Below are 114,064 nucleotides of genomic sequence, written 5' to 3'. Positions count from 1 at the left end.
AAGTTTGATGCTGAATTCAGTCGTGAGCAGGTAGGAGATTTATCAACCGAAATGGTGGTTCACTTCTTCCGCTCATTAACGGATACCCTTGCATGTACCTTGCACCTTTCTTCATCGGGTCATAACGATCACCACATTATTGAAAGTCTATTTAAAGCGTTTGGTCGTACGTTACGCCAAGCGATTAAAGTGGAAGGTAATGAACTGCCAAGCTCAAAAGGCGTATTGTAGGAGTGGCTATGACAAATCAGAACGTCGTTATTATTGATACAGGTTGTTCTAACGTTTCATCAGTGAGATTTGCGATTGAGCGTCTGGGTTATGAGGTTACGATAAGCCGAGATCCTCAAGTGGTTCTGGCTGCTGATAAGCTGTTTTTACCGGGTGTTGGCACGGCAAGTGAAGCGATGAAGAACTTGGCTGAACGTGATCTCATTGAGTTGGTTAAACAAGTAGAAAAGCCATTATTGGGTATCTGTTTAGGTATGCAGTTGCTGGGTAAACTTTCTGAAGAGAAAGGTCAAAAAGCCGATCAAATTGTGGATTGTTTAGGTTTGTGTGAAGGTGAAGTTCGTAAGCTTCAAACCGGTGATTTACCACTGCCTCACATGGGGTGGAATACCATTAAACCTGTTGAAGGTAACCCGTTGTTTAAAGATATTCCAGAGAACAGTTATTTCTACTTTGTACACAGTTTTGGGATGCAAGTAGGCGATTATACAATTGCTTCTTGTGATTACGGACAACCGTTCACCGCAGCACTGCAAGCAGGTAATTACTACGGTGTTCAGTTTCACCCAGAGCGCTCAAGTAAAGTCGGTTCAAAGCTGATTCAGAACTTTTTGGAGCTATAAGAGCAGGGACTAAGTGCGAGGTCACTTCGCTTCGAGGTTTTAGGATTTTTATTCGTCCCTTAGATCTCGCAATGAGCGAAGCGAATGTTCTCGGTTCTGCTAATAAGGATATTTATGATCATTCCAGCATTAGATTTAATTGAAGGCCAAGTGGTTCGTCTGTTTCAAGGCGACTACGGGCAAGTAACAGAATACAAAGTTGATCCTGCCGAGCAGTTTAATTTGTATCACCAAGCGGGTGCAAATTGGCTGCACCTTGTGGATTTAACTGGCGCAAAAGACACAACGGCACGTCAGCTAGATTTGATTGCACGTTTATTAGCAAGTACGCCTGCCAATATTCAAATTGGTGGTGGTGTACGTAATGAAGCAGATGTTCAAGACTTACTGAACGCAGGTGCGCAACGTGTAGTTGTAGGCTCGACAGCAGTAAAACAGCCAGAATTAGTCAAAGGCTGGATGGAAAAGTACGGTGCTGAAAAAATCGTATTAGCATTAGATATCAATATTGATGAAAACGGCACTCGTAATGTGGCGATTTCAGGTTGGCAAGAAGACTCTGGCGTGACTATTGAAGCGCTGCTTGAAGATTACCTAACCGTTGGTTTGAAGCATGTTCTGTGTACTGACATTTCACGCGATGGTACGCTGCAAGGATCGAATGTAGAACTCTACGTAGACTTATGTAAACAGTACCCTCAAGTACAATTCCAATCATCAGGTGGCATTGGTTCATTAGATGATATCGCTGCATTGAAAGGCTCTGGTGTTGCTGGTGTGATTGTGGGTCGAGCTCTGCTTGATGGAAAATTTACCGCAGAGGAGGCATTCCAATGTTGGCAAAGCGAATAATTCCGTGCCTTGATGTAAAAGATGGTCAAGTAGTAAAAGGCGTTCAGTTTCGTAACCATGAAATCATCGGTGATATTGTTCCCCTAGCACAGCGTTATGCGGAAGAAGGTGCCGATGAGCTCGTTTTCTACGATATTACCGCATCAAGTGATGGTCGTGTGGTAGATAAAAGTTGGGTTGCTCGAGTAGCTGAGGTGATAGATATTCCATTCTGTGTTGCAGGAGGTATTAAAACCGCAGAAGATGCAGCAAAGATTTTAGAGTTTGGTGCAGACAAAGTATCAATTAATTCTCCTGCATTAGCGAACCCAGAACTGATAACAGAGCTTGCAGATAAGTTTGGTGTTCAATGTATTGTTGTTGGTATTGACTCTTATTTTGATAAAGAGACGGGTAAATACCAAGTTTACCAGTTTACCGGTGATGAAGAGCGAACTAAGGCAACCAAGTGGGAAACCAAAGATTGGGTGCAAGAAGTACAGAAACGTGGTGCGGGCGAAATCGTACTAAATATGATGAATCAAGATGGTGTTCGTAATGGTTACGATCTTGAGCAATTGAATATGGTGCGAGAAGTGTGTCATGTGCCACTCATTGCATCAGGCGGTGCTGGTGAAATGGTTCACTTTGCAGACGCCTATAAAAAAACAAACGTAGACGGTGCATTAGCGGCATCGGTATTTCACAAACAAATCATCAATATTGGTGAATTAAAAGACTATTTAGCCGAACAGGATGTAGAGGTACGCCGATGAGCCAACAAGAATTAGTAACACGTATTGATTGGGAAAAAGTGGATGGTTTAGTACCTGCAATTATTCAAGATTTTGGTTCAAGCCAAGTGTTGATGATGGGATACATGAACCAAGATGCTTTGGCTAAAACGCTAGAGACAGACAAAGTCACGTTTTTTTCTCGTACTAAAAATCGTTTATGGACTAAAGGCGAAGAGTCTGGCAACAGCTTGAACTTAGTTAATATTTCACTGGATTGCGATAACGACACGTTGCTTATTAAAGTAAACCCAGTTGGTCCAACGTGTCACACAGGAACAACAACGTGTTGGGATGGCGATAAAACCGAAGAAACTCAATTGGTGTGGCTTCATCAGTTGGAACAGCTACTCGCCGAGCGTAAGAATGCTGATCCTGACTCATCTTACACAGCAAGTCTCTACGCCCGTGGCACCAAACGTATTTCGCAAAAAGTTGGCGAAGAAGGCGTTGAAGTCGCGCTTGCAGCGACGTCGGGTGACAAGGCGGAGCTAGTGTGTGAATCAGCGGATTTGATCTATCACTTATTTGTGTTATTGCAAGATCAAGGCTTATCGTTTGATGATGTGATTAATAAATTGAAAGAGCGTCATAAGTAGTTCCTTAAATTGAACAGTAGCAAAATAACGCCGATCATTTGACCGGCGTTTTTATTGGAATTGAAATACCATCCTCGTTATACTCTGCGCTTACTTTCAGGAGCGCCAATGTTCGATATCCTTTATCAAAATTCAAATTTTCTTGTCATAAATAAACACCCTAATGTTAGTGTTCATAAAGACGATGGTGAAACCTCATTGTTGATTGAATTAGCAAAAGAGACGGGTGATAAACAACTCTATTTAATTCATCGTTTAGATAAGATGACATCAGGTTTATTATTGATTGGTAGAAATCAAGCTGCCGCTAGTGAATTATCACAACTGTTCGCAAACAGATTGGTTGAGAAATATTATTTAGCGATTGGTGATAAAAAACCGAAGAAGAAGCAAGGTTTGGTTATTGGGGATATGGAGCGTTCGCGTAGAGCATCGTGGAAGTTGATTAATAGCAAAGAAAATCCTGCAGTAACTCAGTTTTTTTCGACGGCTGCACAGGGTGGTAATCGCCTGTTTTTATGTAAACCACATACGGGAAAAACCCATCAAATACGTGTAGCACTAAAAAGCGTCGGTTCGGGTATTTTAGGTGATCCAATTTACAGCTCATCTAACGCAGATCGCGGTTATCTCCACGCTTATGCTTTACGTTTTACGTATCAAACTCAAGACTTTGAATTTGTAGAATTACCAAAGCAAGGTGAAGAGTGGGAAAATGAAACCGTTCAAGCAGGATTACAACAATGGCAAATGCCATGGACACTAACTTGGCCAGAGATTAAGAAAAAATAATGAAAATAGAAGCATTAGACACGTTATTTACACATCTTGAAGAGCAATTGAATAATCCGCCAAGTGAACTACGTCGTTTGTTTCACGGGCGCGGTCAATGTTTTGAGGGATTAGAGCAAATTACGGTTGATTGGTTACAGGCAAAAGATTCAACTGTCCAGCTTGTGGTTGCTTTATTTAAAGAGCAAACTCCTGAATTTGTTGAGCAATTAGTTGTTAAATTAAATAAGCTTGCAGAAACTTCATTATGGAAAGTTGCAAATGGTACTTCGATTTTATTGCAACATCGTTATCAAGAATTCGCCCCAACGCAAGTAGTTTGGGGAGAGGAAAATACATTTCCTGTCGTAGAAGAGAGTAACCTAAAGTATCAATTAGAGCTTAAAAAGAACCAAAACATGGGGATCTTTTTAGATATGCGATACGGTCGTAAATGGGTGCAGACGCACAGCGAAGGTAAATCAGTATTAAACTTGTTTGCGTATACATGTGGCTTTTCTGTTGCAGCGATTGCTGGTGGTGCAACTCAAGTTGTTAATTTAGATATGGCCAAAGCATCATTAGGAAGAGGTCGTGACAATCACCGTCTAAATCAACATGACTTGTCTAAAGTTAAATTCTTAGGTCATGATATTTTTAAATCATGGTGTAAGATTAAGAAGTTAGGTCTATATGATCTTATCATTATTGATCCGCCAAGTTTTCAGAAAGGTAGCTTTGCTTTAACTAAAGATTATCAGAAGATCTTACGCCGTTTACCTAGTTTATTAACAGAAACGGGTGAAGTATTAGCGTGCGTGAATTCGCCAGCGGTATCTACTGATTTCTTAATTGATGGAATGGCTGAAGAAGCGCCTGAGCTTAAGTTTGTTGAGCGTTTAGATAACCCACCAGAGTTTAGCGACATTAGCCCTGAGAGTGGCTTAAAAGTGATGCGTTTTACTCGTTAATCTAATTAGTTTGGTATAAAAAGCCCTTCTCATCATGTTGATGAAAAGGGCTTTTTTGTTTGATAAGTCTGTATTATTCTTCGTTTTCTTGTTCGCGATCCAAACACGATTGCTCATTTACAATGATATCATTTTGTTTTTGACCACGTGAATTACGAATAATGTAGCGATAAGTCACCCCTTTATCTAACACCGGGCGAACTTCTTTATCTTTACAAAAAGTAGTTATGCTATTTTCAATGATTTGATTGGTACTGATTTCACCATTACCACCGTCTAAGAACATCATTTCAACGACGCCTTGTTTTGCTTTTGCTTGTAATAAAGTCAGTTGTCCCATCTCTAGGGGAAGCACACTAGCAAGAACACTTGCACGATAGTCTGCAAGCATTTCAATCTCTTGTTGCTGTTCATTAGATGCACAGCCAGATAGGATGATTGCACTAATAGCTGTGAGTAGAATTTTTTTCATCAGATAATCTTATTGTTTATATTTATTAAGCTGGAAGCACTTTTTTAAATGGCTTAACAATTACTTTTGCGTAAACACCAGCATCAATATAAGGGTCATTATCAGCCCAAGTTTGAGCCGCTTCTAATGAAGCAAAATCAGCAATAATTGTTGAACCAGTGAAGCCTGCTTCTCCTGGATTTTCAGAATCAATTGCAGGCATAGGTCCTGCTACTAACAAACGGCCTTCATTCTGTAGTTGAGCAAGGCGCTCTAGATGTTTTTCACGAACACTTAAACGACGTTCTAAGCTGTTTTCAACATCTTGAGAAAAAATCACATACCACATAATAGAGTCCTTTAATTAAATATCATCATTGATCTCTTCATCATAAAAAAAGCCCCAGTCATAAACCAGAGCTTTTTGAAAAATAATGAAAATTATTCCAAATACTACGCATTTTTCGGAATTGGACGAGGTTTTCCGCTAGCATCAATAGCAACATAGTTAAAAGTGGCTTCACAAACTTGAAAGCGGTCACCAATCCCATCTTCTTTTACAGGTTTAACCCATACTTCAAGGTTGATACTCATTGAGGTTCGGCCAATCTTAACGCATTCACCATAACAGCAAACAACATCACCTACTTTAACTGGCTTTTTAAAGGTAATACTTGATACTGAAACCGTAACAATTCGGCCACCAGAAATCTCTTTTGCTAAAATACCACCAGCTAAATCAAGCTGTGACATAATCCAACCACCAAAAATATCACCATTAGCGTTAGTGTCAGCAGGCATAGAGAGAGTTCGAAGAAGTAGTTGGCCTTTAGGGGCTTGTCCAAGGTTATTTGGGCTTGTCAAAGTTGGGTTCCAATACAACAAAAAATAGAATTGAGCTGAGTTTACCACATAAAAAAGCCGTGTTGTATACACGGCTTAATCATTATCTTTTTGGCTATTCTTGTTCTTCTTTTTTCTCTTTTGGCATATGTTTATAAACGTACATACCAGTGAATAGAGTATATAAGAAAGTTAATCCTAATAAACCAAAGACTTTGAAGTTGACCCATACATCCAATGGCATTTCAAAAGCAACATAAAGGTTAGCAATAGCACAAACAGTAAAGAATAATACCCATGCGTGGTTGATTTTAGCCCATTTATCATCAGGCAATGTGACTTCTTTACCAAGCATGCCTTTAATTACAGGTTTACCCAGAATATGCGCAATAATTAAACCAGCAGCAAAAACGCAGTAAACAATGGTTACTTTCCATTTAATGAAGTTATCGTCATGTAGAAATATGGTCATGCCACCAAATACGGTTACCATAATAAAGGTGATTAGCTGCATTTTTTCTACTTTCTTGTATAGCGCGTAGGTCACAACAAGTTGAATGGCTGTTGCAATAATTAATGCTCCTGTAGCGGTATAGATGTCGTACATCTTATATAGAGCAAAAAAGATAATCAGTGGGATAAAGTCTAGAATTTGTTTCATTTTTTATGTTGAGCCAATAATAAATTATGTTGTGAGTGTAACGAAAATTGAAGGCGTAGGGAATCGCTAAAAATTGCTTGTTACATTTTATGTACGATGACCAAAAAAAGGCCAATTTGAAATAATTGGCCTTACTTATTTAAATTGGCTTATTAGATTAACTTTTTCTAAGCACTTTTATTTTCTGTTCTTACTGTTTCTTTGTTTTCTTCTTCAACCATTGCATCAACGATTACTGCACACGCTGCGTCACCTGTGATGTTTAAGGCTGTACGGATCATATCGAAGATGCGATCTAGTGCGAATAACAGTGGTAAACCTTCGATAGGGATGCCTGCCGCTAATAAAACTGCGACCACTAAGAAAGAAGGTCCAGGAACGCCAGCTTGGCCAACAGCACCTAGAGTTGAAGTCACAATGATAGCGATGTAGGCGCCAATGGATAAGTCGATATTGAACAGTTGAGCAAAGAAGATAGCAACTAGGCCGTAGTAAATTGCGTTACCTGACATGTTAATGGTTGCGCCAAGTGGCAAGACAAAAGAGGCAGTAGAGTTGCGAACGCCTAAATCTTTCTCAACTGTTTCCATCGTAACTGGCAGTGTTGCCATTGATGATGCAGTTGAAAGAGCCACAGCTTGTGGTTTTTTCATTGCAACAAGGAATTGCTTTGCAGAGGTTTTAGTAAATAACCCAACCATTAGTGGGTAGGCTACAAAGCCAAAGATAACAATAGCAGCAACGTAGACAATGAATAGCTTAAATACCACCATTAGTGCACCAAAGCCAAACGTACCAACGGCTTCTGCCATTAAACCAAATACGCCGATAGGAGCAATGATCATTACTTTGTTGATCATCCAAACCATAACATCAACAATTGCGTTAACCGCATTAAGCATTGGCTCACGACGTGTTTTTTCTAATTTAGATAAGCCGATACCAAAGAATAGACAGAAAACAAGTATTTGTAGAATATTGGCTTCATTTAAGGATTGGAAAACGTTGGTTGGGATCATGCCTGTAATGGTTGCCCAAAAAGTAGGTAGTTCTCCTTTAGATGCATAGGCAGAAGAGAACATTCCTTCTACACCTGAAACATCAATTCCTTTTCCTGGTTCAAAGATTTCACCCATAAATAGCGCTAAGGCAACGGCTAGTGCCGATGTTATACCAAAATAACCTAGTGTACTTAAACCAACTTTTCCTGCATTACTGCTGTTGCCTAAGCCTGCAGCTCCCGAAATAAGAGCAACAGCAACTAATGGTATAACTAACATTTTAATTAGATTAATAAAAATGGTTCCAAGAGGCGCAAACATGGACGCTGATTCGCCCATTGTTGCCCCAACCATGGTACCTATAATCATGGCTATAACGACTTGAACCCCAATGTTGTTCATAAATCCTTTTTTGTTTAACACTTTGTCTACCTCTATGTTGTGTTCTTACGAAAATTTAGTGAATAGTTCTTATTTATTATGTTTATTGTTATTAAAAATTCGGGTGTCGTTTTACACGTAAAATTAACATATAGCAATGCATTTATTAACTTTTGTATGTTTAATTGTGTATTTATTGTTTTGTGTCGTTGTGTGGTGATTTGTTTTATTAACAATTTAAAGGGGGGGAGAATTTAGGTTGGTATATATCGAGGAAAAAAAAGAGGCTTAATTTAGCCTCTTTGATCATGATTAATTAGATGTGTTATTTTTGTGTTGCTGCTTTCATTGACGATGTGAAATCAGTAAGTGCTTTTAATAATGCTTCTGGGTTAGCTTGATGTTGTTCAATCAATTTGACCGTTGCAGAACCTGAAATCGCACCAGCAGCTCCAGCTTTTACGGCTTCTTCCACTTGAGTCGGCTCTGAGATACCAAAACCAAGAATAGCAGGTGGTGCATCGTATTGATTAAGACGCTCTAGTAATTGAGCAACAGGCATACCCGCTTTGGTTTCAGCTCCGGTTACACCTGCACGAGAAAGAAGGTAAGTGTAGCCACCGCCTAATTTAGCAACCGTTTCTAGCGTTTCAGGCGATGCTGATGGTGGTGCAATGAAAATAGGGTGAATACCATGTTCTATTGCACTTTCTCTGAATTCTTGGGATTCATTCGTCGGTACATCGGCGATCAATACCGAGTCTACCCCTGCTTGTTGGCATTTTGCGTAGAAGTCATCAATACCGTTAGCGAAAACAAGGTTCGCATAAACCAAAAGACCGATTGGTGTATCAGGGTATTTAGAGCGAATTTTTGCAATGAGTTCAAAACAAATAGCTGGCGTTGTTTTGCTATCTAATGCTCGAATGTTTGCGCCTTGAATAGTAGGACCATCAGCAAGAGGGTCTGAAAAAGGGATACCTAATTCTAATGCATCCGCACCAGCTTCAATCAGAGTTTCCATGATGTTATAAGACAGCTCTGGGTTTGGATCGCCGATAGTTACGAATGGAACAAAGGCACCTTGATTTTTTTTCTCTAACTGAGCAAATAGGGCTTGATAACGATCCATTAGATTTCTCCCTTTTCTTTTAAAATGTCATGTACTGTGAAGATGTCTTTATCACCACGGCCAGATAGGTTTACAACTAATAGCTGTTCTTTCTCTGGCTCTGCTTGTGCAAGTTGTAATGCATAAGCTAAAGCATGAGAAGATTCTAGCGCTGGAATAATACCTTCCCCTTTTGCTAAAGTTTGAAATGCTTCTAAGGCTTCATCGTCTGTTACTGCACCATATTCAGCACGACCAATAGCATTTAGGTGGGCGTGTTGTGGGCCAACGGATGGGAAGTCTAAACCTGCAGAAACCGAGTACGACTCTTCAATCTGCCCGTGTTCATCTTGCATTAATGGGGCTTTCATTCCAAAGAAAATACCTGTTTTACCGTGCTTAAGTGGTGCGCCGTGTTGGTCGGTATCAATACCTTTACCTGCGGGCTCAACACCAATTAACTTCACGCTTTCTTCTTCAATGAAGTCTGCAAACATACCGATGGCATTTGAACCCCCCCCCACACAAGCAATAACCGCATCAGGTAAACGACCTTCACGCGCTAAGATTTGCATTTTCGTTTCTTCACCAATCATACGTTGGAATTCACGAACGATGGTTGGGAATGGGTGAGGGCCCGCTGCTGTTCCTAATAAATAGTGTGCAGTTTCATAGGTTGCAGACCAGTCACGTAGTGCTTCATTACACGCATCTTTTAGCGTCGCAGATCCTGAATGTACAGGAATGACTTCTGCACCCATTAGTTTCATACGGAATACGTTTGGACTTTGACGCTCTACGTCTTTAGCACCCATATAAACTCGGCATTTTAATCCTAGTAATGCACAAGCTAGCGCTGTGGCAACACCGTGTTGGCCTGCGCCTGTTTCAGCAATGATCTCATCTTTACCCATACGCTTTGCAAGTAGTGCTTGGCCAAGTACTTGGTTGGTTTTGTGTGCTCCACCATGAAGTAGATCTTCACGTTTAAGGTATAGCTTTGTTTTTGTGCCTTTGGTTAAATTGCGGCATAACGTCAAGGCGGTTGGACGACCCGCATATTCTTGTAAAAGCGTCATGAACTCAGAACGAAAGTCTGGGTCTTCTTGTGCATCAATAAAGGCTTGTTCTAGTTGCTCTAAAGCTGGAACTAAAATCTGTGGAACGTATTGACCACCGTATTCGCCGAAGTAGGCATCTAATTTTGCCATGATATTTTCCTTAATAGTCTCGTAATGCGCTAAATACGGCGCTTAATTTTTTATGATCTTTTTTACCCGGAGTACTTTCTACTCCTGAGTTGAAATCTAATCCGTAGCAGCCGAGTTGTGCTGCTTGTTTGGTATTATTTAATTCAAGTCCACCGGCAAGCATGATGTTGTGGTGAGGCAGTTTATTCCAATCAAAACTAACGCCAGTACCTCCCACCTGCGAACCGACTTTACAGTCAACTAACACCTTATCAGCTTGAGTTTGTGGAAGTGAAATGCGTTGAGCATCATCTGACACAGAAATGACATTCCAAATTTGAGTATGAGTCGGTAATAAAGAGGCTAACTCAGTAATATACGCTTCGGTTTCATTTCCATGCAGTTGAACCACAGATAGAGAAAGGTCAGTGGCGTACTGAGCAACACGCTGAGCATCCTCATTTTGAAAAACGCCCACATAATGTAATGCCGTTGCTTGGGTTATTTTCTTTGCGGTTTCAAGAGGAACAAAACGTGGCGATTTTTCTACGAAAATAAGTCCACCGTAGACAGCTCCAGAGTCATAAACGGCTTTCGCATCTTGCTCTGAAGTTAATCCACAGACTTTGTTTTCACCTAAAATAACTTTTCTTGCTGCAAGCTCTAGGTTTTTTTCTGCCATTAGTGAGCTACCAATCAGAAATCCTGAAGCGTGCTGAGCCAGTTCTTTCACTTGTTGATGAGTATAAATACCCGACTCAGAAATAATGGTGGTTCCTTTAGGTAGTAGAGGAGCAAGTTCTTTTGTTCTATTTAAATCCGTTGATAAGTCACGTAGGTTACGGTTGTTAATTCCAATGACTTTTGCGTTTAATGCCACAGCACGATGCAATTCTTCTTCATTGCTGACTTCCGTTAAAATACCCATGTTTAATGAATGTGCTATGTCTGCAAGTGCTTTGTATTGCGCATCATCTAAAACAGAAAGCATTAATAAAATGGCATCAGCAGAGTAATGACGAGCAAGATACACTTGATAAGCATCTATCATGAAATCTTTACATAAAATAGGCTGTGACACTTGATTTCGAATGATAGGTAAGAAATCAAAGCTACCTTGGAAATACTTTTCATCGGTTAGTACAGAAATGGCACTCGCGTGATTATTGTAGATAGAAGCAATGTAATCGAGATCGAAATCATCTCGAATTAACCCTTTTGATGGTGATGCTTTTTTACATTCAAGGATAAATTCGGTTTTGCCTGTTTTTAATGCGTCGTAAAAGCTACGGTCAGATAGACTTAATGACGATTGAAAATCATCTAGAGGTTGTTGTTTCTTACGCTCTTCGACCCAAATGGCTTTGTCTTTTACTATTTTTACAAGTACTTCAGCCATTTCTGTATTTTCTACTGAGATGTGTTCAGACAATTGCTGTGTCATTCATTTATCCTCTTGCAGCCAGTTGTTGTACCAATTCGAAGGCTTTACCTGAATTCATGGCATTGATGGCTTTTTGTGCATTAGCTTTTAGATCTTCATGGCCAAACAAGCGCATTAATAGGGCAACGTTAACAGCGATAGCACCTAATTGAGCGTCTGTCCCTTTACCCGTTAAAATATCCGTAATAATGGCTTTATTCTCTTCTGGCTCTCCGCCTTTAATCGAATCAAGTGGATGAGTATTCAGTCCAAAATCTTCTGGCGTTAATGTGTATTCTTTAATTTCACCATCAATAATTTCTGCCACCGTTGTTGGACCATGAATGGCAACTTCATCTAAACCAGAGCCAAAAACAACCGCAGCACGTTTCATTCCCATGTTTACCATGGTTTCCGCAATAGGACGAACCAGTGATTCATCGTAAACGCCCATAAGCTCAATATTGGGACGTGCAGGGTTAATTAGAGGTCCAAGTATATTAAAGATGGTGCGTGTTTTCATGGTTTGACGAATTGGCATCGCATGGCGAACACCACCGTGATATTGTGGCGCAAATAAGAAAGCAACGCCTAAGTCATCGACGGCTTTTCTTGTGTCTTCTGCAGACATGGCTAAATCAATGCCAAAGGAATCAAGAAGATCAGAAGAGCCAGATTTACTTGAAACGCCACGGTTACCATGTTTCGCAATTTTTAATCCACATGCTGCGGCAACAAATGCGGCCGTGGTGGAAATATTGATGGTATTTGAACCGTCACCACCGGTGCCAACAATGTCCGCAAAATCATAATCAGGTTGAGGGAATGGATTTGCGTTTTCTAATAATGCTTTGGCAGCCCCTGCAATCTCATCCGGTGTTTCACCTTTCAATTTTAAACAGGTGAGTGCTGATGTCAGTAGTATAGGATCTAATTCGCCTTTAATAATGGCATCAAAAAGAACTTGGCTTTCTGATTCTGAAAGAGAAACTTGATCGTATAGCTTGTTAAAAATGGTTTCTATTTGAGTCATGAGAATATCCTTATTCTTTATTGTCTTTTGCTGTTAGATCTAATGCCCAATTCAAGGTATTAATGAGTAGTTGTGCCCCTTGAGTCGTCAAAATGGATTCAGGGTGAAATTGGAAGCCACACACCTTATCTTCTTCTTGAATTACGGCCATTACAAGGTCATCTACTGTGGCTGTAATGGTTAATTCATCCGTTACTTTTGTTGCCACTAATGAGTGGTAACGAGCAATAGATAGTGGATTTGGTAAGTCATTAAAAATAGGGTGTTGGTTATGGCTCATCATTGCTGATTTACCATGAACAATTTCACCTGCTCCGGCAACCGTTCCGTTATAGGCCTCAACAATTGCTTGGTGGCCAAGACAAATACCTATCATGGGGATTTTGCCTTTTAGGCGCTGAATGACTTCCGGCATACAACCCGCTTCTGATGGTGCTCCAGGACCAGGAGATAAAACGACAACTGGATTGTCTAGCTTATTTACGGCTTCTTCAAAAGCGGCTGCGCTTAAGCTATTACGGTAAATCGTCACTGGGTAACCAAGTGAGCGAAATTGATCAACCAAGTTATAAGTGAAGGAATCAAAGTTATCGAGTAATACAATGTGAGCCATTATTTTGTCTCCTTAACTTGTTGAGTGGCTGCCGATAAGTGTGCTTTTTGAATGGCTGAGATCACCGCTTGCGCTTTGCCTCGTGTTTCATCAGCTTCGGCCTGAGGATCTGAGTCATATACTACGCCGGCACCAGCTTGAACTTGAGCGACACCATTTTCGACATAAGCTGAACGGATCACAATACAGGTATCCATGCTGCCATCGCCAGTTAAATAACCCACAGCGCCACCATAAGCACCACGGCGAGTTTTTTCTACATCACGGATAAGTTGCATTGCTCGAATTTTAGGAGCACCAGTGAGGGTTCCCATGTTCATGCATGCTTGATAAGCGTGAAGAGCATCGAGTTCGGTTCTGAGTTGCCCAACCACTCGTGACACTAAATGCATAACATGACTATAGCGATCCACTTTAAGCAAATCAGCAACGTGACGAGTGCCAGCTTGCGAAATTCGAGCTACATCGTTTCGTGCTAAATCAACCAGCATCATGTGTTCTGCATTTTCTTTTGTGTCACAGCGTAATTCCAATTCGATACGACTATCTAAATCGTGGTTGATGGAACCATCTGCATTTTTACCACGTTTACGAGTACCTGCTATTGGATAAATTTCAACTTGATTGCTGACTTTGCAATATTTAAGAGCTGATTCAGGAGAGGCTCCAAACAGTGTGAAATCACGATCTTGCAGATAGAACATATAAGGACTTGGGTTACCGATCTTCAGTTCGCGGTAAGCGGAAAGTGGAGCAGGGCAAGGCAGAGTAAAACGACGAGAAGGAACAACTTGGAACACATCACCTTTGATGACAAATTCTTTTAAATTTAAAACCGTTTGGCAAAAATCATCATCAGAGACACTTGGAACTGCATCACATTCAGTTAAGACTGGCGCTAATGGAACATCATGAGATTCAGAGCAGAATGTTTTTATGGAAGACAAACGTTTTGATACTTGTTGCTTTATTTCTTCATTTTGGGAAAAAAGCGTACCTTGTAACGTGGACTTTTGAGTTTGATGGTCAATAACCAGCAGTGTCTCTGCAATATAAAAAAGGTAATCCGGGCACTTATTTGTTGAATCGGCATTACCTAGATTTTCAAAATTGGCAACTAAGTCATAAGCAAATAAACCGCCAAGGAATAATGCATTTGAAGGTAAGCCTGATAAATCGAATTGATGTTGAATAAAGCGTAATGCATCAAATGATGACAGTTCTCGAAGACGGCTGTCTTCATCTAGATCTTGATTAGCATCAGGGAAATGAAGTATTAACAGATTATTTGAAACTGATTGAATCAATGTCGATGGTAAGCATTGAGCAAGTTGAGCTAATAATAGTTCACCATTTGTTGTCATTGCTTCTAAAGTTACGTCTTTGCCAAAGCAATGAATTCTAACAGCAGCGTCAATTAGCATTAGACTTTTTAGGTCTTCTTTTGAATCTACTTCTGCAGATTCAAGTAATAAACTCATTGCGCCGTCAGCACACAATGTGGAATACAGCTCCGTTGGATCTGAAACGTATGGGACATCAAGGCAAAGTAGTTCAAGTTTACTATCTTGTGAATGTGATGAACGCATTATAGCCTCCCTGCTAATTCGTTGATCTTGTGTTAAATTATATTGTATTGGCATAGTCGCATATTTCACAGTTGTTGCCACTCTTTTGTTAAAACTTATGAGGGCTAAAAGGCGGTTTGTATATTATTTCATCGTTATTTCTCAATTGTGCTTTTGTACTATCTATCACATCATCGATGTGTATTTCAGACATAAAAAAACCCGCTTAGTTGCGGGTAGTGGATTTATGTCAAAAATAAATTAGCACAAAACACTACCCAAGGTAGTGCCACCATCGTGAGCTTACCACTGATGTTTTTAAGATTGCTTGTTGTCTGTTAAGCTGTGACATAAAGTACCTATTGTTGACCAATTTCAATTTGGTGAGAAAGTGTTTAACTGTGTACTAGTAAACTAGTGCGCAAGAAGAAAGTCAAGAATAATTATGAAAATAGACCTACATAGTCACACAACTGCGTCAGATGGACGCTTATCACCCACAGAATTAGTTGAAAGAGCGGTTAGTTTTGATGTGAAGGTGCTTGCTATTACTGATCATGACTCTGTTGCGGGTCTTGATGAAGCTCATGCGGCGATTAAAGAGCAAAACTTACCTTTGCAATTGATTGATGGAATTGAAATATCGACGTTATGGAGCAATAAAGACATTCATGTTGTTGGTTTAAATTTAGATATTCACCATCCTGATTTAGTTGAGCTAATTAAAAATCAAGAAGCTCGAAGAGATGCTCGTGCAATTAAAATGGCAGAACGTTTGGAGAAAGCTGGGTACGAAGGAGCATTAGAGGGAGCAAGAGCCTTAGCTGGAGACGGTACGTTAACTCGTGCTCACTTTGGTAAGTGGTTAGTTGATGAAGGTCACGCTAAAACAATGCAAGCGGTATTTAAAAAATTCTTAACTCGCAATAACATAGGTTATGTACCGCCAGACTGGTGTTCAATTGAAGAAGCCGTTAATGTAATCCATAAAGCAGGGGGCGTAGCGGTACTTGCTCATCCTGGTCGTTATAAGTTAACAGCAAAATGGATAAAACGTTTATTAGCTGCGTTTGTTGAGGCAAAAGGCGATGCGATGGAAGTTGCATTACCGCAGCAAGGGGTGCAAGAGCGTCGGGTTCTTGCTGATTATGCAATTCAATTTGAATTAGAAGCTTCCCAAGGCTCTGATTTTCATTACTCATCGCCTTGGACGGAGTTAGGGCGAAATTTATGGTTGCCAGAAGGAGTCGTTCCTGTTTGGCAAAAATGGGATATACCAAGCTGAAAGAGAAAATGGATTTAGTATAAAACTAAAATAAAAACCAAATATCACTATGACCTGCTAAGCAGGAGGGACCATGAGTCAATTTTTTTACGTACACCCAGAAAACCCACAAGCACGCTTAATTAGTCAAGCTGTGGCGATTATTCGCGATGGTGGGGTAGTGATTTACCCAACAGATTCAGGTTATGCACTAGGATGCCAACTTGAGAATAAACAAGCACTAGAGCGAATCTGTCAGATCCGTCGTTTAGATGACAAACATAATTTTACGTTACTGTGTCGTGATTTATCTGAGTTATCTATTTATGCTCGTGTTGATAACAGTATTTTCCGTTTACTTAAAAATAATACACCAGGTGCATATACCTTTATTTTTAAAGGTACGAAAGAAGTACCGCGTCGTTTAATGAACCCAAAACGTAAGACTATTGGTATGCGTGTACCTGATAATAAGATCGCTTTGGATTTGTTGGAAGCGTTAGGCGAACCACTGATGTCAACGACCTTGATTTTGCCAGGAAATGAAATGGCAGAATCTGATCCTGAAGCGATTCGTGATCAGTTAGAACATGCTGTTGATTTAATTATGAATGGTGGTTATTTAGGTGAACAACCAACAACGGTTATCGACTTCAGTGATGATGATATTAAGATTGCTCGAGTAGGGGCTGGTGATCCAACTCCATTTGAATAACTGAATAATAAATGTTTGAAATAGCCAGACAGTCGTTCTGGCTATTTTTTTATTTCAACTATAGCCATTTATCTACAACTTGCTGCAATTGTGCTTTAGACACTGGCTTTGTTAGATAGCCATCCATAACTTGTGTTATAGCGCTGATTTCTTCATGACTGGATTCGCCAGTTAACGCGATAATCGGTAAATTAGGATAGATTATCTTAATTTTTTTAGCCGCATCAATTCCATTCATTACTGGCATACGAGAATCCATAAAGATAAGATCAAGCTTGTTATTTGTGGCTATTTCTACGGCTTCTTCACCATTTTCTGCTTGTAAAAGTGTTAAATTATCTTTGTTAATAAAAGTATGAATTAACATACGTTGTACTTTTTTATCATCAACAATTAATACTGTTTTAAGCGAATTATCTTTCTTATTAATTAACGGTGGAGTATTTGGTTTGTGGGAGTTTAATGCGTTAATGTCTCCTTCTATATGAGGGAAACTAAGTACAAATTCAGTGAATTCTCCTTTGGTGGAATAACATGCGATGTTTCCTTCAAAAGCATGCATAACACGCAAACAATAAGATAAACCTAATCCACTGCCGCCTTCTTTATTATGAGTAAAAAAGTCATCAAAAATATTAGGGAGGATATGTGAATCAATTCCAGGTCCTGTATCTCTAAATATTAATTTATTGGTAGCAAACCCTTTAACTAAACGAATTGATATGGAGCTGTTGTATTCATCAAAGTAATAAGTTGCATTTCTCAATAAATTAAACAGTATGAATCCATACAGAGTATCATTGATATTTACGATGAAATCATCTTCAAGATCTAGAGTGATTTTTTGCTTCATTTCTTCTGAATCAAATACATATTCATCAATAATTTGTTGAGTTAATAATGAAATAGAATGGTGATGAAATAGGTCATCACTGATCGCGGTATTTTTAGCTTCACTCAAAATAATATCAATTAATTGCGCACCTTTTTGAATCGCTAAACACCCTTGGTTTAATTCATTTTTTATTAGATCTTCTTGTTTTTCATGTTCAGTATTTTTTTGATAGTGATGTTTGATTTTTTCAAAATGATACTGAAGTTGTGATAGAGGGTTGCGCATTTCGTGTGCGATAGAGTTAGCAAGGGCCTGTGATTGACGAACTTTTCGTTCACTCTCAATGTAGCCTTGAACTTTAGTTAGTACCCATTGAATAGCTGAAATCTCTTCATTTGAAAATGTCGTATTATCGTGTTTATTTGCCGAAATTAAAAAATGCGATATTAGCTTGTTTTCACCAAAAATAGGTAAGATCAATGCCGTCTTACTTTCACTCATTTTCTCTTGTACTTGATGAAGTTCAGCGTTAGCAGTTTTAGGGGAGTAATGAATTTGGTAATCAAGTTCATCTTTCACCAAAGCAGAGTGGCTTTGGTTTAAATGTGGAATAAAAATATTATAATTAGTGTTTTTACCAATCAATAATAATTCTTCTTTTGGCGTGTTTAAAATTGATGCTAATTTAATAATTGCATTACTACTTGAATATTTAAATTCCTCTGCAATTTTATATATTTTCTCAACTGGTGTCTGCTTGTCTTTATATATAATAATAGAAGCGATTTTTTTTGTCTTTTTAAGGGTTTTATCCCAAAATAATCCAGTAAAGACTATTGCAATGATACAAATATATAATAAATCAGAGGTGGCTGTTAAATCGTAAATTATAATAATAGGGATTAGATATAAAATGAGATTTATAGAATATGATAATGACCAAAAAAGCAAATATTTGAAGCTATATAATCTATGGTAAAGTAATGTATATCCAATTAATAAAGCTTCAGTAACAGATAATGCAGGCGGTACCCATGTGTATGAGAAATCAGCCCATATGACTGGTATAATTATTTGAGATGCAATGGTTGAGATCATGTAAATAAATATCCCAATCATTAAATAAATGGATTTTTCTTTATTGAGTTTTATATTACTTTTTCTAAGCTTAAAGAAATTAATGCTCGTCAGAATTACGAATAGAAATGCGTTTAAGAAAAACAAAGGAGCAAAGGGACCAAATTCAATGGTGAATACGCTAGGAGCTTGGATTGTTACTCCTATAACCGTTAAGTTAGGGATAACATTAATAATTAATGCGACAAGCGTTGTAATGCTCGTTAAACGAAACTGCCATTTAGATAGTCGTTTATCTGGGTGTTTTGAAGCAAGGCGACACGAAAATAGAAAAGCAAAAGCAAAAGCTAAGTATGAGGTCATATTAGCAAATAGCGCCATAAAAATAGCGGTTGATTCATCAAAGTATGTGAGTAATGGAGACTGAAAGTAAGCATTACTCAGTATCCATAAGATAATAAATAATGCATAGAGAATGTATGATGAATAAATGTAAGGGTTTACCTTTGTCCGCTCTTTATATAGAGAGCGGACAAAATACCCTACCCAAAGCAAGATGATTGCTGAGGTTGTCAGTAGTAAATAAACTTTAGGTAAAGTAGTTAACATTTATATAAAACTCACTGATTTCGAAGTTTTTTTCTTAGGCTTATAATATTAGCATTGTATGCCTTAAAACTATATTGATTGAAAGCAGATGATGCATTTTTTAAAAGCCAGATCCCTTTATAAGTAATTATTCCCGTTTTATTTACATCTTGCTCACTTGTGAAAACATAGGGAGATTGCGTAGGCGCTAGTAAATTCATTGCTTTATAAAATAGAACCATTGCTGGTTTCTCTATTATTGTAAAAACAGCATCTCTTCCACTTTCTTTTAAAGCCATCGCTAATCCTTTTTGAGCCAAATATAGGTGGTAGTTTGCTTTAGACTTTGAACCGCTAATAGTTAAACGAATTGCTTCGCATACCTTTGTTTTATCTAAGATAGAATAAAAAAGGTCATTTTCTATTTCATCGCTAGTTTTATCGATAAATTGTGATCTTGTTAACGGAGTCATAGATGTTGCTTTGGTGAGAGATAACAGGCCATCGCTTTCAAGATTCGGCTTCCATTTCGTATTTTGAAAAAAACCGTCAAAGAAGAGCCATTCGTGTTTATTTGATGTAGTTTGAATTAATGCTGATGAGATGATCGTTGGATAAAGATTGTTTTCAGTATATTGGTATAGGATGAAGTGTTCACCTTTAGAGGAGATATCTAAATGGTTAAGCATTTCATACCATTTATGTTCTTTGACGAAAGTGGCGATATTAATAAGTACAATAGCATCAGAAAGAGGGAGAGGTTGATCACTAAACTCAGTATGAAAGAATCGTTCGTCTTCTGAAATATCCGGCACTAGCTCGTAGTGATATTTTTCATCAATAATGGTTGATGTGGTATTTTTTGAGACTGTTTCTGAATCGTGGTTAAGTAACACATTTGGTTTATGGATGAGTTTGAAAATTTCAAATTCAGTACTGCATTTTAGAAGACAACCAAAAAATTTGATGGCCAATTGTTCAATATGAAAATATATCTTAGGTAAAGAAGAGCAAGGTTGTTTTCCTAAAATGTTTGCTGCTTCTGATGTTGAAAATAAGTATTCCAAATTTCCAATAGTTCCGCCTTCAAATTGACTCAAAATAATTCTTTCCCTTGTACTAATTAGTTGCTGGAGTAAATTTAAGTTTTGAGTTTGTATGCAATAATCATATAACTCTTTTATAAATTCATACTGCAGGTTTTTTTTCGACAATCTCATTATGAGAGATAGATGGAAGTGGGCTTAAAAGAAGTGTGAAGTTTTTCATAATACTACCTTATTGATTGATAACTCATTAAAATTACTAAGAAAATTACCGTCTCAGCATACTCAGTATAGTAAAAATAGGTAGTGGTGGTATGAGCACTTTGCGTGTCTTACGACAAAAATTAAAATTAAATTTTGATTAAATTCTTACCGCTTATTAGTCACAATATTGTATAATCAGTTTTCATCGAATTTGATTGTGATTAAGAGTGAGTGGTAATGCATTCATCCTCTTGATTAATAATAAGTTAATTGACGCCTGTGAAGGCGACATAAAAAGGTAAAGAATGAGCGAAAAATTACAGAAAGTATTAGCACGAGCAGGTCTTGGTTCTCGTCGTGAGCTAGAAACCATGATTCAAGCTGGTCGTGTTAGTGTTGATGGTCAGAGAGCAAAATTAGGCGATCGCCTAGAAAACGTTGATGCAAAAATTCGTATTGATGGCCATGTCGTATCAGTTAAAGAATCTACTGATGTGATCTGTCGAGTACTTGCCTACCATAAACCTGAAGGTGAGTTATGTACACGTCATGACCCAGAAGGTCGCCGTACTGTATTTGATCGCCTACCAAAAATTCGTGATTCTCGTTGGGTTTCAGTTGGTCGTTTGGATGCCAACACTGCAGGTTTACTACTGTTCACAACAGATGGTGAATTAGCAAACCGTTTGATGCACCCAAGTCGTAAAGTTGAACGTGAATACATGTGTCGTGTATTTGGTGAAATTAACGAAAAAATGATCCGTAATTTAGTTTCTGGTGTGAAACTAGAAGATGGTGAAGCGCGTTTTGAAGATGTAATGTACGCTGGCGGCGAAGGTATGAACCATACTTTCTACGTTGTAATCAATGAAGGCCGTAATCGTGAAGTACGTCGTTTATGGGATTCACAGGGTGTAACTGTGAGTCGTCTAAAACGTGTTCGTTACGGTGATATCTTCCTTGAAAAAGCATTACCACGTGGTGGTTGGATGGAACTTGAACTTAAGGAAGTTAACTACCTACGTGAGATGGTTGAATTACCAGCTGAGAAAGAAAGTCTTCTTGATGTAGATAAAGAATCTCGTAAGCGTGCTAAATCAAAAACTCAAAAGATCCGTCGTGCAGTTAAGCGTTACGATGAGCGTTCAACAGAAGAGCGTAATACTCCTGCTGGTCGTCGTGGTCGTAGTAATAAGAAACCTGTTGGTAGCTCACTACCTTCAGCAAAACGTGGTTCTAACAATGGTGAAAGCCAATCTTCTGGTAAGCCTCAATCTAAAGGGAAAAAACCAGCTGCTGGTCAAAAGCCAGTAAGAAGTAAGTTCTCACCAAATGGTAAAGCGCCAAAGTCTAAACCTAGACAACGCTAATTACGTCGCTTAAAAGACGTAATAAAGATTAATTAAAAAGGGTTGCACCGTAAGGTAGCAACCCTTTTTGTTAGATTTTTTAAGAATTTATTTTGGCTGAGCGTCAATGCACTGGCTGTGTTCGTTAATGCCTTCTGGAGCCATTAAATATACATAAAGAGGCATAATGTCTTTTGGCGTTTTAAGTAAACTAATGTCTTCAGCAGGGAAGGCTTGAGCACGCATACGAGTATGAGTACCTCCAGGGTTAATAGCATTCACTTTTACCTTGGTGCCTTCCATTTCATGCGCTAATGTCTGCATCATACCTTCTGTTGCAAATTTTGAGATGGCGTAGGCACCCCAAAATGCTCGCCCTTGGTGCCCAACGGTTGAAGTGGTAAAGACAATTCGAGCATCATCAGATTGTTGTAGAACAGGAAGTAGGGCTTGTGTCATCAAAAATTGAGCTTTGACATTGATCTGCATTACTTCATCAAAAATGGTCTCTTCGAATTGTTCGAAGGGACTAAGCATACCTAATAAACCAGCGTTATGAAGAAGACCGTCTAGTTTTCCAAATTGACTTTGGATGGTTTCAGCCATGTCAATGTAGTGCTGTTTGGTGGCGCCTTTCAAATCTAAAGGAACAATGGCAGGTGTTGGGTATCCTGCGGCTTCAATCTCATCGTAAACTGCCTCTAATTTAGCAACTGTACGACCTAATAAAATAACGGTAGCACCATGTTGTGCATAATGTAGTGCGGCTTGTTTACCAATACCATCACCAGCACCAGTAACTAAAATAACTTTATTTTTTAATGCGTCAGAAGAAACCTGATAATCCACTCTGTAATCCTTGTATTTCAACGTTCACCTTAAGAAAACTTACAAATTAGTCTTGTAAGTTGATGTAAAAATGCGCGTTTAGTGCGATTTATTATCATAATGTGAACTAACTTCGAGTTAAGTCGAGTACAATACACGAAACATACTTAAGAGGGTATTACATTGGAATTTTTGTTTGATTACGGTCTCTTTTTAGCAAAGATCGCAACCGTTGTTGTTTCTATTATTGCCATTCTAATTGCAGCTAAAGCGGTAGGTGGAAAATCTGCTGGTGCAAAAGGTGAATTAGAAGTAACTAATTTAACTGAACAGTATAAGGATACTGTCGTTGAATTAGAGCATCACTTATTTGATGACGCAGAATTAAAAGCTCGCACAAAGGCTGAAAAGAAAGCAGACAAAGAAGCGGAAAAAGCAAAACAGAAAGAAATCAAGCAAGCTGCAAAATCGGGTGAACTTGAGTTAAAGCGTGATGCTCGTTTATTCGTTTTAGACTTTAATGGCAGTATTGATGCAAAAGAAGTTGCTGCTCTACGTGAAGAAGTATCAGCTATCTTAGCGGTTGCTATTGAAGGTGATGAAGTACTTTTACGCCTTGAAAGCGGTGGCGGTATGGTTCATGGTTATGGTCTGGCTTCATCTCAGCTTGACCGTCTACGTGATGCAAACATTAAATTAACGATCTCTGTAGATAAAGTTGCAGCTTCTGGTGGCTATATGATGGCATGTATTGGTGAGAAGATCATTGCTGCACCATTTGCAATTGTTGGTTCGATTGGTGTTGTTGCTCAGTTACCAAATTTCAATAAATTATTAAAGAAAAATGATATTGAATTTGAGCAATTAACCGCTGGTGAATACAAACGTACCCTAACAATGTTTGGCGAAAATAGCGATAAAGCACGTGAAAAATTCCAATTAGAGTTGGAAGAAACTCATGTTTTATTTAAAGATTTTATTCGTGAGCATCGTTCAGAACTTGATCTTGAAAAAGTAGCAACAGGCGAGCATTGGTTCGGAAAACAAGCGTTAGAATTAGGTCTAATTGATGAGATTCAAACATCGGATGATTATTTAACAAAAGCGTGTAAAAATCGTGAAGTTTTAGCGATTCATTACGTACAAAAGAAAAAGTTAAGCGATAAAATTGCAGGGATTGCAGGCCAGTCTGCTGAGAACGTATTTATGCGTTTAATTAGCAAAGGTCAGCGACCGATTGTTTAATTTTTAATGTAAGAAAGTGCATTAATTTAGACCATATCTGTTCAGTTATTTACAGGGTAGATATGACAAAAAAGGCTGAGATTTCAGCTTTTATCATTAAGTTAAGATGATGATTTATAAGTTAATTATAAATTTTATCGCCACAAATTGACCACATACCGTTAGATATTAATACGAAAGCCACACATCATTTTAGATGTGTGGCTTTTATTTTTTGTAATTACGATATTTATAAGTATCATGTTTTCACATGTATCTGGACTCGCTAATAGGATCAAAAATGTTTACGGATGAAGAATTAGCTATTGAGGAGCGAGCGATTCAGTTCGCTAAAAAAAATAGAACAAAGATATGTCGTGAAATTACAAATAAAGAGGTATATCGACCAGAGCAATTTCCTGTATCGGTTTTTATGTCGGGTTCTCCTGGAGCGGGTAAAACTGAAATATCAAAAGCAATGATTGCTCAGTTGGAGAAAAATAAGACAAAGATATTAAGACTAGATCCTGATGATTTACGTGAACGCTTTCCTGAATATAGCGGTGGAAATTCATATTTATTTCAACGAGCTGTTTCCTTACTGGTTGAACGTGCCTTAGATTATATTCATAAAAATAACCAAAGTGTTTTATTAGATGGTACGTTGGCTAGCTATCCTGTAGCTCGAAAGAATATCAAAAGAAGCTTAGACAAAGATAGGTTAGTTTTGATACTATTTGTTCATCAACGTGCGGATTTGGCTTGGAAATTTGTTGAAGCTAGAGAAAGAGTTGAAGGTAGGCGTATACAACCGGAGCATTTTGTTACTCAATACTTTGGAGCGCAAGAGGTTATTGAGAAACTTAAGCTTGAATTTGGGAAAAACATTAAGATTGATGTTTTACTTAAAGATAATGATGGTAAAACGAAAAATCATTATTCAAATGTTGATTCTGTAATCCCTTACCTTAAACCTAGAATGCACAGAGATGATGTTGAAAATATGATTGGATTAAGGTGAATACATGCTTGATGATAAAAAACATACAAAATCATCTGGATTATCTGATTTTGTTAGAAATAGCTCGTCTCGTGATAAGAAAAAGATTTATGGGACAGCTATAAAAGATGCAATTGCTTCTCAGCAGAAAGTTATAGAGAAATCTAGAAGCGCAGCATAATTTTTTAAAAGGAAGCTTATTAATGGCTTCTTTTTTTATGTAAGGAAGAAAAAATTCTAAAGTGTGAATGCTTAGTTTTTAAGGCGTCAAAATGAAGAATTTTAATCAAGTTACATCAACAGCATTAGAGTTATTTTCAATGGCGAGCTTTGCTGGTCATATATCGACAGATGAAGAATACACTCAAGCATTAGCATTAATGGAAGAGCTTATTGAAGAATATGATGCTTACAAACCTTTAATTAAGGTTCTTGAAATATCAATTGAACGCTGGGAAGATAATGCCGATGAGTTTGTTGAGTTTAATGCTCGTATTGATAATCTAAATAGTGGTGTAGCCACACTTAAAACTTAGGACGCTTATTGAACAATACGAGTTTAAAGCTGATGATCTTAAGTGTATAAAAGCTTAGTTTTAATACTTCTTAATAGCCCTCACAGGTTAACAAAAGAACATATTCAAGCTATCTCATCTACATTTAATGTTAGTCCTGCTTTGTTTTTTTGATTGTTAATCTTAAGGTTTATATACCTAGTACTAATAAAAAATATTTGAGTCGCCTGATTCTGTTAAAAATACCTCGTATCAAGGTAAGAAAAAGATTAATGACGCAACTATAAAAAATGTAACTGTCTCTCAATAAAAAGTTTAGAAGAGAAGTGCAGCATAATTTCCAAAAAGAGACCTACAAAAGACCGAAATTAAATAGTATTAATTTCGGTCTTTTTATATTTATAGAAATAATTAATGTATTAAATTATTTAACTAAAGATAGATTTGCTTTATAAGGTTGTCCATTAACTAATTGAGTATGGCTTACTATAGATAAGCTAAATAATGGATTATTAAATGTTAAGCTTGATAACTCATCCAATGGAAGAGTAATTTCATTGCATATATCAATTCGACTATACCCTCGTCCTTTAAGTGACATAAAAACTTTTTCAAGTAAAAGAGATTTTTCGCGCTGCTCTAAACCTTCAGGTTCACGTGAACGATAACCTTCTTTTGTTGCACTTATTGTAAGTTGTCGATATTGCCATTCCGTTAAGCAATCTAAATCATAAAGACGTCTAATCATCGCCATAGCCGATACATTCCAACTCTTTTTAAGAGTAAGAATATCTTTAAGCGTAGCATTAGCATTAGGTCGCACTTTAGCTAGTACACTGCCTTTGGGCATTAAAAATGCGGAAGCAAATCGATCTGCCTCTAGTTCAGCCTCTCTTCCTTTGTTTTGGCAACCGTGCTTATGCAGTATAAGGTGTGCAAGTTCATGGGCCGCATCAAAACGACTTCTTTCAGGGGTTTTGAATTGATTTAGAACAACAAATGGTTTGTTTCCTTTCCAAAATGAAAAAGCATCAACATCTTTGCAATCTTCAGATAATGAAAAAACTCGAACCCCTTTTGATTCTAATAAATGAATCATATTTTTAACAGAAAGTTCACCTAACGCCCACACATCACGAAGCTCTGTTGCCGCAATTTCTGGATCGTTACGATTATCATGAGAATAATCAGGTAATTGAACTTTAGGTAAATTTTTAAATTTACTATCTATCCATTCGGACAACTCCAATGCATTTATACTAGCAGCTTCAGTCGCTAGCTTTAACCGACTAGATAATTTTGTAATAGCTCTAAAGCTAATTGATTCCGAGTCAACGGTTTCCGTAACAGCTTTATAGAAGAAGTCTACAGGATAGCCTAAAGCTATAGCAAACTTGTGTATCATTTCGTCTTGAAGCTCAAATTGAGGTTGATCGCTTTCATAAGTAGAGACTGTTTTAGAGCTGATGCCAATTAAGTCTGCAAGCGCTTTTTTTGTAAGTTTACGACGCTCACGAGCTTGCTTTAATCTAGTTGAGATAAACATTTTTAGTTCATTAATATATCTAAATCGATATCATCAGAGAATCCATCATTGGTATCTTCATCTGTATCGATAATGATTCCCGAATTGAAGTCGAACATATCTACCATGAATCGTTTACTATATCCATTAACAAAGCCTTTTTGTGAACAAAAGACTGGCTTGGATAACTCTGCTTTAATTTCGATTCCTCCTTCTTTTTTCTGAGCATTAAGCAATAAAAACCACACATCGAAAGGACAATTGGCGGATGAATAGTTAGGAAGAGTTCCGGGGAACATATCAATTTGGTTAATATCAGATGTTATTAACCCGAAGTACGCTTGAGACCTTGGTCCTTTTTCTCTTAACGTTGAGGGATAACCTGTAGGTACACCTGCTTGTTCATCCCCTCTACAAATATGAATCGCGAACTTATTGTCAGAGTTTGCTGTTAATTCTATATTGTGTTGAGATTCTTTTTTGAATCCTAAAGGTTTTAAGCTTTGGCGTAACGCAAGTGTAGCCTTAGCAGTAATAGTGTGCCCCCTGTAGCCAGCTGGTTCGTCTGAGGTTGTATTATTAAACGCAATGATTGCTTGGCTTATCGCGTACTTAATATGTTGTACTGATACCCCTTTTTCTTGAAGGAAATCATCAAGATTATTCGGATCATTACTAATTATTTGATTGTTATTTATCTTATTCATTTTAGTCCCAATACATAGTCACTTCCTTTATTTTAACCTCATTTGAGGTTGAAATAAAGGAAGTGACTTGTTTTTTTATAAATAATTTAACAACCAAGTGTTAAGTAATGATTCAAATTTGTGTGTAGGAAGTTCATCCCTTATATGTTGCGTATTCATATGAAAGACAAAAGCCCGCACTAAAAGAACGGGCTTTTGTCGCTTGGACCGCAGAATTAATTTTTAAAATATGTGAGACTGAATGGCATATTTAAGCATTAAGTGGTGAATTGGAGGTTCGTGTGATTGTGTTTGAAGAAGAGTACAGACTTTTATCACAAGAGGGGCACTTAACTAAATCAAGCTTACTTTCGGGTTTGGATGCAATTCGAAGAGCAAATATCGACGATCAAGGAAGAGGGTTATTTTATTCTGGTTTATTTGAGTTATCTATTGGCTTTGAGCGACTTATGAAGATAGTGGTTGTTCTGCAGCATAAACTTGAAAATAATAATCATAACCCTACAAATAAAGAACTTAGAAATTATGGTCATAATATAATAGATCTTTATAATGTTTCTTGCTCGATTGCAGGTAAATACAATATTGCAATGAAATGTAATGATGAGCAACAACAGATTTTAAAAGTATTGTCTTCATTTGGAACAGGTTCTAGATACTATAATTTAGATGAGATTACTGAGTCAGCAAAAAATGAGGATCCATTAAAAATGTGGTCACATGTTATCAATAGTCACATTTGGGGGTTGAAATATCATATTAGAGAAAAACTAGAGCAAAATGCACTTAACTATGTAGAAGAGATGGGAATGGCGTCATGTTGGTATCAAGGACGAGGTATTGATGGTGAACTAATGATGATATCTGAATATCATTACTTATTTCACGCAACGGAGAAAGCTAATTTTCATATAGTATGGTCACTTATTTCCATTATGCGTCCCTTTCACTCACTATTAAGACTGTTATCACATAAGCTTCATAATTTAGCTGAGTCATTAGGTATAAAACAAGCTGTACCTTATATGTATGAATTTTTTTCTTTCTTTTTAACACCAAAGAACAGCGCATTAAGAAAGAAGAGATGGGTGTGATATTCATTATATAAATGTATTAATGTGATTTGCAAAATTCATGCTGTAAGTACTTTTTGGCTTAAAATCTCAATTCCAAATACACTTACACAACAATGATATGTTGTGTAAGCGTTGTGGTTAATAGATATAATTAAATAATTCTAAGGAGTGAATAATGAACATTATTTCGGTAATAAATTATAAAGGTGGGGTCGGTAAAACAACGGTAACAGCTAATCTAGCAGGTGAGTTAGCATATAGAGGTTACAAAGTTTTATTGCTAGATATGGATGCACAAGCAAGTTTGACATTTTCTTTAATGTCGCCTGATTTTTGGGATAAAACCATTAAGGAAAGTCATACAATTAAAAGTTGGTTTGATTGCATTAGTCAAAGTGAAAAAGTGATGCCATTGTCTGAATTGGTTTATAGGCCAGAGAAAGTTAATGAGTATTTAACTAAAGATTTGAAGTCTGATGGTTGTATTGATTTGATTTCATCTCATTTAGGCCTTATTAATGTTGATCTTGAATTGGCGACTCTGCTAGGTGGTGCTAATCTAAAACAATCAAAAATTAACTATTTAAAGGTGCATGGTAAGTTAAAAGGTGAATTAAAAAAAATTGCTAAATCTAATGACTATGACATTGTATTAATTGATTGCCCTCCTAATTTTAATATAGTGACAAAAAATGCAATTATCGCTTCTGACCAAATATTGATACCAGCGAAGCCTGACTATCTCTCTACATTAGGTATTGATTACTTGCAACGTAGCGTTAAAGAATTAATTAATGAATACAATGATTATGCGAAGTTAGATTCTGATTGTGACATTATCGATCCTAATTTTTTAGGGGTAGTGTTTACTATGATTCAAATCAGAAATCAAGAACCAATAAGAGCCCAAAAACAATTCATTTCACAAACTAAAAGAAATAAATTTGGTATTTCTGTTTTTCATGAATATTTCAGAGAAAATAAAACAATATTTGCAGATGCACCCCAAGAGGGAATTCCTGTTGTATTAAATGGTTATTCAAATGGAACTCATAGTGATATTGTAACCGAAATAAGTGATTTTGTTGATGAGTTTATTGACTATGCAGGAGTCTAATATGGATATGTCAAAAGTATTATCTAATATTTTTAGCGAGCTTGTTATCAAAACAGATAAGTTATCTTATGAAGATTTCGAAAGCATTAAGAAAGGTGATTTTAAAATAGATATTAAAATAATTAAACCTAAAAGAATACGCAAATCAGCTCCTATACTATCTAATGAAGAAGTTAAGCTTATGGTTGATGAAATCTCAACTCTTAATAGTCGAGAAGAAGTGTATCAACTACTTGATAGTAAAACAAAGCGTGAACTGGAATATATTGCTGATAGTTTAGATATTGCTTGTTTAAAAAGTGATAAAGTTGAAACTATACGTAATAAAATAGTAGAGTCCACCATTGGAGCAATACTTAGTTCACAGGCGATTCAGGGATCGTAAATATACGAAGGCATCAATATAATTTGCTACACTCGGCACTCAATTTTGCCGAGTGTTTTTTACTTCAAAGATTAATCGTTGAATTTATCCACAACAGCCTTGTAAGTATTTTTCTCCATCTCAATCCCCACAAACTTTCTATTTAGTTTTAAACACGCTTTTCCTGTTGAACCAGATCCCATAAACGCATCAAGTACCACTGCACCTTCTCGACTACTACTTGTAATAATATGCTCGAGTAAATCTGCAGGTTTTTCACAAGGGTGTTTGCCTGGATAATATTGAACTGGTGCAAATGTCCATACGTCGGTATAAGGCACTTCGGCTGTGACATAAAAAGGTCTTCTTAGATTTTCATATTCCGCTTTTAATTCATCGTATTCCTTGATCAGGTTTCCGTATTCACTGTGCAGTGCCTGGTATTCAGTTGTAAGGTCAAAATGAGATTTGGGTAGTTGGCCACTTTTTGATGCAAACAAGGCTTGCAGTTGTTGGTATTGTTTTTCTGTTGGCAGTTTCCACTGACTCGATGAAAACCAGTGCGAGCACATTTGCGTGCCGGTGGCCTCATTGATTTCTTTTGCTGAGATATTAAGGGCGTCCTTCGCGTTCTTGAAATAATCCATCAGTGGTTTAAAGGTGGTTTTCTTTAATTCGTTGCATTTAGTTGCGTACTGGCTACATCCTTTCGCATATCCTTCAGAGTCATAATGCCCCGCAAAGATAATGCGTTCAGTCGCAGGAAAGAACGCGCGCAGGTGCGGTTTGTGCGCGCGTTTCCACACCCCAGAGGGTTTTGCCCAAACAATGTGATTAAACACGTTAAATCGCGCACGAATAAGTAATTCAGTATCCGCCGCTAACTTTGAGCCGCAAAATAGATATAAGTTACCAGAGGGCTTTAGCACTCGCCAAAATTCAACAAGCACTTCATCAAGCCATGCCAGGAAGGTTTCTACATCGGACCATTGATTATCCCAGGCGTTCTTCTTTACTTGAAAATAAGGTGGGTCGGTCAGTATTAAGTCGATAGAGTTGTTTGGTAGGGTTTTTAAGTAATCGAGACAATCTGCGTTGATAAGTTGCAGCTGTCCGTTATGTAAGGTGGTTGTTTGCATTTGATACTCCATTAAATAGAGCCTTGAATACAACAAAGAGGGCTCAGCCACATAATGTGGCTGAGTGGGTTGTTATGCTTCCTCTCCAAATGGGTATTTGGGTCTCAGGTACTCAAGGCATAAAAACAGAGGTATTTTATCAAAATAAACCATAGCTGTATATATATACAGTCATGGTAGTGGCGAGTGTGTAAATGTACCAATTGAATGAGGAGGGTTTACCAGTAGAGCATGAAATACGGTTGTTGCGCATCTAACGTTACCAGCTAGATGCGCTACTTTTACCAGTTAGGCTCGAATATATTCACCATTTTCTAATTGGCGAAGGTGACCAAAAAAAGCGAGTTGCTCAAAGATAAGGGCGATGTGGTTGTGACTTTGATTGGGAAGGCGTATGTTTTCAGGCGTTATTGGGTAGCGAGAGGCGGCTAGCATTATGTGTTCAACAATTGCTTCTTGACCTTGTTTAATGGGTAACATATTAAGCCTCTTTATTATAAATATTATCAAGACCAACAAGGCGGCCATATAGTTCGGTTGCTGCGTGAATATTTGGGGTAACCATTTCACTAAGTAGTGCTTCTTCGGTTGTTGATAGTCTTTCTTTTTCTTTGTTGCTCATTTCTTTACAAGCGGCGTGGTTTATTGCTGCGATGGCTTGGCGCAGTTGATTGGCAAGCTCGGTTGCGCGGGCGATGTTTTCTTTTATGGTTTGGGTTGTCATGGCTTTTTGTCTTTGTTAATTGGTATGCAAGAACAGTAACTCTGTACCCAAGAGGCAGCGAGTGGTGTGTTACCAAGACGCGCTCTTGAGCGCACTCTTGGTAATTTGGCAAAATAAGACTCGCTTTGAGGCATGAGTAGAGTTAATAGCTCATGCTCATATTGCCCATGTTAAGACTTAAATCCGTCCCTTTTTCGCTGCTGGCTTTATCAACGATAACTGGCTTATCCGATTTAATGGTGAGCGCCACTTCTGCTTGACTCTTTAGAGTTTGATTGGTGAGTGGGGCGGTTTGCTGGATGGGTGTAATACCACCAGGTGCACTCCATTGATGAGGCGTGGTTGTGTTTTGATTTGTCTTGTTCGTGGTTTCTGTTGTGATACCTAACTTGGTGTTTTTATCTTTCAGCTTATTGAGTTTACTACTGAGATTATCGACCTCTTTTCCCGCTTCTTCTGCAGAGGTTTTCCAGCCATCAGGAATAAGTGCATCGGGTAGCATGTTAATCATGGCTTTTATACCATCCCACACCCAACCAATGGCTTCACCAACCGCTTTGAGTATCACATCAAACCCAATGAATTTATCAATGAGATAACCAATCGCAATGACGGCTGCTGAAATGGCGGCAACCATCAATCCAATGGGGTTGGCCATAATGACGGCATTAATGGCAATCATGCTAACCTTGAAAAGAAGCAGAGTCGCTATAGCGCCTTTAAAGTTTTTTGCGACAAATAGAACGATTTGCCCCAAGAATTTAAACCCTTCATAAAGCCCTTTTATTGTGTCAGTTACTTTTTTAATGGTTTCTTCGCGCCACTTGGCGTTCTTAAACTTATTCGAAAATTCAGTAAATACAGCCGTCAGCTTTTCCATGATGGGAGTCAGGGCCGCGAACTTGATGGAGCGAATACTTTCTTGCACTTTTTGCAGGGCATCATTATAGGCTTCGGCTTTTGCGGCATCGTCTGATTTAACTCCGCCACCGGTTTCATTGAACTCTTTTCGCGCAGCTGTGAGCCCTTCGGTTCCTTGGCGTAACATGATGAGCATTTTGCGGCCATCTTGTCCAAAGGCGGCATCCGCGAACGCCATTTGCTCTTGGTTGGTTTTTAGCTTTGAGAAAGAGTTCAGCAATTGGCCATAGGCTTGCTCGGTATCTTTGGCTGTTTTCAGGCTGCGATAGAGTGGGTTCTTTCCTTTTTTCAAAAAGGAGCCCATTGCCCCTTTGCCTGTGGTTTGCAGTACACCAAGGCGTTTGGTAAAGCGCCCCATGGCGGCACTCATGGTGTCCGAACTAACTCCAGCATGCTCAGCTTGTGATTGCATGGCTTGCAGCTCTTCAACTGGCATGTTCAGGTTTTGCGCCGCCTTTGAGAGTTTATCCATTTCAGAGGCGCTGCCGTTGATTTGTTGAATGAGCCCGCCAAGACTTAACCCACCTAATATCGCAGCCCCCTTATTCATTACTGCCCCACGGATATTAGGCATTTTAATGGCGCGGCTCAGTTTGTTGATGGGCGCCATGGCTTTTTGCAGTCGTTTGTATTTTTGGCTGGCTCTCTCAACTTGTTTGGTGTTTTCTGCTTGGCTTTTTGACAATCGGTCGAACTCGCTATCAAGACGTGTTGTGTTAACACCGACTTTTTTCATTTGTGTGCCGGTGTTTTTTAAGCTGCGCTTAAGCGTGTCGTTTTTATTGGCAAGTTTTGCAACCTTCTCCTCTTGCTTTGCCAGTTTATTAATAAGCGCCGCGCTGGGCTCTGTTGTTGCTTCCATTTGCTTTTTTAGCTTGAGCAACTTCTCTGTGGCCTCATTGGTTTCAAGTGCATTCTTATCCATCTCTTTTTGGATTTTCTGATAAGAGGCAATCATGGTGAGGGCGCAGGCGTCATTGGCTTGCGCGGCCTGTATCTGTTTAATTTTTTTTGCGTAGTGGTCTGATTCACTGGTCATACTTTTTAATGGGGCGCTGACTTTATCTTTAATCCCCATAACCACAGAGAGATTCATTTTCATGCAATGTGCCTTCTTGTTTTTTTTGATATAAAAAAAGAGCGCTAAGCACTCTCTGATTGGTGACGCAATCGCGCCTCTTCTCGAAACAGCAGTAAGTCATCCAAGCTGAAGGTATCTATTTCACTGGGGGGCCAATGAAACACTAACGCAATGTCAGCGTAGTAGGATTCCACTCTATCAATTACTGTTTCATATCGACGAAAAAAGAGGCGATTTCCGTCATGAGCGGCGCTAAGTTTTCCACTTCCATATTAAGTAAATCGCGCTCATTTAAGATGGAAATTCGAGGAAGCAGAGTGCAGGCTGCATCAAATTGCATCTCACACACGCCAATCAAACTTAACCCACGTAAGTTGCCTGCGTTGGGTTTTCGAAGTTCAATCTCTGTGATGGTTTTATCACCCTTCTCAAATGGTGTTGGCAAGGTTACTGTTACGGTTTGATTATTCATGGCCAAGCGCCTCTTTTAGTTCTTTAATTTTGGTAATGCGACCGCCTTTTTTTGGATCAATTGCCATGACCATTTCAAATAAAGCCAGGGCGTCTTCACTCTTTCCTGCATCAAGTTGCACGTCGCCTGCAAGGCGAAACAGCTTCACCTTTAGTGGCGCATTGGTAGCCAGTTTGCCATTAATGATATCTTGCACCGCTTCCATGAGATATTGGGTATTAAATGGCGTGTCTGCCTTATAGGCGGCGTCTGAGTATTTTCGGATGATATCCAGATACGCCGTATGACCATTGGAGCTCCATCCCTTTGGTGAGTCCAACCCATTAAGCACGCAGTGCTTAAAGGTGTCATGAATATCGGTGAGCGCGCCGCAATCTATTTGCCATTGGAAATACCACCAAACCACATCTAAGCCTTCGAAGTGCTCTCGAGTATCAAGAAGGTGTTTTACGGTGGATGTGTATTTTTTAATGAGCTCTTGCTTAAATGGCACTTTCTCTTCTGAGCCTGCCAGAGTGCGTGCGTATTCCAAGTCCATTTTTAGTGCGTGTTGCACCTCATCCCAAGGTTTACCATCAAGCATCGAGCGAGGCGGTGGTGTATCATTTTCTTTGTCATCACTTAGAGAGCCGCTTTCTAACTCTGGAATACTCACAAGAGCCGCGCGCTCCTCAATCGCCGCTTTTGCCGCCGCTCGCGCTTTTCGTTTTTTTAATAAGGTCAACATAATGACGTCCTAATTTATTGGCTTATTGAGGGATTAACTCGGTACCTAAAAACAGCACCTCAAGTTGACCATCTTTAATGGCAAGCTCTAAAGGATCGCTTGTCCAGGCATTCATTAAGGTGTAGGTTTTTCCGCTGTTGGTATTGAGCGTGATGTTCTCACCTGTAAAATTTTTAATGGCAGTTTCATCGGTTGTGGCTGCATGAACGATGGTTGCTTTAATGCTTGGCGCACCATCGTATACTTCGGTGTAACCCAGAACGCCATCATCTCCCACAACCGCTTCACGCTTAAGGCCGCCCATGTTAACCGTCGCGCCTTCTTTGGTTGGCAGGCGTCCTAGTGAGCCTGCATCCAAAAAGCCGCGACTGGTGATTGTTGTACTCATACTGACTCCCAAATACTTAAGATATTGAGTTATTTTCTAAATTGAATTTTGCCTGCGGTGATGATTAATCCATTCACGAACTGCGGACTGTCACGGTAGTTGATGCGGGTTTTATTACTCTCATCCAACTCAACCATTAAGGATTGTTTGTATCCATCAAAATCCTGAACAATGCCGTTGTACTCCAACGTTTTATAGAGAGTGAGCAATTCACCTTTAATGATGCTTGGTGTGACAATCGCCTGTCCTGGTGCAAAGCGAGTTCCATCTTTCGCAAGCTTGTGACGACCAAATTTACTTTGGATGAGTGAGCGTTGTTTTTCTCGAAAGTACATCGCGGTTGCCGGTGTCATGACATCCAAATAGCTGTCATCTTCAACACCAGCCGCGTTTTCGGTGTAGGCGGTAACAGGGCGCTCAACTTGCACCTCTCCTGTTGCGGTGACGGTGTAGGTTCCCATCCCCTCATGCAGCAATAAGTTGCGCTCAGTCCAATCAAAATCATCCGATGCAATGGAGTAGACCCCTGCCAATTTTAGTGTTTGCAGCGGTCGGCATGGATCATTCGCTAGTGAAGGGGCTATTTGCCCAGCCCAAGCGGCCACAGCTTCGGCTTCTGTTAAGGGTTCATTTTTTGAATCCACTAAGGCATTAATTGACATAAAACTAATTAATGGACAGTTGGTTGTTGCACCAAAGGTCACCAGCTCAGCATGCGTGCCTTGTTTTGGCAGGTAGGCAATACCAGGTATCATCTCAAGCGCCTTATAGCGTGCATCCAAAAATTCACCTAAATCACGAATGGTGGTGTCATCATTGAGTGAGCAGATGATGTGGTTGTATTGCGTATCCCCAAGAGCGGCAAGTGCGCTCATGGTATCGGCACTTTCTACGCTGATAGCGTAAACGGGCATGCTCTCATTTTGCTTGGTAAAGTACTTCACCATCGCCGCGATATCTGACTCTCCAAATTGCTCACGTGCTGACTCTTCATCCAGACAAAGCACCACAGTATTAGGCGTCACTTTTGCACCTGTAACCGCGTTACCAATAACAAGGGCAATTTGCTGCGCCTCTGCGCTGTTAGCTAAGCTGTTGTCGATTTCAATATAGACACCAGGGACGCGAGCGTTACTTGGTACTTCTGAGAAACTGATACTCATGCGGTTTTCTCCTTAGTATTATTTTCTTGTTTACTCACCGACTTAGTTAATTCAACGACCGACTCATCCTTAATTCGACGAAGCCAGTAGGCATTTCGAGGTTTTATTTCTCCCTTTTCACTTAAGGGAGTGCGAGTGATTGGATCGCGAACCAGCAATCCTTTTTGAGGCTTTATCTTCATTTCACGCATTTATGTCGTTTCCTCTTTTAAGAAATAAGTGGCCACCATGGCAAGCAGTTCACGCTCAAGGGTCGGTGTCCAACCAATAAAGGTTCGTTTGGGCATTTGATAGTTGCCTTTGACTTTTGTACCGCCTTCCCATTGATTGGTTTTGCTGTTGTAAAAGCCTCTCATGCGAGTGGTAAAGGAGAGGGTTTGCCCCTCGTTATGTTGGCGACCAATTCGACCAAGAACGCCTGTCACTCCCACCTCAAAGTCCTCTTTACTGACGGACGTTTTCAGTGCTCGAGACAACCCCATGAGCATGTTTTTGTTGTTTTGGGTGACCTTTATTTCTTCCTTATCACCGGCTTTGTATCGAGTACTGATTTTTCGACGCGTCCTGGATTGATAAGGATTGCCATCAATGTCACGTTGCTTGCGAATTTGCCCTCGAAAGTACTGACGAGTTTTATTGGCTAAGAGACGATTAAGCTCAATTTTCTTATCATCATTCATCACCAAACTATTGATGGCAGCTGTGAGTTGCTCTGGGTTAGTCATTTGCATGTGGCATATCCATCTCTTGGCCACCAATGAACTCTAAAGGTGGGAGCTCACTTTCAATGGCCGCTTTTTCAAACCCGCTGACACAGTCGTATCGCACTTCATCTTGCAGCCAACTTCCTTTTTCATTTTCACTGAGGTGGTAATGCTCTTGGATGTCGATTTTCAGTTTGATATCACACAAGCCTTTATCCAGCATTTGCGTAGCAAATGAGGGAGGAGGCAATCCTTTTTCTGAGCGGTCGACATCGTATTGATTCAACCAAGAGACGATATGCATCATCAATGTGTGCGGCTTTACATCGACTGCGCTCAGGTTGATGTTGACGGTATAAGCAATATCAAACCCATCAACCAGTGCGCCTTGTGTGCATACCAGCTCTCCGTCTTCAGCCCAGACCTCAAGGTTGGCGGTATCTGTCACATGGTAGGCAAAAAGCTCGGTAAGGCTTTGAAGTGCTTTCATCTAAATAACCTCAATGCGATAAGTTTCATGAGCGTTAATCAATAAATCGATAGCACGTCGATACTGCACTGAGCAATGCTCTGCCTTTTGTGTCAGAGCCTCTTGGCGCTCAGCCGCATCTTTGGTGGTATCTGTGCTCAACTGGTTGCTAATAATGAAGTCGGCCGCTAAAGAAAATACCGCTTGTTTGTAGAGCGTCGTGCCAGTGTCAATGTCCCCAAACTGTGCCTGGGATAATTCATCCAATGACTCAAAAGAGGACATCGTGGCCAATAGCTCTCGATGAGTCATAATTCGAGCTACTCTAACTTGTTGCAAAAGACTCTCTTCGGTTTCATTACTTAAAAAATGAAATAAAGATTGAAACTCAGACAGTGCCAGCTCTGGGTAATATTCGGTTGCAGGAAGGATTGAGTCATAGACCTTATCCTTATCCCCCATAAATTCCATTCCCATACGGACTCCTTAGAGAATGCAGGCAGCACGACAGACACGATAAAAAGAAATGAGTTTTCTTTTACTGTGGCTATCTTGAGCCTGCATGGGGTGTGTTTGTTTAGTGCCACTCACCATTAAGCCATAACTTCACATTATCAAACTCAATGGCCGCGGCTTTTTCTAAATGCTCGATGACATAGGCCATGTTCATGGATTCAAAGTTGTCAATTTGGTCCATCTCATCGTTTTTCTTCGCAACCGAGCGACGAATAGAGCCTTCTTGAATGTACAGTGACAAGTTCTTAAAGCTGGTGACCAAGATGCCTGTTGCAGGGAATCCTGGTACGGCGAAGGCAGATAAACCACCATAAGTACCAATAACTTGCTTATCTTCAATGTGCGCTTTCTCGCTCGGCGTGTTGCCATGCTCAGCATAGAATTTGGCTTTATCATAAGACAATAAGTCAGTACCAATAATCGCGACTAAATCCGCATCGTTAGCACAAACATCAGCAATCATGCCTTTTACATTCATCACGGCTAAGTCTAAGTTGATAAAATCACCCAAACCGTTGGTTTCATCGCCTTCACCAATGCGAATTTCATCCGCAGTCGCGCCTTCACTGAGCATGGCATCCGGGTTGTTATCACGAATACCTTGGAACCAACCTTTATTGACATCTTCGCCATTTGGATTGGCAGCAGCGTCAGTATCGAGCTCACATGAGGTACCATAAAATCCAATGGTGATTTTGTTGGCATCAATCTGCTCACGGGTTTGATTGGAGATGATGGCGTTAAAGCCTTTTAAGTGCGCGAACGCATCCAATTGGTCGTAGCGAATATGTGAGTCGAAGTTGGTTTGCTCACACATGTAGGGCATCGCATTCATGTTGAATACGGATTTTGTTTTACGTTTTTTGCCCGCTTTCGTGTTGGTTCGAGAGGCAATCATGCCCGTCACACCAAGTCCTAACGCTTCGCCTTTTTGGTTGGTTACCGTGACGATATTGATTTTCTTTAAGAACCAATTGCTTTCTCGCATTTGTGCGATGATTTTTTGTGTGGCAGCTGGGGTAACCGAGAACTTCTCGGTCGCATCCTCAACGCCATTTTGTTTTGCTACCGTTGCCGCGTAGGCCGCAACGACTTTTTTCGTAACTTCTTTCATACGGTTTGCCTAATAAAATAAAACAATCAAATGAGGGGGGAGTGAAGGGTTATAGATATTGCTCTTCACCACTCAAACCTGCCAACTCGCGCGCTTCTTCATCGGTGACGTTGCTGAGCTTTTCAACCAGGCCATCTAATTTGGTGGACAGCTCATCCACTTTTTCAGATAACGCGGTATTCTCTTCAGTATCGGGCTCTTCAACTTCAGGCGCTTCATCAGTTGCACTTAATGCTTCAACCACTGAGGTTAATTTAGTTAACCCAGTACTTAAGGCCGTAATTTGTGTTGCTTGCGCCGTCAATAGTGTTTTGATTTCTTCATCCATTTGAGGGTTCTCTTTTGATTTGGAAAAGGAAGCGGCTTCAGTGTTTGTACTGAGCAGCTGTTTAATTTTTTTCAACAGTCCAATGTCATCCGATTTATCTGGTACTTGATGTTCAATGAGCTCTTTGCCTACCGTAGCCCCAGAGCTAAAGAAGGCGATCCCCTTTTCTTGAGAGTCGACAGATAAATGGATCTCAGTGGTGCCTAGCGAAGCAGGATCATCCGTTAACGCCAGTCCTGATAAATAGCTCTTACCGGTATCAGCAAAGTTTGGGGTGATTTCGACTGAGCTATGTAACAGTTGACCTTTCTCAACAGAAGCAAGCAGTGCAGAGTTGGGCTTTAGGATTGCCCATAGTGTGTTGTCTCGCTTTTCAACAGAAAGTACCGAGCCGTATTTCGGCCCCCATGACCAATGCTCTTCATTGATGCGTGCGTTATATACTTTTGGATCGTAAGTTTCGGCCATGTCATCGATGACTTGTTGCTCGATAAAGCGCCCATCAATGGTGGGACCTGCGGTTAATATACAAATTGGCTCTGATTGAAACATTCGGCTCATCTCCTGTAATTGCTGAGCCTAATTTAGCGAACCCATTTGTCTTTTTGTATTGATGTCATTTCTAAAATGGCGATATAGAAAAGGGGGAAGCTGAGAGCTGCATCCAGTTGCGGCACACTGCACTGATGAAGATGACAACCCCAAGCCAACCTGAAAAACCGATATACACCCAAGAGCAAACATGTGCCCTTGGGTATTATCTGCGTCAGTACAAAACCGAAGAGATTGCCAAAGCGCTGGATATTAACCCTCGCACCGTTCAGCAATGGATATCCAAGTTTGGTTGGAAAAAGATGCGTGATGATTCCCCTGTTGAGCTCATGCTTCGTCAGCGTATTGCCTACTTGTTGTGGATTGATAATAAGCACTCAGCTCAACTCAAAGAGCTGGAGATGCTGCTTGAGCAAAAGCATAAACGCGATGCGAAAGCGCAGCGTCAAAAACACACGCCACAAGACGGCGGCTCTGGTAGAAAACGCGGTCGACCAAGCAATAAAGTCAAAAACGACATCTCAGGTATTACCAAAGAGATGCTGCGTGAGTTTTATGAGAAGAAATACTTTCAGTATCAAAAAGAGATCCACGCTCATAAAGAAAACGATGAGATTAATGAAACGCGTTTTTATCTTAAATCGCGCCAAATTGGGTTAAGTGATTACTTCTCTTTTGAAGCGTTTGAAGATGCGGTAATTAATGGTGAAAACCAGATCTTCATTTCAGCCTCGCGCAAACAAGCCGAGATATTCAAAAACTACATTCGAAAGTTTGCACTGCAAATTGGCGATGTGGATTTAAAAGGCAAAGACAGCATCATGTTAAGTAATGGTGCCGAGCTTCACTTCATGTCAACCAACGTATTTACTAGCCAAGGCTTTAATGGCCACATGTATTACGATGAAGTGTTTTGGATCCCAGGCTTTCAAAAATTGGATGATTATGCCGGTGGCATGTCTATCCAATCGCAGTATCGCACCACGTATCTCTCTACTGCCTCAAGTACGGCGCATGAAGCGTATCCAAAATGGTCTGGTGCCAAAGAGCTCAACATTGATATCAGTCATAAGGGACTTAAGAATGGGGCGTTAGGTGCTGATGGTATTTTCCGTCAAATGATCACCGTGGACGATGCGATAGAGCGTGGGGCAACGTTCTTTAATATGGACAAGTTGCACCGTAAATACCCAGATAAAGCGGTGTTTGATAACTTGCTTCGTTGTGTCTTTTTGGATGATAAGTTTTCGTTCTTTAATATTAAGGCGTTGCTTGCCTGTAAGACGGATACCTCTGCATGGAAGGATGTGAATAGCGATGCACTGCATCCAGTAGGACAGCAAGAAGTGCTGGTTGGATACGATCCTCGAGGCGGTGGTCAAGGTGAGAACGCGGATGATGCTGGATTGATTGTGTCATTAAAACCCAAGCGAAAAGGGGGCGTATTTCGATTTATTGAGCGAGTGCGATTAAAAGGCTCCAGTTATGAAGCCCAGGCGAAAGTCATTGAGGACATCACTAAAAAATACAACGTGGTGCATTTGGAGATGGACATCAGTGGTGTGGGCACCGCTACCGCTGAATTAGTACGAAAGTTTTACCCAAGCCTGACTGAAGTTAATTACTCTCCTGAGATGAAGCGGGTAATGGCGTATAAAGCGCGAGAAATCATCAATGCGGGTCGTCTTCAGTTTGATGATGAGTGGGATGATTTGGTGCACTCTTTCTTGATGATACGCCAACAAACCACCGCGAAAAGTAACCAAATCACCTTTATTTCTGCACGCAGTAAAGTCGGCTCTCATGCCGACTTAGCGTGGGCAGCCATGCATGTATTGCATTGGGAGCCCATTGATATTTTGCGTGACGATACAACGACAGTTTCATTCTCATAAGAGAGGTCATTTTGATAGAGTTTTCTACCCCTGAAAGTGTCATGAGCTGCGATATTCTCAGCTATATGGAAGTTGCCCTAGTGGATGGGTTGTATGAGCCACCCATCCCTTTGGATACACTGGCCAAAGCGGTGCGCGCCAATCCCGTGCATGGCTCTGCGTTGTATGTAAAAAGTAATATGGCATCGAGCTCAAGCATCTTATCTGCCCTTATTAAACGACGTGACTATAAGCGTTTTTTGAGTGACTTTTTAACCTTTGGTAATGGGTACTTACGCATTATTCGCAATCGCCTTGGAGAGGTAACGGCGATTAAGCACTTACCTGCTCTGTATATGCGAAGACAAGAAAACATACACGCCTATACCTACAAACCAAGAGCGTTTAGTGATGAGGGACGAATTGATTATAAGCCAGGGCAAGTCTTTCATCTTGGTGAATACGATGTGTGCCAGGAAGTGTATGGCATGCCGCAATACATTGGGGCATTGAGCTCTATCTGGCTGAATGAAGACGCGACCTTATTTCGTCGTCGCTACTATATCAATGGCTCTCATGCTGGCTACTTGCTGTATATGAACGACTCAAATCTAACCATTGAGCAAGAGGATGAAATTAAGGCAACCTTAAAAAAAGCAGGAGGGCTTGGCGCATTTAAAAATCTATTTATCAATGGAAAGGGCAAAGATGCCAAAGCGCCAGAATTAACCCCTATTGGACAGGTGGAAGCCAAGGATGGGTTTAAGAACGTAAAAAGCATGACGACCAATGATGTATTGGCCAGTCATCGAATTCCATTGGAGTTGATGAGTATTGTTCGAGAAGGATTTACTTCAAGTGCGGATTTAAACAAAGTGGACAGAGTGTTTTATAAAACAGAACTGGTGCCACTTTTAGAATCCGTGTGTGAGCTTAATGAGTTTGTTGGGATGGACATTGTTACCATTGAGGAGTACACAAGCCTAGAGCCTGCTGAATAGAAATCAATGACATTTTTACTTAATTTCATACATAGTCTCCTGAGACTATGTATGAATTTAGGTAAAAATGAGATCACCGAAATTTGCTGGGTATTAATCCACCCGTTAAATATAACCCCACAGCGCCAAGTACAGGATATTGAAAGGCATCGTTAATGATTGGTGTGATATTTTTGAAATCATACCCATAAAGCTCGCCGATAATGACAATGGAATAAAAGAGTACATAAGGCACGCAAAACAGAAGCACCAAAAAACGCTGAATAAGCTTAAATGGCTCATACGCTTTAAGCAGCTCTATTTTTTGTTTTGACTTCTCTTCATCGGTAAACACGAGTGCATCTCCAGTATTGGCAATTAAATCCATTCCCGATTTTATGGCAGAGTCACTGCCAAAAATTTTACTAAATAACCCCATGAGAGACTCCTTACTCATCCGCTAATTCAAAATGCATTAAGTCATCAAAACCGTTGTCTTTGAGCTCATTATCTCTATCCCAGTCTCCGCCCCAACGAATGGCGATACCCATTGATGCACCGATACCAATGACGAGTCCTGCAAAGTAGCTAAAGCGCTCTCTGTCGTCTTCATCATATGGATAAGGGGTCGCATCAACCGCTTTACTGGGTATTGAGTTATGTTTGCTATTAGGAAAGCGAACTTGGGTATTCGTACTTGGTAGGGCATTTTGCTCTTGCTCAGTTCTATGGCCACAAAGAATAGAGCAATCACATACCTCCAATACTTTAGTGAATACCGCCTGCAGTTGTGGGTGGCAACTTGCTAAACGAGTTGCGCTGATTGGGCTGAATTTATTCATATTACATTACCTTAATTGCAGCAAACGCTATCGCGATGATTGAGCCAAAAATAAGTCGAATCAACCAGGTCTTATCTGACTCAAGTTTATCGATGCGTTTTGAGTCCGCCAGTTGAATGGTTTGGGTTTTGGTGAGGGTCACCAGAATTTTATTTAACGCACTGTTTTGCTCTCGCATTAATTTGGTTAAATCATTAATAGAGACATCAATACGTGCGATTTCTTTTTCAGACATACGAAACTTAAATGATGGATTTGATTGCAGTGTATCGCGCGTAAAAAAGAGAGGGCAACGGTGTGTTTTCTACATTGGATATATAGAAAACCTAATTATATTCTCAATAAGGAAAATATATAATTTATTTGTAATTACCGTTCATATAAAATACATGTATCACCCATATTAAAAGTAAATAAATGAGCGCAAATAAATTCAGGAAAGATATTAATGCATTGCGAATGTTTGCTGTAATATCTGTCGTAATATATCATTTTAAACCAGGCTTATTAAATGGTGGTTTTATTGGGGTAGATATCTTTTTTGTTATATCTGGCTTTCTAATGACTTCAATTATTCTTGGAGGTATGAGTAATAATACCTTTTCAATTGGTAACTTTTACTCATCAAGATTAACTAGAATAGTCCCTCCTTTAGCTATCTTATGTCTTGTTCTTATTATCTTTGGATGGTTTTACTTAGTTCCTTTTGATTATGAGCAATTAGGAAAGCATATTAGGGATAGTATAACATTTATCTCTAATATAACTTATAATAGAGAGTCTGGATATTTTGATTCAGAATCAAAATCAAAATGGCTGTTACATACATGGTCGTTATCAGTAGAGTTCCAGTTTTATCTTCTATACCCTGCTTTGTTGTTATCAATAATAAAATTGAAACTTGAAAAGCAAATTAAAGAAATAATATTGGCACTGATCGTTTTAGGTTTTTCATTATCTGTTTATATGGCGTTAAAGATACCCAACTCTGCATATTACACTTTACCGAGCAGAACTTGGGAGTTGTTAATAGGGTCATTAGCATATTTTTATAAAGATAAGAGGTTTAATTTCTTAAACTCCATTGGTTGGGGGTTGTTGATTTTATCAGTCTTATATGTGAATGACACTATGTATTGGCCAAGCTATTTTGCGATATTACCAACAGTTGGCACGTTATTTATTCTTTTATCTAACAAACAAAGCATTGTATATGATAATATTTTCATTAAGAATATAGGTCTTTGGTCGTACTCTATTTACTTATGGCATTGGCCAATTGTTGTTTATCTCTATAATGAAGGTTTAAATGGTTATCTTAATATAATCTTAGGGATATTTGCATCAATAATTATGGGGGCTATATCATATTTTGCTATTGAAAAAGTAAAAATTAATAGAAGATTAATTGTAACGATAACTTTAATTATTATCGTGTATTTTTTATCTGTATATATAAAAAGCAGTAATGGCCTCATTAATGTTCGGTACCCTGAAAAAGTCTCATTAATTGAAAGAATGAAAGAAGCAGTTGATGGAAATCATGTATTCCCTCACGACAATTATTCAATTGATACTGAAACTAATTTAGTCATGGTTAATCACAACTCTAGTGAGACAGTTTTATTTATTGGCGATAGTTTTATTCAGCAATATTATCCAACAGCAATTGTTCATAATGAAGTTAATTCATTATTTTACACTGAAGGGGGATGCATGCCTATCCTTGGCGTTAGTGATACTAAGAACAAATGCAAAAAAATGAATGATATTGAAACCGTTTTAAATGATAGGCAATTTTCTAAAATAATAATCGGAGGTAATTGGCCTTCATATCTTAATAAATATAATGTAAACGTTGATGGTAATGTATACCCCTTGGAAAGTGATATTGGTAGAAAAATTATCACAGATAAAATAAATGTTTTATTAACGCAATTAAAGAACAATACAGATGATGTCTATTTTATTCTACCACATCCTACGAATTATAAGTTTTCTCCAAACTATATTGAAACTATAATCATTAATGGAGAGGGCAATGAACAATATGTTAGCAAGGATACGATAGAGAATAGTAATGAATGGTATTATAACTTAATTAATCCAATCCTAGCATCGAATGAAATTAATAAAATAAACCCGTTAAATTATTTATGTTCAGATGGGAAGTGTAAGACTATAAGTAATGATTATTTACCTTATTATTCTGATTGTTGTCATATGAATAGTTGGTACTCAAAAAAGATTAAATATATATTTTAAAAAAAGCGTGGTTATTGTCTAAATAACCACGCTTTTTTAATTGAATTGAGGGTAGGGATTATCGAGTTGAATTTGCTCTCTTGCTGCCAGAGCTTGCCCTTCTATGTCTATTGCTTCTTGCTCGCATCCCAGCATCCGCTTTACACGAGCCTCAGCAAAAAGAGGATCACAAACTCGGCTGTATAAATCACGTCTTGTTTCATCCACTTGATTAAAATCACCAATGTATTTATTGCTTTGGTTAGTCACCCATTGATTATCAATCCATTCATCAAAAAGTGTTGATGGCTCACTAAGAGTAAAACCTTCTTTTATCTCGCCAACTTTTTCGACTTCTTCATATTGAGTACAATCATTGCAATCAAAGATTAACTGACCTCGATGATCTTCTATTTGGCACCACTTTTCATCAACTAATTGAACCACAAATCCTTTATTCGCCTCTGGTGGCTCAATTAAAGAATAGCTTTCAGGTAACTCTTGAGGATAAGAGTGAATACAATGTAATTGCGCTTTTTTATCCCAATAAAATCGGCCAATAAACAATGAAGTGACAACCCAAGCACCATCAATAAAATAGCAACGCTCAAGCGCTTTATTGTGTTTTGGTAAGGCGATTTCTGTACTTTGAGCAGGCAGCCCCATATGGGCTCGAATTGTCATTGAACCATCATGAGTAAACTCACCACTCTCATCAAAGTGGTATAAATGAGCGATTCTGTCTTTGTTTGAAAAATTCATTATGCTGCCCTCGTTATGTACAACCATCGAACCGAATTAGGGTTAGTTTCATCACCAGTGCCAGTAATAATACCGTCTGGTGTCCCAGCTGATACAGGTGATGTTTTCTGAGTTTGTGACCACTGTTGTTGATATGACATATAGAAACCACTACTTCCCCCACTAGCAACATTACCCCCTTTAAATGTTGCTGAATGTTGGTGAGTATCCATTTCTTTACCTTCGAAACCCAACGCTTGAACGGATTGCTCTTTAATGGATAAAGGCGTTTCTCCTTCCCCTAAACCTCGAATGTAATTTTTTCGCATATCAGGCATTACGCCACTTGGGAAACGCTCCGCCAATTTAGTGAATACGGTTTTATCAAAAGACTGGCCGATATAGGCGATAAATTTAGGCGGCGCTTCTGCTGCTGGGTATGGGATAGGACAGCCAACCGGATAAATAAGCTCTGCTAATGGGAGCCATAATTTGTCTAAAACAAACTTTTGTATTCCACGCCAGAGTTGCGGTAATTGAATGAACTTAGACTCATGTGATTCAGTATCAATATCGTCATCTGTTGCGGTGTTATTTTTCAGCTTTTTAGGGGTGACAATGGTTTCATCATCATCACTGTTCATTTTATCTATTGTCGTGATTTTTGCGATACCGGCTAATTCTTCAGTGGCATAGGGAGCACCCATTAGCTCAACCGTAATATTTTTAATGCTTGAGCCTGCAAGGTTAAGCTCAAACGCTTCAGTAATAATGGTATTACTTCGCTTTAAAGACATGATTTCACCATCACGGCTATCAACCGCAAAGAGAGTTCCATCTTCTAAGAAGTAACCAATTTCTTTACCATCAAAAGAAGTGTTTCCTGAAAACACCGCTTCAAAATGCAACTGACCAAGCGCAGGAACTGAGCCGCGGCTCAGTGCTTCTCGCGCCACTTCATTTTTTAATTGCGTTTGCTCTGGCGTTGGTACATACCCATCAAGACCAATCCCTATATGCGTAATTTTATAATTGACACCAAGTGCTTCGGCTTCAATTGAGGCAGCAATGCCTGCATCTGTAATTAATAAACTCATTGAGTGACCTCATGTTGATAAAGAGTTCGAGTGTGTCTTGCGTTAGCGACTTGAGTGTAAACATTAATAGTGCAGTTATATATCCACTGAATTTCAGTATGAGGAAGACGCACTTTTTCAAATTCAAACCACGCTTTTTCACACCGATCATTCGAGGCAAGTGATACATAAATCAAGTTGGGTTTAGTTCGTGTATCACTCACTACACCTTGCCCACCTGAGCTAATCAGCAATGCTTGATAATCGCTGAGCTTCCAACCAAATAAGCTTTCATTAAAATCCGTTAACAGTGCCAATTGAATTTCATCACTGGTCACTTTAAAGTCAGCGGCCATCCCTAAAATGGTGTTAGTGAGTTCGGCATTATCCGCTTCTTGCCAGTAATCCCCTTGGGGCAATAGGCTGCGGATAGCATCAGCAAAATCGGCTTCACTGTGATCCACAATTAAGTCAGAGGTGTCCATGTCACCTCCCCTAAAACATGAATTTCACTATCACTAATAAATTGCTCTTCGGTTGGCTGCTTAACGATGTAATTACTGGTAATCGGTGCAATGGCCAGCACAATTTCAGTAGGGGTAATCGATACTTGTTTTGGTGGATTTACCGACTCATCACGTTGCCCCATTTTGTCTTTAAATAAATCCTGGAGTGCAACGATAATGTCCGCTCGAATTTGTTCGTCTTGAACATTTTGAATTTCAACATCGATGGCTTTATGAGTGGGTAAGCCAACAATGGGATGACAACCCGCTAATCGCTCTTTATCTATGAATGTTTGTACGATGTTGACGATGTCAAAAGAAAGGGTCGGATCATTTTCTCTTGCACCAATATAGACTTGAACCATGCCACGCTCAGGTGTGTTATCAAGTGCCCATGCAAAATCCACATCAGAGTGAGCGGAGAGGGCCCAGTTTTCATAATCTTCTCGTCGACCCACTTCTTGGCTTTGATTAAAGGCGGTGCAGATGCGCTGACGCCAGTGTTCAATATCCTCGATGTTGCTCCCACCAGTAAAACCCAGACACAACACATTATCTGGGTTAATACCGCTTATCCCTTTAGATAGGGTTAAGATTGCACCATTGGGTAAATTCCCAGATACGCCAGAGACTAATGCGATGACTTCCACCGCTTCATTGCTGTATTGAGTTTCAATGGTTTGGTATTGATTACCTGTGGCATCCACCAATAAGGTGCCTTTGATTATCTCAACGACACCGTCTAATTGTTCAAATTGCACAGGACCGCGAGCAAATGCAGGCAGCAGACGGGGTACATCATGGCGCTCAGCATGCAGATACAACCAAGGCTCAGAGGCGGTTTCAGGGTTTAATTCTCGAAAGAGTTGATCTTGATAGCCGTACTGACCATAACTGACCCCAGCAATGGCGCATGCGATAGCATCAATGGCAGGGTTATGTTGGCCTGTTTTTGCGATTAACGTGGCCGTTGCTCTATCAATCAGAGATTGCAAACTTCGTTGAGTACTCATGTCATCACCCTTAGTGTTGTTCCATCATTAAGCGTAAGAATGACGCGACGCCCTAACTTTTTAGGAGACACGATAAAGACATCAACGTTGATAGCCTTAACGTGTGACTCATCAACAAGCCAGGCGAGAGCGTCTTCATAAAATTGCTTCGCGCGAAGGCGAGTTTGCTCCGTTACCTTCTCACGTTTAAGTGTCCAATCACGAGAGCCGACGCCATGAACAAATTCATCACTCCAACAACCACCAAGCTCCTCACTTTGCATGCGTGCACGATCATTTTGAGTGGACTTCGCATGATTTAGTACACTTTGAAGCACGGCATGAATTAATCCTTCAATATCCGTCATTGGGGCGGTTAGGGCATTCAAATTAAAATAACTCATGACACGCTATAACTCCCTGCAGAGCTTCCTTTATCAATTACGACCTGGGCATTGGAGGTGATTTCATCAACCACCGCATTGGCGATGGCTTCCGCTAAATCGGCCGCTTTGGCAAATTCCCCCTCGGTAACCATGCCTTTTCCGTTCATTTCTTTAATGAGTTTTGTTTTCAGTGAGCTGTTACTTATTGGCATTATTCTTTACCTGCAAAGACGGTTTTTGAACCATCAACATGAGGCCCTCCTGTAAATGAACAGATACTTTCACACGTCACCACACCGGCACCGTTATTGAGTTTGATTTGAGCGCCTTCAGCGAGCACATTACCCCCAGCGGTTACCTTGACATCGTTGGCCGCATTAATTTCAACCGCACCAGGCGAGGTGATAGATATACCATTTTTAGTGAAGTGAACTAGATTACCTTTATCGTCCATCATGGCCACTTCGCCCTCTGCGAGTTCCATCTCAAAGCGCTCATCTTCAACACAGACAGCAACGCCGCGACTAAGAACGCCACCTAGAAACAGCACATAACTGCGCGCGCCTACGATAGGCCGACTCATAAAACCATAGTTGTGCAATCGCTTAATGCGATCATTCGTTTTGCCTGTTGAGGTTTTTATCTGCAGCATTTTCGTGTCACTGCCCGTCACTCCACCAATAACGATCATGTTTTTAATTCGACTCATCAGCCGGTTAAACCCGAGCATCATGTCTTCTCCTTAAATGGACGAAATAAATCTATTTTCGTATCCGCCTTACTTTCACTGACTGATAAACTAAGAGACTTAACGAGCATCATCTCATTGAATCCCTGCGTTTCATCAATCACACGAAGCGTGCGATTAATGGCGTTTCCTGTAAGCTCTAAAAATACATCAGAGAGGGAGGTGGAAACGGATAATCCTTTTGCTATGGCCAAGTTGCGCTCATATTCAGCGCGAGTCTGACAAGACTCTGCGGTTTGTAATTGGTCAGAGATAATGACTTTACGGCGCTGCGTGTTAGCGGGAGCGTACGTCACCACCGCGTGCGCATCATCTAACTGACCTTGCACTTCAATGTGATAAAAGAGCTCGGCAAAATTCTTATCAATGGTTAACTCTTCAATGTTTTTTCCGATTTCAAGAACAACACCATTCATCGCGGCATGCGCAGGATTTTCAATGACCAGGACACCATCTCGCTCAACCAATATAAACCCTTGCTCTTTGATAAGTTGAGCAAGATTATCAACAGGGGATTCCGCATTAATTTGAAACTCAGGCACCACTTTAATTGAAGAAGCCGCAACATCACTTTTTACACTGAGTCCAAATTCTTTCGCCACAGCGCGAAGTAATACATCGAGTGGTTGGTCATATTCGGCATCCATCGTGATGGATGAATCAATCATGTTGGCTGAGAGGGAGCGACCTGAAATTGCCATTGAGTATTGAGTGCTTGTAGTTGATGTTCCCACCGTATCGATGCTGCCAATAAAAATACGCTTACCATCAAGTTTAAATTCAACCGGCAATGGCTCTTCTATCGTCATTGGTTTAATACTGCAGTTAAATTGGTGTGCTAGCTGCTCAATAGAGAAAGTGATATCAGCACTAAAAAAGACCACAGGTTTATTGTCAATAAATAGCGTCAGCTTTTTCATTTAGGTATTCACTTATAAGGCAATTAAAATAAATGCAAATAGATAAGTAATATGATGAGGGCAATTATCATCATGATGAGTAGCCACTCTGATGTGATAAACATAGTCAATGCACCTTATTGATAACGGGATTAAGCTCTATGTGAGCCGTTGTTCTTTGGCACACTAAGAGTGCATGTTCATTTCCAGCATAGCGCTCAATCCCTCGAGCAGACGTCGACATCAGCAACTCAAGCACATTAGAGAGCTCTTTAGCTGAAGTGCAACCTGCGTATTGAACAAGCTCTACAATAAGTTTTTCTGCTTTAGGAAAGAGCTCTGTGGGTGTCTTCATCTTATTTCTCTCATGGCAATTGTTCCTGATAAAAAAAGTGGATGCTGTAGAGGATTTAACGCTTCAATGAGGGCGGCAGAATTTCCTTTTTGTTGGGCAAGCGTGAGTGCTGGAATAGAGCGAGGATGTTCGATATAACGCTGTGGTCTGGCGCCTTTCTCAACTTTACTGTATTGAGTACCCACGCTTTTTCTAAGCTCAATCAAAACATCAAACAAGGCAACACTCTCGAGCGTAGAGATACTGGTTACCTCATTAGTGCGTGCATCTATCTCAGTCGTCAAACTCTCCAAGTCATGTAAGGTTACAGAAGATGGCTTTGACCAAGTCAGTACATCAAACGATGAGGTTTGCTCTAGGCGCTCTATGTCCTTATTCATCTTTAATGCTGCTGTGACAAGCTGGATGTTGTAATGTGCACTTGGACTGTTTACGTCGATAAGCGCCAGCATTGAGGATTGCGCCGCTCTTGAGTTATCTACCGCAGGGTTCACTGAGTCAGACTCTGAGCGCACAGCACTCGCTACACTATCGACAGTGATACTTAATTGCTCCGCAAATTGTGAGGGGGCGTTAGCGATGCTTGATATCGCCATTAAGGCGCGATTAATTTCTTGATTAATCGCGGTGAGCATTTGACTTGGAATACTTAATCTACTGGCAATGCCGGTGAGCTCACCAATGAGATGAGTAAAATCAGACTGCAGCGTGTTGGTTTCTGCAATACTCATATTCTCAACATCTGAAGCAAACTCCACAGAAGACACCGCCTCAACCACATCAGCTTGCTCAAGTGAGCTTGTTGATGCGTTATCTGTAATGGAAAGCGTTGGCTTTTTTGCATCACGAACGAACTTAAGCGAAAGGGTAACTAGCCCTCGTTTTGTGCTGATTTTTTGCGAGTATGCATCAAAGGCCAGAGAAAGCTCACCAAGCCAGGGATGCTCTAACTCCCCTCTAGGAGAGGTGTTCAGGTTATCGAGTAGAGCGTTAGCCTCAACAAGGGAGGTGCTCCCAACCAGAACAATTTCTATTTCAACGTTGTTTGCCTTACTTCCCATGACTTTAATATCAGGAAGGTCAGCGTAGGGGATATCGCTTACTTGTAAGCGCTTTCCGCCATCAAGCGAGGTCGAGAGTATGTTCAGCGCAAGACCGTTCCAACGTCCTTGCTCGTATTGTTTTTCCCACACGATATTACTTCCTCACCATAAGAGATGATAACTCTCTGCTATTTCGCAAATACTCACTCCAAGAGGCACGCTTTGCGCTTGCGTCGGCTCACCCCCCCCTCCACACGAAAATTGCACCCAGTAAAAAAACGAAAATGAGAGGACACAAGCTAAGAGAAAACACAAGCCTATAAAGCGTTGATAATAAAGACGAAAAGCGTCCGTTTGAGCTATATCCCAAGCAAAGGCCATTTTCGCAAAATATGTATTTTTCATTATTTTAATTTTCATCAAAAATATCCATTTGCTCAGCGTCCTTGCACAACTCAGGTTGCAGCTCTGGATCGGGTTTCTTTCCAGTGGGTTCTATTGCGTGTGAATAGGAGATGTGCGACACAAAGACTTTTCCGCAGTTCAAATTCAGGCACTGACAATAGAGCTCTCGTGTTTTTGAGGTGATTGCTTTGGATGTTGCAATGCGAGTTTTACTTAAACAATCTGGGCATATGATCAGCACGCTTTGCCACCTTCATAACTTTCATTCACACCCTGTATTTTTGCTATAAAAATACAGGGGTAATGTAATGGTTAACACTATGAATTCTAAGCTTTTATTATACCATTTTGAGAGCGGGAATGCTGCATTTTTCAACAAAAAACAGCAATAAGAAGAGCTTTTTTAAGAGAGGGATTGTATGTATTTCAGTGCCTTATCTAACTCGGATGTTCCATACATGGCCAGCGCTATCAGCTCACATTTTTTAGGTTCGTATCTTCCGTTTCGTCTGTCCTGGACAGACGCTTCACTGATGCCAAGGTACTCTGCGCAGGCGAAGTTGGAGAGTGAGGTGGATTTCTGTAATTCAACAAATACATGCTTCATTTTATAACCTTTATATTTCTAGGGGATCCCTAGGAATAATATCAAGATTATTTATTGAGCGCAGTATCTCCAGAGCCTTAAATTTCGACTTTTTCTTTCTGCCAGAATCATCGCGTAGCGATAAAGCTACCTCGCGACCATCAGAGTGTGACTTTCTTTCCTGTCGAATGACAAAAAGCACTATCAGCGCAGCCAGCAAGTACCCACAAAAAGACTGTGTTATCCACGATACTTAATGCTGGCTGGGGGCCCGTTAATTTTTCCCACGAAAACCTCTTGTGTATTCCTAACTTAATTAAAAATTAAGGGGAAGAACTTATATCAACAATTCATTGTTGGAAGTAAATAAATTTTGAAGCAAATAGAAAAAGAATATTAGCAGGACTGAGAAAGGGGCTAGGCCTTACTCACTTTGGGGCTATTCCGACCTCTGTGTATAAGTACCTAAACACGATCGAAAAAGGATCTCCATTTCAGATAAAAGGATCGCTTTTAGTGGATGGGTTGCGCATTATTTAACCAGTAAAATACAAGGGTTGCAGTGGTCCCTACTCAGTGCTGAGTATGGTAAGTTGACTAAGTTTAAGAGGTTGTGGGTGAGAGGGTACTTTGTTTAACGGAGAGGCCCATGCGGCTTAATAGGTTGTTGGCCATCTTGGTGATGTTGGCAACATCTGTGCTGACTTCCCAGTCTTTGGCCTTGATGCGTTGTACTAATTTACGGGAGATGTAACTTAGACGTGCGACGGGCTCCATGTCTGCGATCTTGATTGTGTAGCTTGAGTTGGTTTGAGCGTGCCTGTGCTCCCACACGCGCAGGATGTTGCTTTGACAGTATGTCTTTAAGGCAATCTCTGCATCGTATTGCTCGTAGCGTTTGGCGGCCTCTGCTTGGCGACGTTGGGTTTCAAATGCGCGTAGGCGTTCGAGTTCATCTTCGCCGATACCTAATAATTCATAATACAGCGGTGTGGCACATAGCGTTCTTGGCAGACGGCCATCATGAAGTATGTCCTGAATAGCATGACTGCTGTGTTTTGGTTCATATAAGATCCCCATAACCACAAGCTCTTTCATGATCACCGAAATGGTTGAACTGGATACATTGATCTCTTTGCCGATTTCGATGCATAAACGAGTCACGTTAATACACCCAGTTACGGCGTCTGAGTGATAAGCAATCCAGCGCAGGGTGTTCTCGATGTTCTGTTTATGATCACTTCGAAATGCCAGGTTCTGTTTACGCATACCCGCTTCAATGAGTTTGTGTACCAGGCATGGCCACTTTGCATTGACCCATGCACCGTGCTTCTCAATGGTATTAAAGAGTTTACGGTTGAGTGTGGGAATGGCTTTGAGTTTACGCTCTTGGTAAGGGATAACTTCTTGGTTTTTATTGTACGACTCAGCAGGGTGCCAAGTTGGAGCAATGGCCCATCGACGTGAATGATTGGCTTTTAGCTCTGGTGTTGGGGCTATGGCGTGATTTTTTGAGCACGCACGACTAAGCGCAGTAAGCGGTGGCTCACTGCGTTTGTTGTTGTCGTTAACATGCGTCACATTACTCACGTTGTGTTATCTACTTATTGAGCAAATAAGATCAAGATCATCATCAGTGCAAATAGCTACTTGTTTTGCTTTTTGTCGCTTTTCGTATTTGTAAGCAGTCAGTCGTATATTCAAGTTACCGTAAGGATATATTTCTCTATTTCGTCGGCAATGTACTCTTTCTGCTTTAAAGGAAAGATCGAGAGCGTAGGTTAGGCCGCACTCATCAATAGCACTTTGAAATGCTTTGTGTACCCCATACATCCCACCCGAACGAATTGCCGAGTAGAGAGCTTTGTATAGCTGTTGGGTTGTTTTCATTTAACCACCTTGAATACCATTTAACGTTGAAAATGAAGCCCTTAACGGGGGCCAGGCGTTCTGTTATAGTCAAGCTTCGAAACACAACTACCAACAAAAAAGGAAACTCTTATGAGTGAAATAACAATCAATAATTTTGATAACTGTTCAATGGATAAACTTATGGAAACAGCAATGAAAGATAAAGCCAGCACAACGAACGCAATGATCATTGCACTTAAACTTATTAATGCCGATTTAAGCTCTGCGTCACATGACACCAACAGATTGGAAAAGCACTTAAAGAAACTGCCTTCCTACATCGAACAAATAAAAAAAGCACATGAATAAACCTTAATATTTAAAGCCCTACTTAGGGCTTTGCTCTTCAAGTAGTCGGATTAATATATTCAATCGCTCTAACTCAAACTTATTTGTAGGCGCAATGTCATCATCACAAAGGCTTATTGCTTTATCGCGCGCTAGGTTATCCGCCATTGTTTTCGCCTGCGCTTCAATCGCTCGCCAAATGTGATGTGAAAAATCTCGTTTTTTCATCATTATTTCCTTTTGCTTATCCAGTACTTATGAATTAAACACCGTCCAAGGCGTATCCGGCTTATGACCGCGTCTAAATCCAGCTTTGTATAACTTCAATCGAGTCTCCAGTGGCCAATGCATTTTTAAAGTGCGCTTCAGTTTATGCACCTCTTCAACACGCCCAGCAATTGCATACGCTTCTCGAAAACCACGATCGTCAATAGCAAAGCGCATTGCTTGGTAAATTTGAATCACATCACCATGACGCTTTGCAGAGAGAATCGTGTTGTAGTGCCACTTCACGCTGCATAATTTAAGAGGAGATCTATTCATTAGTATTACCTCGCAGGTCTCGATAAATAATGGTGATACAGCTCAGTCCAACCTTGTAGTTGTGACTCAGCAGGTGCGCAATGATGATTTTGTGTATAAGCGATCACCATTTTTATTAAGAAAGCTTCTAAACTCATCATTGACTTATCCTTAGCGAGCTGCGCCCGCTTCACCTGTTATCGCTCCCCATAGTGCAGACCAATCACCTAAATGCCCACTTGATGGTAAGCATCCATGGTGTTCCATATAAGCAATGGCCATCTTTGCGATAAATTCTTGTCGTTGCATCATTATGTTGTCCTCAATCGATAGCCATTGTTATTCCATGGCTCTAAAATTTGCTGCTCATGCAGCGCGCTTAATACCTGTTTGCTCTTTTCTTGAGATAACCCAAAAGCGGCTTTTAATCCTCGATAGCTGGGCTTAACTGTGCCAGTTAAAATGGCGTCTTTGATTTCATCGAGCACACTTGCTACAAAGTGCGCCTCAAGTGTTTTATCTTTACTGACACTTGGTAATACACGTTGAGTTGACTGGTTTACACTTGGTGGTTCAACCCTTGTACTTATTGGGCTTGGTACACTTCTTACACTTATCTCAAGTGTATTAAGTGCATGCAAAGTGAAAGCCATTACGACAGAAACCACCTCAATGGCGATAGCAATCAGTAAGGTAATTTTTGAGTCGTATTGGCTTAATAAGGAGGTGTCTTTTGTGGTTGATTGCACCTGATAGAGCGTATTTAATTCATCAGTTACGCGTGATACATCGTGCGCCGTTTTATCCGCTTTAGTGATCTGGTTTGCGCTCAATTGTGTTTTTGAAAGTAACTGTAAGTTAGTTAACTCCAGTTTTTTGAATTTGATTTGCTCGGTTAGTGCGACGTTCTGCTTGGTTGTTATCGTCATTTGGTTCGCGCCTTTCTCAATAGCAGAAATAGAGGCGATGGTGCTTATTGCCATTAATGCAACGGTCAAACTAATAAGTAGTAAGGCAATGAATGAATTCTGTCTTGCAACCGTAGGGATAAAAGTAGGAGAGACAGTTTTTACTAAATCGAGAGTGATCCCAATTAGTGCAAAAATGAATGCGATCCCCATAGAGGATCCCAAATCATACATAAAAGAGTATGTGAGGTAGGCCGACGTAATGGCGCATGAAAGTAATATTAGTGTGCAGAACACTTTGGATAAGGTGATATTCATAAGTCCAGCCATCAACTTAAAGAGGCTCAGGTGTGACCGCGTCACTACCGAACTCAGTAGCCACAGATAGAAACGTAGATGCCAACTCATGATCACCAAGATCGTAAGCCATTTGAGATAGAGAGCCGATCTGATTGGTTAGGTTTTCACGCATTTTTTCAGAGCGGAAATGAAAGGAACTGTCAGGCATGCCATTCTCTTTCATTGCTTCGATTTGAAATTGGTAACCTTGAAGTAATCCGTTATAGAGAACGGTCAGTGCTGTTATGCTCGTCATGATCCTACTTCCTCTAATCTTTAAGCTACGTATACATCTTTCGGTATTTTTACATCCCAACCAGCGGCTTCTAACGAGCTCATGATCATTTGAGCTTGATTGATATAAATAGTTGATCCCTTACCTATCTGAAGACTTGGTATTGAACCGCGATGAACCTGAGCTCGAACCGCTTCAAGCGTCATTCCGTGTCGTTGTGCGTATTCTCTTAATGTGATTGGTGCCATATCTGGCTGAATGATCACTACAGGACGCTCACTATTTTTTTCCATTTGCTGTATCCTCTGAAAGTTTTACTCGCGTTATCTGGTGCAACAGATAGCAATACCACGAAATCACGTGGATTAAACCACGAAATGCAGAGGATCTCAAATGGTTTTTAAAAAAAGGTTGAAGGCCGTTATAAAAGAGGAACGATTTACCCAGAAAGAATTTGCTACGGAAATGGATATTCCTTTACGAACAATTGAGGAATATGTAGCTGGCAGAAGTAAGCCTTCTGGAGATTTATTTATGAAGTTAGGCGCTCATCAAAGATTTAGGAAATACACTATGTGGTTATTAACTGGTAGTGTCGAACCTAATTCCGGACAAATTTGCCCGGCTTTCTCAACTCAAGAGAAGTGCGGCTTAACTGCTGGCGAAGAAGATACACTCAAGAAGGGCTAATAGTTTTAGCTATTGCTTTTTATCGTTGGGGAGGATATTTAAATGTCTATTAAATCCATTCCTAACGGTTATGAGGTCGATTGTCGCCCACAAGGGCGAAGTGGTACACGGTATAGAAAGAGATTCAAAACTAGAGCTGAAGCTGTTCAATATGAGCGTTGGTTAATTTCCACCAAGAATCAAAAAGATTGGTTAGATAAGCCTAAAGATAAAAGACCATTGAGTGTTTTAATTGATTTATGGTACCAACAACATGGGCAGCAACTTAAAACAGGTGAGAAGGAACTTAGGCACCTTATTAAATTAGATAAAGAACTCGGACAACCAAAAGCTTATCAGGTTACAAAGAGTTTATTTTCAGATTATCGAGCAACGATGCTAAGCAAAGGAAGAAAGGCAACAACTATTAATAGAAATCACTGGAGATTAAGTGGTGTATTTAAAGTATTAATAAGATCAGGAGAAGTAATCGGAGAAAATCCATTAAAAGGTTTAGCGCAACTGAAAGAACCTTGTAGAGAAATGGGCTTTCTTACTCTTGATGAAGTTAGACTTTTACTTAATTCTTTGAGTGGTGATTCATTAAAGGTTGCCAAATTAAGTTTAGCAACAGGTGCGAGGTGGAGCGAAGCTGCAAATGTTAAAAGCTCTAATTTAATCTCTGGTAAAGTTATATTCCTTAATACTAAGAATGGGAAAAATAGAACGGTTCCAATAAGTCCTGCTCTTTTTAGTGAGATATTCACTGGCAAGAGTGGGAAGCTATTTAAGCCGTGCTATAAAGAATTCTATCAAGTATTAAAGAGTCTTAATTTTGAACTCCCAAAAGGGCAGGCTGCGCATGTATTAAGGCATACGTTCGCAAGTCACTTTATTATGAATGGAGGGAATATTCTGACTCTAAAGAAAATCTTGGGGCACACGTCAGTATTGCAAACAATGACATATGCTCATTTAGCTCCAGATTATTTGGCAGAAGCTGTGGAATATAACCCATTGTCCACATTATGACCCAATAGGTGTTGTAATATGTAATAGCATGTTACGTTTTTAATTGATAACTGATTGATTTGAAACGTAACTGCTTGATTGCTAAAGCAATAAAAAGGCTGAGATTTCAGCCTTTTTTATTGTCTACATTGTACCAAAAAAAGTCGCAGTTATTTAACCGTAAACTCTTTTGATAAATGGTGCGCAAGGTATTTAAACATATTGAAAACAGCGGTTGTTTTTTCAGTAGGAAGACCTTGGTCTGATAAGAAGTATTCTCCTTTAAACACAAGAACTTCATCTTTCTCTTCTACGCTAGTCGCACGCATACCTTCAAGGTAGTTTTCGTGATCTTGAATGATTTGATTGGCAATTAACAGTAAATCAGCCTCAGAAATGGATTTTTTATCGCTCATAAGTCACTCATTTTTTGCTATATAAAAGAGGGATTCTAAGCTCAAAAAATGAAAATCACAACGAATGTGGCATATCAATTCAAAATAATAGTTTACTTGTATTCACTTTTTCTTACCAAAGTCATTGAAAGATAAGTAGAGTCACAAAAAGGCATTTTATTGTGAGCAGGTGCAAGATATTAAACTAAGCTTTTGAGCTTAAACTCAGTAAATGCTAATAGATGCGCACTGTTATGGATTTGCTAGTTGAATAATCACATTTGATTAACAACTGTCCAAAGCGCGACCATTCAGCACTGTTTGTAAAAAAAGTGGTTGACGTGATGCCATACACCCTCAATAGTAATATATAGATAAACATTAGATTTTAGCTGTGGATTAAACGAAAGTCGGCAGTTAAGTAAATTTCAACACGAGGACGTTAGTGAGACATTATGGGTAAATCTCTAGTTATCGTGGAGTCACCAGCCAAAGCGAAAACCATCAATAAATACCTTGGCAAAGACTTCATCGTAAAATCCAGTGTAGGTCACGTACGTGATTTGCCTATGGGTTCGACAAGCACTGGCAAAAAGGCAGCAGCGTCGACCAAAGGGTTAAGTGTTGAAGAAAAAGCACGAATTAAAAAAGAAAGAGATAAAAAGAACCTAATTAATAAAATGGGTATTGACCCATACAATGATTGGGCAGCTAACTACCAAATCCTTCCGGGTAAAGAAAAAGTAGTAGCAGAACTACAAAAATTAGCAGAAAGCGCAGATACCGTTTATCTCGCAACCGATTTGGACCGTGAAGGGGAAGCTATTGCGTGGCACCTTCGCGAGATCATCGGTGGTGATGATTCACGCTTCAAACGTGTGGTTTTTAACGAAATCACGAAAAATGCGATTCAACAGGCATTCGAAACTCCAGGTGAACTAAGTATGCCTGGCGTAAATGCACAACAAGCTCGTCGTTTCTTAGACCGTGTTGTTGGCTTTATGGCATCTCCGTTATTGTGGAAGAAAGTGGCTCGTGGTTTATCTGCTGGCCGTGTGCAATCGGTAGCAGTGAAAGTATTGGTAGAGCGTGAGCGTGAAATCAATGCCTTTATTCCTGAAGAATTTTGGGATATTCACGCAGACACATTAACAGCAGATAAAGAAAACTTCCGTCTGCAAGTCGCACAACGTAACGGTTCAGCATTCAAACCGCTTAATCAAGCAGATACAGAAGCGGCTGTTAGCATTCTTCAAAATGCAGAATACGAAGTGTGTAAACGTGAAGATCGCCCAACGAAAAGTAAGCCATCTGCACCATTTATTACATCAACACTGCAACAGGCGGCAAGTACACGTCTAGGTTACGGTGTTAAAAAGACGATGATGTTAGCTCAGCGCCTCTATGAGGGCGGTTACATCACTTATATGCGTACTGACTCAACTAACTTAAGTAAAGAAGCTGTAGAGGCGTTACGTGAGTTTATTGGTTCTGAGTATGGCGATAGTTATTTACCATCAGCTCCTATTGTTTATGGTAGCAAAGAAGGTGCTCAAGAAGCCCACGAAGCGATTCGTCCTTCAAGCGTAGAAGTAAAAGCTGACGACCTACAAGGTATGGAAGCTGATGCGCATAAACTGTACAACTTAATTTGGAATCAATTCGTAGCCTGTCAAATGACACCTGCGCAATATGATTCAACAACATTGAGCGTAAAAGCAGACGAATTCACACTAAAAGCTAAAGGACGTATCCTGAAGTTTGATGGTTGGACTCGTGTACAGCGCCCAATGGGTAAAAATGAAGATCAACTGCTTCCTGCTGTGCAACTTGGCGATAAGCTAAAGTTAGAAAAACTGGATCCTAAGCAGCACTTTACTAAGCCACCCGCTCGTTTCACAGAAGCGGCATTAGTTAAAGAACTTGAGAAAAAAGGCATTGGTCGTCCATCGACTTACGCATCGATTATCTCAACGATTCAAGATCGTGGTTATGTTCGTATTGATAGCCGTCGCTTTTACGCTGAAAAAATGGGTGAAATCGTAACGGATCGTCTAAATCAATCATTTGATGATTTAATGGATTACGACTTTACTGCTCGTATGGAAGGCAATTTAGATAGAATTGCAGAAGGCGAAAAAGATTGGAAAGATGTGCTTAATACATTCTTCCAAGATTTTACTGCAGATATTGCAAAAGCAGAGCTGGATGAATCTGAAGGCGGTATGTCACCAAATAACATCGTTGAGACAGACATTAAATGTCCAACATGTGGTCGCAATATGGGTATCCGTACTGCATCTACAGGTGTTTTCCTTGGTTGTTCAGGTTATGCATTACCACCAAAAGAGCGTTGTAAAACAACCATTAACTTAGGAAGTGAAGAGGGCATTGTAAATGTTCTTGAAGAAGACGTAGAAACTGCAGCATTACGTGCGAAGAAACGTTGTCCTAAGTGTGAAACGGCGATGGATCCTTATCTAATTGACCAAGAACGTAAGATTCATGTTTGTGGTAATAACCCGAACTGTGAAGGTTATGTGGTTGAAAAGGGTGAATTCCAGCTTAAAGGATACGATGGTCCTGTTGTTGAATGTGACAAGTGTGGTTCTGATATGGAACTGAAAAACGGTCGATTTGGCAAATACATGGACTGTACGAGTGAAACATGTAAAAACACTCGTAAGATCTTAAAGAATGGTGAAGTTGCTCCACCAAAAGAAGATCCTGTACATCTACCAGAATTAGTATGTGAAAAATCAGATGCTTATTTTGTATTACGTGATGGTGCGTCAGGTCTATTCTTAGCTGCGAGCACTTTCCCTAAATCACGTGAAACACGTGCACCATTAGTGGAAGAGTTAGTTCGATTTAAGGATCGTTTGTCGCCTAAGTTCTTATACTTAACAGAAGCGCCAACACATGACCCTGATGGTAAACCTGCGGTAGTTCGTTTTAGTCGTAAAACAAAAGAGAACTATGTTCGTTCAGAAGTGGATGGCAAACCAACAGGTTGGACTGGTTTATATATTGATGGAAAGTGGGCTATTACCGATAAGCGTAAGAAGCCAAAAGCTGAAAAATAATCAATAATAAAATATCAAATGAAAGAGCTGCAGAAATGCGGCTCTTTTTTTACGTAATATTTGTCACAAATAGTCATATTTTTAATTATTTCAAAATAATCTTTGATCTAACACGTTATACCGAATAGCAGTAAAAGTAGATAATCGATGTAATTCAACATTTATTGTTCTATGGAAGTCGGAAACGTTATGCGTCAATACATGAAGTATTTAATCCCAACAATTATTCCTCTCATCATTTTATTGATGCCATTGTCAGCTTTTCCATTTGAAGGCATGACCATAATCCAACAGCGTGTTATTGCTATATTTTTATTAGCAGCATTATGTTGGGTATTTGAACCGATCCCAATTTATGCCACTTCGGTTGTGATCATCGTTTTAGAATTATTAATGGTATCAAATAAAGGTTTTTTCTTATTTAAGATGAACCAAGATTCACCTCAATTTGGTGAGTTGTTGAATTACAGCGATATCATGGCGACGTTTGCTAGCCCAATCATTATGCTGTTTTTAGGTGGCTTCTTTCTCGCAATGGCGGCAACGAAATATCGTTTAGACGTTAACTTAGCGCGTGTATTATTAAAGCCGTTTGGCAGTGATCCTAAATTCGTAATGTTAGGTTTAATGCTGATCACTGGTATTTTCTCAATGTTCATGTCAAATACGGCGACAACGGCGATGATGCTATCTATCTTAACGCCTGTTATTGCTGTATTTGGTCCTAAAGATCCAGGACGTGTTGCTTTTGCTTTGTGTATTCCTATTGCAGCAAACATTGGTGGTATTGGTACACCAATTGGTACTCCTCCTAATGCAATCGCACTTAAATATTTAGTAGGTGATAATTTAATTACGTTTGGTGAATGGATGGTCTTTGGTGTGCCATTTGTTATTGTGATGATGGCGTTAGCATGGTTTTTAATTAACTATTTGTATCCTGCTAAACAAACATCCATGAACTTAAATATTAAGGGTAAATTCTTAAAAACGCCGAAAGCCATTACGGTTTATATCACGTTTGCAGGGACGATTTTATTATGGTTGATGGGATCAAGCCATGGTATGAATTCGTATACAGTTGCTTTAATTCCTGTAGCCATATTTTCTATTACAGGGATCATAAACAAAGAAGATCTTAAGAAGATCTCATGGGATGTGTTATGGCTAGTTTCTGGTGGTATCGCTCTAGGGCTTGCATTAGATAAAACGGGTTTAGCTAAACTGGTTGTTCATAGTATTCCTTTTGACTCTTATTCTCCTTATGTTGTGTTATTTGGTGCTGCGTTCTTGTGTTTATTAATGGCAAACTTTATGTCGCACACTGCAACAGCAAACTTATTAATGCCAATTATGGCAGCTCTTGGTACTTCAATGAGCTCGTTAACTCCGCTGGGTGGCGAACTTACGCTAATCTTAATTGTAACTTTTGCTGCATCTTTAGGTATGTCTTTGCCTATCAGTACGCCACCTAATGCGTTAGCACACGCAACAGGAAATGTAGAAAGCAGCCAAATGGCGAAAACCGGCGTTATTCTAGGGATTGTTGGGGTTTTATTAAGTTTTGTTATGGTGTGGGTTCTTCATTCAGTAGGTCATATTGGATAGTTTATGAATCAAGAAAAATTACAGCGATTAATTGGAGCGTATTTTTCTCAACCTGAGCGTCGGGTGACGCTTCCTGCAGGTGAAACACTACTTGAGCAAGGAGAAGATAATGATCGTTTGTATTATGTCTGCTCTGGTGAACTTGAAGGGTTTTATCAAGAAGAAAATAGCGAAGCGCAAGTCAAAGTATTCAGTGCAGGAGAAGGGGCATTCATTGGCGTTCACAGCTTTTTCTCTGAAACCTTAATTGCGTCGTCGACGGTCATTACTAAAACAGAAACTGAATTAGGGTGGATTGACTCTAAAACAACGGCCATTGATTTGGATAGATATGGTCCTTTAACGGCGCAATTTACTCCAATTATTGTTAATGAGCTTTCACGTCGCCAGCGACGAGCAATGCATGAATCTATAGAAAAAGAGAAAGCGTTACAAAAGTTATATACCGCAGAGCAAATGACAACGTTAGGGCAACTTGCCGCAGGTATTGCTCATGAGTTGAATAATGCTGTTGGGGTGTTGAGTAGTAAAACAGAAAGACTTCAAAGTATTATTTTAGAGCTACTTGAAGAGATTCATCCGGAAGCGAGCAGTTTTGTTGACCAAGGTTTAATGTTTGGACAAAACATCAGTTCAGCGGAGGTGAGAAAGCGTGGACGTGAGTTGGAAGTGACTTATGGTATAGAACGAGATACAGCAAGAGAACTCGCTCGTGCGGTTCCTGAAGGAGAGCTTTCAAAGTATTGGTTAAAAAGCCCAGAGCAAGCGGTGCGGTATTGGAATATAGGACGAGACCTTCACGATATGCGTCTTGCTGCAAGACACTCTGTTGGTATTGTTCGTTCAGTGAAACAACTAGGACGCACTGATATTGATACCGATGAAGTCTTAGACGTTAACGACAGCATAAATAAAGCTCTTGTGTTATTGCAAAGTGATTTACGACGAGTGTCGGTTCATTTAAGTCCTGCAGCAATGCCTATGGTAAGAGCATCGGCTACTGAACTCGTTCAAATTTGGGCAAACATAATTAAGAATGCCAGTGATGCTATGAAGCATACACAGGAGCCGGAAATTGAAATATCAACTCGGGTATCGAATCGATTTGTTTTGGTTACGATTGCTAATAATGGCCCAGAGATTGATGAAGCGACAAGAAGAAAAATTTTCAGACCAAACTTTACCACTAAAAAAGGTGGGCTTTCGTTTGGCTTAGGGCTTGGTTTGGCTATAGTTAAACGAATTATCAGTGGATATGGTGGTTCGATAGCGGTGAAAAGTAACCAAGAGAAAACCATTTTTAGAATTAAACTACCTGTCGAGGACAGTCATGGAAAAACTTAATCTGATTTGCGTGGACGACCAAAGAGAAGTTCTGAGTGCCGTTTTACAAGATTTGGCACCACTTAAAAGCTGGGTGAATATTGAAGAGTGCGAATCTGCGGATGAAGCATTAGATCTATTAGATGAATTAGATAGTGAAGGTGGTTACATCGCTCTTGTGATTTCTGATCACGTCATGCCGGGTAAAAATGGTGTTGAGTTATTAACGGATGTATCTCATGACTATCGTTTTTTGAGAACCAAAAAAGTACTGCTAACCGGCCAAGCGACTCATCAAGATACCATTACCGCGATTAATCGTGCACGTATTGAAAGTTATATTGAAAAACCGTGGAATGCGAGTGAATTGCTGGCACTAGCTACAAGGCTTATCACTGAATACATTTTTGATAAAGGATTGGAATATACGGATTATCAAGAACATTTAGATCAACAAGTCGTACTAGATAGATTACGATAGTTAGGTGAGTAAGTAATTTAAGCATCTCACTACAGTGAGTAGGAGATGCTTAAGTCAGTTAATTGGAAATGAGTTCATTACCCGATGTTTCGTCTTTTAAGAAAGCATCAATATTTCCTAGTGTTGTTGACGCAATATTGTCTAGTGCTTCTTCAGTTAGAAATGCTTGATGTCCCGTAAACAGTACGTTGTGGCAAGCAGATAAGCGACGGAAAACATCATCTTTAATAATGTCATTTGATTTGTCTTGGAAGAAAAGCTCTTTTTCGTGATCGTAAACATCCAAACCAAGTGAGCCAATTTTTCCTGCTTTTAATGCCTCAATTGCACTGGCTGAATTAAGTAACCCACCACGGCTTGTGTTAATAATCATTACCCCATCTTTCATTTTAAAAAATGAATCTGTATCTAGAAGATGGGTATTCTCAGGTGTTAATGGACAGTGCAAAGTGATTACATCTGATTGAGAAAATATTTCGTCAAGAGTTGTGTATTTCACTCCCATATCAATGGCGACTTGGCTTGGGTATGGGTCAAAGCACAATATATTCATTCCCAATCCTTTTAGAATACGCATGGTTGCTAGGCCAATTTTACCTGAGCCAATCACTCCAACTGTTTTACCGAAAAAGTTAAATCCAGTAAGGCCTTCAAGAGAAAAATTTGCATCACGAGTACGTTGATACGCCTTGTGGAAGCGACGGTTTAAACACATCATCATACCAACGGCATGCTCAGCAATGGCTTCTGGAGAATAGGCTGGAACACGAACCACTTCCATTCCTAACTTTTTAGCAGCTTCAAGATCCACACGATCGAACCCCGCACATCGCATAGCGATAAGTTTTGTTCCTTGCTTTGCTAGTATTTCTAATACTGGTGCAGATAAGTCGTCATTCACAAAAGCACAAACAACATCTGCTCCATTGGCAATAGGAGCTGTGCTTTCAGTTAACTGAAAATTGAAAAACTGACATTCAAACTGATAGTTTTGATTGATACTATTGAAAGATGTTTCATCATAAGATTTGGTGCTGAACATTGCGATTTTCATATAATATCCTTACAAATAAACAGGTTATATTTAATTTCACTGTTTCCACTCTACCATTTAGAGTTAAGAATTCTCAAGACAGAATGGGATAAAAAAGGTTTTTAATTAAACTTAATATAAAGATACGTATAAACGCTATAATTTGTTCAGTACTGGTTTTTATGAGAGTTTAGCGATTGCGTTCTAGTAATTGATAATGTTTATCATTTAGAATCAATAGAAAGATAATGCTTAAGAGGTTGATATTATGATGCAAAAAGTAACAGAGTGGCTTATGCGAGATCCTGATCCTAAAACTCGTGAAGAGCTTCAGTGTTTGGTTGATAGTCATAATACACAAGAACTAGAAGAGCGTTTTCATTCACGTTTACAATTTGGTACGGCTGGGCTACGAGGTAAAGTCGGCGCTGGGCCAAATAGAATGAATCGTTTAGTCATTCAAGAAACCGCAACTGGGTTGGGACATTACCTTATTGAGCAAGTTAAAGATGCCAAGCAGCGTGGTGTGGTGATTGGCTACGATGGTAGAAATGATTCAAAGCATTTTGCACATGATACCGCGAGTGTTTTAACCGCGCTTGGTATTAAGGTATTTTTAACATCAAAAGTGGCAGCAACACCGATCGTTGCTTTTGGTATTAAACATTTCAATGCGGCTGGTGCTGTGGTTGTTACAGCAAGTCATAACCCTCCAGAATACAATGGCTTTAAAGTGTACTGGGAAAATGGGGCGCAGATTATTCCGCCGCACGATTCTGGTATTGCACAAGTTATCGATATTGCTGCAACAAAATCGATTGAAATGATGTCGTTAGCAGAAGCTGAAGAAAAAGGGCAGCTGGTTTGGTTAAAAGATGATTACTACCAAACGTATCGAAATACGATGAACAGCAATAAATTGCTTTCTAATCATACCGATCCATCAAGTATTACTATCGCTTATACCGCGATGCATGGTGTCGGGGCTGATATGGCCGAAACGCTATTACGTGATGCTGGTTTTAACCATGTATTTAGTGTGGCAGAGCAAAGAGAACCTGATGGTAATTTCCCAACGGTAAACTTCCCAAACCCTGAGGAAGCTGGCGCAATGGACATGGTGGAAGCATTAGCGGCTTCTGTTAATGCTGATATTGCTTGTGCCAATGACCCTGATGCAGACCGATTTGCACTCGCTGCGAGACAACCTGATGGTGGTTATAAAATGCTAACTGGTGACCAAGTTGGTACTTTATTTGGACATTATTTATTAACGCATACAGAAGCAAGCGGAAAACTGGTCGGCAATACGATAGTTTCATCAACGTTACTTAAAAAAATTGCAGAGTCGATGGGAGCTGAATACTTCCAAACATTAACGGGTTTTAAGTGGTTAACGAATGTCGCTATGCAAAAAGAGACGAATGAAAAACAATTTTTATTCGCTTACGAAGAAGCGCTTGGTTATACCATTGGTAGTCAAGTTTGGGATAAAGATGGTTTATCTGCTTTAGTTGCCTTTGCACAATTAACGGCGGAATTGGCAACACAAGGTAAGTGTGTATGGGATCAATTAGAAAGCATTTATCGTCAGCACGGCATTCATATTAATGCACAACGAAGTATTGCTCTTAAGCCTGACTCTCCAGCAATAGGTGAACACTTGCGTGCAAATCCACCAACACACATTGCAGGTGTGAAGATAGGTGTTGTCGAAGATTTAAAAGCATCGTTACGTTACTTACCTGATGGGGCAACTGAATCGATCGATTTACCTGCGAGTGATGTACTTATTTATCATCTTGAGAATGGAGCTCGAATTATCGTGCGTCCATCAGGAACAGAGCCTAAGTTGAAGTGTTATTACGAAGTAGTGGCAGATATTTCTGAAGATGAGGATTATTTTGACAAACAAGTGCAAGCTCAAGCCGCGATGGATAATCTTATCGCTGAGCATCAAAAAAGCTTAACATTTTAACGTGATATGAAATAAAAACGGCGAGGATAGAACCTCGCCGTTTTTTTATGCGGTTACAAAAGAACTTAACATCCATACGGCTAGAATGATGAATATTCCGCCCATAAACTTATGTTGGTACGTTCTAAATTTAACGTTATTAAGTAATGATTTACCAAGAGTTCCAACCAATGCAACAAGCAGTAAATTAAACAGTAAACCAAGCACATTTAATAATAGGCCAAGAGCGAGCATCTGCTCTCCAGACGTTGCTGTAATGTTTGTTGAAACAAATTGAGGTAAAAACATTACAAAGAAAACAAGTGCTTTTGGGTTTAATAGATTACTTACTAATGCTCGTTGATAAAATGTGGTCGCCATTTTAGAACCATCAGTTAATTCAGGCGCTTTATCTGCTTCTGCTCGGATGCAATCCCATCCCATTTTTAGTAAGTACATACCACCAAGAAGATGTAATGCCTTTAATGCAAGAGGACTCATTGCGATAAGAGCTGATACACCAAGAGCCGCTAATAGCGTCAAAATAATACCTGACGTTGCATTCCCTAAGCTTGCAAATAATCCTACTTTTCGTCCATAGCTCATGCTTGAACTTGCAATAAGTAGCATATCTGGACCTGGAAGTAATAAGAGGGCAATAACAGCAGTCAAATAAACTGGAAGAATAGTAATATCAATCATTATTTTATTTTGAATTATAAATAAGAGGGCGGATTTTATAGTAGTGAAGAGGTAAGATCCATGATTAAAAAGTCGTCTGGTGATATAAAGGCGACATATTAAAAAATATAGATGTTATTGTTAATAGGATTGAAAAATAACAATGCGCAATTTTGTACAAAAGAAATGAGAGGGCTTACTATATACTATTAGTAAATAGGATAAATGTGTTTATGATGAATGATGGCTAATGAGAAAGTAAAAAAGGAAATAGCGCACTACCAAGTAGCAGAAGAGCTTGGGGGGCTTGAAATATTAAATGCTGATTATGAAAAGCAGACTTTCTCACGTCACAGTCATGAAGGATATACGATTGGAGTGATTGAACGTGGTGCGCAAAATTTTTATCGCACTGGGGGGAATCACACAGCACCGCAAGACAGTATTATCTTAGTTAATGCTGATGATATACACAGTGGGCATTCTGCAACGGATGGTGGTTGGGGATATAAAGCGATGTATCCACTGCCTGAACAATTAGAAAACATTAGTAAAGAGCTAAGCCGTGGGCAGTTTGGTGCCCCATATTTTGCAGAACCAGTAGTTTATGATCCAGAGCTAGCGAACCAACTTAGATTAGTATTTACCATGTTAGAGCAGTCAGATAACCGTTTATTAAGGGAAACCTTAGTCTATGGTGTTTTGGTTAAACTTATGTGTAAACATAGCTGTACACGCTACATTGAGACTGCAATATCTAAAGCTCAAAGGTCTCTTTATTTAGTGAAAGAGTTTTTAGACGATTTTCCTCAAGCTGACGTGTCATTAGATGATTTATCACGCTTAAGTGAATTGAGTCCTTATCATCTAGTTAGATCATTTCAAAAAGCGTTTGGTCTTCCTCCCCATAGTTATCAAATTCAATCTCGCTTGCGAATGGCCAGAAAGCTTCTTAAACAAGGGCATAGCTTATCTGATACGGCACAGGAAGCAGGCTTTCACGATCAAAGTCATTTGCATCGCCATTTTAAAAAAGCGATGGGTATAACCCCTGGACAATACCTCAAATTATTTTAGCAAGTTTGTACAATCTTAAGTAAAGGAATGCAGCTCTAATATAGGCTGAATTGATTTAATAAAGAGTAGGTTATGAATATAAATACCGACATACAGCCTTGTTCCAATTCTCGTCTTTTTTGGCAAGGGACATTAGCTATGATCCCATTGTGTATTGCAGTATTACCATGGGGATTATTAGCAGGTTCATTTGCGGTTGATGTTGGTCTTACTCCTTTTGAAGGTCAGGCACTTTCTGCGATTTTATTTGCAGGTTCAGCACAGTTAGTCGCAATGGGGATGATTAAAACAGGCGCAGGATTAGCGACTATGCTACTGACTACGTTTTTTATTACCTCGCGTCATTTTTTATATAGTGTATCGATGAGAGATAAAATTAGTCCTTTACCGCTTCGTTGGCGCTTAACTCTTGGTTTTTTATTAACCGATGAATTGTTTGCTGTATGTGGACACCAATCAAAGAAACAATTTAATCGTTGGTACGCATTAGGTGCAGGATTCAGTTTTTATTTCTTTTGGAATGCAGCAACCTTAGCCGGAATTGTTGCGGGTAGTTATATTCCCTCATTGAATGAGTTCGGGCTAGAGTTTGCGGTAGCGGCGACTTTTATTGCCATTGTTGTACCTACTATTAAAAATAGCCCAGTATTGGTATCAGTTATTAGTGCTTTACTCTTATCTGTCACACTGACGTATTTTTCAGTTGGAGGCAGTTTAATGATAGCGAGTATTGGCGGTATGGTTGCAGGGTATTTAACAGAGACATTAAGAGGGAAAAGAGGATGATTTTTATATCAATTTTGGCAATGACGGCATTGGTGTTTTTAAGTCGTTACTTGTTTTTAGAACCCAAATTACCTCTTAGATTAAACGCTCAAACTCAGAGATTATTAAGTTATTCAAGCCCTGCAGTTTTAACCGCGATTTGGGCTCCGATTGTATTTATGCCTGACAATGAATTATCGCTTTCTGGGTCGAACCCATATTTGTGGGCGGCATTAATTGCAGCATTTATTGCATGGAAAACAAAGAATGTATTACTGACAACGATTATCAGCATGATCGTATTCTTAGTGCTTAACTTATGGGTATTTTCAGCATAGGGTTAAAAAGTGGGAGGCTATTATCTTGCAACCCACTCAGCTTCAATCAGTGTCTTACCATCTAATTTTAATCGAGCAAGAAAGATATCCCCCATATGTATTTCGCCAACACCTTGTGGGGTGCCTGTCATAACGACATCACCATCACATAATTGGGTATAACTTTTTAAATCATTTAAAATCGTTTCAGGAGAATAAATCATTTGGCTTACGTTGCCACATTGAACTCGCATACTATTAATAAATAATTCGATTTGGAGTGCATCGATATTAAGGTTATCAATAGGTATAAAACGGCTGAAGATAGCAGAACCATTAAATGCTTTTGCTCGCTCCCAAGGTAATCCTTTACTTTTCAGTTCAGCTTGTAAGTCACGTTTGGTTAAATCGAGCCCAATGGCCACTGCATTTAATTGTTCATCTTTAATTAGGAAACAAATCTCAGCTTCATAATGCAAACGCTCTTGATGAAATGAAGATAACGTTGAGGTAATGCATGAATTAGGTTTATTAAATACCACCATTTGATCGGGAATCGAATTATTAAGTTCATTAATATGATCAATATAATTACGACCGATACACAGCAACTTAGTTGGGGTGATCAGCTGTTCTCCAAAACGAATGGTATTCATTGCTTTTCCTTAGCACAAAAATAATTCGAAATTGTATCGTGAAATTATTTCAATTACGTTTAATTTTATCAGTATTTATTAAAAATTCGACATTTAGCTAAAAATTAGAAAATACTGTCATGCAACGGTCATTATCATTTAAATAATAAAAATAACTGAAGTAAAGTCACGAATCGTTATTTTATGTTGTCTTATTAGTGATAATAAATTAAATTTCCCTGTTATATTCCGATCAGTCGGTTACCGGCTAAATCTAATAATAAGTAAATAAGGGAATTTTATGAAACTAAATAGTCTGTGCATTGCTGTTATGCTTGCGACTTCTGCCTATGTAAATGCAGCTGAAATATATAACCAAGAGCAAAGCTACCAAGCTGGTAGCCAAGTATCATTTAATGGGGATATATATGAAGCTAAATGGTGGGCAAACCCGGGTCAAAGTCCTGCAGATGTTGCTGCAAACCCATGGGATACACCTTGGGAGCTTATCTCAGAAGGAGATGGTGTAACGCCTCCGCCACCGGTTGTTGATCCTGAAGAGCCTGAGGTTGAATTACCTGAAGGAGATTATCCTCAATATAAAGAGGGTGAAAAATACAAAGGTGGTGAGGTTGTTCAAAACGAAAATCAATTATACCGTTGTAAAACAGGTGTAACGGCTTCTTGGTGTTCAGGTGCGGCTTGGGCATATGCTCCGGGAACAGGTACTGCATGGGTAGATGCTTGGGAAAAAATTACCGAAGATGATCTTGTTCCACCAGTTGACCCAGAAATTCCACCCGTTGATCCTGAAGTTCCTCCTACGGGCGGAGACTATAAAGTAAATCAATCAACACTGGATGCTAAAGAAGCAGAATTAACAAATTTTGATGTAATGAATGATGTAAAAGCATCCATTGCAACATTAGATAATGAAGCCGTTGAACGTATTATTCCTGGTGCAGAATCAAACCCTGAAAACGTAAAACGTATTGAACAAATTGTTTCTGAAAATACATGGAACTTCTTATTCCCTAAACGTGCTCCTGAATACACATACCGTCATTTCTTACAGGCAACAGGAAAATTCCCTGCATTCTGTGGTACTTATGAAGATGGTCGTGATTCTGATGCTATTTGTAAGAAGTCACTGGCAACCATGTTTGCTCACTTTACTCAAGAGACCGGTGGACACACTGCTCATTGGGAAGTGCCTGAGTGGCGTCAAGGCTTAGTCCATGTTCGTGAGATGGGTTGGACTGAAGAAATGCGTGGTGGCTATAACGGTGAATGTAATCCTGACGTATGGCAGGGGCAAACATGGCCATGTGGTACGTTTGATAACGGCGAATTTAAGTCATATTTTGGCCGTGGAGCGAAGCAGTTAAGTTATAACTACAACTACGGACCATTTTCTGATGCGATGTTTGGTACCGTTCGAACTTTGTTAGATAACCCAGAAATGGTGGCAGATACGTGGTTAAATCTGTCTTCAGCGGTCTTTTTCTTTGTTTATCCGCAACCACCAAAACCAAGCATGTTGCATGTTATTGATGGAACATGGCAACCAAACCAAGCAGATTTAAATAATGGCCTAGTTCCTGGGTTTGGTGTAACGACTCAGATCATTAATGGTGGTGTTGAGTGTGGTGGTAGTGTTGAAGTAGCACAATCGTTAAATCGTATTAAATATTACAAAGAAATGGCAAATTACCTAGGTGTGCCAATTGAAGATACCGAAATACTTGGTTGTAAAGGCATGAAGCAGTTTGATGCTGCAGGCGCTGGAGCAGTTAATATTTACTGGGAGCAAGATTGGGGATGGTCAAGTGAAACGCCAGATGGTAAAGCTTACGCATGTCAGTTAGTAGGCTATCAAACACCTCATTCGGCATTTAAGTTCCGCGATTATACTAAATGTGTAGAAGCGAACTTCCCGAATATTGAAGTAATTAATGATGTAGATTAATTATTTAAATAAAGATAAACACCTTCCAGATGGTTTGGAAGGTGTTTTTTATTTTTGCAATATAAATAACCATTTTTATATTGTGGTTATTGAGAGAGTAGTCACTTAAATAAGATGGAGAGTTTGTAATATCGTTGTTTTATCAATCGTTTTGGATTAAAGCAATGAATGTAGTAGAACGTTTCTTAGGTTACACAAAGATTAATACGACAACAAACCAAGCTAATGGGGCGGCAGGCATTATGCCTTCAAGTGAAGGGCAATATGAATTGGCTTGTCTGGTTAAAAAAGAATTAGAAGCGCTAGGTTGTACAGATATTCTTCTTCGTGATACCGCTATTCTTACGGCAACTCTGCCATCTAATACCGAAAAAAAATTACCAACCGTTGCTTTCTTTGGGCACCTTGATACCAGCTCTGAACGTACAGAAGACACTCATGCAGAAGTGGTTCATTATGAAGGTGGCGATATTCCTCTCGCAACAGGACCTGTTTTATCTTTAGCTGAATATCCAGAACTAACTAATTATATTGGTCAAGACATCATTGTAAGTGACGGTCAATCATTATTAGGCGCAGATGATAAAGCAGCCATTGCCGCTATCTTAAATGCGTTACAGTTTTTCAAAGATAACCCAAATGTTGAACATGGTACGGTTAAGGTTGGTTTTGTTCCTGATGAAGAACAAGGTCTTTTAGGGGCGAATGCTTTTGATGTTGACGGTTTTGGAGCTGATTTTGCTTACACTTTGGATTGCTGCGGTATTGGTGAGTTTGTATGTGAAAACTGGAATGCAGGTAATGCGGTAGTTACGTTTACAGGACAATCTGCGCATCCGATGAACTCTAAAGGTAATTTGATTAACTCTTTGCTACTGGCTAATTCATTCATGTCACGTTTCCCTGAGAAAGAAACTCCTGAGCATACTGAGGGGAGGGAAGGCTATTACTGGATGAAGAAGTTGGCAGGAAATTCAGCCAAAACAGTGCTTAATATGGATATCCGTGATTTCACAGAATCGGGATATATGTACCGTAAAGCTTTTATTGTTGAACAAGTTCGAATGTTCAATGAAGAAAATAATAACCGTGCAACTCTTGAATTAAGTGATCGTTACAGTAATGTTCATAACTTCTTAAAAGGCTCTATGCTACCAGTTGATCTTGCAATGGAAGCATATAAGGAAAATGACATTGAACCTAAAGTTATACCGATGCGCGGCGGGTATGATGGGGCTGTTTTGTCTGAAAAAGGCTTACCATGTCCTAATATTTTTACCGGCGCACATAACTTTCACTCTATATTTGAATACCTTCCTGTTCCATCTTTAATTGCTGCAAGTAATGTCGTGAAAACGATCATTATTAACTTAACGAAACATGAAGAGGTGTAGTCATGGCTTCGTTATTACTTGTTCTTATCGTTGTTGTTATTGCGGCAAGGATGATTTTAAAGGGGTATAAAGCTGAACCTACTTTATTAATGTCAGGGATGATATTGATTTTTGCAACTGGGATTTTTGGTTGGGGACCAATGCTGCCTGCTTCGGTTACATCGACTAATTTTTCAGGATTCGAGCCGTTTAAATACATACAATTTTTAATGGGATATCGAGCGGGAGCGCTGGGGTTAATGATTATGGCTTTGGTCGGTTTTGCTGATTATATGAGTCATATTGGAGCTAACGATGTTGTCGTTCGTTTAGCCACTAAGCCACTAAGTCGTATTCAAAATAAAAATATTATGTTGTTTTTTGCTTACTGTATGGCAAGTATTTTACAACTGGCAATTCCTTCTGCTACTGGGCTTGGTGTGTTATTGATGGGAACACTTTATCCAGTGATGTTGGGATTAGGCATATCTCGTGGCAGTGCTGCGGCGGTTATTGCTAGTTCATTAGCCGTAAGTTTTACCCCAACAGGTGTCGATGCAATACGTGCAAGTGAAGCTTTAGGTATGGACTTGATGAGTTATGTTTCTCATTATCAAGCTCCAACTTCGGTAGCAACTATGGTGGTTATCGGCATCATGCATGTTATTTGGCAGACACAGGTTGATAAAAAGCATCCTGAACAGTTCGAACAAGCATCAATTGAACAGACACAAAAGGAAGAAGTGTTAGCACCTAGCTATTATGTCATTTTACCTTTGCTTCCCATTATTATGGCTGTTGTGTTTTCTAAATTAGTCATTTCAACGATCAATATGGATGTGACGACGATTGTATTTGTTTCAATGTTTGTTGCCATGCTGTGTGAATGCATAACGAAAAGAAGTTTAAAAACGGTTTTTGATGGTTTCAATGTGTTCTCAAAAGGAATGGGGAGTGCATTTAGCAGTGTGGTTGTATTATTAGTTGCTGCTGGTGTTTTTGCTTATGGAATTCAAGCGACAGGAGCGATTACCAACCTAATCATGATGGCTAAATCAGTGGGTTTACCAAGTGTAGCGATGACGTTTGTTTTTGCTGTAGTGACGTTAATGGCTGCGGTAATCATGGGGTCGGGGAATGCGCCATTCTTGGCGTTTGTTGAATTAATTCCTACTATAGCTTCCAGTATGGGAGCCAACGCAGCGGCAATGCTAATGCCAATGCAACAAGCCTCAGCAATAGGTCGAGCAATGTCGCCAGTTTCTGCTGTTGTTATTGCTTCAGCTACGGGGGCTAAGTTAAGTCCATTTGAAGTTGCAAAGCGAACATCAGTCCCTGTTTTAGTCGGTTTTGTGTTCCATTTTGTTATTGTTTACGCTTTTTATAGCTAAATAGTTAATCAAATAAGTACTGTCATTATAAAAGCCACACTACCTAAAATTCCCAAAATAGGTATGTGTGGCTTTATTATTTTGTTAGATTAACGGATGATCATTTGCTCACGCTCAGGACCAACAGATACCATGCTTACAGGCACTCCCATTAATTCTTCAATACGTAATACATACGCTTGAGCCGCTTTTGGTAGGCTTTCAAAAGTACGACAACCTGTAATGTCTTCTTCCCATGCTTCCATTTTTTCGTATACAGGACTTAGTGCTGATGTTTGAGGCCAAATAGGGTTCTCAGTATGTTCACCAGCATAAGATGTACAGATTCTAAGATCCGCCATGCCACTTAAGCAGTCGATTTTTGTTAATGCGATTTCAGTTGCTGCTTGCAGTTCAACACCGTTGCGTGTTGCTACTGCATCAAAGTAACCCATGTCACGTGGACGACCTGTTACTGCACCATATTCGTTAGCTGCTTCACGGAAGTTATCTTGCTCTTCCATTGCTGTAACTAATGTACCTGTACCAACTGAAGAACTGAATGATTTCGCAACAGCAACAACACGTTCAGGGCGTAATGCAGGTAAACCACTACCGATACCAGCGTAAGCCGCTGTAACATTTGAAGATGTTGTCCATGGGTATTCACCGTAAACTAAATCACGGCCTGCACCTAGTTGTGCTTCAAACAATAAATTTGCATCGTTTTTCTGCATCACTTTTAGCGGTTCAGTCACATTACAAATAAATTCACGCCAAGGTGCTGTTACTTCTAATAGCCATTCTGTCATTTCTTCAGCGGTTTGGCTGAAATCACAAGTCGGGTAAAGCGCTTTAAGTTGTGGCATTTTCCAATCAAGCATGAATTTAATACGTTCAAGAAGTACATCAGGTTGTTTTAGCCAACCAACAAGAATGCCTTTTTTCATAACACGGTCGCCGTATGCAGGAGCAATCCCCTGACGAGTTGAACCGTAAGCGCCATCACCTAAACGTAATTCTTCTAATGTATCTTCAAGTGCATGGATTGGAAGGCAAAGTGTTGCACGATCAGAAATGTGCATTTTAACTTCGATGCCTGCGGCTTTTACTTCAGCAATTTCTTCACTTAATGCAGCTGGACTAATAACCATGCCAGGGCCAAGAACCGCTGTACAGTTTGGGTTAAAAATACCGCTTGGAAGTTGGTGTAGTTTAAAGGTACCAAAGTCATTTACCACTGTATGACCGGCGTTATTACCACCTTGAAAACGAATACTTGCAGCCGCTTCAGCAGCAAGAAAATCAACGATGCGGCCTTTACCTTCATCGCCCCAATTAGCACCAACAACAACAATAGACGGCATAACACAAACTCCTTAATGATTAAGACACCATCCTAATATCAGATTTGTAATATGAGAAATTAATTATAATTATCGACTTGATAAGAAATCCATATATCATATTGAGTGAAATATATTCAAAAAGAGAGTATGAGCATGTTAGATCTTCATTGGCTGAAAACCTTCGTGACATTGGCTGAATTAAAACATTTTGGTAAAACAGCGGCAGCGTTACATATGACTCAGCCCAATGTTAGCTTGCATATTAAACAGTTAGAGTCGGCAACTCGCGTTAAATTGATAGAGCGAAATCCTTTTCATTTAACGGAAGCAGGTAATCGTTTATTAATGACGAGTCAAAATACGTTAATGGAGTTGCAAGTATGCCAAGCGGATTTGAATGCGATTAATGATTTGAGTCGAGGAACGTTAACCATAGCAGCAAGCGATATTATCTCGCGTTTATTATTGATAGGGCCATTTCAATTATTTAAGCAAGAATTTCCAGGAATTGATTTCTCATTGCTTAATACCACATCTTCACAGGCATCTGAGTTAGTAAAAAGTGCAGAGGCTGATTTGGGTTTTGTTATTGCTCAAAAAGAGAGCCAACCTCTGCATTTTACCGAATTGCAGCAAATAAAGTGGTGTGCATTAGGTAATCACCTTGAAGAGTGGCAACAAGCACATTTGGATCCTACAATTGTTTTGGATGAAGAACCCACTTTGATTTTGTTAGGGCACGACACTAGAACGAGAGACTTGTTAGACTTGGCATTACCTTCGTTGAAATTACCTAAATATCGAATCATGGAAGTAGGTAGTGTCGATGCTCAAATTGACTGGGCTGAAGCAGGGTTTGGTGTAGCGATTGTGCCTGAGTTTTCTATTCATCCAAAGCGAGATCTTAAAACAAAAGTAACGCCGTTACCTGAATTTCCAACAACAAGTTTAGGTTATATAGTTCGTCAAAATCAGATTTTATCTAAGGCAATTAAACAATTATTAAAGTGGGTGGACGACGAGATTATTCGCTCTCAAAAGTAGACATTATTTGTCTTTTTACATTGAATTTAAACTGTCTGGTTTGTCAGAAATAGTGTGGCATTTATGATACTAATTATCATTTTAAAGACAGTTATGCTCTAAAAAAGGCGGTGAAAGAACGTTGACAATGGTCATTAAAGGGTCTAGAAATGTAACTAAATATTAATGAGTAACTAATTGACAGTATTGTAAATTGCTCATTAATTAAGGCCGAATTTAGTTAATTCGACAGTTTGTATTCTTATTGTATGTTCAATTCAATGGAGCTAAAACGTATGCCTCTTCATTCCAAAAACGCAGTCAGAGATGATCTCCTTGATGATATTTATTCATCAGCTGACCTTTCGTTATCCATGCCAAAATATAAAATGCCTGAACAAGAACATGACCCACGTCATGCCTACCAAGTCATTCATGATGAGCTCATGATGGATGGTAATTCTCGACAGAACTTAGCAACGTTTTGCCAAACTTGGGTTGAAGATGAAGTCCATAAATTAATGGATGAATGTATCGATAAAAATATGATCGATAAAGATGAATATCCTCAAACTGCTGAATTAGAAGCTCGCTGTGTGCATATGCTAGCGGATTTATGGAATTCGCCAGACGCAGAAAATACACTGGGTTGTTCAACTACGGGTTCAAGTGAAGCCGCAATGCTTGGTGGTATGGCATTAAAATGGGCTTGGCGAGAAAAAATGAAAAAACTTGGCAAACCAACAGATAAGCCAAATATGATCTGTGGCCCTGTTCAAGTGTGCTGGCACAAATTTGCACGTTACTGGGATATTGAGTTACGTGAGATCCCAATGGAAGGCGACCGTTTGATTATGACGCCTGAAGAAGTGATTAAACGTTGTGATGAAAATACCATTGGTGTTGTTCCAACACTTGGTGTGACCTTTACTTGTCAATATGAACCCGTCAAAGCGGTACATGAAGCTCTTGATAAGTTACAAGAAGAGACGGGTTTAGATATTCCAATGCACATTGATGCGGCGAGTGGTGGTTTCCTAGCTCCATTCTGTGATCCTGATTTAGAATGGGACTTCCGTCTTCCTCGAGTTAAATCGATTAATGCCTCAGGCCATAAATTTGGTTTGAGTCCATTGGGTGTGGGTTGGGTAATATGGCGTGATGCGTCAGCCTTGCATGAAGATCTGATTTTTAATGTGAACTACTTAGGTGGCAATATGCCGACCTTTGCATTGAACTTCTCTCGTCCCGGAGGCCAAATTGTAGCGCAATACTACAATTTCCTACGTTTAGGTAAAGAAGGCTATCGTAAAATCCATCAAGCGTGTTACGACACTGCTGTCTATTTGTCATCTGAAATTGAAAAACTGGGTATGTTTGAGATTATCTATGATGGTAAAGGTGGCATTCCAGCAATGAGTTGGTCGTTGAAGGAAGGCGTCGAACCTGGTTTTAATTTGTTTGACCTATCGGATCGAATTCGTTCTCGTGGTTGGCAAATTGCGGCTTATGCAATGCCACCAAAACGCGAAGATTTAGTCATTATGCGTATTTTAGTACGTCATGGATTCAGTCGAGATCAAGCTGATTTATTGGTTGCGGACTTAAAACATTGCGTTGAGTTTTTTGCAAAACACCCGATCTCTCATAGCAGTGATAGCCATGAATCTTCAGGCTTTAATCACAGCTAATTTCTTACATTAATTCACGTTGTTTTTAGATCCTCTATTTAATAAATGGAGGATCTTTCTTTCCTAAAATATGGGAAATAATTATGAATATCGGTCAAATAGGTCGTCCATTTAATTGGATTCGCTCCAAAGGTTGGATTCAATTATTTACTTTGTTGTTTATTGCTTTATTCAGCCGATTAGCTTTGGCTGAAACTATCGAAAACCAAGCTGCTCATGATATGACTGGTGTTTTTGGTTTTCTATTCTCTTACATTGCTCACAATCCTTTTGTTTTTCTTTTCTTAAGTATCGCCATTGGCTATCCCTTAGGAAAAGTCACAATTAAAGGCGTTAATTTAGGCTCAACAGCAGGCACTCTAGTGGTTGGTGTCGCTATTGCCTTACTTGCGTTTTCTATTTATGGCTTACATATTAATGCGCCGGGATTAGTCTCAGACATATTCTTGATGATGTTCATGTATGCAATTGGTATGAAAGTGGGACCTCAATTCTTCTCTGGTTTGGCACGAGGTGGTTTAGATTTTGTTGTTATTGGACTTATTGTCGTTTTCAGTAATTTTCTTATCGTCTTCTTTGGTTCAAAATTATTAGATTTAGCACCGGGTTATGCTGCGGGGATCATTTCAGGAAGTTATACAGTAACTGCTGTTATGGGAGTGGCTCAATCTGCGATTAATTCAGGAGCCGTTAAAGCCCCAGCAGGTATGACACTTGATCAGATAAGTGCCAATATCGCCGCAGGTTATGCGATCAGTTATATTTTATCTAGTGTATTTATTATCCTACTTATTAAATATCTGCCAGCTATGTTTGGTGTTGATCCGGTTAAAGCTGGTAAAGACGCCGAAGCTGAATTTGGTGCCGGTGGGGACACCGAGGCGTTACCAAGTACCAATGGTTTCTCGAATTTAGGTGTGCTTCCTTTGGATATTCGAGCCTATCGTGTTGATCACCAAGAGTTGGTTGGTCAAAAGGTGGAAACGTTATTTCATCGTTACCCTCATGCTGCCATTCTTAAAGTCGTTCGTGGTGACGATGTCTTTGAAGCCTCTGATAATCCAACACTTCAACTTGGTGATGTTATTGGTATTCGTGGCGACTATCATGTTTTGATCGAAGGAGGAGAATCAACGGTTGGTGTTGAGATCGATGAACCAAGAGCACGTAATGTTGATATCGAAGTGGCGGATATTCATTTAGGTAAATCTGAATATACGGGTAAAACAATAGAAGAAATTAGCAAAGAAGTCGGTTTTGGTATTTATATGAAGGCCTTATTTAGACAAGGGCATCAACTTCCTATTTTACCTCAAACTGTCGTTGAAATTGGTGATGTCATTCGTGTTGCTGGATCAGACTGGTGTGTTAAACAAGCGGGTAAGAAACTGAACAGTAACCCAATTGTGGAGAGTACATTAACAGAGACCTTTTATTTGGCGCTTTCTCTATTGATTGGCTACGTATGTGGCCACTTTAGCGTTACGCTAGGAGGGATCCCATTTGCTTTAGGTACATCAGCAGGTTGTATGTTAACAGGGATCATATTCTCATTCTTACGTACTCGTAATCCTGCTTTTGGTGGACCTATGAGTGAAGGGGCTCGTAGCTTCTTACAAGATATCGGTTTGAGTCTTTTTGTTGCGGTATTGGCCGCGACCGTGGGCCCTAAGATATTAGCGTCTTTCCAAGGTATTGTTGTGATTAAGATTGCAGGTTTGGGGTTAGTTGCAGCTCTACTTCCACCATTATTGGCGTGGATTTATGGTTTATACGTTAGAAAAATGAACCCTGCAATTTTGGCTGGTGCATGTGCAGGTGGACGTAATAGCACACCTGCAATGAAAGGCGCTCAAGATGAATGCCAAAGCGATATGCCTGCAGTAGGCTACCCTGTTCCTTATGCATTAACATCAATGATTGTTCTTGTACTCGGTTATTTAGCGATGGTGCTGTATTAATTTAGCTTAATTATTTATCCCAGTAGGGCTCGTTACCAAAATATTCACTTAAAAAGTCGATTAACATTCGAACTTTTCGAGGCAGGTAGCGGGTCTCTGGATAAACGGCATAAGCCTTGATAGAGTTAAAGCGATAATCGGTCATTATTGGTATTAGGGAACCATTTGCTAACTCTTCCCAAACAATAAATTTGGGTGTGAATAATACACCATGCCCAGATACCGCCATTGTTTTTAGAAAGTCCCCATTATTTGCGATGCAAAAGCTTTCCATCGGAACGGTCATTGTTTTGTTTTTGTTATCTATTAATTCAACACCTGACAGCGGTTGCTGACTGTATCTTAATAATTTATGAGACTTTAGATCACTAGGTGTTGTGATATGACCATGTTTCGCTAGGTAATCTGGGCTTACACATAATACATGATGGATAGGGGCGAGTGGTTTTGCTCGCAAAGTAGAATTACTCAAAGAGCCAATTCGAATCGCTAAATCAACGCTATCTTCAACCAAATCTATTTTTTTATCTGAAAAATCGATATCTAATTTTAAATCTGGATGTAACTTTGCAAAATTGTCGAGGGCAGGGACGAGGTGCTTGAGTCCAAAAGTTAATGGAACAGCTAGCTTTAATACACCATTTAATTTGCTGTTAGTTGATGATATATGACAATGTAAATCGTCCACTTCATCTAAAATTAATTTACATTTATTCAAATAAACTTGGCCTGCTTCAGTCAAACTTGATGTTCGGGTTGTTCGATTAAGTAGTTTCACTCCGAGTTGTTGCTCTAACTCACTAAGACGTTTACTGATGGCTGATTTGGCAAGATTAAGACGTTCTGCTGCTCTGGTAATACTGCCAGTTTCAACGACTGTTATAAAAATTCGCATGCTTTCTAATTGTCCCATAACCATCCCCTTACCTAGTTATTGTTCTCTAAATGAGAACAGTGTTTCCTCAGTATTGCTATTTATTAACATTTCTTCAATGACTATTCTTTATATCAAGCGATGAGACATGAATGATTTATGTCTAATTTAATGTATGAAAAGGAAAAATCATGGACAAATTACAACAACTGGCAGCACCAACAGGGCGTTTCTTTTTATCTCTAATATTTGTTACATCGGGCTTAAGTAAAATTGCACAATATGAAGGGACGCAAGGTTATATGGAAGCGATGGGCGTACCCGGAGCGTTACTACCATTGGTTATTTTAACCGAAGTTGTTGGTGGTTTAGCGGTGATGTTAGGTTGGAAAACGAGATATGCAGCCTTTGCATTGGCAGGTTTTAGTGCATTATCTGCGTTACTTTTTCATGCTGATTTTTCTAATCAATCAGAAATGACCAGCTTTATGAAAAATATTGCCTTAGCGGGTGGTTTCTTAATGATATTTTCGCAAGGTGCGGGATCGTATGCGCTAGATAACCTTAAGAAAAGCGAGTCATAGGAGGTTTATATGTCTGAAGTAATGCAAAAAAACAGAACCGTTTTGCAAACCATTTCTGGAGTCGAAACATCAGATGGTGATGGTGTAAAACTCACACGAATTATTGGTACACAAGAGTTAGACGTGCTGGATCCTTTTTTATTGCTGGATTGTTTTGAAAGTCACGATGCTTCAGATTATCTCGGCGGTTTTCCAACGCATCCACACCGAGGGTTTGAAACTGTCAGCTATCTATTAAATGGTAAAATGCGTCATAAAGACAGTGCTGGGCATGAAGGCGTAGTTGAATCTGGTGGTGTGCAATGGATGACTGCTGGGAAAGGGGTGCTGCATTCAGAAATGCCCGAACAGGAAGAAGGCTTACTTAAGGGATTTCAATTGTGGGTGAATTTACCAAAAGCATCAAAAATGATTGAACCTGCTTATCAAGAGTTCCCACCAGAAACGACACCTTTAGAAAAGCGGGATAATGGTACTGAGATACGAGTTATTGCCGGTACGACAAATTTAGGTACTAAAGGTCCGGTGAATAATACTCATGTTTATCCTACGTATATGGATATCAATATGCCTAGAGGGCAAATGCTAGAACAAAGTCTACCGTTTGAGCACAATGCTTTTATTTATGTTATTGAAGGTAATGTGGGTATTAAGAGTGATGATAATCAAGTTCAAACTGTTGACATGCGGACACTCGCAGTACTTGGTAAAGGTCAGAAAGTTTCACTTGTTGCTGATGACTCTTCAGCTCGATTTTTACTTGTTGCAGGTAAGCCATTAAATGAACCTATTGCTCGAGGTGGTCCGTTTGTAATGAATACTCGTGCAGAAGTATTACAAGCATTTGATGATTTTAACCAAGGTCGGTTTCATTAAAATTGAAAAGCCATATTAAGATACACTCTACTACGGCTTTATTTTTTTCTTCGTTTTTTTAGGTCTTTTCTTGTTAAGAACTTTATTTAATAGTTGTATTTGTTTTTCAGAGAGAGGGTATTTATCCATCATTTGATTTTGAGCACTTAATAGCATTGTTTTTTCCCAAGGCTTAAATATATCAAACTCAAGTAGGATTGCGTCATTGATTTTTATGAAAAGCTCATAATCGTTCATAAGGCTCCTTATTGTTGAGAAGAACCATAACATAAGAAATGTATAGATGAACGTTTTATAGCAACCTAAATGAATAACGGCTCATTTTGTTGATAAAAAGCCTTCTAGTTTTAGTAACCAGAAGGCTATTATTTAAATAATTATTTTCTATTTCACTTCTTTAAAGTTTGCTTCAATTTTCATCAGCTACATTTTAACCGGGTGGAGAAATAGGGCTTGTTGTAGCGAGTAAAAACCGCAGGACTCCTTTAATTAAATGGTTAAAGGAGTGTACACAAGAAGCAGCAGCTGAGATTAAGTAATTTATTAAAACTTATAATTTAAGCCAGTAGAAATAATGTATTCAGAGTTATCGTAGAAAGTGATATTTGATTGTTCTGCACCATATCCAGCAAAAGCTACGAGCGACCAATCTTTCCAATCCATGATATTTTTGTATTCATAAGCAGCAAACAAACTGAGTTTATTATTTTCACGTGTTTTATTATAAATCGGATTTGTCGATTCATATTGACGCTGAGCATAACCGACAGTTAATACAATTTGATGTCTTTGCATTAATTTAAATACGCTGAGTTCTACACCATATTGGTCGTATGAATTTGCTTTGCCATCGGCAGAAGAGGATTGATAAATAATGGATGGCATAACAAGCATGGTTCTGCTTAGTGGTTGTCTATATTGTCCTTTTAAATAAATCGTATTAGCGTCGCGTTTGAGTTCATCGATAACCGTGTCGGTATCGACTTCCTTTGTTGCAAAGGCACTATCAAGGCTAAAGTTTGAACCTGCAATGTTCTTTAATTGAAAACGAAATGCATTGCCTGATTCATCTGTTTTTGTTCTAGATTGATTGACTAAATATGGGTTTTCCCACGTCTCACTTGACATAATAGTTGGAAGAATTGCGATATCCATGATCATTCTAGATTCAAATTGATATCTGTATCCTACCTCTAACACAACAATACCCGTTGCTACATCCTGACGGCTTGTACCTGTATATACTTGCTGATTTAGTGCATCACCAAAGGTGTAAGTGATGCTTCCAAGTGGGAAAGCAAGAAAACTATCTTCAGATGTTGGTTTCTGATTGCTAGACGAAATGGTATCACTACCTTCAGTATTGAAGTTAGAGGTCGATGAAGCAAAACCCGCGGTAATTGCTATTTCACCACTGACGCCTTCTTGATCTGCAAGTTGAGCCATTGCTGGAGATGCTGTTACACATAACATAAGTGATAACTTACGTAAATTCATGAATGGTCAATCCTAATGTTATTATTATTTAATTAACTATATTGAAACAGTAACGCAGAGATATATCAACAAAGAAGTCGCAGTAAAAATTATAAACTTTGTTTATATTGCTTTGGAGTAGCGGCAACAACACTTTTAAAATTGCGATGGAAGTGACTTTGATCGGTAAAACCAAGATCTGTCGCAATGGATGCAATGTTTTCCCCATTTTTTAATAAGGCTTTAGCTTTATTTATCCGCATTACAATTTGGTAAGCATGAGGTGTAATTCCGTATTGTTTTCTAAATGAATGAATAAGATAGAAGTCACTTAGCCCTGATACTTCAGCTATTTCAGAAATAGAAATATTTTTATCAAAGTTATCTGAAATATATTGATATGCACAATCAATTGCTTTTTTAGAAATGACATTAAGAGAAGGGTTATTGGTGTCTTTTAAAATTAATTCAGAAAAAAAATTGAGGGCGGTTTGCTCAACTTTTATGGTGGATTCATCTTCGATGAGGGTATGAGCCAAAGATTGGAAACCTCGATAAATGAAAGGACAATCAGTATGGGTTATTTGAAAAGGTCTGAATGTATTGTTGTTATGATTTAATATTTGGAATTGTAATTTTGCAATCCACTCTGGTTCTACGTAGAGCATTTTATAACTCCAATTGGTTCCTTTCTGTGGGTTACAGGAGTGAACTTCTTCTGGGTTAACAATTACCGTAGAACCAGGGGATATCGTTTGTTTTTTATTTTGATTGAAATACTCACTAATCCCGCTATCTACTACACCAATTGAAAACTCTTGATGTGTATGTTTTTTATAGCAAGCATTTGAATTATTTGAATAACGTAACTCAAATGGAAGAATCGATGATCTTAAAAAGTGAGGTTCAGAATTAGCCAACATAACGTCCATTATTATTTTGATATAAAGAATACATACACTACTGTTAGTGCGAGTAACCCTCCCATAATACGATTAAACAATTTATAGTGGATAGGGTGTTCGAGGTACTTTCCAATGGTAAGACCTAATAAGGCCCAAGTTGATATACAGCAGTAACATACGATAAAAAATATCACACTAAATGCCCCGAGGTCTTCGAGAGGAATCACACCGTTACTAGAAAATACGGTCACACCCGACAAAGACACAATCCAAGCTTTGGGATTTAACCATTGGCATAACAATCCTTGGAACAGAGTAGGAGCTGCATTTTTTTTCGTATCATCTTGTTCAGTTTTTCCACTTGTCGCAACCTTATAAGCCAAATAAAGTAAGAAAACACTGCCGAGATAATTAAGCACTTTCGTTGCGGTATGAGAATCATCGAAAGCTTGTATTAATCCTAAACCTAAAATAATAAGAATAGACACAAACCCAATAGTAGCGCCAAAAATATGAGGAATAGTCCTTACATAACCGTGATTTGCCCCAGTAATGGTTGCCAGAATATTTACAGGTCCAGGGGAGAGTGAAGTAACCAAGGCGAACATCGCCATAGCAAGAAATAAAGTCATCATTTGTCCTTAAAATTCAGTGACCTCACCGGTTCCATCAATGAAACGGTGCTCTTGTAAATCAACAATTTTGTAGCGTTTTGCTTTGATTTTCCCTTCTTTACAATATCCTGCTTTGGCTTCCCAAAAGCCCGAGTTAAATTCGGTGGTGAAGTGTAATTCAGAAAGGCATTTAACCCCTTTATATCGATAGAGTGAAAAGTCGATTAGTCGGAGAGGGTATCCTTCTTCAAGACTTAATGGCTCTCCATCTACATCCCAAACCAACATCGCTCGATTTGTTATGGCTTGTGAATAAGACAGTGTCGAATCGTACTGTCCTTTATCTGTACCAAAGCTTAATTGCTTTAAAAAATGGCCAGTGTATTTGTTCGGATCGATGTCGAGATATTTCATTACATCAGACAGTAGTACACCAGTCCATGTGCGACGAATACTCCAATTACATACGCACACAACACGGCGATTCTCAGTGATTGGTGCTATGTTTTTAAGTTCATCTAATGTGATTTCTAACGGTTTACTTGCATTAGGTAAAAAGACTTTTAATACCTTGGGTGCATTTTCATGCGTTTCTTGTGGCCCTTCTTGATAATATCTTAGAGACGACGGTTTTTTTTCAATAAAAGGGGTCTTTTCAAACTGTTCCATACAACCTCATAACCTACTCTGTAATGTTTTTTACACAACGGAAACCAACAATATTGTCTCTTACTGTTGGAGGATAATTATCTCTGCTGGTACTGCGCATATAATTTTCATCGTGTAAGCCTGAACCGCCTCTCACAACATGATCAAATGAGATGTCTAAAATACAAAGTGGATCAACATGGTTATCATCCCATGCATAATTCGGTAAATAATTGTCTAAACACCACTCTGCAAGGTTTCCTCCCATATCGATACAACCAAAAGGGGACCGATTTTGAGGGTGGGCGTCCCAATCTGTTGAGCTTCGATTAAATTCAACTGGTTCACAATCGGGAGCGAAATTCGCGATATTTAAATCAGGTTCTGTATTTCCCCAAGGATACATACGGTTATCATTTCCTTTTGCCGCGTATTCCCATTGCGATTCAGTTGGAAGCTCTTTACCAACAAAACAAGCAAAAGCTTGAGCTTCATGCCAACTGATCCCAGTGACTGGTTTTTTATCCCCATTCCAATTGGGGTCATTCCAGTATAAAGGTTTAGTAATATTGTGTTCTTGAATAAATTTAAATCCTGTCGTTGACCAATAACTAGGATCTGTATAGCCACCTTGCTCAATAAATACACGATAATCTTTATTTAATACAGGGTGTATATCCATAAAGAATGGAGAAAGTGAGATGGTTTTTATTGGTTGCTCATCAGAACTTAAAATCGACCCTCTTTGGTAAGGTTGACCTGAAATTAGTACCATATTATTCATTATACTCATCTTATTAACCCCAAGTTTCCTGTGTGTTTATTGATGATTTTTTTTGTGCCATAAACAGCAATACCAAGGTATTCAATATCTTCAGGTTTTGTTGCGGCAAGTTTTTCTGAATAGTCTTGGTAGTTTTTGGTTGTTTGCGCCACATTAGAAAAATCAATTAATGTGGCTTCTTCTTTTAAAGATGCTCTTATTTCTTTTATTTTATGAGAAGAGCTTGCCAATATAGGGATTGGAATCGATGTGATCCCTGTGTGGATCTCCCCATTTTTATTGACGTTATCAGCACCAATCAGTTCCGGATGCAATTTACCTAGCGATAATGTTAGAACGGCCGCGGTATTCGCAATTAACCCTTGTGGCAGAGCTTTATCTATTACGAGTACACATTTGTGGTTGTCCATTTAGCCTCTTCCTTTTGACGTTGTTGATTTTTTATAAAAAGTGCCCATGTCATATTTATTGTTAGGGGCGCGGAAATTTTCTTTAATTGGTATAGGGCGATTGAATCAGAGTTAACAAGACAGCAATCAGAATGTCCTTCAGCAACATGAATAGCAGCTTGACTAGTTGACGTTGAAAGACGGATGTTAAAGCGAGCGTTTGATAAATCGATAACACTTGGGTTGGCTGTTTTTATCAAGTCATCTAAGCGAGAAAGTGGCGCATGATGTGTATCTATATTGATGACTTCGTTATTGTTTACTTTTTGCTGTAGTGCATTTATGTCTTTACAGCAAAGATGATAAGCAGGGGGAGAGAAAAAGAAGGAACCAGAAAGTAATGTCTTTGGGTTCATATAGAAAAAGTCAGTTTTTTGATATGCATTTGCAACCAATAAGGCAGCGCTATCGGTTAACTCCACATAATCTGACGCTTCTTCGAATGTATCGAAAAGCAGTATTTTTAATGGTCGGTTGATAAGAGTAGAAAAATAGTTGGCGGCGGCTTCACTGCTCGAACTCTTAGGACCAAGCGTAGCAACCGTGCTGATATCGTTATTATCTCTAAGCCAAAAATAATTTTGATCCATCATTCTGTACTAATCCATTTGTATTTTTTATTAGATTAATTCAATGAGATAGAGTGATATTGTACAAAATTGCTTTTTGAATTTAATTATTAATACATAGTGAAGGAAATGATTGTTTTTACATTGCATTAACACTTGGTTCGATAATACGTGTATTGTTGAATTTTACAGTAATGAGGAAAAAGGAAAGTCTCTCATGTTTAAGTTTATTACGGGTATAGTCGTTGCTTTTGTTAGTTTTAATACCTTGTCTGCACCAATGCTTAAGCCTCTTCAATTTGAAGAAGTCACGACCAATATTTTTTTGGTTAAGTCATTTCGAGAATTTAAAAATTTAAAAAGTCCGGATAACCCAATTATTATTGATGCTAACTCATTGATTTATATAGATGGTAAAGATGCGTATCTCATTGATACTCCATGGAATGCTGAAAATATGCCTCAATTGATGACATGGATTGAAAACAGAGATTTAACGCTTAAAAAAACAGTATTTACACATTTTCATGAAGATCAAACGGGTGGTTTAGAATATTTGCAAGAACATGGGTTTGATACTTATGCTACAAAATTAACCAATACACTGCTTGTTAGAGATAATAAAAAAGCGGCAAATCATGAGTTAGACGCTCAGGAATCTGTTTTATTGGATAATAAAATTGAGGTTTTTTATCCGGGACCAGGACATTCAAAAGATAACTCTGTTGTGTGGTTTCCTAAAGAAAAAGTGTTATTAGGTGGATGCCTAATGCGAGCGAATGAGGTGAACACCATTGGCTGGACAGGCGATGCAGACCTCGCTCAATGGGCTCAATCAGCCAAAAATGTGTTAATAAAATACCCTGAAACTAAATTGGTTATTCCTGGGCACGGAGATATCGGGAAAGGGACTAGTGTAATTTCTCATACTGTCAATATTGCTGAAAGTTTGTAAAATCTGTCTATTTACATCTTCTTTTTGTAACATGCTAGTTTTATTGAAAATATAAAGCTCTGTTTGATAAAGCTCAAGCAGGGCTTTTTTATATTAAAATAACTTTTAAAGCTGAAGATAAAGGCAGATACTTCGACTCTTGTTAACCACTGTTGTCTATAAACAGTGTTCATCGTTATAAAAGAGAAAAACATGAAAGTAGTAAAAAAAGGGTTGCGAGCTGTTGCGATATTAGAGGCTTGTAAAGGTATAGCATCTCTTTTGGTTGGATTTGGTTTGCATGTTCTTGCTGGTCATAATATGCGTCAACTTGCTGAAAATATCGTTAGTCGTTTACATTTGAATCCGGCAGGGCACCTTCCTAGTATTTTTATTCATGCTGCTAGCGGATTAACCGATGCGCGAATGGGGTTATTAGCTATTGGTGCATTAGTTTATTCTGCAATTCGGTTAGTTGAAGCTTATGGTCTATGGCAAGGTCTTGTATGGACTGAATGGTTTGCTTTGGTTAGCGGAGCGATTTATTTACCTTTTGAAATTTATGAAATGATTTTTCATACAAATTTATTAGGTATTGGTGTCTTTTTTATTAACGTATTTATTGTGGCTTATATGGCATATGCGCTGTATAACGAAAAAAGAATGCACAGGGAACCCTCACTATAACTTTTACTCCATCGTAGTTTATATGTGCTGATATTTTACTATCCGATCATTTATATGTTCGGATAAGTATTGTTTCACACAAGTAATGATACTTAGAATGGATAATGACTAAACATATTATCCAACATGTTCTGTAATGGAAGATCACTATCTACAGTACGTGCATACGTTCTTAATCCCGCAATTTGTACCTGAACAAATTGAGCAAGTTGTTTTGTATCTTTTCCTTCCTCTATTTCTCCAATTTCTTGCGCTTGTTTTAATACCTTTTCAAACTCAGACTCCATTATCTTCAAAGAACGTTTTGCTTCAGCTAACAATTCTTCATTTTCATTTGTTAATTCAGTGACCGTTTTTACTAACATGCACATGCCACTTGGCGCACTAGAGCGTTTTTCTACAACAATGTTATGAATAAATGATTTAAGCCCCAGTAAAGGAGATTTTTGTTCCTGACAACATTGCTCTAAATGCAAAATACCAGATTGAGTGTAACGCTGTAGTGATTCTTTAAATAATCCTTCTTTGCTGCCAAAGGTGGCATAAATACTTCCTGGACGCATATCTATCACTTCTTGAAGATTACGCATTGATGTTCCATGGAATCCTTTCTCCCAATAAAGATCAACTGCTTTATCAACAACTTGTACGCGATCAAACTTCGAATTTTTAGCCATAAGAATATGCCTTTAATAACTTTCTTGAACATTTGTTCAAATATTATCTTGAACGATCGTTCAAGTCTAGTTATATTGTTTTTAGGCCAACGAAAACCAGTCGATTGTCATGCTGGTTTATTTTGTAATTAGAAGGATATCAATATGCTTAAGTTTTATTTTCATCAAACACCTAACCCAATGAAAATTGCATTGTATTTAGCTGAAACTGAATTGCCGTTTGAGTTAATGCCCGTAGATACATTAAAAGGTGAGCAGCATACAAAAGAATACCGAGCGATTAATCCAAATGGGAAAGCGCCTGCAATCGTAGATGATGGAGTTCGTGTTTTTGATTCAAGTGCGATTTTACTTTACCTATCAGAAACGAGAGGAAAGCTGGGTGGAAAAGCAGAAGACCGCGCTGAGATGCTTTCATGGCTATTATTTATCGCTTCGGGTCTAGGTCCATTTTCCGGTCAGTCGGTACATTTCCGTCATTTTGCACCTGAAAAATTACCTTATGCAATCAACCGCTATTTATCTGAAGCACAGCGTCACTATGACGTTTTGGATAAACACCTTGAAGGTCGTGAATATATTGTCGGTGATGAGTTTAGTATTGCGGATATTTCGGCATGGGGTTGGATAGATAAAGCGACGGTTGTTTTAGGTGAAGAGGGGTTAGCTCCTTACCCAAATATTCAACGTTGGTTTGATGGGATAAATAGTCGTCCTGCTGTTGAAAAAGCACGGAATATAGCAAACAACGTTGAGTTTAAATCAGAGTTTGATGAAGAGGCTAATCGTTCTCTTTATCCACAAAATTTTTCTCAAGATGGAAGTGTTAAGCACTAAATAATAAATATTTATAATCATTTTTAGGAGTCAGTATGGAACAACAATATATCCCACCTAAAGTGTGGACCTTTGATAGTGAAAGCGGTGGTGAATGGGCGAAAATTAATCGTCCGGTTTCAGGTGCTACACATCAAAAGCAGCTACCAGTAGGTAAACATGATTTACAGCTTTATTCGATGGGAACACCAAACGGACAAAAAGTGACAATCATGCTTGAAGAGTTGCTAGAGCTAGGAATAAAGAAAGCGGAATATGATGCGCATTTAATTAAAATTAGTGAAGGCGATCAATTCTCATCTGGTTTTGTTAATGTAAACCCTAACTCTAAAATTCCAGCTCTTGTTGATTCTTCTGGAGAAGTGCCAATTGAGATCTTTGAATCTGGCTCTATCTTGTTATATTTAGCTGAAAAATTTAATGCCTTTATACCAGAAGCTCCTGAAAAGCGCGTAAAAGTGATGAACTGGCTATTTTGGTTACATGGTTCTGCACCATATCTTGGTGGTGGCTTTGGGCATTTTTATGCTTATGCACCAGAGAAATTTGAATACCCAATTAACCGATTTACGATGGAAGTAAAACGTCAGTTAGATGTGTTAGATAAGCAGTTGGCTAAGAATCAATATATTGCGGGAGATGAATATACTATTGCTGATATGGCTATCTGGCCGTGGTATGGCAACTTGGTCCTTGGTTATTTATATAATGCAGAAACGTTTTTGGATGTAGATAGTTATGTTCATGTGAAACGTTGGGCAAAAATAATATTAGCGAGAATAGGTGTCCAACGTGGACGAGTGGTGAATAGAACATGGGGAGAACCATGGGAACAAGTTCCAGAGCGTCATAGTGATAAAGACATTACCGAAGTTTTAGCGCTTAAACCTGAATAATTTATGGTTACCATAATTAAGCCAAGGATTGGATATTAGGCATTAAATCCTTGGCTTTTTATATTTCATATATAGATAAGACAACTAACCATTGTTGAGATAATAATATTTTTAACTATAACAGTGTTTACAATGAGAGTTATTACTTATATATTGATTTGGTTACCACGATAAATAACTAGGAAATTTTCCATGCTTTCTCTAACAGTCCAACAATCTGCTGCTTTGTGCAAAATGATGCTCGGATCTGTGTCGCGTGTAACATCAACAATTATTGCAGTCATTCTAGTGATTATTAACTAGGCTGGCGGCACTTCCGTCAGCCGGGCTGACGGAGAATAGTCAAACTCCTTCTTATATTTTCCCAGCCAATCTGACGGTCCATAATAAAAGCTACTAGGGTATAGCCCAATAGCAAAAGAGGACTTGTACATTGAAAAAACACAACTTGCTTGCGATTGGTCTAATGACTTTTGCCATGTTTCTTGGCGCAGGGAATATCATCTTTCCTCCTTTTCTTGGTTTAGAGGCAGGAACACAATACTTACCAGCAATGTTAGGCTTTTTGCTTACAGCTGTTGGTTTACCATCTTTGACATTAATTGTATTAGGTAGATTAAGTAGCAGTGGTCAATTAACACAGGCACTACCTAAGCCATTAGCTATTACTTTTTGGGTTCTTTTGTTTACCGCAATTGGTCCTGCATTTGGTATGCCACGAGCAGTAACGGTTGCTTACGAAATGGGAATTAAGCCATTTGTTGAAGGCGATCATTTACTTATTTTCTCGGTATTATTTGTTGGTGTAACACTATTACTTGCGTTTCAACGTGGAAAGTTAGTTGATTATATTGGTAAGGTGATGACACCTTTACTTGTACTAATGTTGGCCGCTTTAGCTGTTGCAGCTATTGTCACGCCTTTAGGCGCTTTCAATACACCGAGTGCTGATTATCAATACAAAGCCGTGACGAGTGGTTTAATTCAAGGCTACATGACAATGGATGCCATTGCAGCAGTCGGTTTTGGTTGGATCATTATCAAAGCAATTCAAGATAAAGGGTGTGAGTCACCAAAAGAGATTTTCCATGCAACGCTTAAAGTAACGTTTGTTTATGCTCTTTTGATGTCTGCATGCTATTTAGCTATGGCATACGTTGGCGCTACTTCTGCTTCTATTTCAGAAGGGGCAACGAATGGTGGTGAGCTACTAACTCGTTATGTTGCAGAGATCTTTGGCCCATTAGGTCAGTATTTATTGGCTGGCATTATTATTATGGCTTGTTTAACTACTACTGTCGGTTTAACCAATGCATGCGCTGAATATTATCAACAGACATTTCGTTCACCATTTGCAGTGACTGCGATCATCGTAACGGTACTTACTGGTGTTATTGCTAACTTTGGTTTAGAGCAAATTTTAGCTATCAGCTTACCTGCCATTCTGATCCTTTGTCCGATAGCCATTGCACTTGTTTTAACCGCATTGTTTGTACCGACAACGAAACAAAATTTAGCGGCGTATGTAGCAATTGTATGTATAACGCTTGTATTTGGTAGTTTAGATGCCTTGCATATTCTTGGTTTATTACCAGAATCATTGGCTACATTGTTAAATGACTATGTACCGCTGTTTGAAGCGCACGCAAGTTGGTTCTTACCTGTATTCGCAGCCATTGCTATTAGTAAGTTATTAACAAAGAAAGCGGTGAGTGGTGATGAAGTAGACTTATCAGAAAAAGCGGTAAATCTAAAATAAACCACATTCTTTTAATTAAATAAAAAACGGGTAGTTAAAAGCTACCCGTTTTGATTTGTATTCATAATACGTATTAGATTAGAACTTGTAAGTTGCACCTGCGTAAAAAGTACCAATGTTCATTGCGTAGTCATCAGAGTAGCTGTAATGACCGTAATCCTGATATACGTTTTCTTCAATAAACATATCGCCTTCATAAGCAACACGGAAAGCCAATCCACTTAGTGCTTTTGGGGCATATTCAACACCTACACCGTAATGGAAAGATGTATTATTTTCGCTAAGTGAGTGGCCTAATACATTCGTTGATGATTCTAATGAACCTAAACCAACGATACCAAATGGGCGCCAGCCGCTATCAAATGTATAACCTAGGTTTGCAGCTAGTGAAATAGACGTTGATTCAATATCAATCCCCTTAAAACCAACTGCTTTAGCAGTAGGATGGTTTACATTGATGTCACCATATTTTGTGTATTGAAGCTCAACAGCAACGATGCGATTGAATTGGTAACCACCCATGAATTTAAGGGTTGAATCATCAGCATTGATAGAAGCGCCTGTGTAATCAAATGCGCCACCATCATCAAAAGTGGTTGCACCCAAGCCTGCACCTAGGTAAAAGCCTGAAATGTTATCGTTAGCATTAGAACATGCTGAAAATAATACCAATAAAAGTGCGATTTTTTTCATGGGATTCTCATTATATAAATTGGGAAGGAAAAGTAAGGGGTATTATTAAGAAAGCTGCTTATAGAATCTAAATGGAAAACTCACATTTGTTTTTTGTTTGTTTTCTTATTTGTTTTAACTAAAATTGTTGAAGGTTTTTTTGTTTCAACTTGATGTTTAATAAGCATTTATTTTACTTAATAGTGAGATGGCTCGAAGAATTATTGATTTGTTAGTTTTTTTAGGTAGACTCCAGAGTTTTATAAATGAAACCAATGCCTCTTATTTAAAGATGTGTTTTTTATGACATTTATATCAATCAATTTTTCTTCTACTTATATTTTTCACTATAAGGCTTAAATGCATAAAATAATTATTGCTAATTTAGTGCTAGAACCTGAAAGCAGAACGTTAACAAACCAGTTTGGTCACAAGGTAATGTTAAGACCACTACCTTATGAAGTGTTTAGATTATTGCTTGATCAGCAAGGGAAAAGTGTTTCTCGTGATCAACTATTTAATGTTTGCTGGGAGGGTATGGTTGTTACTGATCAGGCATTAACGAATGTTATTTCAAATTTAAGACGTAATTTAGTGCAATTAAAAGCAGAGAACGTAACGATTAAAACAGTCAGTAAAATCGGTTACTTACTTGCCATAGAACAACCAATCACAATTGTTGAAAACACGAATGAAGTTGAACCTTTAAAAAAACAATCAGAACCATCATCTGTTACCAATAAGATAAATAAAAAAGAAGCGTTTAATCGAAAAACGGCTGACGTAATATTTAAAAAATTATTGACCAAACCTTCTGTTAAATCAGTAAGTTGTTGTGTGGTATTAGTTGCGATGATTATTGTTGGTGTAATGCACCAAAAGTACAAATCAATACCACACTTTTTAGTGAGCAATAATTATGCGCACTTTAGTGTTAATAACACGGATTTTTATTTGTTAAATAAAACAAAAGAAAAAACAGATATAGAGAAGATCAAATCTGGTATTGAATCTTTGAATTTGGCTGAATGTAATGCAAATGTTTACATTAGGATGTATGACTCAATTTATGAAGATGATACGTACTCCTTAAAAGGATACATAGAAGCAAAAAATAACAATAGAAATGGAAACTATTCGTTAAGTCAATTTTCATATGATGATTTGCCACACATCATTGGTGAAGCATTAAAAAGGGCAAAACTAGTATGCGATTAGTTAATTTGATTTTACTGCTTATATTAATGGGATTAGCATTTTATAAATTTAATTTTAATGATACTGAGCTTGCTGGTTCTCGTTGGGCATGTAATGAATTATCTAAAAATTTCATTTCAGAACCGTATAAAAAATACCAAGAAATAACAGAGAAAGATGTACTCTATTTTGCTTCATCATCTAATTTAACTATTTTTCAAACCGGTGAGTTAGTTTTCAAAAATGGAGAGCGTCATAAGTATGAAGTTATTATTGATGCGAGCTATAAGGTTAAAAAGAACAAAATATCACTAAAGTATACAAATATAGATTGGCATTATAAACCCGCTAAATCTCCAGTTTTTGTTCAAGATTTGGATTCACTAAAAGGTTTTGAAACAGATCTTAACTATATTATTAATGACGAACAATTGTATTTTTATAATCGAAAAAAACATGAAAATACAAACTATCTTTGTTTCTCTTTATAAAGTAACAATTCACTAAATTTGGTTATTTGTTAAATAAAATAACCAAATTAGTATTTGATTTGTGTTCTCTTTGTGAAATAAAACTGCTTTAATTACAGTGATTTATCTGTTTTCGCATTAACTTAAATTAATTTGAGTGATGTGTGATCTAACACTATTTATCAAATCAATAACCCGATTATTATTCGCTCGATTTTGGAGTTTAAATTGCAGACGAATAACGTAGCAATTTAAAAATTTATTATATAAAAGCTATCATCAGGGAGATTGATATGTTTTTAATTGAGTTTTTAATCGTACTAGTATGTATTTTAATCGGTGCTCGAATTGGTGGTATCGGTTTAGGTGTTATGGGCGGTATTGGTTTAGCCATACTAAGTTTTGTTTTTGGTTTACAACCGACAAGTCCGCCTATTGATGTAATGTTGATGATCATGGCAGTAGTAGCTGCTGCTGCAGCAATGCAAGCTGCTGGTGGTCTTGAATATTTAATCAAAATTGCTTCAAATATTCTTCGTAAAAATCCTCGTCATATTACTTTTATTGCCCCTTTAGTGACGTACATGTTTACTTTCTTAGCTGGTACTGGACACGTAGCTTATTCAGTTTTACCTGTTATTGCAGAAGTAAGCCGTCGTAGTGGTATTCGCCCAGAACGTCCACTTGGAATGGCAGTAATTGCTTCTCAATTTGCAATTGTAGCGAGTCCAATTGCTGCTGCGGTTGTCGCTGTTGTTGCCTTTTTAGAGCCACAAGGAATTACTTTAGCTGATGTATTAATGGTAACGATTCCGGGCACATTCTGTGGTTTAGCACTAGCTTGCGTTATTGTTAACAAGATTGGTAAAGAGCTAAAAGACGATCCTGAATACCAACGTCGTATGCAAGATCCAGCGTTCCGTAAGGAAATGGAACAAGAAGTAAAAGTAGAAGAAATTGAAATTAAACCAGAAGCGAAAAAAGCGGTAGGATTATTCCTATTTGGTGCATTCGCCGTGGTTATTATGGGGGCATTCCCTTCATTACGTCCTAATTTCAATGGGTCTCCAATGGGGATGGCTCATACTATTGAAATCGTAATGTTAGCAATGGCAGCTTTAATTATTTTACTGTGTAAGCCTGATGGAAATGAAATAACACAAGGTTCAGTTTTCCATGCTGGTATGCGTGCTATCGTAGCGATATTTGGTATTGCATGGTTAGGTGATACGTTTATCGCAGGCCATGACATCATGGTGAAAGAAGCGGTATCTGGCTTAGTTGAAGTCGCACCATGGACATTTGCTTTTGCACTGTTTGGTTTATCGGTAATGGTAAACAGCCAAGGCGCAACAACGGCAGTATTAGTACCTGTAGGTATTGCATTAGGCTTACCACCAGAAGTTATTATCGCAACATTTGTTGCTGTAAATGGTTACTTCTTTATTCCTAACTATGGTCCGATTATCGCATCTATTGATTTCGACCGTACAGGTACAACTAAGATCGGTAAATACATTTTTAACCACAGCTTTATGCTTCCAGGTCTATTAAGTATGATCTTCAGCATCGTGTTCGGATTTATTTTTGCAAGTATGGTTCTATAACTGTTAATCAAAAATATAAGCACAATTTAAAGCCACATTAATATAATTAGTGTGGTTTTTTTATGTACTTTATTTGTATGGTGTACTGTTAGTTATTACCATAACGCAATTCGTAATGGTTAGTACGTCTATATAAATAAGAAAAAGGTGAGAGTGTAATGAAAAAACTAATGTGCATATTACTCTGTATGACGAGTTGGTATGCTTATTCTGAAGAAGAAAAGAGCAGTGATAAAACTTGGTATGAATACACTCAAGTATTATTACCTGAGATTAAACCAACGCAGCTTGATACTAAGTTGAAACTTCTTGAACTGGTTTCTTTGCGCCAGTGGCAAGTTAAAAATCAAACATTAGATTCATTCGAAATGACATTGAAGAAGTGTAATGTGAAAATTTTATTCAATAATGAAGATATAACGATTAGTCATGATGGTTTTAAAACAAAGAATCACGGTGGTGGTTACTCAAAAGCTCCTATATGCAGTAAAAATTGGTTGTCAAATATAGATAAAGACATTAATGCAGCATTAAGAATTTTATCACTTCAACAAGAAGCTATTAATATAGATAAAGCGTCACATAATAATCTGTAGTATGTAAAGCCTAGCAACAAGGCAAGTATTGAAAAAGAATGAGAAAGGCCAACATGATGTCATATTGGCCTTTGGTTTATGTGTTAAATTTTAAAGAATGCCAGCTCTTCTTTTTGTGAGACCGCCAGTTGTGATAGCTCATTAGCGGCTTGTTGAGTTTGGTTAATCGCTGCGACATTTTGATTAACAAGATCAAAGGTGTTGGTTGTATTTAATGCGATTCGTTCTGTGAGTGTGAACTGCTCTTGAGAGGTGCTAGCCACCAAGGTGTTCATCTTCGATATAGATTGAACTGAATTCTCAATGTAGCTGAAAGAGGATTTTACATTCTCAGATAAAGCAACAGACTCTTGAATAAGTTCTACATTACTTATCATGTTGTCGTTTGCCTTTTCAGATTGTGCCTGCAGTTGAGCGATAATTTCTTGAATACTTTGTGTTGATTCTTGAGTTTTTGATGCAAGGTTACGAACTTCATCAGCAACCACGGCAAAACCTCGACCGTATTCACCAGCACGAGCTGCTTCAATTGCAGCATTGAGTGCCAATAAATTTGTTTGGTCTGAAATGGTACTGATAACTGCAGTTACTTCCCCAATGTCCATTGCATTGGTTTTTAGTTCAGCAATCATACTTGCTGTTAGTTGCACAGACTCATTGATTCTCTGAGTTAAATGGATTGATTCATCTAAGGTTTGGTTACCTTGAGCAACGCTGTCTATCGCTTTACTTACTTCTTCTTCAGCGTAAACTGCATTTGATGTCACTTCTTTTGAGGTTGTCGATAATTCACTAATTGCGTGTGAAATCTCTTCAACTTGCGCTAATTCATGTTGAGCATTATTCGCTGTGTTTTGCATCACTTCAGTCAGTTGTTCTGATGACGTTGCAACGTGGGTTGAAATATCACTGCTGCTTCTTATCGCAGCGCCGACTTTTTCATTAAGAATAATTAATGAATTGTAGATACCAACAGCACTTGAAGCGTTATTAAAACGTTGAGATAGATTACCTTCAGAGATCTTCTTAATCATCTCAGATAGCTCCCAAGGTTCACCACCTAAAGAAACTCTAAAACTACGCTCAATAATCAAACCAATAAATAAAGAAGTAGCTAAAGCAAACATGCTAAGAATTAGCATTAGTTGTTGAAAGCCACCAGCAACATTTCTCGCTTCAGGCGTAAGAATTTGGTTTCTGTTTTCTTGATAATCAATAAACTGGTTAATGTCATCTAGCCACTGGATAAATGCAGGGCGAATTGAATCTAAGACAACATCGGTAGTGAGTTTGCCTGATTTTTTATCACGAATAACTTGATCGATTAACGGCAATGTTGTTTTTTGAATTTTTTCGATTTTAGCTAAAATGCTAAGCTCTTCGTTAGTAAATGAAATACCATCTTGGCGCATTTTTTTCATTTGCGCCTCTGAATCACGGTAGAATGTTTGTAATCGATTAATTTCTTTCTCTAAATGCGAAATTTCTTGTGGGGTTCTTGCGATAGCAATATCTCTAATAGCAATGGCACGGTCATGCACACTGCCACGGTAATTGATTGCATAACGTTGTTTAACTGAATTAATGTCGGTCATCTCAGTTAACGTATGATCAATAATATTTACTTTTTGTATTCCTAAAATGGTAAGTAAAAGCATCAGAAATAACGTGATACCAAATCCTATTATTAAGCGAGCGCGAATAGTTAGCTTTGAAAAATTGTCCAAAATATATACTCTTATTTTATTGTTTGATTTATGGGTAGTATATTTTCTGTTTGTTTAATTAATATTCAGAAAATAATCGTTGAGCGTACCCATGAGTTAGTATCTAATTTTAGAGTCTTAAATAAAAGACGTTAAAATATATTTTCGAGTTATTTTGAAATTGAATAATGATGTTATGTGATTTTATTGCTTTGATAACTTATGAAAGAAAGGTAATAGCTGAATGGCCCACTTGGATTAACAAGTGGGCATAGTAGGTTAACTAAGTTTAAACAGAGTAATCTCTGATTTTTGTTATGAATCAAGTGAATCTTTGTAAAATCAATAACAAATATTCGAGATTATTTATAACCACTGCTACCTTTTACTATAGATATAAATAAAAAGAGTAAGCTCTATATTTTAAGGAGTTCATATTATGCAAGGAGATAAGGGAAAGCGTTTGTGGTATAGAGGAGCGGTTCGTTTATTCTCGATTCTATTGATTTTTAGTTCTTTTTTCACACAAGCACAGCCGCAATTAAAGGTGGGTGCTTATCATTGCCCTCCATTTATTTTTGAATCTAGCGCAGAGCAGTATGACGGTTTGAGTATGATTCTTTGGCAACGTATTGCTGAAATCATGCAAGTTGAATACAAGGTAAGTCATTATGGGCTTCAAGAGTTACTCAGTGCGGCTGAAGTAGGTGAAATAGACGTAGGTGTTTCATGCATATCAATAACCCCAGATCGTGAAGAGCATGTTGATTTTTCCCATTCCTTTTATGAAACTCACCTTGCTATAGCGGTTAAAAATCGAAGTTATCTTGATTCATTTATTAGCATTATTACTAATAAAACCTTATGGAAGGCTATTGGTATTTTCTTATTTGTTGCAATCTCAGTAGGAGCATTTTATTACTTCTTAGAGCGTAAAAATAACGATAAATTGTATTCAATGCCTACAAAACGAGGACGTATAGCTGAAGCGTTTATTCTGGGTGTTTTGTTTATTACTAAAGGACCATTTAATTATTTTGAATTTAAAACATTATCGGCAAGAATGGTTACGGTATTAATTGCTATGTTTTCTACCGTATTTATTGCCAGTATCACGGCAGTACTAGCAAGTTCACTCACATTAGAGCAGTTAAGGTTTGATGTAAAAGGCATTAATGATTTATCAAAAGTAAAAACGGGGGCAAAACAAGGAACAACCGCATCGTTATTGTTGAGTAACCACAGCATTGCTCATGATACGTATAAAGACATGGATAGTTTATTGTTAGCACTAGAAGAAGGGAAGTTAGATGCCGTTGTCGCTGATGATGCCGTATTGCGATATATGATTAAGCAAGGTAAATCCAAGGAGTTATTTTTAGATTTAACGGTCTTACCGTATCAATTAGAAAAACAAAATTACGGTTTAGTGTTAATTGAAAATAGTCCTTATGAAGAGAAAATTAATCGAGCATTATTACAAGTTCGTGAAACTAACGAATGGCATCAAATATTATTAGAGTATTTTGCTGAAAAATAACAGACGTTGGTGAGTAAAAAGTATCAGGTTTAGGTTGTGTCACGTATTATGCAGTTGCGACAATATTGAGTGAATTTAGGAGTAATTGATGTCGAGTATGTACACAACATTCGCAGAGCAATACGACACAGCAGTTCAAGATAACATTTACAATGCACACTTAGAACGACCATCATTACAAGCTATTATTGGTGATGTGAGTGAGTGTGATGTGATTGACTTGGGCTGTGGTTCAGACGTTTATGCAGATTACCTAATTAAAGGTGGGGCATCAAAATTAACTTGTATTGATTATTCTCCTGAAATGGTCGAAATAGTTAAGCGCAAATTTGGTGAGCGTATTAGCGCTTATGCACAAGATGTCTCCATCGGTTTAATAAAAGAAGAAAGCGGAAGTGCTGATTTGATTATTTCACCACTGATGATTCATTATTTAGAGGATCTTTCGGTACTTTTTAATGATGTTGCGCGTGTTTTAAAAAATGGTGGGAGCTTTGCTTTTTCTACTCATCACCCTTTTGCTGATTTTGAATGTTCTCTTTCTGGTAATTATTTTGAAAGAGAGTTGATCACAGAGATGTGGGACACTGTCGGTGAGCCGCTTGAAGTTCGATTTTATCGCCGTTCTTTAACTGAATTAATTGAAGCGATAACAAAATCTGGTTTAGTTGTGACACAAGTATCTGAAGGAAAGGTATCTGAGGTAGTTAAAGATATGTCTCCTGAGCGTTATGATTACCTTTCAAAGAATCCTAATTTTATTTTTATAAAATGCCAAAAATTAGCTTAGCTTTACCATCTAGTGTTACTATCTGCGCCCCAATTTTTCTTTGAGTTTGAGGAGCAGATAGATGCATGAACGAGCCAGCCAAATGGTGATATTTTACGCCTTAGCTAAAGCTGGGAGTTTTACTGCTGCAGCAAAGCAAATGGGCGTATCAACGTCACATGTCAGTAAGCAGCTCGGAGCTCTTGAAGAAACCATTAATGTAAAATTAGTACATAGAACCACGCGTTCACTCACTTTAACGGATGCAGGTCAGCAGTTTTTTTTGTATTGCGAGAAGATATACAGTGCAATGACAGAAGCCAGCGCCATTATGGATGATGAACGTGATGAAGTGACTGGGATCTTACGTTTAGGCTTATCTCAATCTTTTGGCACTATGCATATTATTCCAGCCATTGATAAGCTGCGTCATCAATATCCTGACTTGCAAGTTGAAGTGCGTTTATTTGATCATAGAGCTGATATGCTTAAAGATGGTTTAGACTTGTGGGTAACCAATTTCGAAGACTTACCAGAAGGTTATGTAGCACAGCGATTAGCTGACTCTAATTTTGTCTTAGCTGCATCTCCTGATTACCTCATTGATAAAAAAGTACCTCATCATCCTTTAGATCTTGTTGAGCATAATTGCCTTACTTACCAGAGTCGTCATCGTGACTACAGCCATTGGGATTTCAGTAAAGGAAATGAGGCGTTATGTGTAAAAGTGTCTGGCAATTATCGAGTTGATTTAGCAGAAGCCGTGAGAGATGCGGCTATATCTGGATGGGGAATTGCTTATTTAGCCAGTTATTTGCTAACTGATGAGTTTAATGATGGCAAACTGATTCAGTTATTACCGGATTGGAAAGCAAGTCAGAAAATGCCAATTTATGCGGTATACCCAAGTCGAAAACACCTTCCAAGAAAGATAAGTGCGGTCATCGATTTTCTACGTGAACATATAGGACAACCGCCATATTGGGATAAAGCGCTCATGAAGCGAGTGAAATTGTAACGTTTGCTATTCCTCATTGATTGAATTTTATACTTTAAATTGTTGCCTTTTTAATCAATGAGTTACAGCGATTATGTGCCATGAAATAAATATCTTTTCCATATGGAAACAATCGTATTTCTGATTGTTTTTATTACAAGAAATCAATCAGTTAATTACTGCACGTAATGTGACCTGCGTCTCATTAACAGAGTGATAGCAAAGTCGACTTGCACGCAAACCTTTGCGGATTAGAATGCGGACTCATTTTCGATAGCATAGGTTTCTATCATGACATCTTTACTTGGTATTTTTGCCATTCTACTGTTTGCTTATTTGTGTTCGACAGATCGCCGCAATATCCCTCTTAGAACCGTCTCTTTGGCGTTCGGATTACAAATTATCTTTGCTTTATTGGTTCTGTATGTTCCTGCAGGTAAAGAAGTATTAAATTCAGTTACTGCTGGTGTGTCAGGTGTGATTGATTACGGCCAGCAAGGCATTGCCTTTTTATTTGGTGGTTTAGCAACAGGAAAAGTAGGCTTTGTATTTGCCATTAATGTTCTTGGTATCATCATTTTCTTCTCTGCTCTTATCTCAGCTCTTTATCATATTGGAGTCATGCCAAAAGTAATTAACTTTATTGGTGGTGGACTACAACGATTACTCGGTACAGGACGCGCAGAATCACTTGCAGCAACGGCTAACATCTTTGTAAGCATGGTTGAGGCTCCACTTGTTGTTAAACCTTACTTAAAGCACATGAGCGATTCTCAGTTCTTTGCTGTAATGACATGTGGTTTAGCCTCGGTAGCTGGCGGAACCATGGTTGGTTACGCCTCATTAGGTGTGGATCTTAATTTCCTTATTTCTGCTGCATTCATGTCTGCACCAGCAGGATTATTAATGGCTAAGATGATGGTTCCACCGGGTGATGAAGCAAATAATGATGATGAGATCACGTCTGTTGAGATTGATCATGCAACTAATGTATTTGAAGCATTAGCTGATGGTGCTATGTCTGGTTTGCGTATCGCTGTTGCGGTAGGTACGACGTTATTAGCGTTTGTCAGTGTGATTGCTTTACTTAACGGCTTACTAGGACACGTTGGTGATATCTTTGGTATCAAACTTAGTTTTGAATTAATTCTTGGTTACTTGTTTGCTCCTGTTGCTTTCATTTTAGGTGTGCCATGGAATGAAGCAATTCTTGCTGGTTCATTAATCGGTAATAAGATCGTGGTAAATGAATTTGTTGCCTTTATTCAATTAATGGAAGTGAAAGATCAGCTAAGTCCACATTCTGTTGCGATAGTTACATTTGCTTTGTGCGGTTTTGCAAATATTTCAACCATGGCAATTTTGATTGGTGGTTTAGGTAGTCTTGTTCCTGAACGTCGCTCATTTATTGCGAGAATGGGTTTCAGAGCGATTACCGCAGGTGTATTAGCTAATTTAATGAGTGCAGCGATTGCCGGTGTGATTTTGTCACTTTAAGTTAATTATTAAATTTGAAATAAAAAAAGGTTGCGATCATAAAGTCGCAACCTTTATTTTTTCTAGTCCCTAGTCCCTAGTCCCTAGTCCCTAGTCCCTAGTCCCTAGTCCCTAGTCCCTAGTCCCTAATTCTAAAATCTCACTCGAACTGGCGTTGAGCTATCAAATGTCACCTGATCAAAACTATCTAATTTATGATGCTTAATTAATGCTTGCAGATTCTCAACATAAGCTTCACCACGGGTAGAGTAGTGAGATAAAGACTCGACTAGCTCATAACCTGATAATTTCCCTTCTGCGCGTAGTTGTTGACGTAGTTTCCAAAGATCTTTATAAGCCGATGTGGTATTCAAGTTATACATGTAGCGTGCAGTACCAGCGAATAAATTATCAAATGCTGCTACTTTTACGTGCCCACCAGGAGTACTTAAGTATTTACCACCTTTAGATGATAAATGTTCACCGTATAATCCATTGCCTTTAACGGCGAAATAGCTTGTTCCCCAGCCACTTTCATCAATCCCTTGTGCTAATACCATTCCAACAGGAATAATATCAAGGCGTAAGAGTAGGTCGTCAATGGTGTTTGATTTAATATCATAAGATGTCATTAAATTCTGTAACCATACCGTTTCCGTTTTCGACCATTCGCTTTTAGGTTGTTTCGACAACGTAATAACGTCATGTCTAACTGCACTTATCTGTTTATTTACCTCAATGATGGTAGGAAGTAATAAACGAATAAATCCTGAAATCTTTTCTTGAACTGGTAATGAATTTAAATCATCCGGTAGGTTTTCAACAAAGAACGTTGGGATTTGTTCCGTTTTAATTACGTTAGCTAATTGATATTGATGCTGCTTAAATTCATTGATAAGAGATTGCGCTGAATTAAGAGAAGTCACTTTTACATTAGGGTAGGGTGAGCTTATCTTTTCTGGCGATAACGGAAGTGTTGTATCGGCTAAGCAAATTGAAGAGATGAGAAAAAGCAGAGAAGCAAAAATATGTTTTAACGTTTTAGATAAAGACATAAATGAAGTTCCATATTTCAAATAGATAATAACATGGGATTATCTTTAGGTTATTTGTATTGTCCCAGAAAAATCAATTAGAGGGGCGATCGAAAACGGTGCTGTAATTAGCACCGTTTTTTGTGTTTTATCGAGTGATTATGGGAGTTATTCGCCCACGATAGTCACTTTCTCGATAACAATACTCTCTTTTGGAACATCGTCAAATTCGCCAATGGATTTAGTTTTAATTTTGGCAATTTTTTTCACGACATCCATGCCCATTGTTACTTCACCAAATACGGCATAACCCCAGCCCGCATTTGTTGTTGCCGTATGATCAAGAAATGTATTATTAGCAATATTAATGAAGAATTCGCTTGTTGCTGAGTGCGGCGCATCAGTACGAGCCATTGCAATAGTACCGTTTAAGTTTTTTAAACCACGGTTTGCTTCATTAACGATAGGTGCACGCATCTCTTTTTCTTGCATATCAGCAGTAAAACCACCGCCTTGAATCATAAAACCTTTGATAACACGGTGAAAAATGGTGCCTTCGTAGAAACCATCTTGGCAATATTTTAAAAAGTTCTTTGAGCTAACAGGTGCTTTTTCTTTATTTAGCTCAATGTGAATATCACCAAAGTTGGTAGTAAAAATGATCATAATTCTGTTCTTAATTAATGTTAAATTCTTTGAAAATGGCATTACCAACTTCAACAATAACCTGATTACGTTCAGCCATATCAAGCTTTGTTTGAGTTAAGTAAATACTAATAATAATCGGTTGGTGTTTGTCGTTCCATACTGCGGCTGTAATGCCACGAGAACCAAAACCGCCAGCGCCTGAACGATCTGCAATAGACCAGTCACTTGGTAGAATTGAACGAAGCAATGGGTCAGACACTTTGTTGTTCATCATCCAAGATTTTAGTGTTTGCTTATCCTGTGGATTTAGCGTGTTACCAAATAGCAAAGTATTTAGCGTTTCAGACATAGCAACGGGTGTTGTTGTATCTCGTTTATCGCCATTTTTAGCTTCGTTTAATTTCGGTTCAATACGATCAAGGCGTGTTTTATCATCACCAATAGCACGTAGGAATTGAGTTAAAGATCTAGGGCCACCAATTTCATTTAATACAATATTTGCCGCAGTATTGTCACTCATTAGCATGGTTGCTTCACATGCTTTTTTAGTGGTGATCATATGGTCAACTAAAGGTTCTGTTACAGGAGACCAAGGTATAATTTGTTCTTTAGTTATAGAGGTGGTTTTATATTTATTAATGCCACCGACGCTTGAATCGTAAAGCATTTTTGCACAAGCGAGCGTTTTAAAGGTACTCATCATAGGAAAGCGCTGGTCGCCTTTATATTCCCATGTTTTGTTTGTTTCAGTATTCAGTACAGAAACCCCAATGTAACCTCCATTTGATAGCTCGATAGCTTCAATGTTTTGAGTAAGAGAGCCCGCAATTGCATTGTTGGCTAGAACAATAAGGCCAAATAGAAATAGTTTGATTTTCATCAGAAGTCCTAAAGATAATTTTTATACTGCTATATATATTAATATTAAAATTAGTCAAACTTTCGTTTGTATCTTGGAAGCATACTTTCATTGCCAAGTAACCCACCTTGGTGAATATACATTAAGGTTTGATCGGTATTTTGTGGGAGCCAGTTAGTTAAACAGCGCCACATAAGAGGGTCATACAATAGCTCGAATTCAACTTGTGTTTGCTGATACAATTCTTTCCAGATCTCATAGTTTTCACGGTACAATTTACCAAAGTGATGCTTTTTCTCTGGTGTTAATACTTCAGGAAAATCGGTTTCACCTAATTGATAAAACTGCGTCTCCAAGTAGTCATTACCACCAACACAGGCACAAGTGATAACTTTTACGCCATGAGGTTTTAAGTGCTTATGTAAAAATAATGCAGTGGTTCCCGTACCAGAAGGTAATGCGACGGTTAATTTGTCTATATTGGTTTCTTGTTTCCAAGCCAGCACTTCTTCAGCAAGTTTTTTAACACCACTTTCAGCTAGTCGGCAACGGCCACCTTCAGGAATATAAATTTCATCTTCTTTTGGTTGTCGTATCTTACAAATGTATTCAGCAGATGATGTCGTAGAGCCATCATTATCTTTGGCGTGCTCTAGCTTATTTAGGGGAATGATCTTAGCACCTAATTCTAACGCAGCACGATAATTACCAATTGGATTTTCTTTTAAATACGATGGAATATGGTCAACATAAAAATGAAGATGCCATTGCTTTAATTTAGCCAGTGCAGCCATCGAATATAAGGAATTCGCTTGCGGAGAACCATAACCAATGATGGTTTTTATTTTGTGAAATTCACTCTCTAGTAGCCCCATGAATTTACGAGCTTTATTACCAGAGAATTGAGGGTGGAGCAGATCATCACGCTTCAGATAAAAGTGAGTACCATTAAAGTCATGTTGTGTAACAGGACTGTTTTCTATTTTCATTATTACAACTAGCCAAATTTAATATGGCCTCTATCATGAAAGGCCATAATTTTTTAATTTTTATTTTTTCATCATTGCTTTTAAATCAGCAAATGGATTGTGTGTTGCTGCTTTATGGTCATCTTCACCCGCTCTAATCTTAGTACCGTACTGATCATGTTCAGTGTATTTAGAGTGTTCATGATCATGGCAGAAAAGACACAGTAATTCCCAGTTGCTGCCGTCACTTGGGTTATTGGTATGGTCGTGATCTTTATGATGAACCGTTAATTCTCGAAGATTCGAATAAACAAATTCACGAGCGCAATTACCACAAACCCAAGGGTATAATTTTAGTGCTTTTTCACGATAACCACTTTCTTGGCGAGCGTAAGCGGCACTAGTGCCATAAAAATCAGATGACATGATTCTTGTATCCTTTTTACCATTCAGTTTTGAACGTTGTTCTTAAAAAATAGCTAAATGTATAACCTATACATATCTAAACATAGAATGGTCAATAAAGGTATTAATTTTGAATAAATCAAAGATTTCAGATCACATTTGTTGCGATCTAGCGCCGAAGAAATAGAGCAAGGCTATTGCATTTGATCTCGTACAGGTTAACTTCATTGAGTTATCATTTTTGAGATGGAAAAAAGCATGAGCGCAGATGTACATATCATCTATAAAATCTTACTTTTATGGGGCAAACCGAAAACTTACGCCGATTTGTCTAGCGACTATAAACAACACACAAATGAATGGTATTCTCCACACTCTTGGGAAAAGGTTTTAAATGAGTTAAATATGATTTTGTCTCAAAATGGAGCACCACCATTAAGTGCTTTAGTAGTATCGTTAGGAACGAATGAGCCAAAGTTGTCGTTTTGGTCGGGTGGGGCATCGAATGTTCCTGCATTACCGAATAATCCTTTACAGCGCACTTTATTATGGCAAAGTTTAATTAATGATATTTGTCATTACTCGTGGCCTTCTGAGCTAGCCGTAAAAAAAGAACAATAGTTTTGTTCTGATCGCGGTGATAAGTGCTATCCTTATTTTAGAAAGTATCAATAAAAAGCAATAGTAAACGGTTATATGGATTTAATCGGTTATGTTTAAGGATAAATAATGAGTTCCAAGCTTGAACTAAAAGTTCCACCGCCTCTTGTCATGTTGCTATTAATGGGAACTGTTTTTCTCTTTGATAGACTACTTCCTTTCCAAATTTTTTATATACCAACACTCACGGTGACATTGAGCATTATGTTTATCGTTTTCGGCGCGGTGATTTCATTATCAGGTGTTCGAGAATTTAAACGTGCACAAACAACGGTTAACCCTTTAAAACCAGAAAACAGCTCATCTCTTGTCGATTCAGGTATCTATCAATACACACGTAACCCTATGTATCTTGGATTTTTATTAATATTAATAAGTTCAGTTATTTACACTCAACATCCGCTAGGTCT

131 protein-coding genes (2 of these 131 only partly in view) are annotated in these 114,064 nt (G+C 38.7%); 54 read left to right on the top strand and 77 right to left on the bottom strand.

Features of this window, described 5'->3' with window-relative positions; all coding sequences use genetic code 11:
• From hisB to HC728_RS00880, 7 genes are all read left to right on the top strand, one after another.
• Positions 1–231, top strand: partial view of a bifunctional histidinol-phosphatase/imidazoleglycerol-phosphate dehydratase HisB gene (gene hisB / locus HC728_RS00910; protein ID WP_054775611.1) — the end only. The gene continues 843 nt to the left of window position 1, outside the view; 231 of the gene's 1,074 nt are visible here — the last part of the coding sequence; its start codon lies beyond the left edge, outside the window; the stop codon is at positions 229–231.
• Positions 232–239: 8 nt separating this feature from the next.
• Entirely contained in the window at positions 240–854 is a 615-nt protein-coding gene (gene hisH, locus HC728_RS00905; RefSeq protein ID WP_063651374.1) for an imidazole glycerol phosphate synthase subunit HisH, read from the top strand.
• A gap of 114 nt (positions 855–968) precedes the next feature.
• Entirely contained in the window at positions 969–1,706 is a 738-nt protein-coding gene (gene hisA, locus HC728_RS00900) for a 1-(5-phosphoribosyl)-5-[(5-phosphoribosylamino)methylideneamino]imidazole-4-carboxamide isomerase (RefSeq protein WP_005418747.1), read from the top strand.
• The gene (gene hisF, locus HC728_RS00895; protein WP_017018236.1) at positions 1,688–2,461 is read left to right on the top strand and encodes an imidazole glycerol phosphate synthase subunit HisF; all 774 of its coding nucleotides are present in this window, start codon (positions 1,688–1,690) and stop codon (positions 2,459–2,461) included. The genes hisA and hisF overlap by 19 nt, the downstream gene beginning before the upstream one ends.
• Positions 2,458–3,078, top strand: a complete 621-nt coding sequence (gene hisIE, locus HC728_RS00890; RefSeq protein WP_017018235.1) for a bifunctional phosphoribosyl-AMP cyclohydrolase/phosphoribosyl-ATP diphosphatase HisIE — start codon at positions 2,458–2,460, stop codon at positions 3,076–3,078. The genes hisF and hisIE overlap by 4 nt, the downstream gene beginning before the upstream one ends.
• A gap of 108 nt (positions 3,079–3,186) precedes the next feature.
• Positions 3,187–3,870: a TIGR01621 family pseudouridine synthase gene (locus tag HC728_RS00885; RefSeq protein WP_017018234.1), complete on the top strand. Its 684-nt coding sequence runs from the start codon at positions 3,187–3,189 to the stop codon at positions 3,868–3,870.
• On the top strand, positions 3,870–4,820 hold the full coding sequence (locus HC728_RS00880; protein WP_190395018.1) for a class I SAM-dependent methyltransferase: 951 nt from the start codon (positions 3,870–3,872) through the stop codon (positions 4,818–4,820). The genes HC728_RS00885 and HC728_RS00880 overlap by 1 nt, the downstream gene beginning before the upstream one ends.
• A 73-nt stretch (positions 4,821–4,893) precedes the next feature.
• Here HC728_RS00880 and HC728_RS00875 read toward each other — a convergent pair whose 3' ends face one another.
• The 11 genes from HC728_RS00875 to HC728_RS00825 all read right to left on the bottom strand — a co-directional run bounded on the left by HC728_RS00875 (position 4,894) and on the right by HC728_RS00825 (position 15,116).
• Entirely contained in the window at positions 4,894–5,292 is a 399-nt protein-coding gene (locus HC728_RS00875; protein ID WP_005418758.1) for a GspS/AspS pilotin family protein, read from the bottom strand.
• 25 nt (positions 5,293–5,317) lie between these two features.
• A complete protein-coding gene (locus HC728_RS00870; RefSeq protein ID WP_190395017.1) occupies positions 5,318–5,620 on the bottom strand; it encodes a YciI family protein in 303 nt (100 codons plus the stop codon).
• Between the two features lie 104 nt (positions 5,621–5,724).
• Positions 5,725–6,135 (bottom strand): acyl-CoA thioester hydrolase YciA, encoded by a 411-nt coding sequence (yciA, locus tag HC728_RS00865; protein ID WP_005418761.1) that lies wholly within the window; start codon positions 6,133–6,135, stop codon positions 5,725–5,727.
• A 94-nt stretch (positions 6,136–6,229) separates the two neighbouring features.
• The gene (locus HC728_RS00860) at positions 6,230–6,775 is read right to left on the bottom strand and encodes a septation protein A (protein WP_005418762.1); all 546 of its coding nucleotides are present in this window, start codon (positions 6,773–6,775) and stop codon (positions 6,230–6,232) included.
• Between the two features lie 167 nt (positions 6,776–6,942).
• A complete protein-coding gene (locus HC728_RS00855; RefSeq protein ID WP_017018231.1) occupies positions 6,943–8,178 on the bottom strand; it encodes a dicarboxylate/amino acid:cation symporter in 1,236 nt (411 codons plus the stop codon).
• 304 nt (positions 8,179–8,482) lie between these two features.
• Entirely contained in the window at positions 8,483–9,289 is an 807-nt protein-coding gene (trpA, locus tag HC728_RS00850; RefSeq protein WP_190395016.1) for a tryptophan synthase subunit alpha, read from the bottom strand.
• Entirely contained in the window at positions 9,289–10,479 is a 1,191-nt protein-coding gene (gene trpB / locus HC728_RS00845; protein WP_017018229.1) for a tryptophan synthase subunit beta, read from the bottom strand. The genes trpA and trpB overlap by 1 nt, the downstream gene beginning before the upstream one ends.
• A gap of 10 nt (positions 10,480–10,489) precedes the next feature.
• Positions 10,490–11,902 (bottom strand): bifunctional indole-3-glycerol-phosphate synthase TrpC/phosphoribosylanthranilate isomerase TrpF, encoded by a 1,413-nt coding sequence (gene trpCF / locus HC728_RS00840; RefSeq protein ID WP_017018228.1) that lies wholly within the window; start codon positions 11,900–11,902, stop codon positions 10,490–10,492.
• 4 nt (positions 11,903–11,906) lie between these two features.
• Positions 11,907–12,905 (bottom strand): anthranilate phosphoribosyltransferase, encoded by a 999-nt coding sequence (trpD, locus tag HC728_RS00835; RefSeq protein WP_370539777.1) that lies wholly within the window; start codon positions 12,903–12,905, stop codon positions 11,907–11,909.
• Between the two features lie 19 nt (positions 12,906–12,924).
• A complete protein-coding gene (locus tag HC728_RS00830) occupies positions 12,925–13,527 on the bottom strand; it encodes an aminodeoxychorismate/anthranilate synthase component II (RefSeq protein ID WP_065621138.1) in 603 nt (200 codons plus the stop codon).
• The gene (locus HC728_RS00825) at positions 13,527–15,116 is read right to left on the bottom strand and encodes an anthranilate synthase component 1 (RefSeq protein ID WP_017018226.1); all 1,590 of its coding nucleotides are present in this window, start codon (positions 15,114–15,116) and stop codon (positions 13,527–13,529) included. Before HC728_RS00825 ends, HC728_RS00830 begins: the two co-directional genes overlap by 1 nt.
• A 424-nt stretch (positions 15,117–15,540) precedes the next feature.
• Between HC728_RS00825 and HC728_RS00820 the strand changes: the two genes are divergently transcribed.
• Together HC728_RS00820 and HC728_RS00815 are read left to right on the top strand one after the other, a co-directional pair.
• A complete protein-coding gene (locus HC728_RS00820; protein WP_017018225.1) occupies positions 15,541–16,380 on the top strand; it encodes a PHP domain-containing protein in 840 nt (279 codons plus the stop codon).
• 73 nt (positions 16,381–16,453) lie between these two features.
• On the top strand, positions 16,454–17,074 hold the full coding sequence (locus HC728_RS00815; RefSeq protein ID WP_005418776.1) for an L-threonylcarbamoyladenylate synthase: 621 nt from the start codon (positions 16,454–16,456) through the stop codon (positions 17,072–17,074).
• A 58-nt stretch (positions 17,075–17,132) separates the two neighbouring features.
• Here the strand turns inward: HC728_RS00815 and ainR are convergent, their stop codons facing one another.
• Both ainR and ainS read right to left on the bottom strand, forming a co-directional pair.
• Entirely contained in the window at positions 17,133–19,595 is a 2,463-nt protein-coding gene (gene ainR, locus HC728_RS00810; protein ID WP_190395015.1) for an autoinducer hybrid sensor kinase/response regulator AinR, read from the bottom strand.
• A gap of 11 nt (positions 19,596–19,606) precedes the next feature.
• Complete coding sequence (gene ainS / locus HC728_RS00805) at positions 19,607–20,794, bottom strand: N-3-oxohexanoyl-L-homoserine lactone synthase AinS (protein ID WP_038155219.1); 1,188 nt, start codon at positions 20,792–20,794, stop codon at positions 19,607–19,609.
• Between the two features lie 335 nt (positions 20,795–21,129).
• Here ainS and rluB point away from each other — a divergent pair, with 335 nt between their 5' ends.
• Complete coding sequence (gene rluB, locus HC728_RS00800; RefSeq protein ID WP_005418779.1) at positions 21,130–22,194, top strand: 23S rRNA pseudouridine(2605) synthase RluB; 1,065 nt, start codon at positions 21,130–21,132, stop codon at positions 22,192–22,194.
• 87 nt (positions 22,195–22,281) lie between these two features.
• Here rluB and HC728_RS00795 read toward each other — a convergent pair whose 3' ends face one another.
• Positions 22,282–23,022, bottom strand: a complete 741-nt coding sequence (locus HC728_RS00795; protein WP_017018222.1) for a YciK family oxidoreductase — start codon at positions 23,020–23,022, stop codon at positions 22,282–22,284.
• Between the two features lie 162 nt (positions 23,023–23,184).
• Here HC728_RS00795 and sohB point away from each other — a divergent pair, with 162 nt between their 5' ends.
• From sohB to HC728_RS00775, 4 genes are all read left to right on the top strand, one after another.
• Positions 23,185–24,246, top strand: coding sequence for a protease SohB (gene sohB, locus HC728_RS00790; RefSeq protein ID WP_017018221.1), 1,062 nt, complete (start codon positions 23,185–23,187; stop codon positions 24,244–24,246).
• 280 nt (positions 24,247–24,526) lie between these two features.
• Positions 24,527–25,246, top strand: a complete 720-nt coding sequence (locus tag HC728_RS00785; RefSeq protein ID WP_190395014.1) for a zeta toxin family protein — start codon at positions 24,527–24,529, stop codon at positions 25,244–25,246.
• Positions 25,247–25,250: 4 nt separating this feature from the next.
• On the top strand, positions 25,251–25,406 hold the full coding sequence (locus tag HC728_RS00780) for a hypothetical protein (RefSeq protein WP_190395013.1): 156 nt from the start codon (positions 25,251–25,253) through the stop codon (positions 25,404–25,406).
• 91 nt (positions 25,407–25,497) lie between these two features.
• A complete protein-coding gene (locus HC728_RS00775) occupies positions 25,498–25,761 on the top strand; it encodes a hypothetical protein (protein WP_190395012.1) in 264 nt (87 codons plus the stop codon).
• A 403-nt stretch (positions 25,762–26,164) separates the two neighbouring features.
• Here HC728_RS00775 and HC728_RS00770 read toward each other — a convergent pair whose 3' ends face one another.
• Together HC728_RS00770 and HC728_RS00765 are read right to left on the bottom strand one after the other, a co-directional pair.
• Positions 26,165–27,286: an ImmA/IrrE family metallo-endopeptidase gene (locus tag HC728_RS00770; protein ID WP_190395011.1), complete on the bottom strand. Its 1,122-nt coding sequence runs from the start codon at positions 27,284–27,286 to the stop codon at positions 26,165–26,167.
• A gap of 2 nt (positions 27,287–27,288) precedes the next feature.
• Positions 27,289–27,972 (bottom strand): hypothetical protein, encoded by a 684-nt coding sequence (locus HC728_RS00765; RefSeq protein ID WP_190395010.1) that lies wholly within the window; start codon positions 27,970–27,972, stop codon positions 27,289–27,291.
• Between the two features lie 281 nt (positions 27,973–28,253).
• On the opposite strand from HC728_RS00765, the gene HC728_RS00760 reads away from it, so the two are divergent.
• The 3 genes from HC728_RS00760 (at position 28,254) to HC728_RS00750 (ending at position 30,550) form a co-directional block, all read left to right on the top strand.
• Positions 28,254–29,066 carry a hypothetical protein gene (locus HC728_RS00760; RefSeq protein ID WP_202986227.1) on the top strand — a complete coding sequence of 271 codons (813 nt, stop codon included), beginning with the start codon at positions 28,254–28,256 and terminating at the stop codon, positions 29,064–29,066.
• Between the two features lie 157 nt (positions 29,067–29,223).
• Entirely contained in the window at positions 29,224–30,165 is a 942-nt protein-coding gene (locus HC728_RS00755) for a ParA family protein (protein ID WP_190395009.1), read from the top strand.
• A 1-nt stretch (position 30,166) separates the two neighbouring features.
• Positions 30,167–30,550 carry a hypothetical protein gene (locus tag HC728_RS00750; RefSeq protein ID WP_190395008.1) on the top strand — a complete coding sequence of 128 codons (384 nt, stop codon included), beginning with the start codon at positions 30,167–30,169 and terminating at the stop codon, positions 30,548–30,550.
• Between the two features lie 71 nt (positions 30,551–30,621).
• Here the strand turns inward: HC728_RS00750 and HC728_RS00745 are convergent, their stop codons facing one another.
• The 15 genes from HC728_RS00745 to HC728_RS00675 form a co-directional block, all read right to left on the bottom strand.
• Complete coding sequence (locus tag HC728_RS00745; RefSeq protein WP_190395007.1) at positions 30,622–31,668, bottom strand: site-specific DNA-methyltransferase; 1,047 nt, start codon at positions 31,666–31,668, stop codon at positions 30,622–30,624.
• A 288-nt stretch (positions 31,669–31,956) separates the two neighbouring features.
• Positions 31,957–32,148 carry a hypothetical protein gene (locus HC728_RS00740; protein WP_155661697.1) on the bottom strand — a complete coding sequence of 64 codons (192 nt, stop codon included), beginning with the start codon at positions 32,146–32,148 and terminating at the stop codon, positions 31,957–31,959.
• Between the two features lies 1 nt (position 32,149).
• Positions 32,150–32,392: a hypothetical protein gene (locus HC728_RS00735; RefSeq protein WP_190395006.1), complete on the bottom strand. Its 243-nt coding sequence runs from the start codon at positions 32,390–32,392 to the stop codon at positions 32,150–32,152.
• A 142-nt stretch (positions 32,393–32,534) separates the two neighbouring features.
• Entirely contained in the window at positions 32,535–34,415 is a 1,881-nt protein-coding gene (locus HC728_RS00730) for a hypothetical protein (protein ID WP_190395005.1), read from the bottom strand.
• A gap of 41 nt (positions 34,416–34,456) precedes the next feature.
• The gene (locus HC728_RS00725) at positions 34,457–34,588 is read right to left on the bottom strand and encodes a GpE family phage tail protein (protein ID WP_081302828.1); all 132 of its coding nucleotides are present in this window, start codon (positions 34,586–34,588) and stop codon (positions 34,457–34,459) included.
• A gap of 8 nt (positions 34,589–34,596) precedes the next feature.
• Complete coding sequence (locus HC728_RS00720) at positions 34,597–34,866, bottom strand: phage tail assembly protein (RefSeq protein WP_065595490.1); 270 nt, start codon at positions 34,864–34,866, stop codon at positions 34,597–34,599.
• Positions 34,859–35,593: a phage terminase small subunit gene (gene gpM / locus HC728_RS00715; protein WP_190395004.1), complete on the bottom strand. Its 735-nt coding sequence runs from the start codon at positions 35,591–35,593 to the stop codon at positions 34,859–34,861. The genes HC728_RS00720 and gpM overlap by 8 nt, the downstream gene beginning before the upstream one ends.
• Before the next feature lie 22 nt (positions 35,594–35,615).
• A complete protein-coding gene (locus tag HC728_RS00710) occupies positions 35,616–35,981 on the bottom strand; it encodes a phage tail tube protein (protein WP_065595488.1) in 366 nt (121 codons plus the stop codon).
• Positions 35,982–36,010: 29 nt separating this feature from the next.
• Positions 36,011–37,144 carry a phage tail sheath subtilisin-like domain-containing protein gene (locus HC728_RS00705; RefSeq protein ID WP_190395003.1) on the bottom strand — a complete coding sequence of 378 codons (1,134 nt, stop codon included), beginning with the start codon at positions 37,142–37,144 and terminating at the stop codon, positions 36,011–36,013.
• The gene (locus tag HC728_RS00700) at positions 37,141–37,335 is read right to left on the bottom strand and encodes a DUF2635 domain-containing protein (protein WP_065595486.1); all 195 of its coding nucleotides are present in this window, start codon (positions 37,333–37,335) and stop codon (positions 37,141–37,143) included. Before HC728_RS00700 ends, HC728_RS00705 begins: the two co-directional genes overlap by 4 nt.
• Positions 37,336–37,875, bottom strand: a complete 540-nt coding sequence (locus tag HC728_RS00695; protein WP_069594719.1) for a phage virion morphogenesis protein — start codon at positions 37,873–37,875, stop codon at positions 37,336–37,338. It abuts the gene before it with no gap.
• Positions 37,862–38,338 (bottom strand): phage tail protein, encoded by a 477-nt coding sequence (locus tag HC728_RS00690; protein ID WP_190395002.1) that lies wholly within the window; start codon positions 38,336–38,338, stop codon positions 37,862–37,864. The genes HC728_RS00695 and HC728_RS00690 overlap by 14 nt, the downstream gene beginning before the upstream one ends.
• A complete protein-coding gene (locus tag HC728_RS00685) occupies positions 38,339–38,788 on the bottom strand; it encodes a head completion/stabilization protein (protein WP_190395062.1) in 450 nt (149 codons plus the stop codon). It lies immediately after the preceding gene.
• A 106-nt stretch (positions 38,789–38,894) separates the two neighbouring features.
• Complete coding sequence (locus tag HC728_RS00680) at positions 38,895–39,947, bottom strand: phage major capsid protein, P2 family (protein ID WP_155670778.1); 1,053 nt, start codon at positions 39,945–39,947, stop codon at positions 38,895–38,897.
• A 49-nt stretch (positions 39,948–39,996) separates the two neighbouring features.
• Entirely contained in the window at positions 39,997–40,827 is an 831-nt protein-coding gene (locus HC728_RS00675) for a GPO family capsid scaffolding protein (protein WP_065595482.1), read from the bottom strand.
• A 134-nt stretch (positions 40,828–40,961) separates the two neighbouring features.
• On the opposite strand from HC728_RS00675, the gene HC728_RS00670 reads away from it, so the two are divergent.
• Both HC728_RS00670 and HC728_RS00665 read left to right on the top strand, forming a co-directional pair.
• Positions 40,962–42,722: a terminase large subunit domain-containing protein gene (locus tag HC728_RS00670; protein ID WP_370539775.1), complete on the top strand. Its 1,761-nt coding sequence runs from the start codon at positions 40,962–40,964 to the stop codon at positions 42,720–42,722.
• A gap of 41 nt (positions 42,723–42,763) precedes the next feature.
• Positions 42,764–43,702 carry a phage portal protein gene (locus tag HC728_RS00665; RefSeq protein WP_190395060.1) on the top strand — a complete coding sequence of 313 codons (939 nt, stop codon included), beginning with the start codon at positions 42,764–42,766 and terminating at the stop codon, positions 43,700–43,702.
• Between the two features lie 73 nt (positions 43,703–43,775).
• Here HC728_RS00665 and HC728_RS00660 read toward each other — a convergent pair whose 3' ends face one another.
• From HC728_RS00660 to HC728_RS00650, 3 genes are read right to left on the bottom strand one after another with little or no spacing between them, the layout of a single operon-like run.
• Positions 43,776–44,120, bottom strand: a complete 345-nt coding sequence (locus HC728_RS00660) for a hypothetical protein (RefSeq protein WP_069594714.1) — start codon at positions 44,118–44,120, stop codon at positions 43,776–43,778.
• A gap of 10 nt (positions 44,121–44,130) precedes the next feature.
• Complete coding sequence (locus HC728_RS00655; protein WP_190395001.1) at positions 44,131–44,523, bottom strand: M15 family peptidase; 393 nt, start codon at positions 44,521–44,523, stop codon at positions 44,131–44,133.
• A gap of 1 nt (position 44,524) precedes the next feature.
• Positions 44,525–44,758 carry a hypothetical protein gene (locus tag HC728_RS00650; protein WP_190395000.1) on the bottom strand — a complete coding sequence of 78 codons (234 nt, stop codon included), beginning with the start codon at positions 44,756–44,758 and terminating at the stop codon, positions 44,525–44,527.
• A 182-nt stretch (positions 44,759–44,940) separates the two neighbouring features.
• On the opposite strand from HC728_RS00650, the gene HC728_RS00645 reads away from it, so the two are divergent.
• Positions 44,941–46,788, top strand: a complete 1,848-nt coding sequence (locus HC728_RS00645) for an acyltransferase family protein (protein ID WP_190394999.1) — start codon at positions 44,941–44,943, stop codon at positions 46,786–46,788.
• A 36-nt stretch (positions 46,789–46,824) separates the two neighbouring features.
• Here HC728_RS00645 and HC728_RS00640 read toward each other — a convergent pair whose 3' ends face one another.
• The 14 genes from HC728_RS00640 to HC728_RS00575 all read right to left on the bottom strand — a co-directional run bounded on the left by HC728_RS00640 (position 46,825) and on the right by HC728_RS00575 (position 56,394).
• Positions 46,825–47,529: a hypothetical protein gene (locus tag HC728_RS00640; protein ID WP_190394998.1), complete on the bottom strand. Its 705-nt coding sequence runs from the start codon at positions 47,527–47,529 to the stop codon at positions 46,825–46,827.
• Entirely contained in the window at positions 47,529–48,605 is a 1,077-nt protein-coding gene (locus HC728_RS00635) for a phage tail protein (protein ID WP_190394997.1), read from the bottom strand. Before HC728_RS00635 ends, HC728_RS00640 begins: the two co-directional genes overlap by 1 nt.
• On the bottom strand, positions 48,602–49,069 hold the full coding sequence (locus HC728_RS00630; protein ID WP_190394996.1) for a hypothetical protein: 468 nt from the start codon (positions 49,067–49,069) through the stop codon (positions 48,602–48,604). The genes HC728_RS00635 and HC728_RS00630 overlap by 4 nt, the downstream gene beginning before the upstream one ends.
• Positions 49,051–50,103 (bottom strand): baseplate J/gp47 family protein, encoded by a 1,053-nt coding sequence (locus HC728_RS00625; RefSeq protein WP_190394995.1) that lies wholly within the window; start codon positions 50,101–50,103, stop codon positions 49,051–49,053. Before HC728_RS00625 ends, HC728_RS00630 begins: the two co-directional genes overlap by 19 nt.
• Entirely contained in the window at positions 50,100–50,486 is a 387-nt protein-coding gene (locus tag HC728_RS00620) for a phage GP46 family protein (protein ID WP_190394994.1), read from the bottom strand. The genes HC728_RS00625 and HC728_RS00620 overlap by 4 nt, the downstream gene beginning before the upstream one ends.
• On the bottom strand, positions 50,483–50,680 hold the full coding sequence (locus HC728_RS00615; RefSeq protein ID WP_065595471.1) for a hypothetical protein: 198 nt from the start codon (positions 50,678–50,680) through the stop codon (positions 50,483–50,485). The genes HC728_RS00620 and HC728_RS00615 overlap by 4 nt, the downstream gene beginning before the upstream one ends.
• Complete coding sequence (locus HC728_RS00610; protein WP_238933779.1) at positions 50,680–51,201, bottom strand: phage baseplate assembly protein V; 522 nt, start codon at positions 51,199–51,201, stop codon at positions 50,680–50,682. Before HC728_RS00610 ends, HC728_RS00615 begins: the two co-directional genes overlap by 1 nt.
• Positions 51,198–52,136 carry a phage tail protein gene (locus HC728_RS00605; protein ID WP_190394993.1) on the bottom strand — a complete coding sequence of 313 codons (939 nt, stop codon included), beginning with the start codon at positions 52,134–52,136 and terminating at the stop codon, positions 51,198–51,200. Before HC728_RS00605 ends, HC728_RS00610 begins: the two co-directional genes overlap by 4 nt.
• Before the next feature lie 106 nt (positions 52,137–52,242).
• Entirely contained in the window at positions 52,243–52,470 is a 228-nt protein-coding gene (locus HC728_RS00600; RefSeq protein WP_065595469.1) for a hypothetical protein, read from the bottom strand.
• On the bottom strand, positions 52,467–53,663 hold the full coding sequence (locus tag HC728_RS00595; protein ID WP_190394992.1) for a DNA circularization N-terminal domain-containing protein: 1,197 nt from the start codon (positions 53,661–53,663) through the stop codon (positions 52,467–52,469). The genes HC728_RS00600 and HC728_RS00595 overlap by 4 nt, the downstream gene beginning before the upstream one ends.
• A 259-nt stretch (positions 53,664–53,922) precedes the next feature.
• A complete protein-coding gene (locus tag HC728_RS00590) occupies positions 53,923–54,159 on the bottom strand; it encodes an ogr/Delta-like zinc finger family protein (RefSeq protein ID WP_190394991.1) in 237 nt (78 codons plus the stop codon).
• Between the two features lie 162 nt (positions 54,160–54,321).
• On the bottom strand, positions 54,322–54,525 hold the full coding sequence (locus HC728_RS00585) for a hypothetical protein (RefSeq protein ID WP_065595465.1): 204 nt from the start codon (positions 54,523–54,525) through the stop codon (positions 54,322–54,324).
• Positions 54,526–55,107: 582 nt separating this feature from the next.
• Complete coding sequence (locus HC728_RS00580; RefSeq protein ID WP_194687998.1) at positions 55,108–56,094, bottom strand: replication initiation protein; 987 nt, start codon at positions 56,092–56,094, stop codon at positions 55,108–55,110.
• Between the two features lie 6 nt (positions 56,095–56,100).
• Positions 56,101–56,394 (bottom strand): hypothetical protein, encoded by a 294-nt coding sequence (locus HC728_RS00575; protein WP_190394990.1) that lies wholly within the window; start codon positions 56,392–56,394, stop codon positions 56,101–56,103.
• A gap of 111 nt (positions 56,395–56,505) precedes the next feature.
• Between HC728_RS00575 and HC728_RS00570 the strand changes: the two genes are divergently transcribed.
• A complete protein-coding gene (locus HC728_RS00570; RefSeq protein ID WP_190394989.1) occupies positions 56,506–56,724 on the top strand; it encodes a hypothetical protein in 219 nt (72 codons plus the stop codon).
• Between the two features lie 18 nt (positions 56,725–56,742).
• On the opposite strand, the gene HC728_RS00565 is transcribed toward HC728_RS00570, so the two are convergent.
• The 7 genes from HC728_RS00565 to HC728_RS00540 all read right to left on the bottom strand — a co-directional run bounded on the left by HC728_RS00565 (position 56,743) and on the right by HC728_RS00540 (position 59,000).
• Positions 56,743–56,934 carry a hypothetical protein gene (locus HC728_RS00565; protein ID WP_190394988.1) on the bottom strand — a complete coding sequence of 64 codons (192 nt, stop codon included), beginning with the start codon at positions 56,932–56,934 and terminating at the stop codon, positions 56,743–56,745.
• A 24-nt stretch (positions 56,935–56,958) separates the two neighbouring features.
• A complete protein-coding gene (locus HC728_RS00560) occupies positions 56,959–57,246 on the bottom strand; it encodes a hypothetical protein (protein WP_190394987.1) in 288 nt (95 codons plus the stop codon).
• Positions 57,247–57,251: 5 nt separating this feature from the next.
• Positions 57,252–57,386, bottom strand: coding sequence for a hypothetical protein (locus tag HC728_RS20275; protein ID WP_255507667.1), 135 nt, complete (start codon positions 57,384–57,386; stop codon positions 57,252–57,254).
• 10 nt (positions 57,387–57,396) lie between these two features.
• Entirely contained in the window at positions 57,397–57,537 is a 141-nt protein-coding gene (locus HC728_RS00555) for a hypothetical protein (protein ID WP_155661669.1), read from the bottom strand.
• Positions 57,537–58,346, bottom strand: coding sequence for a hypothetical protein (locus HC728_RS00550; RefSeq protein ID WP_238933778.1), 810 nt, complete (start codon positions 58,344–58,346; stop codon positions 57,537–57,539). Before HC728_RS00550 ends, HC728_RS00555 begins: the two co-directional genes overlap by 1 nt.
• Before the next feature lie 121 nt (positions 58,347–58,467).
• A complete protein-coding gene (locus HC728_RS00545; RefSeq protein ID WP_065595458.1) occupies positions 58,468–58,728 on the bottom strand; it encodes a hypothetical protein in 261 nt (86 codons plus the stop codon).
• Positions 58,729–58,748: 20 nt separating this feature from the next.
• Positions 58,749–59,000 (bottom strand): hypothetical protein, encoded by a 252-nt coding sequence (locus HC728_RS00540; protein ID WP_065595457.1) that lies wholly within the window; start codon positions 58,998–59,000, stop codon positions 58,749–58,751.
• Between the two features lie 100 nt (positions 59,001–59,100).
• Between HC728_RS00540 and HC728_RS00535 the strand changes: the two genes are divergently transcribed.
• Together HC728_RS00535 and HC728_RS00530 are read left to right on the top strand one after the other, a co-directional pair.
• On the top strand, positions 59,101–59,397 hold the full coding sequence (locus HC728_RS00535) for a helix-turn-helix transcriptional regulator (protein WP_146861641.1): 297 nt from the start codon (positions 59,101–59,103) through the stop codon (positions 59,395–59,397).
• 42 nt (positions 59,398–59,439) lie between these two features.
• Entirely contained in the window at positions 59,440–60,408 is a 969-nt protein-coding gene (locus HC728_RS00530) for a tyrosine-type recombinase/integrase (protein WP_065595456.1), read from the top strand.
• Positions 60,409–60,557: 149 nt separating this feature from the next.
• On the opposite strand, the gene HC728_RS00525 is transcribed toward HC728_RS00530, so the two are convergent.
• Positions 60,558–60,803, bottom strand: a complete 246-nt coding sequence (locus HC728_RS00525; RefSeq protein WP_005418790.1) for a YciN family protein — start codon at positions 60,801–60,803, stop codon at positions 60,558–60,560.
• 434 nt (positions 60,804–61,237) lie between these two features.
• On the opposite strand from HC728_RS00525, the gene topA reads away from it, so the two are divergent.
• The 4 genes from topA to HC728_RS00505 all read left to right on the top strand — a co-directional run bounded on the left by topA (position 61,238) and on the right by HC728_RS00505 (position 67,280).
• Positions 61,238–63,868, top strand: coding sequence for a type I DNA topoisomerase (gene topA / locus HC728_RS00520; RefSeq protein WP_005418793.1), 2,631 nt, complete (start codon positions 61,238–61,240; stop codon positions 63,866–63,868).
• 189 nt (positions 63,869–64,057) lie between these two features.
• Entirely contained in the window at positions 64,058–65,476 is a 1,419-nt protein-coding gene (locus HC728_RS00515) for a DASS family sodium-coupled anion symporter (protein ID WP_047863453.1), read from the top strand.
• A 3-nt stretch (positions 65,477–65,479) separates the two neighbouring features.
• Positions 65,480–66,820 carry an ATP-binding protein gene (locus HC728_RS00510; protein ID WP_011261686.1) on the top strand — a complete coding sequence of 447 codons (1,341 nt, stop codon included), beginning with the start codon at positions 65,480–65,482 and terminating at the stop codon, positions 66,818–66,820.
• Complete coding sequence (locus HC728_RS00505) at positions 66,807–67,280, top strand: response regulator (protein WP_017018218.1); 474 nt, start codon at positions 66,807–66,809, stop codon at positions 67,278–67,280. The genes HC728_RS00510 and HC728_RS00505 overlap by 14 nt, the downstream gene beginning before the upstream one ends.
• 58 nt (positions 67,281–67,338) lie before the next feature.
• Here the strand turns inward: HC728_RS00505 and HC728_RS00500 are convergent, their stop codons facing one another.
• The gene (locus tag HC728_RS00500; RefSeq protein ID WP_190394985.1) at positions 67,339–68,334 is read right to left on the bottom strand and encodes a 2-hydroxyacid dehydrogenase; all 996 of its coding nucleotides are present in this window, start codon (positions 68,332–68,334) and stop codon (positions 67,339–67,341) included.
• A gap of 247 nt (positions 68,335–68,581) precedes the next feature.
• Between HC728_RS00500 and HC728_RS00495 the strand changes: the two genes are divergently transcribed.
• Positions 68,582–70,291: a phospho-sugar mutase gene (locus HC728_RS00495; RefSeq protein ID WP_017018217.1), complete on the top strand. Its 1,710-nt coding sequence runs from the start codon at positions 68,582–68,584 to the stop codon at positions 70,289–70,291.
• A 45-nt stretch (positions 70,292–70,336) separates the two neighbouring features.
• On the opposite strand, the gene HC728_RS00490 is transcribed toward HC728_RS00495, so the two are convergent.
• Positions 70,337–70,972, bottom strand: coding sequence for a LysE family translocator (locus HC728_RS00490; protein WP_065621156.1), 636 nt, complete (start codon positions 70,970–70,972; stop codon positions 70,337–70,339).
• Between the two features lie 222 nt (positions 70,973–71,194).
• On the opposite strand from HC728_RS00490, the gene HC728_RS00485 reads away from it, so the two are divergent.
• From HC728_RS00485 to HC728_RS00475, 3 genes are all read left to right on the top strand, one after another.
• Positions 71,195–72,028, top strand: coding sequence for an AraC family transcriptional regulator (locus HC728_RS00485; RefSeq protein ID WP_175349822.1), 834 nt, complete (start codon positions 71,195–71,197; stop codon positions 72,026–72,028).
• Positions 72,029–72,100: 72 nt separating this feature from the next.
• On the top strand, positions 72,101–72,814 hold the full coding sequence (locus HC728_RS00480) for an AzlC family ABC transporter permease (protein WP_065621159.1): 714 nt from the start codon (positions 72,101–72,103) through the stop codon (positions 72,812–72,814).
• On the top strand, positions 72,811–73,131 hold the full coding sequence (locus tag HC728_RS00475) for an AzlD domain-containing protein (protein ID WP_065621161.1): 321 nt from the start codon (positions 72,811–72,813) through the stop codon (positions 73,129–73,131). Before HC728_RS00480 ends, HC728_RS00475 begins: the two co-directional genes overlap by 4 nt.
• A gap of 20 nt (positions 73,132–73,151) precedes the next feature.
• Here the strand turns inward: HC728_RS00475 and HC728_RS00470 are convergent, their stop codons facing one another.
• On the bottom strand, positions 73,152–73,766 hold the full coding sequence (locus tag HC728_RS00470; RefSeq protein WP_065621163.1) for a fumarylacetoacetate hydrolase family protein: 615 nt from the start codon (positions 73,764–73,766) through the stop codon (positions 73,152–73,154).
• Between the two features lie 280 nt (positions 73,767–74,046).
• Between HC728_RS00470 and HC728_RS00465 the strand changes: the two genes are divergently transcribed.
• The 3 genes from HC728_RS00465 (at position 74,047) to dcuC (ending at position 78,478) form a co-directional block, all read left to right on the top strand.
• On the top strand, positions 74,047–75,714 hold the full coding sequence (locus HC728_RS00465) for a glycoside hydrolase family 19 protein (RefSeq protein ID WP_190394984.1): 1,668 nt from the start codon (positions 74,047–74,049) through the stop codon (positions 75,712–75,714).
• A 164-nt stretch (positions 75,715–75,878) separates the two neighbouring features.
• Positions 75,879–77,108: a peptidase T gene (pepT, locus tag HC728_RS00460; RefSeq protein WP_065621167.1), complete on the top strand. Its 1,230-nt coding sequence runs from the start codon at positions 75,879–75,881 to the stop codon at positions 77,106–77,108.
• A 2-nt stretch (positions 77,109–77,110) separates the two neighbouring features.
• Complete coding sequence (dcuC, locus tag HC728_RS00455; protein WP_065621169.1) at positions 77,111–78,478, top strand: C4-dicarboxylate transporter DcuC; 1,368 nt, start codon at positions 77,111–77,113, stop codon at positions 78,476–78,478.
• An 89-nt stretch (positions 78,479–78,567) separates the two neighbouring features.
• On the opposite strand, the gene HC728_RS00450 is transcribed toward dcuC, so the two are convergent.
• The gene (locus HC728_RS00450; protein ID WP_017018212.1) at positions 78,568–79,824 is read right to left on the bottom strand and encodes an adenylosuccinate synthetase; all 1,257 of its coding nucleotides are present in this window, start codon (positions 79,822–79,824) and stop codon (positions 78,568–78,570) included.
• Positions 79,825–79,959: 135 nt separating this feature from the next.
• Between HC728_RS00450 and HC728_RS00445 the strand changes: the two genes are divergently transcribed.
• From HC728_RS00445 to HC728_RS00435, 3 genes are all read left to right on the top strand, one after another.
• Complete coding sequence (locus tag HC728_RS00445) at positions 79,960–80,850, top strand: LysR family transcriptional regulator (RefSeq protein WP_017018211.1); 891 nt, start codon at positions 79,960–79,962, stop codon at positions 80,848–80,850.
• Between the two features lie 275 nt (positions 80,851–81,125).
• Positions 81,126–82,520 carry a glutamate decarboxylase gene (locus HC728_RS00440; protein WP_017018210.1) on the top strand — a complete coding sequence of 465 codons (1,395 nt, stop codon included), beginning with the start codon at positions 81,126–81,128 and terminating at the stop codon, positions 82,518–82,520.
• 83 nt (positions 82,521–82,603) lie between these two features.
• A complete protein-coding gene (locus HC728_RS00435; RefSeq protein WP_190394983.1) occupies positions 82,604–84,481 on the top strand; it encodes an aspartate:alanine exchanger family transporter in 1,878 nt (625 codons plus the stop codon).
• A gap of 10 nt (positions 84,482–84,491) precedes the next feature.
• Here the strand turns inward: HC728_RS00435 and HC728_RS00430 are convergent, their stop codons facing one another.
• Positions 84,492–85,394 carry a LysR family transcriptional regulator gene (locus HC728_RS00430; protein ID WP_190394982.1) on the bottom strand — a complete coding sequence of 301 codons (903 nt, stop codon included), beginning with the start codon at positions 85,392–85,394 and terminating at the stop codon, positions 84,492–84,494.
• A 152-nt stretch (positions 85,395–85,546) separates the two neighbouring features.
• On the opposite strand from HC728_RS00430, the gene HC728_RS00425 reads away from it, so the two are divergent.
• Entirely contained in the window at positions 85,547–85,939 is a 393-nt protein-coding gene (locus tag HC728_RS00425) for a DoxX family protein (protein ID WP_017018207.1), read from the top strand.
• 9 nt (positions 85,940–85,948) lie between these two features.
• Positions 85,949–86,815, top strand: a complete 867-nt coding sequence (locus tag HC728_RS00420) for a pirin family protein (protein WP_065621171.1) — start codon at positions 85,949–85,951, stop codon at positions 86,813–86,815.
• Positions 86,816–86,845: 30 nt separating this feature from the next.
• On the opposite strand, the gene HC728_RS00415 is transcribed toward HC728_RS00420, so the two are convergent.
• The 8 genes from HC728_RS00415 to HC728_RS00380 all read right to left on the bottom strand — a co-directional run bounded on the left by HC728_RS00415 (position 86,846) and on the right by HC728_RS00380 (position 92,284).
• Positions 86,846–87,052: a hypothetical protein gene (locus tag HC728_RS00415; RefSeq protein WP_017018205.1), complete on the bottom strand. Its 207-nt coding sequence runs from the start codon at positions 87,050–87,052 to the stop codon at positions 86,846–86,848.
• A gap of 306 nt (positions 87,053–87,358) precedes the next feature.
• The gene (locus tag HC728_RS00410) at positions 87,359–88,312 is read right to left on the bottom strand and encodes a DUF2860 domain-containing protein (protein WP_190394981.1); all 954 of its coding nucleotides are present in this window, start codon (positions 88,310–88,312) and stop codon (positions 87,359–87,361) included.
• An 89-nt stretch (positions 88,313–88,401) separates the two neighbouring features.
• Positions 88,402–89,214, bottom strand: coding sequence for an AraC family transcriptional regulator (locus tag HC728_RS00405; RefSeq protein ID WP_065603459.1), 813 nt, complete (start codon positions 89,212–89,214; stop codon positions 88,402–88,404).
• An 11-nt stretch (positions 89,215–89,225) separates the two neighbouring features.
• On the bottom strand, positions 89,226–89,831 hold the full coding sequence (locus HC728_RS00400; RefSeq protein WP_235630786.1) for a LysE family translocator: 606 nt from the start codon (positions 89,829–89,831) through the stop codon (positions 89,226–89,228).
• 6 nt (positions 89,832–89,837) lie between these two features.
• The gene (locus HC728_RS00395; protein WP_065597327.1) at positions 89,838–90,479 is read right to left on the bottom strand and encodes a molybdopterin-dependent oxidoreductase; all 642 of its coding nucleotides are present in this window, start codon (positions 90,477–90,479) and stop codon (positions 89,838–89,840) included.
• Positions 90,480–90,492: 13 nt separating this feature from the next.
• Positions 90,493–91,251, bottom strand: coding sequence for a formylglycine-generating enzyme family protein (locus HC728_RS00390; RefSeq protein WP_081300242.1), 759 nt, complete (start codon positions 91,249–91,251; stop codon positions 90,493–90,495).
• Positions 91,248–91,652 carry a DUF2000 domain-containing protein gene (locus HC728_RS00385; protein WP_054775538.1) on the bottom strand — a complete coding sequence of 135 codons (405 nt, stop codon included), beginning with the start codon at positions 91,650–91,652 and terminating at the stop codon, positions 91,248–91,250. The genes HC728_RS00390 and HC728_RS00385 overlap by 4 nt, the downstream gene beginning before the upstream one ends.
• Complete coding sequence (locus HC728_RS00380; protein WP_017018198.1) at positions 91,625–92,284, bottom strand: hypothetical protein; 660 nt, start codon at positions 92,282–92,284, stop codon at positions 91,625–91,627. The genes HC728_RS00385 and HC728_RS00380 overlap by 28 nt, the downstream gene beginning before the upstream one ends.
• Before the next feature lie 193 nt (positions 92,285–92,477).
• Here HC728_RS00380 and blaALI point away from each other — a divergent pair, with 193 nt between their 5' ends.
• Entirely contained in the window at positions 92,478–93,215 is a 738-nt protein-coding gene (gene blaALI, locus HC728_RS00375) for an ALI family subclass B1 metallo-beta-lactamase (RefSeq protein WP_065603463.1), read from the top strand.
• A 192-nt stretch (positions 93,216–93,407) separates the two neighbouring features.
• Positions 93,408–93,881, top strand: a complete 474-nt coding sequence (locus tag HC728_RS00370; RefSeq protein ID WP_065595444.1) for a DUF2127 domain-containing protein — start codon at positions 93,408–93,410, stop codon at positions 93,879–93,881.
• 92 nt (positions 93,882–93,973) lie between these two features.
• Here the strand turns inward: HC728_RS00370 and HC728_RS00365 are convergent, their stop codons facing one another.
• Positions 93,974–94,558: a TetR/AcrR family transcriptional regulator gene (locus tag HC728_RS00365; RefSeq protein WP_054775539.1), complete on the bottom strand. Its 585-nt coding sequence runs from the start codon at positions 94,556–94,558 to the stop codon at positions 93,974–93,976.
• 144 nt (positions 94,559–94,702) lie between these two features.
• On the opposite strand from HC728_RS00365, the gene HC728_RS00360 reads away from it, so the two are divergent.
• From HC728_RS00360 to brnQ, 3 genes are all read left to right on the top strand, one after another.
• Positions 94,703–95,395 (top strand): glutathione S-transferase family protein, encoded by a 693-nt coding sequence (locus tag HC728_RS00360; RefSeq protein ID WP_054775540.1) that lies wholly within the window; start codon positions 94,703–94,705, stop codon positions 95,393–95,395.
• 35 nt (positions 95,396–95,430) lie between these two features.
• Positions 95,431–96,291, top strand: coding sequence for a glutathione-dependent disulfide-bond oxidoreductase (yghU, locus tag HC728_RS00355; protein ID WP_054775541.1), 861 nt, complete (start codon positions 95,431–95,433; stop codon positions 96,289–96,291).
• 433 nt (positions 96,292–96,724) lie between these two features.
• Positions 96,725–98,050: a branched-chain amino acid transport system II carrier protein gene (gene brnQ, locus HC728_RS00350; RefSeq protein ID WP_065603465.1), complete on the top strand. Its 1,326-nt coding sequence runs from the start codon at positions 96,725–96,727 to the stop codon at positions 98,048–98,050.
• A 78-nt stretch (positions 98,051–98,128) separates the two neighbouring features.
• On the opposite strand, the gene HC728_RS00345 is transcribed toward brnQ, so the two are convergent.
• Entirely contained in the window at positions 98,129–98,743 is a 615-nt protein-coding gene (locus tag HC728_RS00345; protein WP_017018193.1) for a porin family protein, read from the bottom strand.
• A gap of 339 nt (positions 98,744–99,082) precedes the next feature.
• Here HC728_RS00345 and HC728_RS00340 point away from each other — a divergent pair, with 339 nt between their 5' ends.
• From HC728_RS00340 to HC728_RS00325, 4 genes are all read left to right on the top strand, one after another.
• Positions 99,083–99,940 (top strand): winged helix-turn-helix domain-containing protein, encoded by an 858-nt coding sequence (locus HC728_RS00340; protein ID WP_190394980.1) that lies wholly within the window; start codon positions 99,083–99,085, stop codon positions 99,938–99,940.
• Positions 99,931–100,410 carry a hypothetical protein gene (locus HC728_RS00335; protein WP_017018191.1) on the top strand — a complete coding sequence of 160 codons (480 nt, stop codon included), beginning with the start codon at positions 99,931–99,933 and terminating at the stop codon, positions 100,408–100,410. Before HC728_RS00340 ends, HC728_RS00335 begins: the two co-directional genes overlap by 10 nt.
• 272 nt (positions 100,411–100,682) lie before the next feature.
• A complete protein-coding gene (locus HC728_RS00330; protein ID WP_017018190.1) occupies positions 100,683–101,996 on the top strand; it encodes an anaerobic C4-dicarboxylate transporter family protein in 1,314 nt (437 codons plus the stop codon).
• Between the two features lie 158 nt (positions 101,997–102,154).
• Positions 102,155–102,592 carry a hypothetical protein gene (locus tag HC728_RS00325; RefSeq protein ID WP_017018189.1) on the top strand — a complete coding sequence of 146 codons (438 nt, stop codon included), beginning with the start codon at positions 102,155–102,157 and terminating at the stop codon, positions 102,590–102,592.
• An 83-nt stretch (positions 102,593–102,675) separates the two neighbouring features.
• On the opposite strand, the gene HC728_RS00320 is transcribed toward HC728_RS00325, so the two are convergent.
• Entirely contained in the window at positions 102,676–104,322 is a 1,647-nt protein-coding gene (locus HC728_RS00320) for a methyl-accepting chemotaxis protein (RefSeq protein ID WP_080562640.1), read from the bottom strand.
• A gap of 415 nt (positions 104,323–104,737) precedes the next feature.
• On the opposite strand from HC728_RS00320, the gene HC728_RS00315 reads away from it, so the two are divergent.
• The 4 genes from HC728_RS00315 to HC728_RS00300 all read left to right on the top strand — a co-directional run bounded on the left by HC728_RS00315 (position 104,738) and on the right by HC728_RS00300 (position 109,101).
• Positions 104,738–105,838, top strand: a complete 1,101-nt coding sequence (locus HC728_RS00315) for a transporter substrate-binding domain-containing protein (protein WP_190394979.1) — start codon at positions 104,738–104,740, stop codon at positions 105,836–105,838.
• Positions 105,839–105,926: 88 nt separating this feature from the next.
• Positions 105,927–106,628: a class I SAM-dependent methyltransferase gene (locus tag HC728_RS00310; protein WP_190394978.1), complete on the top strand. Its 702-nt coding sequence runs from the start codon at positions 105,927–105,929 to the stop codon at positions 106,626–106,628.
• A 61-nt stretch (positions 106,629–106,689) separates the two neighbouring features.
• A complete protein-coding gene (locus tag HC728_RS00305; RefSeq protein WP_005418855.1) occupies positions 106,690–107,625 on the top strand; it encodes a LysR family transcriptional regulator in 936 nt (311 codons plus the stop codon).
• A 270-nt stretch (positions 107,626–107,895) separates the two neighbouring features.
• Positions 107,896–109,101 (top strand): NupC/NupG family nucleoside CNT transporter, encoded by a 1,206-nt coding sequence (locus HC728_RS00300; protein WP_017018186.1) that lies wholly within the window; start codon positions 107,896–107,898, stop codon positions 109,099–109,101.
• A gap of 131 nt (positions 109,102–109,232) precedes the next feature.
• On the opposite strand, the gene HC728_RS00295 is transcribed toward HC728_RS00300, so the two are convergent.
• From HC728_RS00295 to HC728_RS00275, 5 genes are all read right to left on the bottom strand, one after another.
• On the bottom strand, positions 109,233–110,135 hold the full coding sequence (locus tag HC728_RS00295) for a glucosaminidase domain-containing protein (protein ID WP_190394977.1): 903 nt from the start codon (positions 110,133–110,135) through the stop codon (positions 109,233–109,235).
• A gap of 147 nt (positions 110,136–110,282) precedes the next feature.
• Positions 110,283–110,780: a peptidylprolyl isomerase gene (locus HC728_RS00290; RefSeq protein ID WP_005418862.1), complete on the bottom strand. Its 498-nt coding sequence runs from the start codon at positions 110,778–110,780 to the stop codon at positions 110,283–110,285.
• Positions 110,781–110,790: 10 nt separating this feature from the next.
• On the bottom strand, positions 110,791–111,642 hold the full coding sequence (gene bla, locus HC728_RS00285; RefSeq protein WP_017018183.1) for a class A beta-lactamase: 852 nt from the start codon (positions 111,640–111,642) through the stop codon (positions 110,791–110,793).
• Between the two features lie 50 nt (positions 111,643–111,692).
• A complete protein-coding gene (locus HC728_RS00280) occupies positions 111,693–112,610 on the bottom strand; it encodes a 1-aminocyclopropane-1-carboxylate deaminase/D-cysteine desulfhydrase (protein ID WP_017018182.1) in 918 nt (305 codons plus the stop codon).
• 60 nt (positions 112,611–112,670) lie between these two features.
• On the bottom strand, positions 112,671–113,015 hold the full coding sequence (locus tag HC728_RS00275) for an HNH nuclease YajD (protein ID WP_017018181.1): 345 nt from the start codon (positions 113,013–113,015) through the stop codon (positions 112,671–112,673).
• Between the two features lie 237 nt (positions 113,016–113,252).
• On the opposite strand from HC728_RS00275, the gene HC728_RS00270 reads away from it, so the two are divergent.
• Together HC728_RS00270 and HC728_RS00265 are read left to right on the top strand one after the other, a co-directional pair.
• A complete protein-coding gene (locus HC728_RS00270; protein WP_065623041.1) occupies positions 113,253–113,615 on the top strand; it encodes a hypothetical protein in 363 nt (120 codons plus the stop codon).
• Positions 113,616–113,723: 108 nt separating this feature from the next.
• On the top strand, positions 113,724–114,064 hold the 5' portion of the coding sequence (locus HC728_RS00265; RefSeq protein WP_190394976.1) for an isoprenylcysteine carboxylmethyltransferase family protein. It continues 127 nt past the right edge of the window; only the first 341 of its 468 coding nucleotides appear in the window; it begins with the start codon at positions 113,724–113,726; its stop codon lies off the right edge, out of view.

Source organism: Aliivibrio sp. S10_S31, from assembly GCF_014694495.1.
In the GTDB taxonomy this organism is placed as follows: domain Bacteria; phylum Pseudomonadota; class Gammaproteobacteria; order Enterobacterales; family Vibrionaceae; genus Aliivibrio; species Aliivibrio fischeri.
Note: the sequence above shows the minus strand (reverse complement) of the source record. Positions and strands in the feature narration are given on the sequence as shown.

Coding starts and splice junctions, on each gene's coding strand:
- hisH (WP_063651374.1), top strand. CDS start 240: ATGACAAATCAGAACGTCGTTATTATTGATACAGGTTGTTCTAACGTT.
- hisA (WP_005418747.1), top strand. CDS start 969: ATGATCATTCCAGCATTAGATTTAATTGAAGGCCAAGTGGTTCGTCTG.
- hisF (WP_017018236.1), top strand. CDS start 1,688: ATGTTGGCAAAGCGAATAATTCCGTGCCTTGATGTAAAAGATGGTCAA.
- hisIE (WP_017018235.1), top strand. CDS start 2,458: ATGAGCCAACAAGAATTAGTAACACGTATTGATTGGGAAAAAGTGGAT.
- HC728_RS00885 (WP_017018234.1), top strand. CDS start 3,187: ATGTTCGATATCCTTTATCAAAATTCAAATTTTCTTGTCATAAATAAA.
- HC728_RS00880 (WP_190395018.1), top strand. CDS start 3,870: ATGAAAATAGAAGCATTAGACACGTTATTTACACATCTTGAAGAGCAA.
- HC728_RS00875 (WP_005418758.1), bottom strand. CDS start 5,292: ATGAAAAAAATTCTACTCACAGCTATTAGTGCAATCATCCTATCTGGC.
- HC728_RS00870 (WP_190395017.1), bottom strand. CDS start 5,620: ATGTGGTATGTGATTTTTTCTCAAGATGTTGAAAACAGCTTAGAACGT.
- HC728_RS00860 (WP_005418762.1), bottom strand. CDS start 6,775: ATGAAACAAATTCTAGACTTTATCCCACTGATTATCTTTTTTGCTCTA.
- HC728_RS00855 (WP_017018231.1), bottom strand. CDS start 8,178: ATGAACAACATTGGGGTTCAAGTCGTTATAGCCATGATTATAGGTACC.
- trpA (WP_190395016.1), bottom strand. CDS start 9,289: ATGGATCGTTATCAAGCCCTATTTGCTCAGTTAGAGAAAAAAAATCAA.
- trpB (WP_017018229.1), bottom strand. CDS start 10,479: ATGGCAAAATTAGATGCCTACTTCGGCGAATACGGTGGTCAATACGTT.
- trpCF (WP_017018228.1), bottom strand. CDS start 11,902: ATGACACAGCAATTGTCTGAACACATCTCAGTAGAAAATACAGAAATG.
- HC728_RS00830 (WP_065621138.1), bottom strand. CDS start 13,527: ATGGCTCACATTGTATTACTCGATAACTTTGATTCCTTCACTTATAAC.
- HC728_RS00825 (WP_017018226.1), bottom strand. CDS start 15,116: ATGCGTTCATCACATTCACAAGATAGTAAACTTGAACTACTTTGCCTT.
- HC728_RS00820 (WP_017018225.1), top strand. CDS start 15,541: ATGAAAATAGACCTACATAGTCACACAACTGCGTCAGATGGACGCTTA.
- HC728_RS00815 (WP_005418776.1), top strand. CDS start 16,454: ATGAGTCAATTTTTTTACGTACACCCAGAAAACCCACAAGCACGCTTA.
- ainR (WP_190395015.1), bottom strand. CDS start 19,595: ATGTTAACTACTTTACCTAAAGTTTATTTACTACTGACAACCTCAGCA.
- ainS (WP_038155219.1), bottom strand. CDS start 20,794: ATGAGATTGTCGAAAAAAAACCTGCAGTATGAATTTATAAAAGAGTTA.
- rluB (WP_005418779.1), top strand. CDS start 21,130: ATGAGCGAAAAATTACAGAAAGTATTAGCACGAGCAGGTCTTGGTTCT.
- HC728_RS00785 (WP_190395014.1), top strand. CDS start 24,527: ATGTTTACGGATGAAGAATTAGCTATTGAGGAGCGAGCGATTCAGTTC.
- HC728_RS00780 (WP_190395013.1), top strand. CDS start 25,251: ATGCTTGATGATAAAAAACATACAAAATCATCTGGATTATCTGATTTT.
- HC728_RS00775 (WP_190395012.1), top strand. CDS start 25,498: ATGAAGAATTTTAATCAAGTTACATCAACAGCATTAGAGTTATTTTCA.
- HC728_RS00770 (WP_190395011.1), bottom strand. CDS start 27,286: ATGTTTATCTCAACTAGATTAAAGCAAGCTCGTGAGCGTCGTAAACTT.
- HC728_RS00765 (WP_190395010.1), bottom strand. CDS start 27,972: ATGAATAAGATAAATAACAATCAAATAATTAGTAATGATCCGAATAAT.
- HC728_RS00755 (WP_190395009.1), top strand. CDS start 29,224: ATGAACATTATTTCGGTAATAAATTATAAAGGTGGGGTCGGTAAAACA.
- HC728_RS00750 (WP_190395008.1), top strand. CDS start 30,167: ATGGATATGTCAAAAGTATTATCTAATATTTTTAGCGAGCTTGTTATC.
- HC728_RS00745 (WP_190395007.1), bottom strand. CDS start 31,668: ATGCAAACAACCACCTTACATAACGGACAGCTGCAACTTATCAACGCA.
- HC728_RS00740 (WP_155661697.1), bottom strand. CDS start 32,148: ATGTTACCCATTAAACAAGGTCAAGAAGCAATTGTTGAACACATAATG.
- HC728_RS00735 (WP_190395006.1), bottom strand. CDS start 32,392: ATGACAACCCAAACCATAAAAGAAAACATCGCCCGCGCAACCGAGCTT.
- HC728_RS00730 (WP_190395005.1), bottom strand. CDS start 34,415: ATGAAAATGAATCTCTCTGTGGTTATGGGGATTAAAGATAAAGTCAGC.
- HC728_RS00720 (WP_065595490.1), bottom strand. CDS start 34,866: ATGAATAATCAAACCGTAACAGTAACCTTGCCAACACCATTTGAGAAG.
- gpM (WP_190395004.1), bottom strand. CDS start 35,593: ATGTTGACCTTATTAAAAAAACGAAAAGCGCGAGCGGCGGCAAAAGCG.
- HC728_RS00710 (WP_065595488.1), bottom strand. CDS start 35,981: ATGAGTACAACAATCACCAGTCGCGGCTTTTTGGATGCAGGCTCACTA.
- HC728_RS00705 (WP_190395003.1), bottom strand. CDS start 37,144: ATGAGTATCAGTTTCTCAGAAGTACCAAGTAACGCTCGCGTCCCTGGT.
- HC728_RS00700 (WP_065595486.1), bottom strand. CDS start 37,335: ATGCGTGAAATGAAGATAAAGCCTCAAAAAGGATTGCTGGTTCGCGAT.
- HC728_RS00695 (WP_069594719.1), bottom strand. CDS start 37,875: ATGCAAATGACTAACCCAGAGCAACTCACAGCTGCCATCAATAGTTTG.
- HC728_RS00690 (WP_190395002.1), bottom strand. CDS start 38,338: ATGAAAGCACTTCAAAGCCTTACCGAGCTTTTTGCCTACCATGTGACA.
- HC728_RS00685 (WP_190395062.1), bottom strand. CDS start 38,788: ATGGAATTTATGGGGGATAAGGATAAGGTCTATGACTCAATCCTTCCT.
- HC728_RS00680 (WP_155670778.1), bottom strand. CDS start 39,947: ATGAAAGAAGTTACGAAAAAAGTCGTTGCGGCCTACGCGGCAACGGTA.
- HC728_RS00675 (WP_065595482.1), bottom strand. CDS start 40,827: ATGTTTCAATCAGAGCCAATTTGTATATTAACCGCAGGTCCCACCATT.
- HC728_RS00670 (WP_370539775.1), top strand. CDS start 40,962: ATGAAGATGACAACCCCAAGCCAACCTGAAAAACCGATATACACCCAA.
- HC728_RS00665 (WP_190395060.1), top strand. CDS start 42,764: ATGAGCTGCGATATTCTCAGCTATATGGAAGTTGCCCTAGTGGATGGG.
- HC728_RS00660 (WP_069594714.1), bottom strand. CDS start 44,120: ATGGGGTTATTTAGTAAAATTTTTGGCAGTGACTCTGCCATAAAATCG.
- HC728_RS00655 (WP_190395001.1), bottom strand. CDS start 44,523: ATGAATAAATTCAGCCCAATCAGCGCAACTCGTTTAGCAAGTTGCCAC.
- HC728_RS00650 (WP_190395000.1), bottom strand. CDS start 44,758: ATGTCTGAAAAAGAAATCGCACGTATTGATGTCTCTATTAATGATTTA.
- HC728_RS00645 (WP_190394999.1), top strand. CDS start 44,941: ATGAGCGCAAATAAATTCAGGAAAGATATTAATGCATTGCGAATGTTT.
- HC728_RS00640 (WP_190394998.1), bottom strand. CDS start 47,529: ATGAATTTTTCAAACAAAGACAGAATCGCTCATTTATACCACTTTGAT.
- HC728_RS00635 (WP_190394997.1), bottom strand. CDS start 48,605: ATGAGTTTATTAATTACAGATGCAGGCATTGCTGCCTCAATTGAAGCC.
- HC728_RS00630 (WP_190394996.1), bottom strand. CDS start 49,069: ATGGACACCTCTGACTTAATTGTGGATCACAGTGAAGCCGATTTTGCT.
- HC728_RS00625 (WP_190394995.1), bottom strand. CDS start 50,103: ATGAGTACTCAACGAAGTTTGCAATCTCTGATTGATAGAGCAACGGCC.
- HC728_RS00620 (WP_190394994.1), bottom strand. CDS start 50,486: ATGAGTTATTTTAATTTGAATGCCCTAACCGCCCCAATGACGGATATT.
- HC728_RS00615 (WP_065595471.1), bottom strand. CDS start 50,680: ATGCCAATAAGTAACAGCTCACTGAAAACAAAACTCATTAAAGAAATG.
- HC728_RS00610 (WP_238933779.1), bottom strand. CDS start 51,201: ATGATGCTCGGGTTTAACCGGCTGATGAGTCGAATTAAAAACATGATC.
- HC728_RS00605 (WP_190394993.1), bottom strand. CDS start 52,136: ATGAAAAAGCTGACGCTATTTATTGACAATAAACCTGTGGTCTTTTTT.
- HC728_RS00600 (WP_065595469.1), bottom strand. CDS start 52,470: ATGAAGACACCCACAGAGCTCTTTCCTAAAGCAGAAAAACTTATTGTA.
- HC728_RS00585 (WP_065595465.1), bottom strand. CDS start 54,525: ATGAAGCATGTATTTGTTGAATTACAGAAATCCACCTCACTCTCCAAC.
- HC728_RS00575 (WP_190394990.1), bottom strand. CDS start 56,394: ATGAAAACAACCCAACAGCTATACAAAGCTCTCTACTCGGCAATTCGT.
- HC728_RS00570 (WP_190394989.1), top strand. CDS start 56,506: ATGAGTGAAATAACAATCAATAATTTTGATAACTGTTCAATGGATAAA.
- HC728_RS00565 (WP_190394988.1), bottom strand. CDS start 56,934: ATGATGAAAAAACGAGATTTTTCACATCACATTTGGCGAGCGATTGAA.
- HC728_RS00560 (WP_190394987.1), bottom strand. CDS start 57,246: ATGAATAGATCTCCTCTTAAATTATGCAGCGTGAAGTGGCACTACAAC.
- HC728_RS20275 (WP_255507667.1), bottom strand. CDS start 57,386: ATGATGAGTTTAGAAGCTTTCTTAATAAAAATGGTGATCGCTTATACA.
- HC728_RS00555 (WP_155661669.1), bottom strand. CDS start 57,537: ATGATGCAACGACAAGAATTTATCGCAAAGATGGCCATTGCTTATATG.
- HC728_RS00550 (WP_238933778.1), bottom strand. CDS start 58,346: ATGGGGATCGCATTCATTTTTGCACTAATTGGGATCACTCTCGATTTA.
- HC728_RS00545 (WP_065595458.1), bottom strand. CDS start 58,728: ATGACGAGCATAACAGCACTGACCGTTCTCTATAACGGATTACTTCAA.
- HC728_RS00540 (WP_065595457.1), bottom strand. CDS start 59,000: ATGGAAAAAAATAGTGAGCGTCCTGTAGTGATCATTCAGCCAGATATG.
- HC728_RS00535 (WP_146861641.1), top strand. CDS start 59,101: ATGGTTTTTAAAAAAAGGTTGAAGGCCGTTATAAAAGAGGAACGATTT.
- HC728_RS00530 (WP_065595456.1), top strand. CDS start 59,440: ATGTCTATTAAATCCATTCCTAACGGTTATGAGGTCGATTGTCGCCCA.
- HC728_RS00525 (WP_005418790.1), bottom strand. CDS start 60,803: ATGAGCGATAAAAAATCCATTTCTGAGGCTGATTTACTGTTAATTGCC.
- topA (WP_005418793.1), top strand. CDS start 61,238: ATGGGTAAATCTCTAGTTATCGTGGAGTCACCAGCCAAAGCGAAAACC.
- HC728_RS00515 (WP_047863453.1), top strand. CDS start 64,058: ATGCGTCAATACATGAAGTATTTAATCCCAACAATTATTCCTCTCATC.
- HC728_RS00510 (WP_011261686.1), top strand. CDS start 65,480: ATGAATCAAGAAAAATTACAGCGATTAATTGGAGCGTATTTTTCTCAA.
- HC728_RS00505 (WP_017018218.1), top strand. CDS start 66,807: ATGGAAAAACTTAATCTGATTTGCGTGGACGACCAAAGAGAAGTTCTG.
- HC728_RS00500 (WP_190394985.1), bottom strand. CDS start 68,334: ATGAAAATCGCAATGTTCAGCACCAAATCTTATGATGAAACATCTTTC.
- HC728_RS00495 (WP_017018217.1), top strand. CDS start 68,582: ATGATGCAAAAAGTAACAGAGTGGCTTATGCGAGATCCTGATCCTAAA.
- HC728_RS00490 (WP_065621156.1), bottom strand. CDS start 70,972: ATGATTGATATTACTATTCTTCCAGTTTATTTGACTGCTGTTATTGCC.
- HC728_RS00485 (WP_175349822.1), top strand. CDS start 71,195: ATGGCTAATGAGAAAGTAAAAAAGGAAATAGCGCACTACCAAGTAGCA.
- HC728_RS00480 (WP_065621159.1), top strand. CDS start 72,101: ATGAATATAAATACCGACATACAGCCTTGTTCCAATTCTCGTCTTTTT.
- HC728_RS00475 (WP_065621161.1), top strand. CDS start 72,811: ATGATTTTTATATCAATTTTGGCAATGACGGCATTGGTGTTTTTAAGT.
- HC728_RS00470 (WP_065621163.1), bottom strand. CDS start 73,766: ATGAATACCATTCGTTTTGGAGAACAGCTGATCACCCCAACTAAGTTG.
- HC728_RS00465 (WP_190394984.1), top strand. CDS start 74,047: ATGAAACTAAATAGTCTGTGCATTGCTGTTATGCTTGCGACTTCTGCC.
- pepT (WP_065621167.1), top strand. CDS start 75,879: ATGAATGTAGTAGAACGTTTCTTAGGTTACACAAAGATTAATACGACA.
- dcuC (WP_065621169.1), top strand. CDS start 77,111: ATGGCTTCGTTATTACTTGTTCTTATCGTTGTTGTTATTGCGGCAAGG.
- HC728_RS00450 (WP_017018212.1), bottom strand. CDS start 79,824: ATGCCGTCTATTGTTGTTGTTGGTGCTAATTGGGGCGATGAAGGTAAA.
- HC728_RS00445 (WP_017018211.1), top strand. CDS start 79,960: ATGTTAGATCTTCATTGGCTGAAAACCTTCGTGACATTGGCTGAATTA.
- HC728_RS00440 (WP_017018210.1), top strand. CDS start 81,126: ATGCCTCTTCATTCCAAAAACGCAGTCAGAGATGATCTCCTTGATGAT.
- HC728_RS00435 (WP_190394983.1), top strand. CDS start 82,604: ATGAATATCGGTCAAATAGGTCGTCCATTTAATTGGATTCGCTCCAAA.
- HC728_RS00430 (WP_190394982.1), bottom strand. CDS start 85,394: ATGGGACAATTAGAAAGCATGCGAATTTTTATAACAGTCGTTGAAACT.
- HC728_RS00425 (WP_017018207.1), top strand. CDS start 85,547: ATGGACAAATTACAACAACTGGCAGCACCAACAGGGCGTTTCTTTTTA.
- HC728_RS00420 (WP_065621171.1), top strand. CDS start 85,949: ATGTCTGAAGTAATGCAAAAAAACAGAACCGTTTTGCAAACCATTTCT.
- HC728_RS00415 (WP_017018205.1), bottom strand. CDS start 87,052: ATGAACGATTATGAGCTTTTCATAAAAATCAATGACGCAATCCTACTT.
- HC728_RS00410 (WP_190394981.1), bottom strand. CDS start 88,312: ATGAATTTACGTAAGTTATCACTTATGTTATGTGTAACAGCATCTCCA.
- HC728_RS00405 (WP_065603459.1), bottom strand. CDS start 89,214: ATGTTGGCTAATTCTGAACCTCACTTTTTAAGATCATCGATTCTTCCA.
- HC728_RS00400 (WP_235630786.1), bottom strand. CDS start 89,831: ATGATGACTTTATTTCTTGCTATGGCGATGTTCGCCTTGGTTACTTCA.
- HC728_RS00395 (WP_065597327.1), bottom strand. CDS start 90,479: ATGGAACAGTTTGAAAAGACCCCTTTTATTGAAAAAAAACCGTCGTCT.
- HC728_RS00390 (WP_081300242.1), bottom strand. CDS start 91,251: ATGAGTATAATGAATAATATGGTACTAATTTCAGGTCAACCTTACCAA.
- HC728_RS00385 (WP_054775538.1), bottom strand. CDS start 91,652: ATGGACAACCACAAATGTGTACTCGTAATAGATAAAGCTCTGCCACAA.
- HC728_RS00380 (WP_017018198.1), bottom strand. CDS start 92,284: ATGATGGATCAAAATTATTTTTGGCTTAGAGATAATAACGATATCAGC.
- blaALI (WP_065603463.1), top strand. CDS start 92,478: ATGTTTAAGTTTATTACGGGTATAGTCGTTGCTTTTGTTAGTTTTAAT.
- HC728_RS00370 (WP_065595444.1), top strand. CDS start 93,408: ATGAAAGTAGTAAAAAAAGGGTTGCGAGCTGTTGCGATATTAGAGGCT.
- HC728_RS00365 (WP_054775539.1), bottom strand. CDS start 94,558: ATGGCTAAAAATTCGAAGTTTGATCGCGTACAAGTTGTTGATAAAGCA.
- HC728_RS00360 (WP_054775540.1), top strand. CDS start 94,703: ATGCTTAAGTTTTATTTTCATCAAACACCTAACCCAATGAAAATTGCA.
- yghU (WP_054775541.1), top strand. CDS start 95,431: ATGGAACAACAATATATCCCACCTAAAGTGTGGACCTTTGATAGTGAA.
- HC728_RS00345 (WP_017018193.1), bottom strand. CDS start 98,743: ATGAAAAAAATCGCACTTTTATTGGTATTATTTTCAGCATGTTCTAAT.
- HC728_RS00340 (WP_190394980.1), top strand. CDS start 99,083: ATGCATAAAATAATTATTGCTAATTTAGTGCTAGAACCTGAAAGCAGA.
- HC728_RS00335 (WP_017018191.1), top strand. CDS start 99,931: ATGCGATTAGTTAATTTGATTTTACTGCTTATATTAATGGGATTAGCA.
- HC728_RS00330 (WP_017018190.1), top strand. CDS start 100,683: ATGTTTTTAATTGAGTTTTTAATCGTACTAGTATGTATTTTAATCGGT.
- HC728_RS00325 (WP_017018189.1), top strand. CDS start 102,155: ATGAAAAAACTAATGTGCATATTACTCTGTATGACGAGTTGGTATGCT.
- HC728_RS00315 (WP_190394979.1), top strand. CDS start 104,738: ATGCAAGGAGATAAGGGAAAGCGTTTGTGGTATAGAGGAGCGGTTCGT.
- HC728_RS00310 (WP_190394978.1), top strand. CDS start 105,927: ATGTCGAGTATGTACACAACATTCGCAGAGCAATACGACACAGCAGTT.
- HC728_RS00305 (WP_005418855.1), top strand. CDS start 106,690: ATGCATGAACGAGCCAGCCAAATGGTGATATTTTACGCCTTAGCTAAA.
- HC728_RS00300 (WP_017018186.1), top strand. CDS start 107,896: ATGACATCTTTACTTGGTATTTTTGCCATTCTACTGTTTGCTTATTTG.
- HC728_RS00295 (WP_190394977.1), bottom strand. CDS start 110,135: ATGTCTTTATCTAAAACGTTAAAACATATTTTTGCTTCTCTGCTTTTT.
- HC728_RS00290 (WP_005418862.1), bottom strand. CDS start 110,780: ATGATCATTTTTACTACCAACTTTGGTGATATTCACATTGAGCTAAAT.
- bla (WP_017018183.1), bottom strand. CDS start 111,642: ATGAAAATCAAACTATTTCTATTTGGCCTTATTGTTCTAGCCAACAAT.
- HC728_RS00280 (WP_017018182.1), bottom strand. CDS start 112,610: ATGAAAATAGAAAACAGTCCTGTTACACAACATGACTTTAATGGTACT.
- HC728_RS00275 (WP_017018181.1), bottom strand. CDS start 113,015: ATGTCATCTGATTTTTATGGCACTAGTGCCGCTTACGCTCGCCAAGAA.
- HC728_RS00270 (WP_065623041.1), top strand. CDS start 113,253: ATGAGCGCAGATGTACATATCATCTATAAAATCTTACTTTTATGGGGC.